This window comes from Leeuwenhoekiella sp. ZYFB001, from assembly GCF_011784865.1.
Taxonomy (GTDB): Bacteria; Bacteroidota; Bacteroidia; order Flavobacteriales; family Flavobacteriaceae; genus Leeuwenhoekiella; species Leeuwenhoekiella palythoae.
Genome location: NZ_CP050460.1, coordinates 1,995,585 through 2,110,927 on the forward strand (window position 1 = coordinate 1,995,585; position 115,343 = coordinate 2,110,927).

Annotated in this window: 94 protein-coding genes and 1 riboswitch (2 of these 95 cut by a window edge); of the genes, 50 read left to right on the forward strand and 44 right to left on the reverse strand. The window is 39.6% G+C overall.

The annotated features are described in order from the left end of the window. On the reverse strand, positions 1 to 2,067 hold the 5' portion of the coding sequence (locus tag HCN54_RS08735; protein ID WP_167597414.1) for a SusC/RagA family TonB-linked outer membrane protein. The gene continues 1,014 nt to the left of window position 1, outside the view; 2,067 of the gene's 3,081 nt are visible here — the first part of the coding sequence; the start codon lies at positions 2,065 to 2,067; its stop codon lies beyond the left edge, outside the window. A 250-nt stretch (positions 2,068 to 2,317) separates the two neighbouring features. Between HCN54_RS08735 and HCN54_RS08740 the strand changes: the two genes are divergently transcribed. The 6 genes from HCN54_RS08740 (at position 2,318) to HCN54_RS08765 (ending at position 7,527) form a co-directional block, all read left to right on the forward strand. Continuing rightward, positions 2,318 to 3,016: an NUDIX hydrolase gene (locus HCN54_RS08740; protein WP_167597415.1), complete on the forward strand. Its 699-nt coding sequence runs from the start codon at positions 2,318 to 2,320 to the stop codon at positions 3,014 to 3,016. A 129-nt stretch (positions 3,017 to 3,145) separates the two neighbouring features. Continuing rightward, complete coding sequence (locus HCN54_RS08745; protein WP_167597417.1) at positions 3,146 to 4,051, forward strand: MerR family transcriptional regulator; 906 nt, start codon at positions 3,146 to 3,148, stop codon at positions 4,049 to 4,051. Between the two features lie 5 nt (positions 4,052 to 4,056). Next, positions 4,057 to 5,529 carry a phytoene desaturase family protein gene (locus tag HCN54_RS08750; protein ID WP_167597419.1) on the forward strand — a complete coding sequence of 491 codons (1,473 nt, stop codon included), beginning with the start codon at positions 4,057 to 4,059 and terminating at the stop codon, positions 5,527 to 5,529. Then, positions 5,526 to 6,365 carry a phytoene/squalene synthase family protein gene (locus HCN54_RS08755; RefSeq protein ID WP_072979614.1) on the forward strand — a complete coding sequence of 280 codons (840 nt, stop codon included), beginning with the start codon at positions 5,526 to 5,528 and terminating at the stop codon, positions 6,363 to 6,365. The genes HCN54_RS08750 and HCN54_RS08755 overlap by 4 nt, the downstream gene beginning before the upstream one ends. 1 nt (position 6,366) lies before the next feature. Then, complete coding sequence (locus tag HCN54_RS08760) at positions 6,367 to 6,816, forward strand: sterol desaturase family protein (RefSeq protein ID WP_072979616.1); 450 nt, start codon at positions 6,367 to 6,369, stop codon at positions 6,814 to 6,816. Beyond that, positions 6,817 to 7,527, forward strand: a complete 711-nt coding sequence (locus tag HCN54_RS08765; RefSeq protein WP_167597421.1) for a YqjF family protein — start codon at positions 6,817 to 6,819, stop codon at positions 7,525 to 7,527. Positions 7,528 to 7,529: 2 nt separating this feature from the next. Here HCN54_RS08765 and bshC read toward each other — a convergent pair whose 3' ends face one another. Further along, on the reverse strand, positions 7,530 to 9,134 hold the full coding sequence (gene bshC / locus HCN54_RS08770) for a bacillithiol biosynthesis cysteine-adding enzyme BshC (RefSeq protein ID WP_167598866.1): 1,605 nt from the start codon (positions 9,132 to 9,134) through the stop codon (positions 7,530 to 7,532). A gap of 214 nt (positions 9,135 to 9,348) precedes the next feature. Here bshC and HCN54_RS08775 point away from each other — a divergent pair, with 214 nt between their 5' ends. The 4 genes from HCN54_RS08775 to HCN54_RS08790 all read left to right on the forward strand — a co-directional run bounded on the left by HCN54_RS08775 (position 9,349) and on the right by HCN54_RS08790 (position 16,322). Beyond that, positions 9,349 to 11,820, forward strand: a complete 2,472-nt coding sequence (locus tag HCN54_RS08775) for a M14 family metallopeptidase (RefSeq protein WP_167597422.1) — start codon at positions 9,349 to 9,351, stop codon at positions 11,818 to 11,820. 5 nt (positions 11,821 to 11,825) lie between these two features. Beyond that, positions 11,826 to 12,392, forward strand: coding sequence for a mechanosensitive ion channel family protein (locus HCN54_RS08780; RefSeq protein ID WP_128755717.1), 567 nt, complete (start codon positions 11,826 to 11,828; stop codon positions 12,390 to 12,392). Between the two features lie 5 nt (positions 12,393 to 12,397). Beyond that, the gene (locus HCN54_RS08785; RefSeq protein ID WP_167597423.1) at positions 12,398 to 15,256 is read left to right on the forward strand and encodes a M16 family metallopeptidase; all 2,859 of its coding nucleotides are present in this window, start codon (positions 12,398 to 12,400) and stop codon (positions 15,254 to 15,256) included. A gap of 64 nt (positions 15,257 to 15,320) precedes the next feature. Next, positions 15,321 to 16,322: a carboxypeptidase-like regulatory domain-containing protein gene (locus tag HCN54_RS08790; protein ID WP_167597424.1), complete on the forward strand. Its 1,002-nt coding sequence runs from the start codon at positions 15,321 to 15,323 to the stop codon at positions 16,320 to 16,322. On the opposite strand, the gene HCN54_RS08795 is transcribed toward HCN54_RS08790, so the two are convergent. Together HCN54_RS08795 and rimO are read right to left on the reverse strand one after the other, a co-directional pair. Beyond that, positions 16,285 to 16,725, reverse strand: a complete 441-nt coding sequence (locus HCN54_RS08795) for a hypothetical protein (RefSeq protein ID WP_167597425.1) — start codon at positions 16,723 to 16,725, stop codon at positions 16,285 to 16,287. The genes HCN54_RS08790 and HCN54_RS08795 overlap by 38 nt on opposite strands. 32 nt (positions 16,726 to 16,757) lie before the next feature. Then, positions 16,758 to 18,065, reverse strand: a complete 1,308-nt coding sequence (gene rimO, locus HCN54_RS08800) for a 30S ribosomal protein S12 methylthiotransferase RimO (RefSeq protein WP_167597426.1) — start codon at positions 18,063 to 18,065, stop codon at positions 16,758 to 16,760. 83 nt (positions 18,066 to 18,148) lie between these two features. Between rimO and HCN54_RS08805 the strand changes: the two genes are divergently transcribed. Beyond that, a complete protein-coding gene (locus HCN54_RS08805) occupies positions 18,149 to 19,222 on the forward strand; it encodes a serine hydrolase domain-containing protein (RefSeq protein WP_167597427.1) in 1,074 nt (357 codons plus the stop codon). Between the two features lie 3 nt (positions 19,223 to 19,225). Here the strand turns inward: HCN54_RS08805 and HCN54_RS08810 are convergent, their stop codons facing one another. The 10 genes from HCN54_RS08810 to HCN54_RS08855 all read right to left on the reverse strand — a co-directional run bounded on the left by HCN54_RS08810 (position 19,226) and on the right by HCN54_RS08855 (position 26,670). Further along, positions 19,226 to 20,872, reverse strand: a complete 1,647-nt coding sequence (locus HCN54_RS08810; protein WP_167597428.1) for an amidase family protein — start codon at positions 20,870 to 20,872, stop codon at positions 19,226 to 19,228. An 80-nt stretch (positions 20,873 to 20,952) separates the two neighbouring features. Next, positions 20,953 to 21,906 carry a signal recognition particle-docking protein FtsY gene (gene ftsY / locus HCN54_RS08815; protein WP_167597429.1) on the reverse strand — a complete coding sequence of 318 codons (954 nt, stop codon included), beginning with the start codon at positions 21,904 to 21,906 and terminating at the stop codon, positions 20,953 to 20,955. A 131-nt stretch (positions 21,907 to 22,037) separates the two neighbouring features. Then, the gene (locus tag HCN54_RS08820; protein WP_072979645.1) at positions 22,038 to 22,190 is read right to left on the reverse strand and encodes a DUF4295 domain-containing protein; all 153 of its coding nucleotides are present in this window, start codon (positions 22,188 to 22,190) and stop codon (positions 22,038 to 22,040) included. A gap of 3 nt (positions 22,191 to 22,193) precedes the next feature. Then, positions 22,194 to 22,376, reverse strand: a complete 183-nt coding sequence (gene rpmG, locus HCN54_RS08825) for a 50S ribosomal protein L33 (protein ID WP_028375871.1) — start codon at positions 22,374 to 22,376, stop codon at positions 22,194 to 22,196. A 23-nt stretch (positions 22,377 to 22,399) separates the two neighbouring features. Next, on the reverse strand, positions 22,400 to 22,639 hold the full coding sequence (gene rpmB / locus HCN54_RS08830; protein ID WP_009780710.1) for a 50S ribosomal protein L28: 240 nt from the start codon (positions 22,637 to 22,639) through the stop codon (positions 22,400 to 22,402). 76 nt (positions 22,640 to 22,715) lie between these two features. Then, complete coding sequence (locus HCN54_RS08835; protein WP_167597430.1) at positions 22,716 to 23,966, reverse strand: competence/damage-inducible protein A; 1,251 nt, start codon at positions 23,964 to 23,966, stop codon at positions 22,716 to 22,718. After that, the gene (locus HCN54_RS08840; protein WP_072979649.1) at positions 23,966 to 24,307 is read right to left on the reverse strand and encodes an Hpt domain-containing protein; all 342 of its coding nucleotides are present in this window, start codon (positions 24,305 to 24,307) and stop codon (positions 23,966 to 23,968) included. The genes HCN54_RS08835 and HCN54_RS08840 overlap by 1 nt, the downstream gene beginning before the upstream one ends. A gap of 18 nt (positions 24,308 to 24,325) precedes the next feature. Next, a complete protein-coding gene (locus HCN54_RS08845) occupies positions 24,326 to 24,940 on the reverse strand; it encodes a fumarylacetoacetate hydrolase family protein (RefSeq protein ID WP_167597431.1) in 615 nt (204 codons plus the stop codon). 3 nt (positions 24,941 to 24,943) lie between these two features. Further along, positions 24,944 to 25,891, reverse strand: coding sequence for a carboxypeptidase-like regulatory domain-containing protein (locus HCN54_RS08850; protein ID WP_167597433.1), 948 nt, complete (start codon positions 25,889 to 25,891; stop codon positions 24,944 to 24,946). Positions 25,892 to 25,893: 2 nt separating this feature from the next. Next, positions 25,894 to 26,670 carry a 3'-5' exonuclease gene (locus HCN54_RS08855; RefSeq protein WP_072979655.1) on the reverse strand — a complete coding sequence of 259 codons (777 nt, stop codon included), beginning with the start codon at positions 26,668 to 26,670 and terminating at the stop codon, positions 25,894 to 25,896. Positions 26,671 to 26,820: 150 nt separating this feature from the next. Between HCN54_RS08855 and HCN54_RS08860 the strand changes: the two genes are divergently transcribed. Continuing rightward, the gene (locus HCN54_RS08860) at positions 26,821 to 27,249 is read left to right on the forward strand and encodes a BLUF domain-containing protein (RefSeq protein ID WP_167597434.1); all 429 of its coding nucleotides are present in this window, start codon (positions 26,821 to 26,823) and stop codon (positions 27,247 to 27,249) included. A 199-nt stretch (positions 27,250 to 27,448) separates the two neighbouring features. On the opposite strand, the gene HCN54_RS08865 is transcribed toward HCN54_RS08860, so the two are convergent. The 6 genes from HCN54_RS08865 to HCN54_RS08890 all read right to left on the reverse strand — a co-directional run bounded on the left by HCN54_RS08865 (position 27,449) and on the right by HCN54_RS08890 (position 34,045). Further along, entirely contained in the window at positions 27,449 to 28,774 is a 1,326-nt protein-coding gene (locus tag HCN54_RS08865) for a dihydrolipoamide acetyltransferase family protein (protein ID WP_167597436.1), read from the reverse strand. 85 nt (positions 28,775 to 28,859) lie between these two features. After that, positions 28,860 to 29,981: a glycosyltransferase family 2 protein gene (locus tag HCN54_RS08870; protein ID WP_167597437.1), complete on the reverse strand. Its 1,122-nt coding sequence runs from the start codon at positions 29,979 to 29,981 to the stop codon at positions 28,860 to 28,862. A gap of 2 nt (positions 29,982 to 29,983) precedes the next feature. Continuing rightward, positions 29,984 to 30,601: a recombination mediator RecR gene (gene recR / locus HCN54_RS08875; protein ID WP_167597439.1), complete on the reverse strand. Its 618-nt coding sequence runs from the start codon at positions 30,599 to 30,601 to the stop codon at positions 29,984 to 29,986. A gap of 51 nt (positions 30,602 to 30,652) precedes the next feature. Continuing rightward, complete coding sequence (wecB, locus tag HCN54_RS08880) at positions 30,653 to 31,783, reverse strand: non-hydrolyzing UDP-N-acetylglucosamine 2-epimerase (protein ID WP_167597440.1); 1,131 nt, start codon at positions 31,781 to 31,783, stop codon at positions 30,653 to 30,655. Continuing rightward, a complete protein-coding gene (locus HCN54_RS08885; protein WP_167597442.1) occupies positions 31,770 to 33,041 on the reverse strand; it encodes a nucleotide sugar dehydrogenase in 1,272 nt (423 codons plus the stop codon). Before HCN54_RS08885 ends, wecB begins: the two co-directional genes overlap by 14 nt. Continuing rightward, entirely contained in the window at positions 33,038 to 34,045 is a 1,008-nt protein-coding gene (locus tag HCN54_RS08890; RefSeq protein ID WP_167597443.1) for an SDR family oxidoreductase, read from the reverse strand. Before HCN54_RS08890 ends, HCN54_RS08885 begins: the two co-directional genes overlap by 4 nt. Before the next feature lie 204 nt (positions 34,046 to 34,249). Between HCN54_RS08890 and HCN54_RS08895 the strand changes: the two genes are divergently transcribed. The 4 genes from HCN54_RS08895 to HCN54_RS08910 all read left to right on the forward strand — a co-directional run bounded on the left by HCN54_RS08895 (position 34,250) and on the right by HCN54_RS08910 (position 37,815). Then, complete coding sequence (locus HCN54_RS08895) at positions 34,250 to 34,741, forward strand: Dps family protein (protein ID WP_072979671.1); 492 nt, start codon at positions 34,250 to 34,252, stop codon at positions 34,739 to 34,741. A gap of 34 nt (positions 34,742 to 34,775) precedes the next feature. Beyond that, the gene (locus HCN54_RS08900; RefSeq protein ID WP_167597444.1) at positions 34,776 to 35,723 is read left to right on the forward strand and encodes a mechanosensitive ion channel family protein; all 948 of its coding nucleotides are present in this window, start codon (positions 34,776 to 34,778) and stop codon (positions 35,721 to 35,723) included. Between the two features lie 6 nt (positions 35,724 to 35,729). Continuing rightward, entirely contained in the window at positions 35,730 to 36,593 is an 864-nt protein-coding gene (locus HCN54_RS08905; RefSeq protein ID WP_167597446.1) for an SdiA-regulated domain-containing protein, read from the forward strand. A 79-nt stretch (positions 36,594 to 36,672) separates the two neighbouring features. Then, positions 36,673 to 37,815 carry a pentapeptide repeat-containing protein gene (locus HCN54_RS08910; protein WP_167597447.1) on the forward strand — a complete coding sequence of 381 codons (1,143 nt, stop codon included), beginning with the start codon at positions 36,673 to 36,675 and terminating at the stop codon, positions 37,813 to 37,815. A gap of 33 nt (positions 37,816 to 37,848) precedes the next feature. Here the strand turns inward: HCN54_RS08910 and HCN54_RS08915 are convergent, their stop codons facing one another. Then, entirely contained in the window at positions 37,849 to 39,420 is a 1,572-nt protein-coding gene (locus HCN54_RS08915; protein ID WP_084673018.1) for a bifunctional GNAT family N-acetyltransferase/carbon-nitrogen hydrolase family protein, read from the reverse strand. A gap of 30 nt (positions 39,421 to 39,450) precedes the next feature. Then, positions 39,451 to 43,161: a metallophosphoesterase gene (locus HCN54_RS08920; RefSeq protein ID WP_167597449.1), complete on the reverse strand. Its 3,711-nt coding sequence runs from the start codon at positions 43,159 to 43,161 to the stop codon at positions 39,451 to 39,453. 57 nt (positions 43,162 to 43,218) lie between these two features. Here HCN54_RS08920 and HCN54_RS08925 point away from each other — a divergent pair, with 57 nt between their 5' ends. Then, positions 43,219 to 44,424, forward strand: a complete 1,206-nt coding sequence (locus HCN54_RS08925; protein WP_167597451.1) for a Pycsar system effector family protein — start codon at positions 43,219 to 43,221, stop codon at positions 44,422 to 44,424. A gap of 109 nt (positions 44,425 to 44,533) precedes the next feature. On the opposite strand, the gene HCN54_RS08930 is transcribed toward HCN54_RS08925, so the two are convergent. After that, entirely contained in the window at positions 44,534 to 46,906 is a 2,373-nt protein-coding gene (locus tag HCN54_RS08930; RefSeq protein WP_072979684.1) for a GAF domain-containing protein, read from the reverse strand. Positions 46,907 to 47,185: 279 nt separating this feature from the next. On the opposite strand from HCN54_RS08930, the gene HCN54_RS08935 reads away from it, so the two are divergent. Then, entirely contained in the window at positions 47,186 to 48,325 is a 1,140-nt protein-coding gene (locus HCN54_RS08935) for a TlpA disulfide reductase family protein (protein WP_167597452.1), read from the forward strand. Positions 48,326 to 48,410: 85 nt separating this feature from the next. Here HCN54_RS08935 and HCN54_RS08940 read toward each other — a convergent pair whose 3' ends face one another. The 6 genes from HCN54_RS08940 to HCN54_RS08965 all read right to left on the reverse strand — a co-directional run bounded on the left by HCN54_RS08940 (position 48,411) and on the right by HCN54_RS08965 (position 61,460). After that, a complete protein-coding gene (locus HCN54_RS08940) occupies positions 48,411 to 51,746 on the reverse strand; it encodes a VCBS repeat-containing protein (protein ID WP_167597454.1) in 3,336 nt (1,111 codons plus the stop codon). 97 nt (positions 51,747 to 51,843) lie between these two features. Continuing rightward, complete coding sequence (locus HCN54_RS08945) at positions 51,844 to 53,442, reverse strand: SusD/RagB family nutrient-binding outer membrane lipoprotein (protein WP_167597455.1); 1,599 nt, start codon at positions 53,440 to 53,442, stop codon at positions 51,844 to 51,846. A gap of 1 nt (position 53,443) precedes the next feature. Further along, positions 53,444 to 56,500 (reverse strand): SusC/RagA family TonB-linked outer membrane protein, encoded by a 3,057-nt coding sequence (locus HCN54_RS08950; protein ID WP_167597457.1) that lies wholly within the window; start codon positions 56,498 to 56,500, stop codon positions 53,444 to 53,446. Positions 56,501 to 56,886: 386 nt separating this feature from the next. Continuing rightward, positions 56,887 to 58,146 carry an aminotransferase class I/II-fold pyridoxal phosphate-dependent enzyme gene (locus HCN54_RS08955; RefSeq protein WP_167597459.1) on the reverse strand — a complete coding sequence of 420 codons (1,260 nt, stop codon included), beginning with the start codon at positions 58,144 to 58,146 and terminating at the stop codon, positions 56,887 to 56,889. 106 nt (positions 58,147 to 58,252) lie between these two features. Further along, positions 58,253 to 59,293, reverse strand: a complete 1,041-nt coding sequence (locus HCN54_RS08960) for a PLP-dependent cysteine synthase family protein (protein ID WP_072979696.1) — start codon at positions 59,291 to 59,293, stop codon at positions 58,253 to 58,255. An 85-nt stretch (positions 59,294 to 59,378) separates the two neighbouring features. After that, the gene (locus HCN54_RS08965) at positions 59,379 to 61,460 is read right to left on the reverse strand and encodes a S9 family peptidase (protein ID WP_167597461.1); all 2,082 of its coding nucleotides are present in this window, start codon (positions 61,458 to 61,460) and stop codon (positions 59,379 to 59,381) included. 113 nt (positions 61,461 to 61,573) lie between these two features. On the opposite strand from HCN54_RS08965, the gene HCN54_RS08970 reads away from it, so the two are divergent. The 4 genes from HCN54_RS08970 (at position 61,574) to HCN54_RS08985 (ending at position 63,619) form a co-directional block, all read left to right on the forward strand. After that, complete coding sequence (locus HCN54_RS08970; protein ID WP_167597462.1) at positions 61,574 to 61,897, forward strand: YbaB/EbfC family nucleoid-associated protein; 324 nt, start codon at positions 61,574 to 61,576, stop codon at positions 61,895 to 61,897. A gap of 9 nt (positions 61,898 to 61,906) precedes the next feature. Then, positions 61,907 to 62,212 carry a DUF6122 family protein gene (locus HCN54_RS08975; RefSeq protein WP_167597464.1) on the forward strand — a complete coding sequence of 102 codons (306 nt, stop codon included), beginning with the start codon at positions 61,907 to 61,909 and terminating at the stop codon, positions 62,210 to 62,212. Between the two features lie 8 nt (positions 62,213 to 62,220). Further along, a complete protein-coding gene (locus HCN54_RS08980; RefSeq protein WP_167597465.1) occupies positions 62,221 to 62,604 on the forward strand; it encodes a VOC family protein in 384 nt (127 codons plus the stop codon). Positions 62,605 to 62,680: 76 nt separating this feature from the next. Beyond that, positions 62,681 to 63,619: a cellulase family glycosylhydrolase gene (locus HCN54_RS08985; RefSeq protein WP_167597467.1), complete on the forward strand. Its 939-nt coding sequence runs from the start codon at positions 62,681 to 62,683 to the stop codon at positions 63,617 to 63,619. On the opposite strand, the gene HCN54_RS08990 is transcribed toward HCN54_RS08985, so the two are convergent. Continuing rightward, positions 63,616 to 64,647 carry an LLM class flavin-dependent oxidoreductase gene (locus HCN54_RS08990; protein WP_167597468.1) on the reverse strand — a complete coding sequence of 344 codons (1,032 nt, stop codon included), beginning with the start codon at positions 64,645 to 64,647 and terminating at the stop codon, positions 63,616 to 63,618. The genes HCN54_RS08985 and HCN54_RS08990 overlap by 4 nt on opposite strands. An 89-nt stretch (positions 64,648 to 64,736) precedes the next feature. Here HCN54_RS08990 and HCN54_RS08995 point away from each other — a divergent pair, with 89 nt between their 5' ends. From HCN54_RS08995 to HCN54_RS09005, 3 genes are all read left to right on the forward strand, one after another. Beyond that, a complete protein-coding gene (locus HCN54_RS08995) occupies positions 64,737 to 65,177 on the forward strand; it encodes a hypothetical protein (RefSeq protein WP_167597470.1) in 441 nt (146 codons plus the stop codon). A gap of 223 nt (positions 65,178 to 65,400) precedes the next feature. After that, positions 65,401 to 66,429: a LacI family DNA-binding transcriptional regulator gene (locus HCN54_RS09000; protein WP_167597472.1), complete on the forward strand. Its 1,029-nt coding sequence runs from the start codon at positions 65,401 to 65,403 to the stop codon at positions 66,427 to 66,429. Between the two features lie 208 nt (positions 66,430 to 66,637). After that, positions 66,638 to 67,948, forward strand: a complete 1,311-nt coding sequence (locus HCN54_RS09005) for a glycoside hydrolase family 28 protein (RefSeq protein WP_167597474.1) — start codon at positions 66,638 to 66,640, stop codon at positions 67,946 to 67,948. A gap of 1 nt (position 67,949) precedes the next feature. Here HCN54_RS09005 and HCN54_RS09010 read toward each other — a convergent pair whose 3' ends face one another. The 4 genes from HCN54_RS09010 to HCN54_RS09025 form a co-directional block, all read right to left on the reverse strand. Further along, positions 67,950 to 68,336 (reverse strand): two-component system response regulator, encoded by a 387-nt coding sequence (locus HCN54_RS09010; protein WP_167597476.1) that lies wholly within the window; start codon positions 68,334 to 68,336, stop codon positions 67,950 to 67,952. Positions 68,337 to 68,339: 3 nt separating this feature from the next. Then, positions 68,340 to 70,238 (reverse strand): PAS domain-containing protein, encoded by a 1,899-nt coding sequence (locus tag HCN54_RS09015; protein ID WP_167597477.1) that lies wholly within the window; start codon positions 70,236 to 70,238, stop codon positions 68,340 to 68,342. Positions 70,239 to 70,501: 263 nt separating this feature from the next. Continuing rightward, the gene (gene kbl, locus HCN54_RS09020; protein WP_167597479.1) at positions 70,502 to 71,689 is read right to left on the reverse strand and encodes a glycine C-acetyltransferase; all 1,188 of its coding nucleotides are present in this window, start codon (positions 71,687 to 71,689) and stop codon (positions 70,502 to 70,504) included. 10 nt (positions 71,690 to 71,699) lie between these two features. Continuing rightward, entirely contained in the window at positions 71,700 to 72,662 is a 963-nt protein-coding gene (locus HCN54_RS09025; RefSeq protein ID WP_167597481.1) for an NAD-dependent epimerase/dehydratase family protein, read from the reverse strand. A 166-nt stretch (positions 72,663 to 72,828) separates the two neighbouring features. On the opposite strand from HCN54_RS09025, the gene HCN54_RS09030 reads away from it, so the two are divergent. Continuing rightward, on the forward strand, positions 72,829 to 73,293 hold the full coding sequence (locus HCN54_RS09030; protein WP_167597482.1) for an Lrp/AsnC family transcriptional regulator: 465 nt from the start codon (positions 72,829 to 72,831) through the stop codon (positions 73,291 to 73,293). Here the strand turns inward: HCN54_RS09030 and HCN54_RS09035 are convergent. Next, a complete protein-coding gene (locus HCN54_RS09035; protein ID WP_167597484.1) occupies positions 73,286 to 74,206 on the reverse strand; it encodes a metallophosphoesterase in 921 nt (306 codons plus the stop codon). The two genes, HCN54_RS09030 and HCN54_RS09035, sit on opposite strands and share 8 nt — an antisense overlap. Before the next feature lie 170 nt (positions 74,207 to 74,376). On the opposite strand from HCN54_RS09035, the gene HCN54_RS09040 reads away from it, so the two are divergent. Together HCN54_RS09040 and HCN54_RS09045 are read left to right on the forward strand one after the other, a co-directional pair. Continuing rightward, the gene (locus HCN54_RS09040) at positions 74,377 to 75,333 is read left to right on the forward strand and encodes an alpha/beta fold hydrolase (RefSeq protein ID WP_167598867.1); all 957 of its coding nucleotides are present in this window, start codon (positions 74,377 to 74,379) and stop codon (positions 75,331 to 75,333) included. Then, the gene (locus HCN54_RS09045; protein WP_167597486.1) at positions 75,334 to 75,933 is read left to right on the forward strand and encodes an RDD family protein; all 600 of its coding nucleotides are present in this window, start codon (positions 75,334 to 75,336) and stop codon (positions 75,931 to 75,933) included. It abuts the gene before it with no gap. Between the two features lie 36 nt (positions 75,934 to 75,969). Here HCN54_RS09045 and HCN54_RS09050 read toward each other — a convergent pair whose 3' ends face one another. Next, positions 75,970 to 78,159 (reverse strand): transferrin receptor-like dimerization domain-containing protein, encoded by a 2,190-nt coding sequence (locus tag HCN54_RS09050; RefSeq protein WP_167597487.1) that lies wholly within the window; start codon positions 78,157 to 78,159, stop codon positions 75,970 to 75,972. A 224-nt stretch (positions 78,160 to 78,383) separates the two neighbouring features. Here HCN54_RS09050 and HCN54_RS09055 point away from each other — a divergent pair, with 224 nt between their 5' ends. Then, positions 78,384 to 78,827 carry a 3-oxoacyl-ACP synthase gene (locus HCN54_RS09055; protein WP_167597489.1) on the forward strand — a complete coding sequence of 148 codons (444 nt, stop codon included), beginning with the start codon at positions 78,384 to 78,386 and terminating at the stop codon, positions 78,825 to 78,827. A gap of 131 nt (positions 78,828 to 78,958) precedes the next feature. On the opposite strand, the gene glyA is transcribed toward HCN54_RS09055, so the two are convergent. After that, positions 78,959 to 80,233: a serine hydroxymethyltransferase gene (gene glyA / locus HCN54_RS09060; RefSeq protein ID WP_167597490.1), complete on the reverse strand. Its 1,275-nt coding sequence runs from the start codon at positions 80,231 to 80,233 to the stop codon at positions 78,959 to 78,961. A gap of 109 nt (positions 80,234 to 80,342) precedes the next feature. Between glyA and fahA the strand changes: the two genes are divergently transcribed. The 3 genes from fahA to HCN54_RS09075 all read left to right on the forward strand — a co-directional run bounded on the left by fahA (position 80,343) and on the right by HCN54_RS09075 (position 83,472). After that, complete coding sequence (fahA, locus tag HCN54_RS09065; RefSeq protein WP_167597492.1) at positions 80,343 to 81,635, forward strand: fumarylacetoacetase; 1,293 nt, start codon at positions 80,343 to 80,345, stop codon at positions 81,633 to 81,635. A 79-nt stretch (positions 81,636 to 81,714) separates the two neighbouring features. Beyond that, a riboswitch (TPP riboswitch) is annotated at positions 81,715 to 81,826 on the forward strand. A gap of 58 nt (positions 81,827 to 81,884) precedes the next feature. Further along, entirely contained in the window at positions 81,885 to 82,490 is a 606-nt protein-coding gene (gene pnuC, locus HCN54_RS09070; protein WP_167597494.1) for a nicotinamide riboside transporter PnuC, read from the forward strand. Further along, positions 82,468 to 83,472 (forward strand): acyl-CoA dehydrogenase, encoded by a 1,005-nt coding sequence (locus HCN54_RS09075; protein WP_167597496.1) that lies wholly within the window; start codon positions 82,468 to 82,470, stop codon positions 83,470 to 83,472. Before pnuC ends, HCN54_RS09075 begins: the two co-directional genes overlap by 23 nt. 76 nt (positions 83,473 to 83,548) lie before the next feature. On the opposite strand, the gene HCN54_RS09080 is transcribed toward HCN54_RS09075, so the two are convergent. Next, a complete protein-coding gene (locus tag HCN54_RS09080) occupies positions 83,549 to 84,556 on the reverse strand; it encodes a 3-oxoacyl-ACP synthase III family protein (protein ID WP_072979740.1) in 1,008 nt (335 codons plus the stop codon). A gap of 233 nt (positions 84,557 to 84,789) precedes the next feature. Between HCN54_RS09080 and HCN54_RS09085 the strand changes: the two genes are divergently transcribed. The 3 genes from HCN54_RS09085 to HCN54_RS09095 all read left to right on the forward strand — a co-directional run bounded on the left by HCN54_RS09085 (position 84,790) and on the right by HCN54_RS09095 (position 89,196). Next, positions 84,790 to 87,240 (forward strand): prolyl oligopeptidase family serine peptidase, encoded by a 2,451-nt coding sequence (locus tag HCN54_RS09085; RefSeq protein WP_167597498.1) that lies wholly within the window; start codon positions 84,790 to 84,792, stop codon positions 87,238 to 87,240. Between the two features lie 78 nt (positions 87,241 to 87,318). Then, positions 87,319 to 88,017: a carboxypeptidase-like regulatory domain-containing protein gene (locus HCN54_RS09090; RefSeq protein ID WP_167597499.1), complete on the forward strand. Its 699-nt coding sequence runs from the start codon at positions 87,319 to 87,321 to the stop codon at positions 88,015 to 88,017. A gap of 201 nt (positions 88,018 to 88,218) precedes the next feature. Further along, complete coding sequence (locus HCN54_RS09095; protein ID WP_167597501.1) at positions 88,219 to 89,196, forward strand: acyl-ACP desaturase; 978 nt, start codon at positions 88,219 to 88,221, stop codon at positions 89,194 to 89,196. Positions 89,197 to 89,274: 78 nt separating this feature from the next. Here the strand turns inward: HCN54_RS09095 and HCN54_RS09100 are convergent, their stop codons facing one another. Further along, complete coding sequence (locus tag HCN54_RS09100) at positions 89,275 to 90,012, reverse strand: hypothetical protein (protein WP_167597503.1); 738 nt, start codon at positions 90,010 to 90,012, stop codon at positions 89,275 to 89,277. 1,141 nt (positions 90,013 to 91,153) lie between these two features. Here HCN54_RS09100 and HCN54_RS09105 point away from each other — a divergent pair. The 6 genes from HCN54_RS09105 (at position 91,154) to HCN54_RS09130 (ending at position 96,403) form a co-directional block, all read left to right on the forward strand. Further along, positions 91,154 to 91,606 carry a hypothetical protein gene (locus tag HCN54_RS09105; RefSeq protein WP_167597505.1) on the forward strand — a complete coding sequence of 151 codons (453 nt, stop codon included), beginning with the start codon at positions 91,154 to 91,156 and terminating at the stop codon, positions 91,604 to 91,606. 265 nt (positions 91,607 to 91,871) lie between these two features. Then, a complete protein-coding gene (locus HCN54_RS09110) occupies positions 91,872 to 92,432 on the forward strand; it encodes a helix-turn-helix domain-containing protein (protein ID WP_167597506.1) in 561 nt (186 codons plus the stop codon). Positions 92,433 to 92,811: 379 nt separating this feature from the next. Next, positions 92,812 to 93,786: a hypothetical protein gene (locus HCN54_RS09115; RefSeq protein ID WP_167597508.1), complete on the forward strand. Its 975-nt coding sequence runs from the start codon at positions 92,812 to 92,814 to the stop codon at positions 93,784 to 93,786. A gap of 231 nt (positions 93,787 to 94,017) precedes the next feature. Further along, on the forward strand, positions 94,018 to 94,347 hold the full coding sequence (locus HCN54_RS09120; protein ID WP_167597510.1) for a hypothetical protein: 330 nt from the start codon (positions 94,018 to 94,020) through the stop codon (positions 94,345 to 94,347). A gap of 149 nt (positions 94,348 to 94,496) precedes the next feature. Further along, positions 94,497 to 95,117 carry a hypothetical protein gene (locus HCN54_RS09125; protein ID WP_167597512.1) on the forward strand — a complete coding sequence of 207 codons (621 nt, stop codon included), beginning with the start codon at positions 94,497 to 94,499 and terminating at the stop codon, positions 95,115 to 95,117. A gap of 248 nt (positions 95,118 to 95,365) precedes the next feature. Further along, on the forward strand, positions 95,366 to 96,403 hold the full coding sequence (locus tag HCN54_RS09130; protein WP_167597514.1) for a serine hydrolase domain-containing protein: 1,038 nt from the start codon (positions 95,366 to 95,368) through the stop codon (positions 96,401 to 96,403). A gap of 98 nt (positions 96,404 to 96,501) precedes the next feature. On the opposite strand, the gene HCN54_RS09135 is transcribed toward HCN54_RS09130, so the two are convergent. Further along, a complete protein-coding gene (locus HCN54_RS09135) occupies positions 96,502 to 97,107 on the reverse strand; it encodes an NAD(P)H-dependent oxidoreductase (protein WP_167597516.1) in 606 nt (201 codons plus the stop codon). Between the two features lie 91 nt (positions 97,108 to 97,198). Between HCN54_RS09135 and HCN54_RS09140 the strand changes: the two genes are divergently transcribed. Next, positions 97,199 to 98,104: a LysR family transcriptional regulator gene (locus HCN54_RS09140; RefSeq protein WP_205881679.1), complete on the forward strand. Its 906-nt coding sequence runs from the start codon at positions 97,199 to 97,201 to the stop codon at positions 98,102 to 98,104. Positions 98,105 to 98,193: 89 nt separating this feature from the next. On the opposite strand, the gene HCN54_RS09145 is transcribed toward HCN54_RS09140, so the two are convergent. Both HCN54_RS09145 and HCN54_RS09150 read right to left on the reverse strand, forming a co-directional pair. Then, positions 98,194 to 98,613, reverse strand: coding sequence for a hotdog fold thioesterase (locus tag HCN54_RS09145; RefSeq protein ID WP_167597518.1), 420 nt, complete (start codon positions 98,611 to 98,613; stop codon positions 98,194 to 98,196). A gap of 12 nt (positions 98,614 to 98,625) precedes the next feature. After that, positions 98,626 to 99,141 (reverse strand): peroxiredoxin-like family protein, encoded by a 516-nt coding sequence (locus tag HCN54_RS09150; RefSeq protein ID WP_167597520.1) that lies wholly within the window; start codon positions 99,139 to 99,141, stop codon positions 98,626 to 98,628. A 285-nt stretch (positions 99,142 to 99,426) separates the two neighbouring features. Here HCN54_RS09150 and HCN54_RS09155 point away from each other — a divergent pair, with 285 nt between their 5' ends. The 8 genes from HCN54_RS09155 to HCN54_RS09190 all read left to right on the forward strand — a co-directional run bounded on the left by HCN54_RS09155 (position 99,427) and on the right by HCN54_RS09190 (position 111,274). Further along, positions 99,427 to 100,470: an arabinan endo-1,5-alpha-L-arabinosidase gene (locus HCN54_RS09155; protein WP_167597522.1), complete on the forward strand. Its 1,044-nt coding sequence runs from the start codon at positions 99,427 to 99,429 to the stop codon at positions 100,468 to 100,470. A 225-nt stretch (positions 100,471 to 100,695) separates the two neighbouring features. Beyond that, complete coding sequence (locus HCN54_RS09160; RefSeq protein ID WP_167597524.1) at positions 100,696 to 101,112, forward strand: hypothetical protein; 417 nt, start codon at positions 100,696 to 100,698, stop codon at positions 101,110 to 101,112. A 153-nt stretch (positions 101,113 to 101,265) separates the two neighbouring features. Further along, a complete protein-coding gene (locus HCN54_RS09165; protein ID WP_167597526.1) occupies positions 101,266 to 102,141 on the forward strand; it encodes a CPBP family intramembrane glutamic endopeptidase in 876 nt (291 codons plus the stop codon). Between the two features lie 187 nt (positions 102,142 to 102,328). Then, positions 102,329 to 103,654 carry a DEAD/DEAH box helicase gene (locus HCN54_RS09170; RefSeq protein WP_167597527.1) on the forward strand — a complete coding sequence of 442 codons (1,326 nt, stop codon included), beginning with the start codon at positions 102,329 to 102,331 and terminating at the stop codon, positions 103,652 to 103,654. 208 nt (positions 103,655 to 103,862) lie between these two features. Then, the gene (locus tag HCN54_RS09175) at positions 103,863 to 104,348 is read left to right on the forward strand and encodes a hypothetical protein (protein WP_167597529.1); all 486 of its coding nucleotides are present in this window, start codon (positions 103,863 to 103,865) and stop codon (positions 104,346 to 104,348) included. A 180-nt stretch (positions 104,349 to 104,528) separates the two neighbouring features. Continuing rightward, positions 104,529 to 107,228 (forward strand): prolyl oligopeptidase family serine peptidase, encoded by a 2,700-nt coding sequence (locus HCN54_RS09180; RefSeq protein ID WP_167597531.1) that lies wholly within the window; start codon positions 104,529 to 104,531, stop codon positions 107,226 to 107,228. 106 nt (positions 107,229 to 107,334) lie between these two features. Further along, positions 107,335 to 110,577: a S41 family peptidase gene (locus HCN54_RS09185; RefSeq protein WP_167597533.1), complete on the forward strand. Its 3,243-nt coding sequence runs from the start codon at positions 107,335 to 107,337 to the stop codon at positions 110,575 to 110,577. Positions 110,578 to 110,662: 85 nt separating this feature from the next. Beyond that, the gene (locus tag HCN54_RS09190) at positions 110,663 to 111,274 is read left to right on the forward strand and encodes a DUF1684 domain-containing protein (protein ID WP_240924840.1); all 612 of its coding nucleotides are present in this window, start codon (positions 110,663 to 110,665) and stop codon (positions 111,272 to 111,274) included. Between the two features lies 1 nt (position 111,275). Here the strand turns inward: HCN54_RS09190 and HCN54_RS09195 are convergent, their stop codons facing one another. Together HCN54_RS09195 and HCN54_RS09200 are read right to left on the reverse strand one after the other, a co-directional pair. Next, entirely contained in the window at positions 111,276 to 112,946 is a 1,671-nt protein-coding gene (locus HCN54_RS09195) for a M1 family metallopeptidase (RefSeq protein ID WP_240924841.1), read from the reverse strand. Positions 112,947 to 112,949: 3 nt separating this feature from the next. Further along, a protein-coding gene (locus HCN54_RS09200; RefSeq protein ID WP_167597535.1) for a DUF5695 domain-containing protein crosses the window boundary here: on the reverse strand, positions 112,950 to 115,343 show its 3' portion. Its footprint extends 303 nt past the window's final position; only the last 2,394 of its 2,697 coding nucleotides appear in the window; the start codon falls outside the window, past its right edge; the stop codon is at positions 112,950 to 112,952.

Here is a 115,343-nt window from a genome sequence, read left to right on the forward strand (position 1 = left end):
TTGGTCAACAAGAGCTGTAACTGCGGCTCCTATTGCACGACCGTAAGCAAATGAATATGGGATACCACGGTTGATGGTGTTTTGATACGCATAGTTCAAAATTTCTTGGTTACCTACTTCACCAATACCTCCTCTAAGTTTTAAAGCAGTAATGAATTCAGGTAATTCAAATTCGTTGTGAATTTTCCAACCTAAACCTACAGAAGGGAAATAATCGTAGCGCAATTCTTCTCTAAATTTTGAAGAACCGTCACGTCTGATATTTGCAGTAAGCAAGTATTTATCATCAAATGAATAATTCACACGACCTAGTAACGAACTGATCGCTGAGTTCTGAATGTCGTCATTAACACTGAAGTTTTCAGCATTTACCAGGTTTTTTACATAAGGCGCCGTTAAACCAACACCGGTTGCTGAAACATTGCGCGCATTAAACTTCTGATAGGTTTGACCTGCTAAAACAGTAAGGTTATGTTTACCAAATTCTTTAGTCCAGTTGATCGTATTTTCGATCAAGAATGAGCTGCTCTTTCTTGAACCATACTGCAGTTGTGCGGTAGGGTTTGGAAAAAAGTATCCTAAATCGTACTGAGGAACAAACAATTGATCTTCAATATCTGTATTATCATACTGAAGGTTTGTCTTTAATTTTAAACCTTCAATAGGCTCAAACTGTGCATAAAAATTCGCTAAAACACGATTTACTTTGGTTTGATTTTCAATAAGTGTATTGATACCAGGAACGTTAAGTGTGATCGACTGATGAATTGTAGCATCTGCCCCACCAAAACCTCCTAAGCGATTAGGATCGTAAACAGGAATGGTTGGCGCCGCTTGCAATAAGTCGTTTACCAATGATGGTCGACCACCAGGAAGTCCTATAGTAGTCGTATTGAATAATGGGTTTTCGTCAGAGTGTACGATATATACATTCTCACCAAAATTGAATTTACCCACTTCAGTATCAGAATTCACACGGAATGAATATCTTTTATAGTCAGGTCCAGAACCCACAAGCGTTCCTTCATTGTCTAAATAGTCTAAAGACACAAAGTAGCTTGTCTTCTCAGATCCACCAGAAATATTAAAGTTATGGTTCATGATATAACCATCTTTATATCCTTCATCCTGCCAGTCTGTATCAATATCATCTATATACAAATCTGAACTAGGATCATTACCAGGGGTCAAAGGCTGTCCTGCATTCGTTAAAAGTTCGCTGTTGATCATTTGATATCCTTCACGATCCAACAAAGGAAGTTTTTGAGTAATGGTCTGAATACCATAATACGAGTTTACCTCAACGGCAAACTTCTTCCCTTTAGCACCGCTTTTAGTAGTGATGATCACAACACCGTTTGCAGCACGGTTACCATAAATAGCACCTGCGGTAGCATCTTTTAAAACCTGGATAGACTTTATATCATTAGGGTTGATATCACGTATTCCTCCAGAGATAGGAAAACCATCTACAACATAAAGTGGCTCTGCACTCGCTCCTTGCCCAAAGGTTGACACCCCACGTATTCTAACACTAGGCGAAGCACCCGGCTGACCGTCACTGGTAATAGTAACCCCGGCAACACGCCCCTGCATCATTTGTGTGACATCATTAGAAGCCTGCTTGGTCATTTCTTCAGTATCTACAACACTAACGGCTCCTGTTAAATCAGACTTGCGTTGCGTACCATAACCTACTACAACGACTTCGTCTAAAGAGGATAAAGCCTCTTCTAGTGTTACGGTAAGGGAGGTCTGCTCACCCACAGTTATACGTTGCTCTTGAAATCCTAGATAGGTAAATACTAATACATCGTTTGCGCTAGCTTCAATTGAAAAGTTACCGTCAAAGTCTGTTACCGCACCAGTAGTGGTTCCTTCAACCAGAACATTCACTCCGGGAATAGGCATATTACCGTTTGAAGACAGGACGGTACCTGTAATGGTCTTGCTTTCTTGTGCTTGAGCACTCACAATGGGTGCCAAGACAATTGCGAGAAGAAATATCCCTTTCTTAAAGAGGTATTCAAAAACGCAAAGACAATCATAAAGTTTGTTTTGCTTCATGTGAACAAAAGTTTAAAAGTTAATTATAAGTGTGTATTTTACATTTCCAAATGTAAGTAAAGATATCTCAATGAAACAAATTTATTTTAAGAAAAATTTAAACTTTAGCAATTGAATATTTCAAAACAACATTGCGATAACGATTTTTTATTATTGTATTCTTAACATTTATTTTATTTTTACCCTTATTATTACATTTGCGACGGTTTAAATTCAACCTTTAATTCGGCCCCGTTAACCCATTTTTAAAATGACAGATCAACTCAATAATTACAACTCTGAAGATAAAGTGCTGCTTGCAGTAGATTGTATCATCTTTGGTTTTGATCAAGAAGACCTAAAAATTCTTTTAATTAAACGGGACTTTGAACCAGAAAAAGGCAAGTGGTCGCTTATAGGTGGGTTTTTAAAAAACACAGAGACTTTAGATGACGCCGCAAACCGTATCCTGCACCACCTTACGGGATTTGACAAAATCTATATGGAGCAGCTTTATAACTTTAGTAAGGTAGATCGTGATCCTGCTGAGCGTACCCTGTCTGTCGCCTATTACGCACTCATTAATATTGAAGATCACGACGAGCATTTAATAGAACAATATTCAGCGCAATGGTTTAGTATAGAAGAGGCACCTTCACTTATTTTTGACCACAACGAGATGGTGCGCAAAGCAATTCTTCGCTTACGCAGACGTGCTATTTCTAAACCTATAGGTTTTGAATTACTTCCCGAAAAATTCACGATGCGCCAATTACAAAAGCTTTATGAGTCTATCCTAAATGAAAAGCTCGATAAACGCAATTTTATCAATAAGGTAAATGGATTGGATGTATTGGTTAAACTAGAAGAGAAAGACATGTCTTCGTCACGCAAAGGTTCTTATCTCTATCAGTTTGATAAGGAAAAATATGATCGAAACGTTGAAGACGGAATCACGTTTAAGATCTAAGATCATCCCATTTTAAACCGTATAGCCTTTCTTAAAGCAATGCTAAAGTTTCTGTTTTGTTGAAGTTTTTACCAGTTCTATTAAACAAAACTGTACATTTGAGTAGATTAGAATACGCCAGATCTACTTATGAATACGGTCAAGACAAATTTCAGCATTAAAGATTTAGAAAGCTTTGGCGGCATTAAAGCCCACACCATACGTATGTGGGAGCGCCGATATAATCTTCTAGATCCAGATCGTACTCCTACAAATATTCGCACCTATAGTTTAGATGATTTGCAAAAACTACTCAATGTAACGTTTTTGCTAGATCACAACTATAAAATTTCTAAGATCGCTAAAAGGTCAAGTGATGAGATTGCATCGCTAGTGGCTGAGATCGTTGAAGAGCAAGATCTGGGCGCCAACCATCACGCGATCAATTCGTTTAAAATAGCGATGATGAATTTTGATCAACGTTTGTTTTCCCAGACGTATAATCACTTGCGACAGACGCTTGGCTTTAGTGAGCTCTTTTTTTCAGTATTTATCCCGCTACTAGAAAAAATTGGTTTTTTATGGCAGGCAGGGGTGGTCAATCCGGCGCACGAGCATTTTATATCTAACCTAATTAAACAGAAAATTTTACTCAATCTTGATGCTTGCATCAACACCGTTGAGCAAAAATCTGACAATCTTTTCGTTTTGTTTTTACCCGAAAATGAAATTCACGATCTGGGCTTAATGTTCTTGAATTATGAATTAGAATCGCGCGGTCACAAGTGTGTTTATTTAGGGCAAAACATTCATATCGAAAATTTAAAATACATCGTAAAGACACATAATAATCCGCATTTTGTGTCCTATCTCACGGTTAATCCTTGCGATATGGGAGTATCCAAATTTGCTGAGCATTTCAACAAAACTATTGAAGAAGAACACATTCCGCTTTATTTATTAGGTAGAATGGTTCAAAAAATTGAACAGCAAGAAATGCCCGAAAACGTCAAAATCATTAAATCTATAGAAGCTTTATCCGCTGTACTTAACTAAACTGTATGCCTAAAAAAATTACTATTCTTGGATCTGGATTTTCTTCACTTGCCGCTGCGAGTTACTTAGCTCAAGCCGGTCACGAAGTTCATATCTATGATAAAAATGCCACTTTGGGCGGTCGTGCACGACAATACAAACGCGACGGATTTACCTTTGATATGGGACCTTCCTGGTATTGGATGCCGGATGTTTTTGACCGCTTTTTTGCCGACTTTGGTAAAAAAACCTCAGACTTTTACAACATAAGCAAACTTGACCCGGCGTACCGGGTCTATTTTGGCAAGCACGATTCTATTGCCATTGGCGATTCTTTAGGCAAAATCAAAGAAACTTTTGAAGCTATTGAGCCCGGGAGTGCACAAAAATTGCAAGAATTTATTGACGATGCGGGAAACAACTATGAAGTTGCTATTAAAGATTTGGTGTATAGACCGGGCGTTTCTCCGCTGGAATTAGTAACTCCACAAACGATAAAAAAGATAGGGAGCTTTTTCAGTACCATCAGTCGCGATGTGCGCAAGGCATTCAAGAATCCTAAACTAATTCAGATTTTAGAATTTCCGGTTTTGTTCTTAGGAGCAAAACCCAGTGATACTCCCTCCTTTTATAGCTTTATGAATTATGCTGATTTTGGAATTGGCACTTTTCACCCAAAAAAAGGAATGCACGCTGTAATTGAAGGTATGATTACTTTAGCGGAATCTCTAGGAGTACAGATGCACGCCAATAGCAATGTGGAATCTATTGTTACCAAAAATAATACCGCAACCGGGATCACTGTTAATGGAAAAACTATTAAAGCCGATATTGTACTTAGCGGTGCTGATTATCACCATACCGAAACACTTTTACCTAAGAATTTAAGACAGTATTCTGAAACATATTGGGATAAAAAAACCTTTGCGCCCTCTTCTCTCTTATTTTATGTGGGATTTGATAAAAAGCTAGATAACGTAAATCATCACACGTTATTTTTTGACACTGATTTTGACAAGCACGCCGTAGAAATCTACGACAAACCTAAGTGGCCAGATGCTCCGCTATTCTATGCCAATTTTCCATCAATCAGTGATAAGGCGATGGCACCAGAAGGTAAAGAAGCCGGATTTTTCTTAATTCCACTCGCTCCGGGCTTGCACGATACTCAAGAACTACGTGAGGAGTATTTTGATCGTATCATCAATCGTTTAGAAGAACTTACGGGGCAATCGGTTAAAAAAAATATTATATTTAAAGAGTCCTTTTGCGTAAAAGACTTTGTGGAGCAGTATAATTCTTATAAAGGCAATGCCTATGGTCTTGCAAATACCTTATTGCAAACTGCATTTTTAAGACCAAAACTAAAAAGTAAAAAAGTTGCTAATTTATATTTCACAGGTCAGTTGACAGTTCCCGGACCGGGAGTACCACCTGCCCTAATTTCCGGTAAACTAGTGGCCGGTCTAATAACTAAAAATGACAAGAAAAAGAAATGAAACAAATTTTTGACAACGTATCGCTAGCTTGTTCAGAGACGGTCACGCGCTCCTACAGCACTTCTTTCTCCACAGCTACAAGAATGCTCGCTCCCAGCATAAGGCAGGACATACACAACATTTATGGCTTTGTGCGCTTTGCCGATGAGATCGTAGACACCTTTCACGCCTACGATAAGGAAAGCCTTTTTAATCGATTTGAGGCTGATCTGGAAAACGCTTTAGAGGAAAAAATTAGTCTGAATCCTATTCTAAATTCTTTTCAGCACACCTTTCATACGTATAATATTGAGAAACATCTGGTAGATGCTTTTATGAATAGTATGCGTCTGGATCTTTCAAAAAGTAAATATTTAACCGAAGAAGAATACAAAAATTACATTTACGGTTCGGCTGATGTTGTTGGCCTGATGTGTCTAACGGTTTTTGTTAAGGGAGATCGAGAGAAATATGACGAACTCAAAGACTGTGCTATGAGTCTGGGTTCGGCGTTTCAGAAGGTAAATTTTTTAAGAGACTTAAAAGCTGATCACGAAGAATTGAGCCGAACGTACTTTCCAAATACCAATCTTAACGAACTCGACGAGGCTTCTAAGCAAAAAATTATTGTAGAAATCGAAGCTGATTTTGCAAAAGGTCTTGCGGGTATTTGTAAATTGCCGGTAGAAGCAAAATTTGGTGTTTACACTGCCTATCGCTATTACCGTAAGCTTTTAAGCAAGTTAAAAAGTACGCCATCACTTGAGATTAAAAATGCGCGCATACGCGTTCCTAATTATGTAAAGGCCTCTTTACTTGCCCGCAGTTATGTAAAGTACCGCCTAAATCTTATTTAACATGCAAATAGCACTCTGGATTCTCGTATTCTTACTCACCTTTGCCCTTATGGAGTTTATGGCGTGGTTCACCCATAAATATGTTATGCACGGGTTTTTATGGTCGTTACACAGAGATCATCATCATAAAGATCACGGCTCTTGGTGGGAACGCAATGATTTTTTCTTCATCTTCTACGCCTTAATCAGTATTGGCTGTTTCTTATTATGGCAATATGAAAATGTATGGATTGGTCTTCCTATAGGACTTGGTATTTTTGCTTATGGCGTGACGTACTTTATGGTACACGATATCTTTATTCATCAGCGCTTTAAACTTTTTAGAAATGCCAATAATTGGTATGCAAAAGGAATTAGACGCGCGCACAAAATTCATCATAAACACTTAGGAAAAGAAGAAGGAGAATGCTTCGGGATGCTCCTTCCGCCAACGAAATATTTCAAAAAGTAAATGAGTTTTCTTACCGCTTCGTGGAAAAAGCTATGTTTTGCGAATTACGCGATCGATCCTGAAATTCTTTTACCCTACGTTCCCGCCCATACCGAACTTGATTTTTTTGAAGGGAAATGCTACGTGAGTCTCGTAGGTTTTCTTTTTGACGATGTCAAACTCAAAGGCATTACAATTCCTTTTCATAAGCGCTTTGAAGAAATCAATCTTAGATTTTACGTTAAACATTTTGACGGAAAACAATGGAAACGCGGTACCGTGTTTATTTCAGAAATCGTACAGAAACCGGCAATCGCCTGGGTTGCAAACACACTGTATAACGAGCAATACAGTGTGTATAAAATGCACTACAAACATGATTTAAATCACGATGAAAATTTCTTCAGTTATGGCATTGAGCTCGAAGAGCAGTGGCAGCTCTTTCAGGTAGCGACTGCTCCTGAACCCACAACTTATGCTCCCGGAAGCATCACCGAATTTATTACCGAACATTTCTGGGGCTACAGTCGTAAATCAGCAACGGAAAGTTGGGAGTACGAAGTCAAACATCCGCTTTGGAAAGCCTATGAGGTTCTTGATTATGAAATCATTTTTGATCTTGAAAAGCTGTACGGAGAAGCCTTTGCTGAACTCGCAACCAGAGATCCTGACAGCATTCAATGTATGGATGGCTCTGCGATTAGTATAGAAGGTAAAAAACTGATCAAATAGTATTATTGCGTTACTACTGTAAAGCGATAATCTAAAGGATCTAAAGCTTCAAATAACTGCGGAATCAATCCTTTTCCGTAGTGCAGATAAAACTCTGAAAAGTTGGTCACACGCTCTTGCAAGTTTTCCTGCGGAAACAATTCGTTCTGAATACTCGTAAAGCGCTTTACGTGATCACTTAATTTTTTCTTTTGTGCTTTTAACAGGCGCTTTTCTAAATGCTCTAAGCCTTTAAGTTGCTTTACTTCCTGAGCTTTTACCGCGCCTAAAAAAGAAGCATCGGTTTCTTGAGCGATGCTGTACATTGCTTCAAACTGCTTGACTAAATGTTCTTTTTGCGGAGTAAAATCAACATCGATATTTGAGATCCGTCTAATTTTGCGATTTACAAGATCATTCTGACTTAAGAATAATTCTTCAATAGAAAGGTCCAGTTTGTGTAGCTTTTCTTCTTGTTTCTCGGTGATCAAAACCGCCGAATTACGCAACATCAACATTGGAAATGGAACTTCCACCTTATCAAAAAAGCTTTTCAATTCTAACCAATAAGCGATCTCTCCTCCTCCACCTATATACGCCAGATTGGGTAAGATCACCTCTTGATACAGCGGTCGCATTATTACATTAGGACTAAAGGCTTCGGGTCGCTCAGCTAATGCTTCTAAGAGTTCGTCTTTAGAAAATGCTATGTTTGTATCATTTACAAAATACCTTCCTTCTTTCTCAATAATACGCTCCCGAATTCCTTCCGCCAGATAGAACAAATTGATCTCCCGCGGATTCACCTGAACGCTATACCCTGCTTCTTCCAGCTTTTTGGCTTGTGTTTGTACTGCATCAAATGCAGTTTGCGCTACCAACTCGTTTTGCATATAAGGCGCAAAAATGCGCTTTAAATCGGCATCATCTCCATCAACGATCACCAGACCATACGCCGCAAATAATTCGTTAGCAAGGTAACGTGTAGCTTCCGTAAGCGTGTTGTGTTTCAGATAGGCATCTTCAAACAATTTGCAAAGATCTCTAGCCGCGTTTGTGTTTCCAAATTCAGCACAAATAAGCTCATAAATTTGCTCTAGCCCTTCAGTGTTTAATTGCCCAACCGCACCGCTATCATTGTCGGTAGTATCCGGTCTATTCCATTGAATTTTTTTCCCGTGAATTCTAAAATAGTTAATCTCTTCAAAATCGTGATCCTCAGTTGCCATCCAGTAAACAGGAACAAAATCTTGCTCAGGATAGGTTGCTTTTAGCTTTTTAGCCAAGTTGATCGTACTAATGATCTTGTATAAAAAATACAATGGGCCCGTAAATAGATTGAGTTGGTGCCCGGTAGTTACCGTAAAAGTTTGTGGTTCTGACAGCAAATTGATGGCCTGCGTTACCTCATCACTAGAATTTAGATTCTGATATTGACGGTGTAAGGCTTTTACGAGAGTTGCTCTATTTTCAGTTGAAAACTTCTTATCTGCGATCTGCTTTTTAAAATTTTCCAGATTCGGAAAATGCCCATAAAATGATTTTAACTCCTCTTTCTGCTCCAGATAATCACAAATCAACTTTGAGTAGTAACCGGTATTTTTATAAGGTATATGCTTTACAGACATTGATAAAGGTTTCAAAAAAAACTGATTAGGAAATTCCTAATTTATCACAGCAAATTTTACTTTTTAAGTTATTTAAACTGCTGAAATTAACAATCACAAAATGATTGCAAAACTACTAGTCTTAACCGAGTTTATGCCACAAATTTACGTTAATTCGCAGACATCACTTAATCACAATTTTAGTAGATTTACCGCTTACTAACCCTATAATTGTATGCACAAGTTTACTTATCTTTTCGCTTTTCTTTTTTCTATTCTTTCCATAGCTCAAGACTTAAAATCACCTGAAGAATTTTTAGGGTATCAAGTTGGGACCCAATTTTCAAGACACGCAGATGTTGTGGCCTATTTTAAATATGTCGCAGAACATTCTGATTGGGTTACGTTTGATGAATATGGAAAAACCAATGAACGCAGGCCATTAACCTATGCCGTGATCACCACGCCCGAAAATCAGGCGAATATTGAAACGATACGTACTAACCAACTTAAAAATGCCGGTTTAACTGAAGGAAGCGCTTTGCCCGATAAAGCGATCGTTTGGCTCAGTTATAACGTGCACGGTAACGAGGCTAGTAGCACCGAAGCTTCTATGCTTACGCTATACGAACTGATCACCACTAAAAAAGATTGGCTGCAAAATATTGTGGTAATCATTGATCCTTGTGTCAATCCTGATGGACGCGATCGCTATGCCAACTGGTACAATAAAGTTAAAGCTACACCGTATGACACCACTCCTGATGCGGCTGAGCATAACGAACCGTGGCCGGGCGGGCGTGCCAATCATTACCTTTTTGATTTAAACCGCGACTGGGCTTGGGCGACTCAAGTAGAGACCCAGCAACGCTTAAAAGTTTACAATAAATGGATGCCACATATTCACGTAGATTTTCACGAACAAGGGATCAACAGTCCGTATTATTTTGCTCCGGCTGCTGAACCTTATCACGAGATCATTACGCCATTTCAGTTTGAATTTCAGCGTGAAATAGGTACGAATAACGCAAAATACTTTGATGAAAACGGATGGTTATTTTTTACCCGAGAGGTTTTTGACCTGCTCTACCCTAGTTACGGGGACACTTACCCGACTTACACGGGAACCATTGGGATGACGTATGAGCAAGCTGGTGGCGGCCGCGCAGGCTTAGGAATTGAAAAAGCAGACGGTACCATTCTTACGTTAGTAGATCGTGTTGCGCATCACTTTACCACCGGACTTTCTACTGTGGAAGTTGCTTCACAAAACGTTGACCGTCTAAATACTGAATTCAACACGTATTACAGCAATCCTGACGTTGAGTTTAAAACATTTACGCTTACCGGTGAACTCGATCATCTGAATGCCCTTGCAGCTTTGTTAGACATTCACCAAATTGAATATTCTTTCACCGGCGCAGGTAAAGCATCAGGTACCGCTTATGGCGATGCTGATAAAACTTCGCTGAGCTACCCAAAAGCGATAACACTTAGCACAGATCAGCCTAAAGGAAAACTAGTACACGTTCTGTTTGAGCCCGAAGCAGTTTTAACAACACCCCTAACCTACGATATTACCGCTTGGAGTTTACCGTATGCTTATGGTTTAGATGCTGTTGCCAGTACTAAAGCTGCAGCTTCAGCTTCAGAATATGTTGCTTCATCTACTCAAAATTCAGTCTCTAAAAGCGCAGCAGGATATATTGCAAAATGGAATAGTATGCGTGACGCACGCTTTTTAAGCGCCTTGCTTCAGGCAGGCATTAAAGTGCGGTTTACAGAAGAAGCCTTTACTAACAGTGCAGTAAATTATCCTAGCGGAAGTTTGATTATCACGCGTAGCGATAATCCTTCAGAAAATTTTGACACTGATCTAGTGGCGATCGCTAATGAGTTTGAGCGCTCAATTACCGCAGTACCTACAAGTTTTGCGACTGCAGGTCCAGACTTTGGTTCTTCTGCTGTAAAGCTTATTAATAAAGCAAAAATTGGCGTGCTTACCGGCGAGCAAACTTCTTCATTAAGCTACGGTGCTACTTGGCATTTCTTTGAGCAGCAGTTACACTACCCTGTGACTTCTATAGATGCTTCAGATTTAGGGCGCATCAATTGGAGTGATTATGATGTTTTAGTCTTGCCTAGCGGAAGGTATAATTTTAATGATAATGTGCTACAAGATTTAAGAGCTTGGGTACGCAGTGGCGGAAATCTAATCGCTATTGATAACGCGCTACGTGTATTTGCAGATCAGGAAGGTTTCAATCTAAAAACTGCGATCACCGAAGCGCCAAAAGACACCATCACCGCCAAAACTATCGCTTATGCAGATCGTCAAAAAGAAAGCGCTAAAAACCTGATCAGTGGTAGTATTTTTAAAACCAATATAGATACGACACATCCATTAGCTTTTGGTTATTCAGACACCTATTATAGCTTAAAAATAGGTAGCGATTCTTATGCGCTTTTAGATCGTGGTTACAATGTAGGCTATTTAGATGCTGAACCTAAACGCGTATCTGGTTTTGCAGGCGAAGCAGCTTTGAAAGGTCTAAGCAACAGTTTAGTATTTGGCGTAGAACCTATGGGCCGCGGAACGATCACATATATGGTAGACGATCCTCTTTTTAGAGCCTTCTGGGAAAATGGAAAACTATTTTTTGCAAACGCCTTATTCCTTAACAACCCCAATAATTACAGAAAATAAATACCTTGACTCCACTCGAATTCAAACTTATTGAAAGCCTGATTCTCCTATTTGTTTTAGGCATTATTCGCTACGTCGTTTCAAAACTTATCGTAAGCAGATACAGGCGTGCTAATTTTGATATCACCCGCAAACAACTCACCATAAAGGTCCTGAACATTCTATTCTTTATGGTACTAGGATTCTGTCTAGCAGTGATCTGGGGACTTTCGGGACAAGATGTAATTGCCGGAATTGGATCTGTAATTACTATTTTAGGTGTTGCCTTTTTTGCGCAGTGGTCTTTGCTTTGCAATATTACTTCCGGCTTGATTTTGTTTTTTAATCATCCGCTAAAAATTGGTGATTACGTAGAGATCGTAGATAAGGATTTCCCAATGTCAGGGCGTGTTGAGAATATTACCTTATTTTTTCTGCACCTGCGGAATAAAGACAACCACGTATACACGTTATCTAATACCATTGTTGTTCAGAAAACGATGCGTATTATGAAGCCTGAAGAATTTTTTGAAGAGATCGAAAAATTAGAAGAAGATAAAAATACACCTGGTGCCGAAAGCGCTCTAGATTAATTACTATGAAAAATACTTTTATATACCTATTGCTCCTGAGCTTTAGTTTTATCGCATGTGATCAAGAGAAAAAAACTAAGCCTGAATCTAACACGACTGAAACCGAATTTAAAGTTGATTATGAAGAATATACACTAGACAATGGTCTGACGGTAATTTTGCATAAGGATACTTCAGATCCTGTGGTTGGTGTTGCACTCACGGCACACGTAGGATCTGCACGTGAGAAGGAAGGGCGTACAGGTTTTGCGCATCTTTTTGAGCATTTGCTTTTTCTAGAATCTGAAAATTTAGGAAAAGGTGGTCTTGACCAATTGAGCGCACGTGTAGGTGGTAGCGGCGCTAATGGCTCAACCAACAGAGATCGTACCAACTACTTTCAGACTGTGCCCAGCGATGCCCTAGAAAAAATGATTTGGGCAGAAGCTGATAAATTGGGCTATTTTATCAATACCGTGACTGATCCAGTTTTGGCTAAAGAAAAGCAGGTCGTAAAAAACGAAAAGCGCCAAAGCTATGACAACCGCCCTTATGGTCACGAGCGTTATGTGATTCATAAAAATCTATATCCTAAAGACCATCCTTACAACTGGCAAGTGATCGGTTCTTTAGAAGATTTGCAAAATGCTACCCTTGCTGATGTCAAAGAATTTTACAACCGCTGGTATGTTCCTAATAATGTAACCTTGACTATTGCCGGAGATTTTGATACAGCACAAACTAAAGAATGGATCCAGAAGTATTTTGGTGAGATTCCTCGTGGCGAAGCCATAGCGCCTCTCGAGAAACAAATTCCGCAGCTTACTGAAAACAAGAACTTATATTACGAAGATAATTTTGCCCGCCTGCCTCAACTTACAATGACTTGGCCGGCAACTCCGGAATACACTAAAGATTCCTATGCGCTAGAAGTTTTAACTACATACTTATCTGACGGAAAAAAAGCGCCGCTAAATACGGTACTTATTGACGAACTTCAGCTAGCCTCTAACCCTAGAATGTATTACAGCGGCTCAGAACTCGCCGGAGAAATCAGCTTGAGCGTACGCGCCAATTCTGGTGTTGATCTTGATTCGGTTAAAGTAGGGATCGATCAGGCTTTGGCACTTTTTGAAAGTAACGGAATGACCGCAGAAGATTTGGAACGTATCAAAGCAAAACAGGAAACCCGTTTTTACAACGGACTGAGCAGCGTTTTGGGTAAAGGATTTCAGTTGGCACAATATCAAATTTTTGCCGGAAGTCCGGGCTATATCAATGAAGATATTAAGCAGATTCAAAAAGTAAGCCTTGAAGATGTTCAGCGTGTTTATGAAGCCTACATCAAAAATAAAAATTATGTTGTAACCAGTTTTGTCCCAAAGGGTGAAGCAACACTTGCCCTTGCTGACGCTCAGGAAGCAGAGGTTGTAGAAGAAAAAATTGTAAACGGCGCCGAAGAAACTTTTGATCCTTCAATCGCTGCCGAGTATGAGCGTACCCCTTCTTCTTTTGACCGCACCGTGGAGCCACCTTATGGCGAAAGTCCACAGCTTAAAGTTCCTCAAGTTTGGGAAAAAGAGTTAGAAAACGGACTCAAAATTTATGGGATAGAAAATACTGAAGTTCCGCTTATAAATTTTGCAATAACCATCGCCGGAGGTCAGATTAGCGAGCCTGAGAATCAAAGTGGCGTGGCTAATCTTACTGCAGAACTTCTTACTAAAGGAACTCAAAATAAAACCACAGCGCAGTTAGAAGAGGCATTAGATATATTAGGTGCATCGGTACGGGTCTATGCTGGTCAAGAAGCCACAACCCTAAGCGGAACCACGCTCGCACGCAATTTTGATAAAACCATGCAACTGGTTTCTGAAATGCTTTTGACTCCCCGCTGGGATGCTGAAGAATTTCAGATAGAGAAAAAGAATGTGCTCACAAGCTTAGAGCAGCAAAAAGCAGATCCCGGCAGTATCGCTGACCTCGCTTTTGCTAAAGCGATCTACGGCCCAGATCATACACTGTCTAAGAATATTCTTGGCACAACTGCTTCAGTCGAAGCGTTAAGCCTTGAAGATGTAAAGCAATTTTATGAAACCTTTGCTCCTAATCTTTCCACTATTGAAGTAGTAGGTGCGCTTGATGAAAGTAGCATTACTGATGCCTTGGCTCCATTAACCCAAGAATGGAAATTAAAAGATATTAGCGTTAAAATGCCTATTGTGCAAGCCAATTTAGAGCGTGGAATGGTGTATTTTATTGACGTTCCCGGAGCTAAACAGTCGCAATTGCGATTTGGCTATGCGGCACTTTCGGCTAAAGATCCAGATTTTCTTCCGGCGCAAATGATGAATTATCGTCTAGGTGGTGGTGGCTTTGCAAGTGAACTTACACAGATGTTGCGCGAGACCAAAGGCTACACCTATGGTGTGCGATCTAGATTTGCAGGTTCTGCCCTCCCCGGTCCATTCATCGTGAGCAGTGGAGTTCGTAGTAATGTGACTGCAGAAAGCACGGAGCTTGTTAGAGAGATTATGCGTAGTTATGCTGAAGATTTCAATGCAGACGACCTGGAATTGACTAAAGGCTATTTTATTAAAAGTAACGCCCGTAGTTTTGAAACTCCGTATGCAAAACTGGGCTATCTTACCGAAATCGCTACGCTTGATTTTGAACCCGATTATATTCTAGATCAACAGGAAACCGTAAAAGAGATTACACTAGACAAAATCAAAGAACTGGCAAACACCTATGCTGATCCTGAAAAACTCATCTATGTGATTGTAGGTGATGCTAAAACCCAACTTAAAAAAGTGCAGGATTTAGGACTCGAGGTGAAGTTAGTAAACCAAAATCTTGAGGCTCAAGAAGCTTTGAAGAAATAAAGGTTAATTTAGATAGATTTGAAAACTATTATTGTAGTTTTATAACTGCAGTAATAGTTTTTTTATGCATTATCGTTTCCTCTTGCTAGTAATTCTTTCAGGCTCTTTATTTGGTCAACAACGCTTAGAGGGCTATGTGTACAGTACAAAAGACTCTACCGTTTTAGAAGCTGCAAGTGTCTATTTTGATGGTACTACCGTAGGCACCATTACCAATAAAAATGGACATTACAGTATTCCGGTTCAAGAAGGCATTACGAGCCCTTTAGTGATCACGATGATGGGCTACGCCCCTGTCTACCTCAATAAATATACAAATGGCGAAATGCCGCCTGTTTACCTTTCTGAAAAAACCGAAACCTTAGATCAGGTATTTTTAGAAACCGATCCGTGGTCGAGGCAACGTAAACTTGACGTTTTCAGAACGCAATTTCTGGGGAATTCACCCGAAGCACAAAAGTGTCGCATTTTAAATGAAGATGCGTTAGGATTGCACTACAGTCCATCGAAACTGAAGCTTTCGGCCTGGGCTAATGAACCACTTATTATAGAAAATAAACACCTGGGATACACCATAAGATATACCTTGACTGATTTTTATGTGGCTTACGATAAAGGAAGATCTATACAATACCCTATTATGAATATGGTATATTACGAGGGATTCAGCTTTTTTCAAGAACTGAAAGATAAAACACGTAGAAAATTTCTAAAGAATCGGGAAGGATCTTACAATGGCTCTGTATTGCATTTTATGCGCGCTTTGGCTCAAAAGCAATTACACGAAAATAACTTTAGAATATTTTACAAGAAGTTTGAAACCCCGCCTTACCTACATTTTGAGTTCAGAAAAATTTTAGACCGTACTTACGTCAAACTCGATGTAGAGACATTAAGCATTCTCTATGACAACGCGGAGCAATCTTCAATACAAGCTAACGAAACTTTTGTCATTGATGCTTTTGGCAATCATAGCCCGCCCAGTGCTGTTATAATGAGTGGAGCAATGTCATACCGAAGGTTTGCGTTTACGCTTCCGCTAGATTATAAGCTTCAGTCTCAGTAAGCTCGCCTTCTACAAAGTCCTTTTTAAAAAACTCTAGGTCTTCTGTTCTGAAATAATCAAGATCTAACATTTCGCCATCGCCCAGTCCGGCATTTATGGTAAGACTTTTATCAGTTAATTTAACTGATTTAATTGCGCTACGTTTAAACTGAACGAATTTAGATTCAGGGCTTTTAAAAGCTAAAATATTATCATTCCATTTTATGATGGAAAAGTAATTGCCTTTGTACGCTTGATAGCCAATAGTGCCTAACATAACGACGCCAACGAAGATATAACTCCAAGAAACTAAAGAAGACTCCTCATTAAATTGTGGGATGATCCCCATTATCAAGTAAAAAAGCCCATAAACTATCAGCGCATTGCGCTGCTTTTTATGAATTTTAGATGTGATCGCTTTCATTTCTAGGAATATATATTCCTAAAGATAACCTTTTATTTACTTACCGGCGCAGCGTACAGATCAAAATCTTCTGCATCAGTGATAGTTACAGTAACATATTCGCCCGTTTTCAAATAATGCTGAGTAGCATCTATAAGCACCTCGTTATCTACGTCTGGTGAATCAAATTCAGTACGGCCTACAAAGTAATTTCCTTCTTTTCGGTCAATAACGATGCGGTATTCCTTTCCTATTTTCTCCTGATTCAATTCCCAACTAATTTGCGATTGTATCGCCATAATCTCATTAGCACGTTCCATTTTCACCTCTTCGGGAACATCATCTTCAAGAGTATAGGCGTGGGTATTTTCTTCGTGTGAGTACGTAAAACAACCTAAACGCTCAAAACGCATCTCTTTTACCCAATCGCGCAGCAACTCAAAATCTTCTTGAGTTTCGCCGGGGTAACCCACGATCAGAGTAGTTCTGATCGCCATTTGCGGCACTTTTTCTCTAAAGGTTTTCAGCAATGCATTAGTCTTTTCGTATGTGGTTCCACGACGCATCGACTTTAATAATTTAGTCGAAATATGTTGCAACGGAATATCTAAGTAAAAACACACTTTTGGCTCCTCATTCATCACATCAAGCACATCCATCGGGAAACCGGTAGGAAATGCATAGTGTAAGCGAATCCACTCAATCCCTTCGACCTTTACTAATTCGCGTAATAATTTTGCCAACGCACGCTCCTTGTACAGATCAAGTCCATAATAGGTTAAATCTTGTGCGATTAGAATCAATTCTTTAATCCCGTTTGCAGCAAGTTTTTCAGCTTCGGTTACTAAATGTTCAATTGGCGTACTCTTGTGTCCTCCGCGCATTAACGGAATCGCGCAAAACGAACAAGGGCGGTCGCAACCTTCAGCAATTTTTAAATAAGCGTAGTTTTTAGGCGTGGTGGTAAGACGCTCGCCTATCAATTCGTGCTTGTAATCTGCACCTAAAGCTTTTAGTAAACCTGGCAATTCTGTAGTCCCAAAGTACTGATCTACATTAGGAATTTCCTTCTGCAAATCAGGCTTATAACGCTCAGAAAGACAGCCTGTAACAAAAACTTTATCTACAACACCATCTTCTTTTTTCTGCACGTAGTCAAGAATAGTATTTACAGATTCTTCTTTAGCATTAGCGATAAAACCACAGGTATTGATCACCACCACATTACCTTCTTCCTCGTGCACCACCTCTTTGTTGTTTGCACGTAACTGGCCCATCAACACTTCACTATCATAAACGTTTTTAGAACAACCTAAAGTCACCACGTTTATTTTATTCTTCTTAAGGGTTTTAGTACGCATAATGCTCTTTATTTTGGGGCGCAAAGATACGGTATTTTAAGGCTTTTATATCTTAAATTAGTGGATTCTTAAACCTACTGACTATGAGAGCTTTATTTTTTATGCTGATGGTATTAGGGTTAATCGCTTGTTCTTCTGATGAAACCAATGCTCCCGAAAATCCTACAGATGAATCGCTTTATTTCCCACCGCTAAGCGGAACGGAGTGGGCAACGAGCGATCCGGCCGACTTAGGTTGGAATACCGCTAAAATTGCTGAATTAGAAAGCTTTTTGACTGCAACGCATACCGAAGCATTTTTGATACTACAAAATGGAAAGATCGCTTATGAAACCTATTTTAATGAAAAAACAGCAACAGATCTATTTCCGTGGAATTCCGCCGGAAAAACCCTGACGGCTTTTACAGTCGGCATTGCTGCTCAGCAAAATTTACTGGCTCTTAATGATAAAACCACCGCGTTTTTAGGCCGTGGATGGACATCTATGACTGCCGAACAAGAAGATGCTATACTAATCAAGAATCAACTCACGATGACTTCGGGAGGTGATTTTACTGCTGAGAATACCGCATGCTATGATCCTGAATGCTTACACTTTAAAACTACTCCCGATACCGAATGGTATTATTATAACGCATATTACACCTTGCTTCAACCGGTGTTAGATGCTGCAACATCCAAGGGTTTTGAAGCTTTTTTTGAAAATGAACTAAAGACTCAAATAGGTCTCGATGGGCGCTGGGTAAGCTTAGGTTATAACAACATCTACTTTAGTACGGCGCGCAGTATGGCACGCTTTGGTTTACTTAATTTAAATCAAGGAAGTTGGGATGGAAACCAATTGCTAAATAGCGCATATTACGAGGCAATGACTACCACATCGCAAGAACTCAATCCAGCTTATGGATATCTCTGGTGGCTTAATGGAAAAGCTCGTTATCAACTTCCAGGTTCTACACAAACCTTTACCGGAAAACTAATTCCAAACGCGCCTGATGATCTTATTGCCGGTTTGGGCGCCAACGATAAAAAGCTTTACGTGATTCCCAGTAAAAAAATGGTTATTGTAAGATTAGGGCCGGCGGCCTATTTTGAGGATTTAGGCCCTACTTCTTATGATAATGATTTATGGGGTGTATTGAATGAGGTTTTTTAATAGTTACTCCTCAAAATTCGTCGGTGTTTTACGCATTTTTGAAATTTGCTCGTACGCATAAGCGAGTTCTAAAAGCTGCGCTTCAGATAAGGTGGGAGCAATAAAGGTCAATCCCATAGGGCGGTTATCTTCTTGATAACCCATAGGCACAGTAATTGCCGGATATTTTGCCACAGCCGCATAGCCCGCCATATAATTATTGATAGATAATACTGCATCAAGATTATTAGCCTTCATAGGTTCGTCAAAAAAGCGTCTCCCATTGCTTTCTAGTGTATCTTTTATGGCTGTAAATTCTTCCGCTGAAGCAGAATCTGCAAGCACTCCATATAACAGCTTCTGACCATAAGGCATTCTGATCAAAGAATCTTTTTTATTGAATCCTGTGATATCTTCGAGATCCTTCACAGCCAGATTCTTTGATCCATAATTGGCTATATATGCCGGTAAATCCTTCTGCATATCAAGATTGAGAACACGCGTAAACTGCGGCAAATCAACTTCCGGGCGCTCAATAGGTATTAATGTTGCTCCGGCTTCTCGTAACGCCTCAACAGCTTGCAGATAAAGCGTATCATCATAATTGGTATAATAGCCTAGACGCTTTTCGCTTAAATAAGCAGACGCCTCTACATCTTTTAATCCGTTTACATAATCAGTGGATGCTGCTTTTAAATTAACAGCAGCCGCATCGTCTTCGTCAAGACCGGTCATTGCCTGTAACAAGATCGCATTGTCAATTACACTACGGGTCATAGGTCCCGGTGTGTCTAGCGTGCTTGATATGGGAATGATCCCGCCGCGAGATAATAAACCAATTGTTGGCTTCAGACCTACAACCGAGTTTGAACTGGATGGTGAAAGTATAGAACCACTAGTTTCTGAACCTACCGCTGCCACCGCAAAATTAGCAGCCATTGCAACGCCACTACCCGAACTAGAGCCACCGGTATCGTGTATTTTTCTTCCGTAGGGATTTAAGGTTTGTCCGCCCACTGCTGAATAACCGCTTGGGCAATCACCACAAAAGAAATACGCCCACTCGCTCAAATTGGCTTTTCCTAAAATAAGCGCACCGTGTTCTTTAAGCTTTTGGGTGATAAATGCATCTCCGGTGTCATTATTTTCAAAAACCACAGCTCCGGCAGTAGTAGGCATATCTGCTGCATTGATGTTATCCTTCAGTAGAATAGGCATTCCATAAATTGAATATGGATCTAAGTCATTTGCACGATTCTTATCTAATTCGCGGGCCTGATCCAAAACTTTAGGATTTAAAGCTATAACCGAATTTAATGACAAATCATTGTTGCGGTCGTATTTTTTAATTCGGCTTAGATAAAAAAGAACCAACTCTTCATAAGTAAGTTGACCTTGAGCCACAGCCTGTTGAATTTCAGGAATGGTTTTCTCGAAAATAAAAGGCTTGAGTTTATCGTATTTTGTTTCGGCAAACGTCTTCACTTCAAAATCAAACGACTTCCAAAGTGCTTCAGCATCTAAGACTTTAGAGTCTATAACAGCATATTCACGTTCTTGAACGGTAGAGTCATTTAGGGTCTGCGTTGCTTCTTCAGAAGAAGCATTTGAAGAGGTTTCTTTACACGAAAATAAAAAGGTAAGGCTTAATAAAAGTAGTAGTTGTTTCATGAGGTGCTTAAATTTCACCCTAAAATACAAAAAGGCATCTCACAATTGTGGATGCCTTCTTATTTAATAGTGTTGAACTGCTAATTTCTAAAAAACGAATCAACAAATTCAATTTTATTGAAAACCTGTAAATCATCAATTCCTTCTCCTACACCAATGTATTTCACCGGAATTTGAAACTGGTCGCTAATACCAATGACAACACCGCCTTTTGCGGTTCCGTCTAGCTTGGTAACAGCAAGCGAAGTCACCTCTGTAGCCGCTGTAAACTGCTTAGCCTGCTCAAATGCATTTTGACCTGTAGAACCATCTAAAACCAATAAAACCTCGTCTGGAGCATCATCGATCACTTTTTGCATCACGCGTTTTACTTTGGTCAATTCTTTCATCAAATTAATCTTGTTATGTAAACGCCCGGCAGTATCAATGATCACCACATCAGCATCCATCTTTACAGCGCTCTGTACGGTATCAAAAGCCACCGATGCCGGATCGCTTCCCATCTGCTGTTTTACGATAGGAACATCTACCCGGTCAGCCCAAATTTGTAATTGATCTATCGCTGCGGCTCTAAATGTATCTGCCGCACCAAGAACCACCTTAAGTCCTTTCTGCTTGAATTGATGTGCCAGTTTGCCGATGGTTGTAGTTTTCCCTACACCGTTTACACCAACTACCATAATCACATAAGGCTTTTTAGCAGGAACGGTAAAATCTGTAGCGTCACCGGTATTGGTCTCGCTCATCAAACCTGCGATCTCTTCTCTTAAAATAGTATTGAGTTCTTCGGTTCCTAAATATTTATCGCGTGCCACACGAGCCTCGATCCTGTCAATGACCTTTATAGTAGTCGCAACGCCCACATCGCTTGACACTAATACTTCTTCAAGATCGTCAAGCACCTCATCATCAACCTTGCTTTTACCCGCAACAGCTTTACCTAACTTGTTTAAAAAATTAGCATTGGTTTTCTCTAGACCTTTGTCTAAAGTTTCCTTTTTTTCCTTTGAAAATATTTTTTTGAAAAAACTCATCGTATTTAAGATGCATAGTTAACAATGCAAAGGTATCTCTTTAACCTTGTTTAAAATTGAGACAAAAATAAAAAAATACAAAAAGCCGTTACACCAAAGCGTAACGGCTACTTATAAACATTTAGAATGTCTTATTTTTTGTCTAAAAACTCTCCAACCATTTCTGGTGCCATAACAGCTTCCACAAAAGTGTAAGCTCCTGTCTTAGGAGATTTTACCATTTTAATGGCTTTGGTCAAACGTTTTGAACCGGTCTGTAATGTTGCTACTGATTTCTTTGCCATGTCTTATTTTATTTCTTTGTGAACAGTCATTTTATTCAAGATAGGGTTGAATTTTTTCAACTCCATTCTATCTGGTGTGTTCTTCTTGTTCTTAGTGGTAATATAACGAGAAGTTCCTGGTTTCCCAGAAGCTTTATGCTCTGTGCACTCTAAAATTACCTGTACTCTATTGCCTTTCTTTGCCATAATTCCTAATCGTTATACCGTTATTATTTAGTAAGAAAGCCTTTAGCGCGTGCTTCTTTAAGCACAGCAGTAATACCTTTCTTATTTATATTTTTAAGAGCGGCTGTAGAAATTTTTAATGTAATCCACTTATCTTCTTCAGGAATATAGAAACGCTTTTTGATTAAATTGGCATCAAATTTACGCTTGGTCTTATTCATCGCGTGAGAAACATTGTTTCCTACCATTGCTTTTTTGCCCGTAAGCTCACAAACTCTTGACATGATTCTAAACTTTATAATGTGTTACTGAAAAACAGGGTGCAAATTTACACAACTAAAACAAGTTGACCAACTTAAATTACGAGTTTTTTAAAATTTCTTTCTGAAGCAGTTCAAAAGCTTTATTGACGCTTTTTGAAACTACCCGTTCGCGCTGACTGCCCATCATAAATTTATGAGCAACTACGCCACTTGGCGAAGCAATCCCTATGTAAACCGTGCCAACATCTGCATCAGAATCACCCTTCGTGGGTCCGGCGTTTCCTGTAGTGGCAATTGCATAATCTGCTCCATACCATTGCTGTACCGATCGTGCCATCGCTTCTGCAACTTCTGCACTCACCACCGAATGTTCATCAATGAGCTTTTGCTCTATTTTTAGCAATTCAATTTTTGAATGTGTGGCATAGGTGACCATTCCGCCTTTATAATAAGCTGACGCCCCCGGGATACTTGTAATTGCCGCTGAAATCTGCCCGCCGGTACAACTTTCTGCAACGGCCAAGGTGCTGTTTCTTTCGGTTAATAGTCTCGCGACCACGGTTTCAATAGATTCCCCGTCATCATAACCTACTATAATTTCTCCTATAAGTGCGTGCAAACCTTTGATCTGCTCGTCTAAACGTTGCTCTAATAAAGCTTTATCCGGTCCTTTAGTTGAAAGTCGAAGACGTACTTTTCCCAGTGCAGGCAAATAAGCAAGCTTAATATCTGCAGGAAGCGCATTTTCCCAATCAACTATTCGATCTGCGATCTCGCTTTCCCCCATCCCGTAGGTTTGTAGCGTTCTATGCAAAATAAAAGGCCTGCTGAATTCCTTCTGAAGCCGCGGAATAACCTCAGAAGTCATTAAACCTTTCATTTCAAAAGGCACACCGGGCATCGATATAAACACCGTCTTACCTGATTTCATCCACATTCCGGGTGCAGTGCCGTTATGATTCATCAAAACCGTAGCCTGACTAGGCACAAGCGCTTGCGACCGATTTGCCGGAAGCATGGGCCTATTGACATGATGCTTAAAAATGCGTTCAATGTTTTGTAGTACCGCTTGATCTTCAACTAAAACATCATCAAAAAATTCGCAAAAGGTATGTTTAGTGACGTCATCTTTTGTTGGGCCTAAACCACCTGTGATCAATACGATTTCGGCAGTTTTCTGAGCTTCTTTAAGACAGTGTACAATATGTTCTTTAGAGTCTGAGATCGAAGAAATCTGATACACCTCAACCCCTATTTTATCGAGTTCTTTCGCAATAAAAGCCGAGTTGGTATCTACGATCTGACCTATAAGTATTTCATCACCAATGGTAATAATATGAGCTCGCATTACATCTTCCAGTCTTTGCGCATTTCTTCTATTGCATTATTAATATAAGTCACGATGGTATTGAGCTGTGGTCTGATCGCAGAAGTAGGTTTGTTGCTATCAGCCCAGCGTTCCATCGCCGAAATTTCACGTATTAGATCTATCCCAAACATTTCTAGGTTAGGCTTCATTTTATGAGCAAATTGATACGCCATCTTATGGTTGTCATTGTCAATAGCCATTTGCATACTCTCAAGATCAGGCGGAATTTCGGTAAGAAATGCTTCGACAACAGTTTTCATAAATTCTTTGTCGCCGCCAGACATATCTTCTAACTGATATAAATCGTAATGGGTGGGCATAAGTTTTTTGATTTAAGGTTATTTTATATTCACTGTAAATATGGGTTCATTCTCTAAATAGCCGGTCAATCTATCATCTATTGCTACAGGCCCTACCCCGGCAGGTGTTCCTGTAAATAATATGTCACCAATTTTGAGGGTCATGAATTGAGACACGTGCGCGATCAGGGTGTCAATATCATAAATCATATTAGCCGTATTCCCTGATTGCACAATTTTATCATTTTTTTCTAAATGAAAGTTAATATCATTCAATTCTTTGAACTTTTCTTTAGGTACCCAGAAATCTCCTAAAACCGCCGAACCATCAAAGCCCTTGGCCTTTTCCCAGGGATGCCCTTTTTCTTTACATTCCCGCTGTAAATCACGTGCAGTAAAATCAATACCTAAACCTATTTCATCATAATATTTATGCGCAAACTTAGGCTGAATATATTTCCCTAACCGATTGATACGCACCAGAAGCTCTACCTCGTAATGCACCTCATTAGTAAATTCAGGAATTACAAATGGATGCTTTTTAAGCAATACCGCCGAGTCTGGCTTTAAAAAAAACATAGGCTCTGATGACGCCTTGCTGTTCAATTCTTTTATGTGGTCGTTGTAATTCTGACCTATGCAAATAATTTTCATCGTCTAATCTGTAAATAAAACTTTAAAAGCAGGTGCCGGCGCGTTACCCGCCAAAGCACTGCCTGCTGTATCTAATTGCGTTACTGGTTTCCAGCCGGTTAAGCTTTTATAAAAGCAGCGCGGGTTGCGCTGCTTTTTTGCAATTTCAACACCTTTAAAAATAGGTGCATAGCGCTCTACTTCATAATTGATATAATCCCCCTCATTGTTTTGAACACTTACGATTTCGGTAAATTTATTCTCCGGAATAAATAAATGCTCAACTACAATATATATGCCTTCGGAAGGAACACTTAATTTATAAGGCAACATATTCACTTTCATTCTGGCTGCATTTTCAGGCATTTCCAAGACTAATCCTTCATCCAGTAGATCGGTACCAGGAAGCCCATCTTCAGCAATTTTTAAAATACGTAACCTAAATTTTGCAGCCGGGTTGTATGCACCCAACACCCGATAAAAGTCAATTTCCAGATTTTTCAAAAAACATCCTTGATCAAACTTTTTAGGTCGCGCATAATAGCGTGCTAAAGCTGAAGGATAAGCGCCTCCACTAAAATTCCCCAAGCCCACGATCTTTGCCCCTATAAACGGGTTTACGCGCTTACTGCGGCGATCTTGAAGATCATAAATCATGACTTCCCGCAATGCATTTAAGCTAGGCTGAAGGGCTATGGTTTCACTCATAGTGCTTAGTGTAAGCGTTCTAGTCTCATAACCAACACTTGACACGAGCACCTGCATAGACTGAGCAACATCGCCTGCTTCAAATCTGAAATCACCATGCGCATCTGCCGAAGTTCCGCGTTTGAGTTCAGGTAAGATCAAATGAGCATAAGGCACTCCTTCTTTAGAATTTGCATCAATCACTTTTCCTCTAAATGCAGTTTCTTGAGCAAATATGAGACTACTTGCTAAAAGAAAACTAAAGAGGAAAAATACACGAGACATCGCTAAAAAAGCTTGGTGTTCAATTTTCTGAGCTTTATTGCCGTCAATACTTTTTTAGTATACAACGGGAAGTCGGCATTCTGAATCCATCCAAAATAGCCGGGCTCATTTTCTAGCACCTCTTCTACTTTCTTCCCTTTGTGTTTTCCGAAAGAAAAGATCTCTTCTCCCTCTTTGTTAAAGGCAATAAATCCGGCAAAATCCGCAAACTTCTTACGCGCACTAAACTCCGCCAGACTTTTCATATTATTTTCGAGATCCTCATAACGATCAAGCTGCGACTTCAACACCTCATAAGTGGCGATCGTATCAGCCTCTGCACTATGCGCATCTTCTAAAGTTTGATCACAATAAAATTTGTAAGCTGCGCTTAAGGTACGCTGTTCCATTTTGTGAAAAATAGTCTGCACATCAATGGCATTTCTATTTTTCATATCAAAATCAACTTCAGCTCTCAACATTTCTTCGGCCAAAAGCGGGATATCAAAACGATTAGAATTAAAACCGGCCAGATCAGAATCTTTAATCAGATTGTTGATCTCTGTAGCCAATTCTTTAAATGTGGGTTTATCTGCTACATCTTCATCTTTGATGCCGTGTACCGCTGTGGTTTCAGCAGGGATGGGTATAGTAGGATTTACGAGCCAGGTATGCTTTTCTTCCTTTCCGTCAGGAAAAACTTTCAATACCGAAATTTCAACAATGCGGTCTTTAGCCACATTAATTCCGGTTGTTTCCAGATCAAAAAAGCAAATAGGTCGAGTTAGGTTAAGATTCATTGCTATAAATTTTCTACAAAAGTACGATTACCAATTTTATAAGAATCACATTAATAAACGTATTTTATACGTTAAAAAGTTACATATTATTCTTTTGTTTAACATCCCAAACCGCGTTATATTTACAAAACAACCAACTTTTTAACGAAAATGATTTCGCATATCGCTTATCTAAGCACGCAAAGTTTTATTCTAAACGATTCGGACTTAGAAAGCTTACTTCAACACGCAAGAACCTCTAATGCTTTACTAGGACTCACCGGAATCTTAATTCATCTTGACGGCCATTTTATTCAATTTATTGAGGGTGATAAACCAGCACTTGATCAGATTTATAAAAAGATTACCACAGATCCCAGGCATTTTGATCTGAAGATTTTATCTGAAGGAAGTTCTACAAAACGCTGCTTTGGAGCTTGGGATATGTATTATAAAAAACTTGCCAATACCCAGCTCAATTCGCTAGAGGCTTCAGAGAACTTGAAATCCTACGATCATTTAAAACCTTTAAGTGCGCAAGCCGCAGAAGAAGTCCCTGCCTTACAATTACTGCACAATTTTGTTGAAGCGCTGTCTTAGACAGAGTGAATTCTACAAAACATTAAGAACAACCTCAGGGCAGACCCACGAAAATTACTTTGAAACGAATTTTCAATTTTCAAGCATCTCGATAGCTAACTAGACGTAGTATTAACCCTTTGGCGGTGCCAATAAAAAAACCTGTGAAGTTTTGGACCTCACAGGTTTTTTTATGTTTACAAGATGCGCTCAAACAGTTCTAAACTGCTCGATCCACATCCCAAGCCTCTAAGTACTGCGCCACACGCTGAACAAATTGCCCACCAAGAGCACCATTTACCACGCGATGATCATATGAATGTGATAAGAACATTTTTTGTCTTATGCCTATAAAATCACCTTCAGGAGTTTCTATTACCGCCGGAACTTTTCTAATCGCTCCTAACGCTAAAATCCCTACTTGTGGCTGATTAATAATTGGGGTTCCCATAACACTACCAAAAGTACCTACGTTAGTCACAGTATATGTTCCACCAACGGTATCATCTGGTTTTAACTTTCCGGCTCTGGCTCTTGAAGCCAAATCATTAACCGCTTTGGCCATTCCTACTAAATTCAATTGATCTGCCTTTTTAATAACAGGAACAATTAAATTTCCGTCAGGGAGTGCCGCAGCCATACCCAGATTGATATCTTTTTTCTTAATGACTTTATCTCCATCAACCGAAATGTTGATCATTGGGAAATCACGAATTGCCTTCGCCACGGCTTCCATAAAGATCGGAGTAAACGTCAACTTCTCTCCTTCTCGTTTTTGGAATTCATTCTTTACCTTATTTCTCCAGTTCCAAATATTGGTTACGTCAACCTCTATAAACGATTGTACGTGTGCCGAAGTCTGCACCGAAGCGATCATATGCTTTGAGATCATTTTGCCCATACGCGACATCTCAATGATTTCGTCACCTCCGTTAACACTTACCGGAGCAGCCGGTGTTTCTTGTTTAACCGCCTGTGTTGGTTTGGCCGCAGGCTTAGATGGCGCTCCGCCGTCTTGACGCTTAGCCACATAAGTAAGTATATCATCTTTAGTCACACGGCCTTCTAAACCGGTACCTTCAACCTGATCTAATTCTTCCTGAGCAATGCCTTCTTCCTGAGCGATACTCTTTACTAAAGGAGAATAAAAACGCTCTCCATCGTTGCTAATGCTCGGTGTTGAAGTGGTTTCTTTTGCTTCTGTAAGCATTTGCTCAGCGGCCTGTTCTGAAGCATTTTCTTCTTCTGAAGTGTTATCTTCATTTGCTTCACTCTTAGCCGGTTCTGGCGTTGCATCCCCTTCTCCTTCTGTTTCAATGATCGCAATGGTTTGCCCTACCTGTACTACATCGTCAGCTTCAAAAAGCTTTTCTACCAATACACCTTCTACTTCACTTGGAACCTCACTGTCAACTTTATCTGTGGCAATCTCAACAACGGGTTCATCCAATTCAATGGTATCCCCTACCTCTTTGAGCCAGTTTGTCACTGTAGCTTCAGCGACGCTTTCTCCCATTTTCGGTAACTTCAGTTCAAATTTTGCCATATTATCAATATAAATATTAGTTGACTTTAATTTTTTGCGAATTTACTAAAATAAAGCTTATGAAAACGATTTTTATTTAAACCGCCTACCATTTTAGTAACGCCCCGCGATGTGTAGAGGCATCGCTTCCGAGGATAAAATTACAATTTGAGGGGCGTATGCGAAACCTATTTTTGCTGTTTTTTAACAGCTGCATCGTCGAGATCACCTCAGTAAATGACAGCGCATTCATATCAAAAATGAGTATTCCGGGCGGTAATTTTGTCGTAATCTGATCTAAACGAACAGACTCACATTTCATTTGAGGCTCCAATTTAGTTGCTAAGCCTTTCGGGATTTCCCTATCAGAACACCAATACGCGCGCTCCAACGATTCTTCACTCGTTATTTTATCAAGCGTTTCTGGTTTTTTACTGAATGCTAAAAAGTTTAAAACCAGCGCTAAAAGCTTATCAGACACGAAGCCTTGTGAAAAATGCTTCCGCTGAAAAATATGCATTGCTTTATAAAATCTTCGGAAATACCGGCGATCTTTTATCGTGCTTTCTCCTTTAAAATGAATTACCGAAAGGTTTCCGCAGTAAAAATTGGTATAGCCCAGCTGAAGCAAGCGATAACTAAGATCGATGTCTTCACCATACATAAAAAAGGCCTCATCAAACCCACCTAGCTCGTGATATGCCGACGGTGTAATGAGCATAAATGCCCCAACCAACACCGGCGCTAAACCCACCTCATCCTGTGCGAGTTGATTAGCATAATACGATGATGTATCTCCGGTCATTTTCTTAAGTGCCACTTTGGGAGTGGGAATATTGCGTTTACTTTCCGGAAGATAAGCGCCGGCGCCATCGATCAATCTGGGACCTAAAGCGCCAAAATTTTGTTGCTTTTCAGCAAATGCCAGAAGGGTCTTAAAACAAGCTTCGGGAAGCACCGTATCTGGATTTAAAATGCAAAAATATTTTCCTTTAGCTTGCTGAGCAGCTTGATTGTACGCCCGAGCAAAACCCAGATTTTCTAAATTCTCAATAAAATGTACCTGCGGAAAATTGGTTGTGACCAGATGCTCCGTTTCATCTGAAGAGTTATTGTCAGCAACAATTATTTCGGCTTCGATATCTTGAGTTGCACGTTGCACACTTTCTAAACAAAGCTGTAAATAATACGGCACTTTATACGAAAGTATGATCACCGAAAGCAACATAGCTACTGCTTTAATGAATTTTCAAACGGAATACGATTGAGAATACTACGTCCCAAAGTAACCTCATCAGCAAATTCGAGCTCATCTCCCACCGCAATACCTCGTGCGATCGTAGAAGTTTTAATCCCAAAAGATTCGATCTGGCGATAGATGTAAAAGTTGGTCGTATCGCCTTCCATCGTAGAACTCAGCGCAAAAATAAGTTCGTCTACCTCTCCTTTTTTCACCTTTTCGACTAAAGAATAAATATTCAAATCCTGTGGACCAATGCCATCCAAAGGAGAAATTTTTCCTCCTAAAACGTGATAATGCCCACGATACTGGCTGGTATTTTCAATAGCCATCACGTCTCGTATGTCCTCAACCACACAAACTATAGCAGCTTCTCTATTAGGATTGGCGCAAATCTCACACAGCTCTGTATCTGAAATGTTGTGGCAGTTTTTACAAAATTTGATTCCGCTACGTAAACCGGTAAGTGCTTCTGCTAATTGTTCGGTTTGACTTTCGGGTTGCCGCAACAAGTGTAAAACCAGTCTCAATGCGGTGCGTTTACCAATTCCCGGTAATTGCGACATTTCATAAACGGCTTGTTCCAGAAGTTTAGATGAGAATTCCATAGAGGGTAAAGTTAGCAAAGATTAAGGCCAAAATTGCAATTTAAAAGATTGCTAAGCCTTAAAATAATGGAGAACCAAATCGAGTATGCGCTGTGCGGCTTTCCCATCACCATAAGGATTGTGTGCGGCGCTCATAGTTTTATAAGCTTCGGTATCCTCTAGAAGACGCTGTACTTCCGTTTTTAATTGCACCGCATCAGTACCTACAAGCTTTACCGTTCCGGCTGCTACTGCTTCGGGGCGCTCGGTGGTATCGCGTGTTACCAGCACCGGCTTTCCCAAGCTTGGCGCTTCTTCCTGCACGCCGCCACTGTCTGTAATGATTAAAAATGATTTATCAAGTAGCCACACAAAATCTGGATATTCTAAAGGCGGAATTAAAGTGATGTTGGGATGATTACCTAGAATGGTATGAACCACAGATTTTACATTAGGGTTCAAATGCACAGGGTATACAAAATGAATATCATCGTGCTGAGTTGCGAGTTGTACGATGGCTCGACAAATACGTTGCATCCCGGCACCAAAATTCTCTCGTCGATGTCCTGTTACCAAAATTACTTTTTTGGTCTTAAACGGAATATTTTCAGCAAAATCGGGAGTCTGCTGCTGAACTTTTTCTACAGTTTCCTGAAGCGCGTCAATAACGGTATTCCCGGTTACGCAAATAGAATCTTCCGGAATGCGCTCTTTTAACAGATTGGCTTTAGCCTGAGTTGTTGGCGCAAAATGAATGTTTGCAACTAGACCTGTAAACTGCCTGTTGAGCTCTTCGGGGAAAGGTGATTTCAAATTGTGAGTGCGCAAACCTGCTTCAATATGACCTACTTTAATACCAGCATAGAATGCTGCCAAACTCGCGGTCATCGTTGTTGTGGTATCGCCATGAACCAAAACCAGATCAGGTTTAAAGTCTTCCAAAGGAATTTTTAGCGCGAGTAATGCGCGAGAAGTAAGGGTATACAAATCTTGATTTTTTTGCATTAGATCAAGATCATAATCTGGAGTAATTGAAAAAAAATCAAGCACCTGATCAAGCATTTCCCGATGTTGAGCGGTAATACAAACTTTAGTGATTAAAGAAGTATTACTTTTAAATGCTTTAATTACCGGAGCCATCTTGATTGCTTCAGGACGGGTGCCAAAGATGAACAATATGCGTTTTGCACTAGAGTCGGCCATCTGTTCCTTCTTTTAAAAAGCCTTTGACATCATACACCACTCCAGTATCGTTTTTCAATTCCTCTAGATCAAGCTTTTCAAAATCACGATGTGCAACAGCTAAAACTATCGCCTCAAATTTTTGATTTTCTATAGATGGAAGCAACTCAATACCATATTCTTCTTTTACCAAATGCGCATCTGCCTGCGGATCATACACCGAAACTTTTGCCCCATATTCCTGCAAATCTGTGATGATATCAATCACACGCGTGTTGCGCACATCAGGACAATTTTCTTTAAAGGTGATTCCTAGCACTAAAATGCGACTGTTTTTAAGCTTGATGTCCTTTTGCGCCATAAGTTTAACCACTTGTGAAGCTACATAAGGCCCCATACTATCATTGAGCTTTCTACCTGCCAAAATAATTTCAGGATGATACCCCACTTGTTTTGCTTTTTGCGCCAGATAATATGGATCAACACCTATACAATGACCGCCAACCAACCCCGGTTTGAAGGGTAAAAAATTCCACTTTGTGCCCGCTGCTTCCAGCACAGCTTGCGTATCAATATTTAATAAATTGAAAATCTTAGCGAGTTCGTTTACAAAAGCAATGTTGATGTCGCGTTGAGAATTTTCGATCACTTTTGCCGCTTCAGCTACCTTAATAGAGGAAGCTTTAAAAGTGCCTGCGCTGATTACCGAAGCATAGAGCGCGTCTATCTTTTCAGCAACTTCAAGCGTTGACCCAGAAGTTACTTTTCTAATTTTATCTACCGTATGGGTTTTATCCCCGGGATTAATACGCTCTGGAGAATAGCCCACAAAAAAGTGGGAATTAAAAGTAAGTCTGGAAGTTTCCTCAAGAATGGGCACACAGATTTCTTCGGTCACACCGGGATACACAGTAGACTCATAAATTACGATATCGCCTTCTTTAAGATAGCTTCCTACAAGTTTACTAGCCTTGATAAGTGGCATTAAATCTGGATTGTTATTCTCATCAATAGGCGTAGGAACCGTAATGATATATGTTGTACAGGCTGACAAATCATCTGCTTCGGCAGTACAGTACAATCCGGGTTGATCTACTAATTCAGCAAGTAAAACCTCGTCGAGAAGTTCTTTTTCAAGTTCACCGGTTTTATCAAAACCTCGTTTCAATTGGGTGATGCGTTCTGTATTAATATCAAAACCAACGGTTACATATTTTGTGGCAAATAAGCGCGCTAATGGCAATCCTACGTAACCTAACCCAATTATGGCTATACTCATTTATCTTCTTTAACTGTTTTTAAATGCGCTCTATACCACATTATCGCTTTACGCAGACCAGCGTCTAAATCATAATCAGGATCATAACCTAACAGATTTTTTGCCTTACTAATCGATGCCAATGAATGCGGTACATCGCCCGGCCGCTCAGGGCCATATTTTGGCTGAACTTTTACTAAATCACTATCATAATTCAGCAAGCGTTCTTTGAGCAAATTTACTAATTCGGTTAAAGAAGTACGCGCTCCATACGCGATATTATAAATTTCATTTAACGCCAATGGATTTTCTGTAGTAAGCGCTAGTAAATTGGCTTGAACTACGTTGTCGATGTAAGTATAATCTCTAGAAAAACTACCATCACCATTAATAACAGGAGATTCTTGATTGAGCAATGCAGCAATGAATTTAGGGATCACCGCAGCGTATGCACCGTCAGGATCTTGCTTAGGACCAAACACATTAAAATAGCGCAGACCAATAGTATTAAAGCCATAATTTCGCTTATAAACATCAGCATAATACTCATTGATGAGTTTGGTTACCGCATAGGGCGAAAGCGGTTTACCGATCTCACTTTCGATTTTAGGCAAGGCTTCATTATCTCCATAGGTCGAAGAACTCGCCGCATATACAAAACGCGTAACACCTTCTAGTCTAGATGCTTCGAGCATATTTAGGAATCCGGTGACATTCACCGAATGCGTAAGCAATGGCGTCTTTAAACTGCGTGGCACAGATCCTAGCGCAGCTTGATGGCTTACAAATTCGCAGCCAGCCACAGCCTGCTTGCAGGTTTCCAAGTCTCGTATATCTCCTTCTATAAACTCAAAATTAGCAAGAGCCAAAAAGTCTTGAATATTGTCTTTATTTCCGGTTGATAAATTGTCTAAACAACGCACAGAAGCGCCAGCTTGTAGTAAGGCTTCAATAAGATTAGAGCCTATAAAGCCGGAACCGCCCGTAACGAGGGTTTTCTTATTTTTTAGGGGTTGTAAATTCATTATTCGTGTGAAGTAGGGTTGAATTTTGCTAATATATTATATCGAGTGTTATTTTCACAATTAATTTTAACTTTTTTTTAACGCGTTATTAAATACTTAACATCTTAGAACCAACTCAGTTAAAGTAAAGCTAAACCAGACATCCATACACAATATGCCCAAAATCAATAGTAATTTTGAGGTACATATTTAATATTTTAAATCATGAACTATTTAAATCTCGATAAGAATAGAACTAAAGAAACGGTTGAACAACTCAACACACTCTTAGCAGATTATCATCTGTATTATCAAAAATTGAGAAACTTTCACTGGAATGTAGTTGGTGAGAATTTCTTTGACCTTCACGAAAAGTTTGAAGAAATGTACAACGACACGCTGATTAAGATCGATGAAGTTGCAGAACGTATCTTAACTTTAAGATACCAGCCTGTAAGTCACTTATCTCAATACTTAAAAATGGCTAATATTGAAGAATCTCCCAGTGAAACCGCTGATCTTGAGATGATCGATATTTTGCTGAACGATCACGGAAAGTTGCTTACTCAAATGCGTAAAACTGTAGAATTTGCAGACAAAGGTGGTGATGAAGGTACAATTGACCTGCTTGGTGCATACATCAGAGAGTTAGAAAAAACCAGCTGGATGCTCGACTCTTGGAGAATGACAAAATCCGGTACGCACAAAAAATCGTAACTTATAACAGATAATGAACCAACCAATATATATTATGCTTTTACTTCAAGAAGAAACACAAAATTCAGATTTAACCTTTTTAGGTTTTGACCTATACAAATTAATCGAAAAGCTTCAAAGCTGGGGTGAAAGCATAATATTAAAGTTGCCTAATTTCTTAGTCGCCGTACTGGTATTCATTATATTTTGGTACGTCGCAAAATACGTTTCAAAATTTGTGCGCAATATTTTGATGCGCAGTGTGAGTCAAGATTCGATTAAAACAATGGCGGGGCAAACAGCTTTTGCCATTACTGTTCTCATTGGCTTCTTTATTGCCCTTGGCGTAATGGATCTTGATAAAGTGCTTACCTCTGTTCTTGCAGGTGCAGGTGTTGTTGGTTTGGCAATTGGTCTAGCCCTTCAAGGAACATTAAATAACACCTTTAGCGGAGTTATTTTAAGTTTTATGCCTAAGCTTCAATTGGGAGACTGGGTTGAATCTAATGACTATGCGGGTGTTGTTGAAGAAATTACCCTGCGAAATGTTACCCTAAAACAATCTGATAACAATTATGTTATCATTCCAAACTCTAGTATTGTTGATTCTCCATTTAAAAACTGGAGTCAAACTGCACGTTCCAGAGTGTTTATCAATTGTGGCGTAGGCTATGAAAGTGACTTGGAAGCAGTAAAAAAACTTACCCTAGAAACGCTTACCAAGGAGTTTGAACAACAATCTCCTGAAGAAATTGAGTTTTATTACGAAGGTTTTGGTGATAGCTCAATAAACTTTGTTGCACGCTTTTGGGCGCCGGTTACGAAGCGCAGAGATATGCTCATCGCCCAAGACCGCGCGATCATTGCGATCAAGAAAGCATTTGATGCTAATGATATCAATATTCCATTCCCAATTCGCACATTAGATTTTGGCAAGAATAAATTCAGATCAGAAACTATTACTATTGCCAATTCTAACGGATCTGATTCTGCTGAAGCTTAAATACCAATGAAAACTTTCTTTTTCTTCAGCTTAAGTGTATTAATGCTTTGCAGTTGCCAGGATTATGGGAAACTGAAAAAGAAAGGAGACTTAGACCGAAGCTTAGCTGAAATTTCCGGACTTGCGGTATTCTCCAATGATTCTTTGATCTATACCGCGACCGATCACGGTAATCCAAATTTTATTTACGGTTTAGATCCGTCAGGGAATATTATCCGTGAGATTACAATTAGCAATGCGCCTAATGAAGACTGGGAAGATTTAACTAAGGACTCTAGCGGTACACTATATATTTCTGATACCGGAAATAATGAAAATGACCGCGAAGATCAGTTTATATACATCATTCCAAACTTTGCCAATCTAGCGCAACAACGTGAATCGCTAAAAGCTCAAAAAATAACCTTTACCCTTTCCGATCAGGAAGATTATCCACCTAGTTTAAAAAACCTGAATTTTGATATTGAAGCGTTGATCTATAAGGACGAATACCTCTATATGTTTACCCGCAACCGCAGCCGTAATTTTGATGGAATCACAAAAGTCTACAAATTACCTGCACTCCCGGGCACTTTCGAAGCAGAATTGATCGATGAGTATTACGTTTGTGATGATCTAAATACGTGCGCTATTACCGGTGCAGATATTTCTGAAGATGGAAGTAAAATCGCGCTTCTTACTACCAACAAAGTTTTGATTCTTTCTGATTTTGATGGTGAACGCTTCTTCTCCGGAAACATTAAAACCTATGATCTAGGCTACAATTCACAAAAAGAAGGGGTTGCCTTTAAAAATAATTCTACCTTATATCTTGTTGATGAACGCCGTGCACAAACCGGCGGCAATTTTTATGAATTTTCGCTAGATTAACACCCTACTAAAATATCTAAGCAACATTCTGTTAACGGATGCGTTTATAGTATTTTTAAGCTTTATCAATGTTTAAATTATGCTTGAAGAACGCCTTTCTCAACTAGAAGCAGAAAATCTAAAGCTCAAAGAACAGCTAGACCGACAAGAAAATAAAAATAAAAACCGCCGCAAACTCGGCTGGAATTTTCTTAAACGTTCGTCTGGAATGATCTTAGGAGCGCAACTCAAAAAAAGTATTGAGAAGTTTCTGGACGAGATCGCAGAGCAGCAACGGGTTTCGCGCGAAACGCTTTCAGATTTATTGAGCAGTATAATTATACGTCTTACGCGCGTAGGATTTTTGTTGATTCTCACAGCCATCCTCCCTTCTATCCTACTCATTTTTCAAACGTATTATTTAGGAAAACAGAACACCCTGATTACCGGTCAAAGCGAAATGTTTAAACAACAAAATAAGCGCTTAGATCAACAAACCTATTTGCAGGAAGCAGATCGTCGCGGGCAGACGCTACTTATTATGGATAATATGCTGAAGGAAATTAACACGGATGTTTCCCGAAGTAGTGCTAATGCCATTGATGACGCCACCGCAGGCCGACTGATTTCTTTAAGCAAGATGCTGAAACCTTATAAATATTTAGAAAACGATAGTTTGATCGCACGTGTCACCAGTCCGGAGCGTGGATATTTGTTAGTTTCATTATTAGAAACCGGTATCAATCTCAATACGAGCACCCGCTCTCGGTCTAACGGAAGACTTATTGAGCGTCTAGATTTTACTTACGCAGAATTGCGCAACCTCTCATTAAAAGGTGCTGATTTGATCCAAATCAACCTAGCAAATGCTGATTTAAGAAATTCGAGCTTTAACGGTACAGATTTTGAAAAAGCAAATTTGCAAAATGCGTGGTTACACGAGACCAATCTTACCTATGTAAGTTTTAAAGATGCTAATCTTGAGCAAGCAATTTTACAAAATACTATTCTTGATTATGCAAACCTGCAAAACGCAAATCTATCTTCAACAGATTTACGCAACGCAAGCTTATTGAAAACCAAACTCTTGGATGCAGACCTTACTAACGCCAGAGTGAACGAAACCTTTGAGCGTGATGCAACTCAACAACTCAATAAAGATCAAAGTGAATGGTTATTTTCAAACTTTGAAGTTGTCGAGATTGATGACGACCATTATCAATTGCTGCCCATTGATAACTAGCAGTTTATTGAACTTAGGCTTGCTCTAAATTATTTACTTTTTCTTCCATTTTAGTTGAAATAGATCTTTTCTTCGGTCTACTAAATTGTGAACGCTTCCAAATTGGTTCAACTCTTTCAATAGATCAAGATCCACATCAGCAACAAGGATCATCTCAGCATTAGGTGTAGCTTCGGCCTTTACTCCATTTGTTGGAAACTGAAAATCGCAAGGCGTCAACACCATACTTTGCGCAAATTGCATGTCCATATTATGCACCTTCGGAATGTTACCTACACTTCCGGCGATCGCCACGTAACACTCATTTTCAATAGCACGCGCTTGAGCACAATGCCGCACGCGACTATATCCATTTTGCGTATCGGTCAAGAAAGGCACAAAAAGAATATCCATCCCTTCATCGGCTAGCAAACGCCCTAATTCAGGGAATTCAACATCGTAGCAGATTAAAATCCCAATCTTACCACAATCGGTATTAAAAGTTTTGAGTTTTTCGCCACCACTCATTCCCCAAGCTTTAGCTTCATCAGGAGTTACGTGTAGTTTGTAAAACTTTTCGATCGTACCGTCACGTTTACATAAAAAGCCCACGTTATAGAGCGTTCCATCTTCCATATACGGCATACTACCGGTAATGATGTTGATGTTATAACTAACGGAAAGTTCGCTGAAACGATCCCTGATACGCTCAGTATATTTTGCCAATTCTCGTATGGCTTCCGGCTCAGAAAGATGATTATACGCCGCCATAAGTGGTGCATTAAAAAACTCAGGAAACAGCGCAAAATCTGATCGATACCCGGAAATGGTATCAATGAAATACTCCGCCTGCTCAAAAAGTTCTTCAAAGTTTTTATAGGTACGCATTTGCCATTGTACCAGGCCTAAACGCACCACCGTTTTGATCGCATTTGGCTTTTTTGCCGGTTTTTGATAATAGATATTATCCCACTCCAAGAGCGCAGCATATTCTTTGGACTGCTTGTCTCCTTCCAGGTAATTGGTGATGATACGTTTAACGTGAAAATCATTACTCAATTGAAAATCAAGTACAGGATCATTGATCTCTCTACTGCGCACTTTCTCGATGTATGCCTTCGGACTTAAGTCTTTTGCGTATTGATGATAGTTGGGCAATCTTCCGCCAAAAACAATACGTTCTAGATTGAGGTTTTCACACAATTCTTTTCGATAATCATAAAGGCGGCGACCTATACGCATACCGCGGTATTTGTGCGAAATAAAAATATCTATACCATACAGTACATTTCCCTTTGGGGTATGGGTGCTAAAACTTTCATTCCCGGTGATCTGCATATAAGTATGCGCATCAGAAAACTTGTCATAGTCCACAATGATCGAAAGCGCGCACCCGGCGATTTCCCCATTCACCTTCACGACCACCTGACCTTCCGGAAAAATAGAAACCAGTTTTTGCAAGTCTTTTTTCTTCCAATACGGATCCGGGATGTTTGGGTATACCGCAATCATAATCTCTTTAAGCTCCTCAAAATCTTTGACTTTGAGGTACTCTAAGTTAATGGTGTCTATGCGCTCGCGTTTTTCCGAACTCTCCATATTATCTATATTGTCTATCTCTTTCATATTCGTTAAGCCTTACGGCGAAATTATTTCTTAAAAATTAAAACCAAATCCGAAGGAAACACGGTAGCCCTCGCTAGATTTGAATAAATTGAAAGTTCCGCTAAGCGCATCTGCACTATTTACCCAGAACCCAATTCCGTAGCTATCATGCCATTTTTCTGAATCTTGATCTACATCAGACCATACTCTACCAATATCATAACCTCCAAATACACCAATCTGAAGCGGTAAGAATCCGGTTTTAAAAGTATCAAACGCATACCGTACATCGCCGGTCGCCGAAAATGCACTATTACCCGTAAAACGGTCAAAACGATAACCACGCAAACCACTAGATTGCCCCAAGGTAGCCGCCTGATAAAACTCGGTATCGTCACCAAATCTAAATTGCCCACGTGCAAGCGTCTTAAGCACTAGTTTACGGTTTGCACTTATGGCGTTATAAAATCCCATACTCGGATTAAGGTACGCAAAGCGATTACCGCTATCACTCAAACTATTAGTAAAACCACCATTGAGGATAAAGTCCATTCCACGGGTTGGTGCTAATGCATTATCTGCACTGTGGTATTCATAAGTGGCATCAACGGTACCAAAATATTTCCGCTCTTCTTGCTCAATAATGTCCACAAAATCTATGTATCTCAACGCGTTGTCTGCTACTCGAATACCTTCAAAAAGCGCTTGTATTGAAAAAGTGCTACCATAATCTGAATTTCTAAGAAGCCCCACAGAAGCTTCCATTCTGCTTAAACGCACCCGATTAAAATTCATTCCTAACGCATCATCATTATTCACCGACTCATTGCCGTAACCAAAAAAGTTTCGGGCGTAATTAGGTGTGGTATAGCGTGCTCCCAGCGTTAAATTCCAATCATTCATAATACCTGCGAACTCCCCGTTATACGTAAAATCTAATCCGCTTGTTGCAAAAAAGTATAACATTTTAAAACGGTGCTGTTGTGAGAAAGGATTCTGTCTAAAACCTTGCACAGTATAAACGTCAGTTAAACCAAGACTCACCCCATTATCAGGATTGTATCCAAACGCCGGAGTCAAACCGTTGGTACGTAAAATTTGCTTTTGATAGTCGTACGTATTGTAATCGTAAACGTCAGTCAGTCTAAAGTTCGCCCCTCCGCGCGCTTCAATCGTGTTAGGTAAACTTTCGTGGTCATACACCTTGATCTTTCGGCCGTTGTTAATACGATAAACATCATTGTTTTGCCCACCAATGATACGCAGAAAAATAGGATTTCTTCCCGCTCCGTTTACTTCAAAAACGTCATCGTCATCAAGACCATAAATCCATAATTGTTTCGTTTCTTTTGATGCATACGTGCGATCATGCATCAAGTCTGCCTTTTCTCCTTTTTTGATTCTCCAGACCTGCACGCGGGTAGCATCGTCTGCTCTGGTGATTTCAAAATAGTCATCTTTATCTGTCCCCACCACCATTTGAAGCTCTACCAAATAATCATAAAAAGATTCTGCAATAGCGACAAGATTATCACGACGCCCCTTTAGATTCTTCTTAATCTCGTCTATTGACTCACCGCTTCTTACTTCTGGCGGAAGATCTCTAAAAGCTTCTTCTATTACCTCATCTGTAACATGCTCTTTTATAAACTGTGCTTCTTTATGCCAAACTACTCTTCCCGAGCGTTGAGCCAAAGCACGGTCTAGTTTTATACCGGCATTGTTGAACCACTTCATATCATCCAGATTTTCATCATAAACCTGAAACTGTCGTGCCATCCCAAATAAGGTACGGGCAATATCTAGGATGGCTCCATCAAAATTGGTAAACACTTGATCCCGATCTCTGGGAATGGGCACAAAAATATCTTTACCGTTTTGATCTTTATACTCTGCCCAGCGCCATTGGTCGTTGTGGCGATCCCAATCTCCCACAAGCATATCAAACATACGGGCACGTATATAAGCTTGCTCGTCCACAATATTCTCCTCGTCACTGCGTAATTTATCTAGAATATCATCTGTACTTTCTATATCATCGGGGTAAGAGAACGTGGCTCCGCTGTATTCTTTTGCCGGCCGCTCAACGATCATATACAATTGATCGCCATAATCTTCATTATACTTTTCTAATGCGGGCTGTTTGGGCACATAGTACAATTTTGGAGTGGTGTGCAGTACCTGTGCAGCTTCACTCAGTCTTGGGATTGCAAAAGCTCCATACGGGTGCGCTGAAGTATAAAAATCCTGAATCAACGATTCTGGCAAGGTGTTGTCAAGATCTTCTTCTACGTCAGCATTTTCTTTGAGAATAACCTTCTGTAGAAATTGCACAGCGCTTTTACGCAAGGCGCGCATATTGTATTCTCTTCCGCTTTTATCCTTTAACCGAAGTGAAACCGTCTGATGTCCGCCTCCGGGTCGTACGACCTCCAGTCCGCCATAAAGCGTATCTAAAAGAGCTACGGGCGCAGTAACTTGCTTGCCATAGACTTCACGATAATGCTCTCCCCAAACACTCTCAAAAAGCTCAGAACGCTCAGTCTCTTCAATAGAATACACCGAAGTTTTTATCGTCTGCGGAAAGCTGGTGGACAGCCTAGAATAATCTGATATAGGATCTGGAGGAAAAACTTCTTTCTGAAAAAACAAAACCGGCTCGCCGTTTTCTTGATCGGTACCATAGTATTGTACCCACGCCGAACCATCTTCAAAAATATCGAGTTTTGCAAAACCTTCATAATCTGAGCTGAAGAGTCCGTCATTACCTAAATAAGCGTACGAAGATTTTGAACCGGAGCCTGAAACCACCTGCCTTACTTCATCGTGCTCTATGTACTGCAAACCGTGCTCGTGCCCAGAAACAAAAATGGTTTTATTATGCGTCTGCGCCAATACGCGTAAACGCTTCATCAACTCGTTGTATTTCTCATTAAAACGGTCTTGCTTTGAAACTCCACCTTGGGTACGAATTTGCGTCACGAGCGAAGCCAAGATAGGCAAAGGAATTTTCTGCTGCGATGGATATAAATGTTTATCAAGAGCAAATTTACCCCCGTGCACACCATTAGTAAACATAGGGTGATGCATCGCGATCACCAGTGTTTTGTGCTGATTCTTTTTGATCTCACCTTCCAGCTCAATAAAAAATTTCTCGCGGTCTTTAATATTGTCGCAATTGTCATTGATCTTAGGACTTTTATCCCAATCCTCTAGATACCATTGCGTATCAATAAGCAACATATGCACCGTCTCATTGATGTCATAACTCACCAAAGGACAACCATCTTTAGGCAAGAAAATATCATCTAGGCCGGTAATTTTCTTGAGATATTCTTCTTGGCGGTTCAGCCCGTGTAAATGATCGTTGTACCAGTCGTGATTTCCGGGGATAAAAATGGGCGTTCCCGTATATTCTGAAAAGGTTTCTACCTGTGCGTCCAGTCTGTGCTGCGCTAAGGCACGCTCTTCATCGCCTTCGGGAGGCATTCCTACCGGATAAATATTATCGCCCAAAAAAATAGCAAATGACGAATCGTCATTTGCTTTGTCTAAAAATTTCTTAAATAATTTGATTCCTTCTGTGCTTTCACCCATTTCAGAATTCCCTGCATCGCCCAGCAAATAAAAGGTACGATCTATCTTTTTTGAAGTGGGGTAAATCCCTTGTTCTACGCCGTCTTTATATCTGGAAGTGTAAGTGGCACAAGCCGAAAAAAGTAAGAGTATGACAAGTGTTAGAAGTATGTTATTTTTTATCATGCAAATTATTTTGGAAATTCTTTTTCGTATTTTCCCTTACTTTAACCAAGATACTCTATGGCTGAAACAGCAGAAAAACCGATAAAATCTTTTTCGAAAGCAGATCAATTTGTTTTAGAACTTTTCAAGGAAAAACTTCCTAACAGCTATCTCTATCACAACTATAATCATACTGTGAGAGTTGTTAAAAGTACAAAGGAAATCATCGAAAATTCTCAAATTAATGTTAAACAGAAAGAGGCATTAATCCTTGCAGCGTGGATGCATGATACGGGTTATACGGTAACGCGTGATGGTCACGAAGAGGCTAGCATTGATATCGCTAAAGAGTATATGACCAAAGAAGGCGTAGATGCCGACACCCAAAAACTAGTGGTTGAGCTCATCGCTTCTACTAAAATGGGTGTTGAGCCAAAAAACGAATTAGAGTGCATTTTAAAAGATGCTGATAATTCACATTTTGCAAAAGAGTACTACGCTCAAACCAGTGAATTTTTACGTCAAGAATTATTACTAACGGAAACCAAAAAGTTTACTCCGGCAGAGTGGCGCGAAGAAAACATACAAATGTTCACGCACAAGCATAAGTTTTACACGGATTATGCTGCCCGCAACTGGAAAAACCAAAAAGACGAGAACCTGATTTCTCTTCTTAAGAAAGAAAAAAAGAAAAAGAAAAAATACCGTAAAGAAGAGGTTAAAGCCAAACTCAAAGCAAAATTTAAAGACGAAAGCCCTGATCGTGGCGTACAGACGCTTTATCGAACTACTTTGAGAAACCATATCAAACTGAGTGATATTGCAGATACGAAAGCAAACATTCTGCTCTCCGTAAATGCGATTATTATTTCACTAGCTTTATCTAACATGATCCCAAAGTTGGATGCGCCAAGTAATCGTCACTTGTTAATTCCTACGCTAATCCTTGTAGTTTTTAGTGTGGCTTCGATCATTATGTCTATTCTTTCTACCCGACCCAATGTTACTTCGGGAGAATTTACAAGAGAACAAGTGAAAAAGAAACAAGTGAATATTTTATTCTTTGGGAATTTTCATAAAATGAAATACGACCAGTACCAGTGGGCGATCAACGAGATCATTTATGATAAGGATTATATTTATGAAGCACTGACTAAAGATTTATACCTGTTAGGTGTTGTACTGAATAAAAAGTACCTCTTACTTAGAAAAACCTACACCGTGTTTATGGTTGGGATAATCGTTTCGGTAATAAGTTTTATAATCGCATTCTGGTTGATCTAAACACTACAGAAACACTATAATCAAAAATGCTTCAGATAGTATATTAATTGAATTTACCAATAAGAAAAGCCCCAAATTGGGGCTTTTTTATGTCTATGTTTTACTCGAATTAATCAAGAATCTCCATTAAATCCTCGTAAGTAATAGTTTCTTCTTCATTGGTGCGTGGCAACTTAGAAGTATAAAGTACATTAACCCGGATCGCTTTTAAACCTACAACACCTTGTACATCTTCTAGTTCAAGATATTCTACTTCAGTACCTAAATACTCTTTACGCTGCAGGTAATGAATGTAGCGTGTGTATTCTTCGGCATCAGCGTCTTGCGAGTAAATGATCGCAATTTTTCCTTTTTGCGTTATGCGCTCATCGGTACCTTTTACCAGTGCTTTGTCAATTCGCTTTTTAATAATTTCGTAGCGGGCATTATACGTACCATCCACATCAAATTTCTTTTCATCCATTCGGTATCTGATAGATAATGTAGTGCTGAAAACCAGAATAAGCGAAGCCGCATCAAGTTGCAATTCTGCACCTTCCTGTTTGTGATAGAAATGATTTTCCATCTCGCACATCGTGCATAATTGCCACAATCTTAAGTTATACAAATAAACCTTATTGAACTTCTCTTTCGGAGTCATAGAAGCCCCGATATAAATATTATGATCAACGCCGTCTGTTTTATAGCGCTCAAAATAATGCGGAAAGATCTGTTGTGCTTCTTGCTGCTTTCGATCTAAAAAGGTTGCCAGATTCTGATTGATCAATTGCACCGTATCATCATAATTTTTACGATTCTCGTAGATGAGTCCGGTGTCTTTGTTGATCGAAGCTTTATAGTTATCAATGGCTTTCTTAAGCTCAGGAATTTTAGTGTTCAAATGACTTAACAAAGGATTTACCTCTTCTTGCAGCAATGCAAAAACCTCGCTTTCACTATTTGCATTCAAGCGTTCAGTGATCTCAGCAGTAAACTCTTCGATTCTAAATTTCACCTGCTCATAGATAGGCATTGGTGCCGTAGCAATGGCGAGGTCAAGAATATCGTAAACCATTTTCAGCTGAATCAAAATATCCTGCTGAATCGCTTTATTACGCTCTTCGCTACTCCCTACAATATCGATCTGACCATATAGCGGATACACATCTTCAAAGGCTATATCTTTAAAAGCAGCAAATTTACCTTGGTTTTGATTCGCTATAAAACGTCTTGCTTCTTCCTCAAAAACCCATAAAACACTTGGGTGAATACTGGTACATTCACTTTGAATTACCGCTTTAATTCGGTTTTCTAATTCAAACTTTTTCCGCTCAACCGTAGAAACTATATACGGCATTACATCGTCTAGTTTGGTAGCGTTTAAGCTGTGTAAACTGTTGCGTTTAGAAGAAACAAGCTCCAGTACCGCAAGCAATTCATTTCCGCGGGAAATAGGCGCCAGAATACAACTTTTGATTCCTTGTTCCTGAAGATTTTTAGCAAGCAAATTAGTTTTATGCTTAACTGCATATTCATCAACATCAGGAATCACAAAATACTTTTTGTCTTTTATAAGCGTATCATAGGAACAATCGCACATGCTCTGACGACAATCGGTACGCATTTTATCGTTTAAGATAAAACTGTAACCGATGCCGTTATTCATTCGCATAAAACATTCTTCATCCTTATCAAATTCGGTAAAACCTACCTGTAAGTCCGGAATATTAAAAATTGAACTGAAAATACTTTGGAACTGCTGTACAGCATCTTTCTTAATATTTTTCTGTGCGAGCAATGTACTCTTTAGATCAGAAATAGAATCATCAACTGTAACATCTGTAAGGTTAAGAATGGTAATCCCTTTTAAAATCCAGCTATTGGGAGGAAAATACTCTTTCCATAATTTAAAATCATTGCCATTCTCAATCAGCTTATCTACAATTTCCGGAGTGATTTCTACCGCTTCTTCGGTAGGTTCACAAAACGTAAAATCAGCATTGATAGACGCTCTATACGTACGAATCACACCATTTTTATCGGGAATTTCATAAAATACGGGACGCTTAAAATCGATATCATAGTTGTAATAACTATTTAAAATAACCACACAACCTATGATATAATAATATGCAGGATCAAGATTTCTGATCGAAAGATCAAAATCCTCACCTGCGTCCTTCATAATGGCAGCAAATCGTTTTGTAGGATTAAAAATCTTATTCATAAACGGCATTGTTGCCGCTTTGATCTCATTCTTAGTAAGCGCCGCAGGGAAAAGATTGTCTAAAAGCGTACTTAATACCTCCTCATATTCATCAATCTTATCTGTGTGCTCAATACCATTAATCAGTTCAGGATAGCTTTCGGCATAATCCAGAACCGCTTTGAGGTAATCTTTAGTCACCTCATTTTGCGACTGCTGCATACGCACCTTAAACTCTTCAAGTAACTTAGAAAAGCTTAACTGCACCTGTAGTGGAAACTCCTGTAAATCTTCCATAGCCTGATTGTTTCTATTCAAAATACTAAAATTGTGGGGAACCCGTTAGAACCTATTGGTCTTTAACAAAGGTTTAAACTTACACGCAAGTAAGATCAAATATCAAGCCCTTTTTTAAAGACCTGCCATAACTTCTAATTTAAGTTTGGGCAAAGCCCTTGAGGTATTGGTTAGAAACATAATTTCAATTCTGGGGCAGCCTAGGCGTTTTAAACCTTTTGGCAGCGTCAATAAACCTTAAAATCCTGTATATTGCAGGCCTAATTTAACTCGTAAATAATGAATAAACTTTTTTTAGTAGTTGCAACCGCAATCGTACTTCTATCGTGTGCTTCTGAAGGGAAGTTTAAGATTACCGGTACCACTCCTGACATCAATAACGGTACTAACGTTTTCCTGCAAAAAATAGATGCAAATAATCAGTTACAGAATGTAGATACCACAGTAATTAAAGAAGGGAAATTCAATTTTACCCCAGAGCCTGTAGCAGCTCCAGAAATGATGGTGCTTAGCTTTGAAGGTGCGCGCGGAAACGTGATTCTTATTGCTGAAAATGAAGAGATCACGGTTAAGGCTTACAAAGACAGTTTGTATACTTCTGAAGTAAAAGGCGGTTCTGAAAATGACTTTTTTAAGTTGTATTATGATGATGTTGTCGCGTCAAATAAAGAAAAACAAAAGCTTCAAGAAGAAGGAATGGCTGCAATGCAAAGTGGTGACACTTCTAAAGTGACAATCATACGCAATGAATTTGACCAGATCAATGAAGCTGACACCCGCAGACGCCTTAAATTGATCGAAGAACATCCCGGAGAATTCGTAAGTGTGATCATTCTTTCAGATCTAGTAGGAACTCGCGCTATTGATTCCGGCGAAGCCGAAGCGCTTTTTGAAAGTCTTGATACTACCTTACAAGAAACCGAAAAAGGAAAAAAACTCAGCGAGATGATCGCACAGCTAAAATCACAAGAAGCTGCTGCATCTCAGGCTGAAATAGGCAATAAAGCACCTGAGTTTAGCGCGCCAACACCTGACGGGGGTGATCTTGCTCTTAAAGATGCGATGGGAAAATATACGATCATTGATTTCTGGGCGAGCTGGTGCAAACCTTGCCGTCAAGAAAATCCAAATGTGGTTTCGGTTTACAACACCTATCACGAAAAAGGATTAAATATCATTAGTGTTTCTCTAGACCGAGCCTCTGCAAAAGACAAATGGCTTGCGGCTATTGAAAATGATAAGATGAACTGGTATCACGTATCTAATCTAATGGAATGGCAAGATCCAGTGGCTCGCAAATATGGAGTAACAGCAATACCTGCAACCTATCTTTTAGATGAAAATGGGGTGATCATCGACAAGAATTTGCGCGGTGATGCTTTAGTTTCTAAAATGCAAGAATTATTAGGAGAAGGCTAATTCATACAACCTTCTAACAAGCATAAAAAAGCCTTAAACGCAATGTTTAAGGCTTTTCTTTTGTTGATATTTTTAAACTTTTGAATTACTTGATCTCAAAAGCCTGTACCTTATCATTATTATTCCCTACTAAAATGTATGGCTGTTCTTTGACTTTAATTGGTAGCAGTTGTTTGACATCACGATTAGCAAAGAATCCTGTGTCTTTTGAAGCTTTAGCGGTAAAATCGCCCTGACCGTTCCCCAAAAGTAAAACTCCGGTGCCCGCATCTGCACGTGGCGTTTCAATTTCTGAAACAAATAAGTTTCCGGCGAGTAGCGCATCTAGGTTTCCATCTTGGTTAAAATCTTCGATCACTATCGCATTTGCGGGTGCCAATTGTGCAAGTTCTGGAAGTTGATGCACTTTAAAGTCTCCTCCGGTATTCTCTAAATAAATAGAACTAAATGTATCAGCCTTGTAATGTAAGGACCGTGCTAGATCTTTCTTTCCATAAACTTCATCAATCTCCAAGGAAGCAAAAATATTGTACTGCTTAATTTCTTTTTTTAAGCTAGGTATTTGCTCTGAAGAACACGAAAATCCGCGTAACGGGAAATGCCCATCACCATTATAATAGCCCAAAACGATATCACCGCGACCGTTATCATCAAAATCATCATAATAGATGTCAAAGGGTTTTTCAATACTGGTTTGATACTTATAATTCTCACCTAGATTCCCGATGATGAAATCTTCATCTCCATCCTTGTCAAAATCCCCTTTCTCTATACTGAACCACCATCCCGAAGTATCTGCTAAAGAGGCAAAATCTTGTTTTACAAGTTGGTTATTTTGATTCAAAAATACTGTGACCGGCATCCATTCGCCTACTACTAAGAGATCGAGGTCGCCGTCTTGATCAACGTCTGACCATACCGCATCTGTGACTAAACCTAGATCTTTAAAATCCGGCGCTAAGTTTGTCGTTTGGTTGCTTAGCGTACCCGCTTCATTCATCAATAACTGACTTGTCGCCGGTAAAGGATATTGATGCGGATTGATTCGTCCTGCTACAAAAAGATCAATATCGCCATCACCATCATAATCTGCCGGTAAAACTTTAGACCCGCTTTCAGGCTTCAGATCTGTAATCGCTGTTTTGACAAAGCCATTATTTTGATCATTTAAATACAAGCGGTCCAGATAAAAATCAGCTTGAGCTTCTTCTTCATTACCGCCGCTTACCACATATAAATCCTGAAATCCGTCAGCATTGATATCAACGAAAACAGCATCAAGATCCTCGTGACTCGCATCATTTGCCAATGCCGAACTGACAAGTTTCATAAACGCTCCTTCTTTAGTTTGAATAAATAAAGAAGCTTCTATTCCTGCTGCGCCGCCAACAAAAAGATCTTCTAAGCCATCGTTATTAATGTCTCCTTTGGCAAGTGCCGGACCAAATTGTGATAATTTATGCGGAAGCAATACCTGCTCTTGAAAATCATCATACTCATTTTCCGGTGTTTCTAGCTGCAACGGAAATTCAGCGGTAACTTCTTCAAAAACTTCATTTTTCAAACCGAAAGCATAAAGATCCTGCGCTCCTTCTACAGCATCTGCAATAGAAAGCGTTAGTTCTTGATTGGCTTTAACATTCTTTAGACGCAGCTGTTTTCCGTTAGGCCAAGTAACAATAAGACTATCTACAAGAGTTTTTCCACCTAAACCAAAATGCGCCACTTGCTCGCTTGTAGAATAAATACCGCGCACATTGGTAAGCTCCTGCATTTGCGTTTCATCATCTGTAAAAACAGATACTCGGGCACCTAATGTCGCCAATTTATTTAAACCTATAGGTTTTACTCTAAGGTAATTAGCCTTAGCATTTTTTTCGGAATTATTTCTATACAAAAAGGCTTCTGCATTGATGTTATTAACGACTATATCCAAATCTCCATCATTATCCAAGTCAGCATAAGCGGCCCCATTTGAAAATGAGGGTTGATCAAGTCCCCAATCCTGTTGCGCTTCAGTGAATTTTAAGTTTCCTTGATTTTTAAAAGCGAAATTTTTTAAAGGCTGAGAAGGAATAAGCTTTACAACATCATCAATTTTTAGAATATCAAAAATAGACTCAATACCACCACCATCAGGATGTTCTTGTACCCATTTAAAGGTAAGTTGGTTGATATAATGTGCTACCTCTTTATCAGCATCAGTATTTCTAATATCGCGCAGCAACCCATTAGTCACATAAGTATCTTTGAGTCCGTCATTATCAAAATCAGCAATAAGATTGGCCCAACTCCAGTCGGTTGCGGCCATCCCTGTGTATTGGCCAATATCGCTAAATGTGCCGCTACCGTTATTCATTTGAAGCGTGTTGTACATATATTGATAGTGACCGCCGTCGTCAACGACTTTCCAGAAGGCTTTTGGGTTCATACCACTCATATTTGACTTAAGGCGGTAATTATCCTGAGCAACCATATCTACCACAAAAAGATCCAACAAATTGTCGTTATTAAAATCAGCAACATCAACCCCCATACTGTAATACGGAATATGCTGAAACGCCTCTTCTGTTTTATAAGTAAACGTGCCATCCTGATTATTAATAAAGAAAAAATCTGGTGCTGCAAAATCATTAGCAATGTAGAGGTCTGTCCATCCATCGTTATTAAAATCGCTTGCAGACACTGCATTAGGAAAGCCAGATTTGCTCACTCCTGCAGCTTCAGAAACTTCGGTAAACGAAGTTCCCTTGTTGTTTTTATACAATTTAATATGGAATTCTTTCTTAAGCAGGTCAGTACCTTTATAGTCAGAATAACTTCCGGGATTGGGTGGCTGGGTCAGCAAGAGTAAATCTAGAAATCCGTCTTTATCGTAATCCAAAAATGTTGCGTGCCGCGTACGCTGCTCATCTGCAACACCGTATGCTTGCGCGCTTTCGGTAAACGTATTGTCTTGATTATTGATGTAAAGCAAATTTGCTCTCAGCTCAGGCTTGTCATCATAAAGTTCGCGGCTAACATAAATATCTTGAAAACCATCGTTATTTACATCAGCGATCGTCACACCGGTAGACCAGCCTCCGTCAAAATCAATTCCTGCTTCTTTGGTTATTTTTTCAAATTTAAAATTGCCCTTATTGAGGTAAAGCTGGTTAGGTACTAAGTTGCCTACAAAAAACAAATCTTCGAGCCCATCATTATTGACGTCGATTATTCCTACCCCACCGCCGCCATAAAAATTGGCATAGATCAGAATATTGGCTGTCTGAGAATCATTCAGTGCGTTCACAAAATCAACCTGTGTGGTTGAAGTCGGTAATAAATCAAAAAGCTTAGTAGTTTGCGCTTGTATATTCTGAGCAAAAACTATAAATACTATCAATGCTTTGGCAGCATTTAAAAAGGAAGGTTTCAGCATAATTATTTTTGATTTACAACATTCTAATTTATAAAAAAAGGAGGGCTAATGCCCTCCTTTAATTTGCTAAATATTAAATCTAAGGAGACTTAAAATCTTAATTATTGTCCCACCATACGTTAGCAGTCCAAACATCGCCACCCATCGCAGCAGCTGCTGCTTCGTAATTCTCTGGGTTGTATGTAGACTCATCTGCAGGGTATATCTGACGTACAGGAATGGTTCCATTTGAGAAGTTTCCTACGTAATTTACAGGGGTTAATTCTGGATAAGCAGATCTTCTCCAGTTTGACCAAGCTTCTGTAAAGTTGCCTAATAAACCGGTAGTTGCCCAATACTGCACGTTGATCATTTCTAATGCAGCTTCGGTAGAAGAAACATCAAGCGGATTAGCTGCAACATAAGCTGCAATATCAGCTGCTGCAATTTGCGAGCCTCCGTATTTGTTGATAGCTGTCATTGCACCGCTTACACCGTTTGCATAATACTCTGCCGCTGTACCACCCACATTATACCCTCTTAAAGCAGACTCGGCTAGTAAAAGTTGTGTTTCTGCATAAGTCAAAACAAATACAGGCGCTTCTAAGTTACGATACATTCCTGTAGGTCTCGAATACGCTCCTATAGGCGCTTGATCATCACCTGTACCCGTTGGTCCTGGGTAATCAGGAGAATTAGAGATATCCGTTGCTCCACCGTTTAAGTCATATCCGTTAGGCATTCCTAACTGAATTGATGGATCTGAATCACCAGCTAAGCTTGCATTTTGATTCGCAGCTAAACCAGCTTCAGGAACTTCAGCAATCACGCCTAATCGTGGATCATCAGTAGAATTTAAATAATCAATCATCACATCAGACCAACGTACCTCGTAATAATCAGAAGCGGTTGCTAATGCAGCACTGTTACTGTTATGAAAACCTGTTGAGTTATCTGTTAAAAGAATAGCCTCGTCAGCAGCGGAAGCAAATACACCTCCTGCAGCAGCAGTTTCAACGTAAGATTGTGCCAATGCAGCATCAACATTAACTAAACGCATAGCCATTTTAAGCATTAATGAATATCCAAATTTTCTCCACTGGCTGATATCCCCGTTAAAGAAAATGTCATTGGTAGGGCTGTCTGCACTCGTATCTAAATCACTTACTGCTGTATTCAATTCCTCTAATAACTGAGGATAAAGAGTCGCTTGATCATCATATGAAGGTCTTGAAACACCATCCTCTAGTTGAAGCGCTTCAGAGTAAGGCACGTCACCATACACATCAGACATAAATGCGATAGATTGTATCTTAACGATATCTGCAATATTTGCCAGGTTAGAATACCCTTGCTCAATTGCTAGTTTTTTCATCTGATACATTTCCGAAGCCACACGGTAGTTGTCTGACCAGATGTTTGTAGCATAACCAGGAGTACTTCCTGAGGCTACATATTTATCTGCATTCACATAATAGTTTGCGATGGTAGAAGTTGATGCCATCAACTGTACCCACATGGATTGAAAGAGAATAGGACCTCTATATCCCGTGGTACTGTTAGCGTAGTTGTATAGCGCGTCTGGTAAAATAAGATTGGGATCAAAGATCTCACCCGAAGCTTTATCAGGATCTGTATTAATATCCGTGAAGTCGTTATCACAAGATGCTAATCCCAGAACTACAACCGCGGCTATAAGTTTTATATACTTTTTCATTTTACTTTATTTTGAAATTAACATTAAGACCTAGAGATCGAGATGATGGTAAACTACCTCCTTCAATACCGATGAAGTTAATTGTAGAACCAAAACTACTTTCAGGATCTATATTCTCTGCCTTACGCCATAAGATCGCAAGGTTACGAGCAACTAGTGAAATATCAACTCCCTCAAAGAATTTCATATTTTCAAATAGGCTGTCAGGAAGCGAGTATCCTAGTGTTACTTGACGAAGTTTAATGAAGTCTCCATCTACCACACTCTTACTATTGATACGCTGAATTTCGGTTTGATAATAGGTTTGAGCATCTACGGTTACCCCGTTATTGGTCAATCCGCCTTCACGACCTACTAATGTTTCTTTGGTTAAACCATTAAAACGTGCATAATATTCAGTTGCTGATAAAACCTTATTTCCATAGTTGAAGTCAACCAAGAAAGACAAGTTGAAGTTTTTATAAGAAAAATCGTTGTTTAAACCTCCGTAGAATTTAGGCAATACCTGGCCAAAAGACTTAAGCTCCCCACGTACCGGTAAACCATCTGAATCATACTGAATGCTTCCATCTTCATTATAAGCGTAGTCATAAGCACGAATCTGTGGTCCAGCTTCTCCTACAACAAAAGCTGTTGTTGCAGCACCTACTACCGCACGGTTAGTTCCTAAAGTTATAGGATTGTTATCTGCATCTGTTTGTAATACTTCGTTTTTAATTGAAGTCATATTTAACGAGGTATTCCAAGTAAAGTTCTCTGTTCTTACCGGTGTACCTGTCAATAATACTTCTAAACCTTGGTTTCTGATAGATCCTGTTGCAACAACCCCAGAACTAAATCCTGTTGCTGCACTGTAATTTGCGTTCTGAATCTCGTCGTGAGAAGTCTTGGTAAAATACGCAAGGTCAAGACCTAAACGGTTTCCGAAGAATTGTAAGTTTAAACCAACCTCAACTTCATCTGTTGTAAACGGCTTTAAGGTTAAGTTAGGTAAAGCACTTGGGCTTGAACCTGTAGCCACACCGTTGATAGAATTACCTGCAGTGTAGTAAAAACTTGTTTGGTAAGCAGAACCCGGTTCACCACTAGTAACCGCATAAGATGCTCTCAATTTACCAAAGCTTAATGCGTCTATATTCAAGATATCATCAAATACAAATGCACCGGTAACCGAAGGTGTAAAAATGCTGTTGTTATCCTCAGGCAACGTAGAATAAACATCATATCTACCTGTAGTCGTCAAGGTTAAGAAACGCTTATAACTAAAGTCAAAAGAGTAGTAAGCAGATTGCACTTCTTTTTCTTCGTAGTCATATGATCTACCAATATTCACCACGTTTAATGGAGAGTATAAATATGGAAAGATAAACGGACCACCGCTTACTCCTACAATTTCATATTTATTTCTTCGTAAAGTCGCACCCGCTAATGCGTCTACCTCAAAATTTTCGGTTAAATTGAAGTTCGCTCCAAAAATACCATCAACGTTAAGCTCTGATCTACTTGATTGCCCTTTTCCGCTCAAATTACCATTAGAGTTCGCTTCAGATAAATAACCCAATCCGTAAGGATCTATGCTGAAAAACTTATCGTTAGAAGTGTCATTACCTAAACGTAATAGACCATAAATTTTATCGGTAAAGCTATATTTGGTAGATAAGATCGAAATAAAGCGTTTACGTGAAGGATCATTAACTCCTTGATTTGTGATGAAATATGGGTTAGTTGCATAATTGTCATCACTAAAAATGATCTCTTGTCCATTTTCATCATAACCTGGCGCAAAAATAGTGTGATCTACGTTAGGCGCAAGCAGAATAAAGTTAGTTGGGTTTTTAGGACCGTCACTCAAGAACGGTTGATTATCGTAACGCTCATCAGTATAATTAACAGTTGCTGAAACATTCAACTTATCTGTGATGTTCTGATCTGCGGTAAGGTTTACAGTTATACGATCAAGCCCACTGTTAGGAACAATAGATTCTGAACTTAAATTAGATAACGAAAGTCTGAAAGCGCCATCACCTACTCCCTTAGAAACCGAAAGTGTGTTTGTAAATGTAGTTCCTGTTTCATAAAAATCAATATAGCTGTTATCTGCTTTGCTATAGGTATATGTATTTCCATCATAACCTATTACATCACTTCCGTCTAAACGCGCACCCCAAGATCTGCGATTAGTCGCTTGAGCGATAGCTGCAGTAGCCGGCTTCACACCGTTAATACCCTGACCATATTCAGATTGAAAATTAGTCAAATCCATCGCTTGCTCCATAGTGAAGTTACTATTGAAGTTGATGTTATAATCTCCTTTTTTAGCTTTTTTAGTAGTAATTAAAATCACCCCATTAGAAGCACGAGCTCCATAAAGTGCTGATGCTGCCTGACCTTTTAATACGGTCATCTTCTCGATATCATCAGGGTTGATGTTACCAATACCATCACCAGCATCAGAGCCACCCCATTCTCCGGCAGATCCACGCTGAGTGTTATCCATAGGTACACCATCAATTACAAATAAAGGAGAAGTTGAACCTCCTGCTGTACTCGCAACACCACGCAATAATATTTTTGCAGTACCACCTGGCCCACTATTGGTTTGCTTTACTACAAGACCAGATACTTTACCAGATAGACCGTTAGCAACGTTAGTTTCACGAGCTTGAGTTAGACCTTCACCTCCAACTTCGGCTACTGAGTAACCCAGTTTGCGCTGTTCTTTACTAATACCTAAAGCAGTTACCACAACTTCACTAAGTTGCTGTGCATCTTCTTCCATCTGCATATTAATTACAGTTTGATCACCTACAGTCACATCTTTAGAAAGAAATCCTAAAGATGAAAATGTAAGAACCGCATCAGAAGAAGAAACATCAATGGTGTAGTTACCATCAAAATCTGTTGAAGCACCATTAGAGGTACCCTTCTCAATCACATTGGCTCCAGGCAGGGGCATTCCGGTATTATCTGTTACCGTACCGGTAATGGTTTGTGCCACGACCCCTTGCATAAAGAGCAGTAAAACAAACCCAAGTATGTACTTTACCTTCACATTCATGTTTGTTGAATTTTGAGTTAATTAATTGTTATGAAAAACTTAATACAACTTAAAGGTGTTTATAAAAATGTGTTAAAAGAAACTATTTCGACGTACAACAGTTGTAAGTAGGTTAATAACAAATGAAACGGTATAAAATGAATCGTTTAGAGCATAAACAACATTATATATTCAGCAAACATCATCTTTAATAAGTACCAAAAACACATGTTAACACTCCATTTAAAGCAATTATAGACAACACATTACGCTAAAACATTCACATATGATAATCCCAAAAAATCAAGATTTTAGTAGACCTAATGCTTACAATGAATAGATAAACGCAAAAAAAAAGCCCGATCCTTTTCAGGATCGGGCTTTGTAATTATAATATGAATTAAGAATTAAGCTTCCATTGAAGCTTGAACTCCTGCAGATAGTCTTTTGTATGTTCCATTTTCTAGACGCTCTCTAATTGCCGAGAAAGCATCTAGAGTTTCTTCTACATCTTGTAGCGTATGAGACGCTGTAGGTATAAGTCTTAGTAGAATTAATCCTTTTGGAATCACCGGATACACTACGATAGAACAGAATATTCCGTGGTTTTCACGTAAATCTTTAACCAACGCCATCGCTTCAGGAATACTTCCTTTTAGATAAACCGGGGTAACACAACTTTGTGTAGTTCCTATATCAAAACCACGATCTTTTAATCCGTTTTGAAGCGCGTTTACATTTTCCCAAAGCTTTTTTCTAAGCTCTGGCATAGTACGTAACATATCTAAACGCTTTAGGGCGCCTACTACCAATTGCATCTGCAGTGATTTTGCAAACATCTGCGAACGCAGGTTATATTTTAGGTAATCAATGATTTCTTGATCAGCAGCGATAAAAGCTCCGGTGCTCGCCATAGACTTTGCAAATGTTGCGAAGTACACGTCAATACCATCTTGTACACCTTGCTCCTCACCTGCTCCTGCTCCTGTAGCTCCAAGAGTTCCAAAACCGTGAGCATCATCTACAAACAGTCTAAAGTTATATTTTTCTTTTAGCGCAACGATTTCTTTCAATCTACCTTGCTCACCGCGCATACCGAACACTCCTTCAGAAATCAATAAGATCCCCCCACCGGTTTGTTCTGCTAACTTGGTCGCACGTTGTAAATTTTTCTCGATACTTTCAATATCATTATGCTTGTAAGTAAAACGTTTACCCATATGCAAACGCACCCCATCAATGATACAAGCGTGAGCATCTACATCATAAACAATGATATCATCTTTAGCTACCAAAGCATCGACCGTAGATACCATTCCCTGATATCCAAAATTTAAAAGATACGCAGCTTCTTTTTGAACAAAAGCAGCAAGCTCATCTTGCAACTGCTCGTGAAGTGAAGTGTGACCACTCATCATACGAGCGCCCATTGGGTAAGCAGAACCATATTGTGCAGCAGCATCTGCGTCCACTTTACGCACTTCGGCGTTATTTGCAAGACCCAAATAATCGTTTACACTCCAGGTAATAACATCTTTACCCTGAAATTTCATTCGGTTTGAAATTGGACCTTCTAACTTAGGGAATACAAAATATCCTTCTGCCTGTGCTGCCCATTTTCCTAAAGGACCCTTGTCCTTATAAATTTTGTCAAATAAATCTTTCATACATCAATATTCAAACAAAAAGCTTCTACTCACACTCTTTGTTATTCATTCTAATTCCTTAATCAATTTAGGGTTATCTATTTGTATTTGAGAACAACTCAAGATACTACTTTATAAATTCAATTTTCTGAGCAGCAAATTCATTTTGGCTATCAAAGAATCCTTGCTCATTCATCCAATCATCACTATAAATCTTACTCATATAGCTTCTTCCGTGATCCGGAAACATAATCACCACTTTAGAATTTTCATCAAATTCTCCGTGCTCTGCCATTTGAATAGTTCCTTGAACGGCGGCACCACTTGTATAACCTACAAACAAACCTTCGGTCTTGCAGATTTTGCGCGCGGTATGTGCACTATCTTCATCTGAAACTTTCTCAAAGTAATCGATGACGTCAAAATTAGTAGCAGTTGGAATCAAGTTTTTCCCTAAACCTTCAATGCGGTAAGGGTAAATTTCGTTTTTATCAAATTCTTGCGTTTCGTGATATTTTTTTAAAACACTACCATAAGCATCAATCCCAAGAATTCTAATGTTTGGATTTTTTTCTTTGAGGTATTTTGCCGTTCCGGAAATGGTTCCTCCGGTTCCGCTACAAGCAACTAAATGCGTGATCTTACCTTCGGTCTGTTTCCAAATCTCTGGTCCTGAAGACGCGTAATGCGCTTCGGCATTTAATTGATTAAAATATTGATTGATATAGACCGAACCTTTTGTCTCACTATGCAAGCGCTTTGCAACCTGATAATATGATCGTGGATCGTCTGCGCTTACATTTGCGGGGCATACATATACTTTTGCTCCCATTGCGCGCAAGGCGTCTATTTTATCTTTTGAAGATTTTGAACTAACGGCTAGAATGCATTTATAACCTTTAATTATACTCACCATTGCAATACTAAAACCGGTGTTACCCGAAGTAGTCTCTATAATGGTGTCGCCGGGTTTTAAGATACCTTTACGCTCTGCATCCTCAATGATGTAAAGTGCAATGCGGTCTTTAGAAGAATTTCCCGGATTAAACGCCTCGACCTTTGCAAAATAAGACCCTGGAAGATCTTTGGTAATTCTGTTAAGTCGTACTAAAGGTGTATTTCCTACCAGCTGAAGGACGTCATTATAAACGTTAAGGTGTTCTTTCATAGAAGAATTATCGTTTGGAGTACTCGTTTAGTATTTCCTAAAACCGTTATTTAAAACCTTGCAAATTTACAGGAAATATTTGGAATTACTTGGCTTTTCCTGCTAAATCAATTAAAAAGGCGTAATCTTTTGCGGTTTCTTTTAAGGCTTCAAAACGTCCCGAAGCCCCGCCGTGACCCGCATCCATATTGGTTTCAAAGTAAATTTTAGTATCTGCAATATTCTTATCTCGCAGGCGAGCAACCCATTTCGCAGGTTCCCAATACTGTACTTGACTGTCGTGATACCCTGTAGTTACCAGAATATTAGGGTAATTTTGCACCTTTACCTGATCATAAGGAGAATACGATTTCATATACTCATAATATATCTTCTCATTAGGATTTCCCCACTCATCATATTCTGAAGTCGTAAGCGGGATAGAGTCATCTAACATCGTGGTGACTACATCTACAAAAGGTACGGCTGCAATCACACCATTATATAATTCTGGCGCCAAGTTTAAAATGGCTCCCATAAGTAAGCCTCCGGCAGAACCTCCATAAGCATACAGATTTCCCGCATTAGTATAACCTTCGAAAATTAAATATTTAGAGCACGCGATAAAATCGGTAAAGGTGTTACGCTTTTTAAGCAGTTTCCCATCTTCATACCAGTTTCTGCCCAAATACTCGCTCCCACGTATGTGCGCTATAGCAAACACAAAACCATGGTCAAGCAAGCTTAATCTAGAAGTAGAAAACGACGGATCTGAGGTGATCCCATAACTACCATAAGCGTATTGAAGCAATGGGTGACTTCCGTCTAAGGTGATTCCTTTTTTGTAAACAATAGAGATGGGTATTTTGACTCCGTCGTCAGCGGTTGCCCAAAGTCGTTTAGACTCATAATTGTTCTTATCAAAAGTTCCGCCTAATACTTCAACTTCCTTTAAGATCTCCTTTTCTTTTGTGATCATATTGAAAGCGATCACAGATGGTGGCGTATCAAGTGAATTGAATCCATAGCGCAGATACTGTGTATCAAAGTCGGGATTAATTCCTATGTACGCTGTGTAGGTTTCACTATCAAAAGGAAGGTAGTAATCTGCTGTACCATCCCAACGCTGGATATTGATTTTATTCAATCCTTCATTACGCTCTTCGACAACTAGAAAGTCTTCAAAAATCTCCACGTCTTCCAGCAACGTGTCTTCACGATGCGCGATCACATCTACCCAGTGCTCTTTTGAAGTTTGACCTACCGGAGTCTTCATCAGCTTAAAGTTGGTCGCCTCGTCCTTATTTGTAACCAGATAAAAATGCTCTTTAAAATGCGAAACACTGTATTCTAATCCGCGTGTTCGTTCTTGCAACATCATGAACTCAAAATCAGGTCCTTTTGCTTCGGCAAAACGATATTCGGTGGTAAGCGTGCTCGACGAACCAATAAAAATGTAGTCTCTTGATTTGGTCTTAAAAACTCCTACATCAAAGGTTTCATCCTCTTCCTCAAAAACCAAAACATCGGTATCAGGGTTAGTTCCTAGAACGTGTTTATAGATCTGGCTGCTGCGCAACGTCTGTGGATCCTTTCGCGTATAAAAAATAGTTTTATTATCCCCTGCCCAAATCGCTCTACCTGTGGTGTTTTCAATCTTAATATCGTAGACTTCACCGGTCAATAGGTTTTTAAATTGTAAAACATATTGTCTGCGACTTACGGTATCGATTCCAAAAACAGCGATCTCGTTATTTTCAGAAACCGAATAACCTGCCTGCTTAAAATAACTGTGCCCTTCGGCCATCACGTTATTATCAAACATGACCTCTTCGGGAGCAGACATCGCTTCCTTTTTTCTGCAATACAGCGGGTAGTTTTTTCCGGTCTCAAATCTGGTGTAATACCAATATCCATTGTATTTATACGGTACACTAGAATCATCTTCTTTAATGCGCGCCTTCATCTCCTCAAACAACTGTTGTTGCAACGGCTTTGTATGTGCCGTCATCTGCTCATAGTAGGCATTTTCTGCTTCGAGATACGCGACCACATCAGGATGATCACGCTCATTCATCCAGTAATATTCATCAATACGAATATCTCCGTGCTTTTCTAATTCGTGCGGTATTTGCTTGGCATCCGGTGGTAAAACCGATGCATTTAGGGCTTCTAATTCATTTTTCATACAGAACGCAAAAATAGCAGTAATCGCTACAATCACCGAGATTTTTTTAAATTTCTTAAGCTCGATTATGCACACTAAATTTGCAGCATAACTATTAATTAAAAATTGAAACTATGTTTGGAGATATGATGGGAATGATGGGCAAGATCAAAGAAGCTCAGCAAAAAGCCGAAGACACAAAAAAACGCCTAGAAAACGTTTATATTGATGAAAAAAGCAGCGACGGACTCATAGAAGTTACTGTGAGCGTTGCAGGGCAAGTCAAGAAAGTAGATTTTAAAGATGAACTACTTGAAGACAAAGAACAATTAGAAGATTATTTGATTCTCACTTTAAACAAAGCGCTCTCAAGAGCTAAGACAACTTACGATCAAGAGCTAGCTGCGGTCGCAAAAGAAGGGATGCCAGATATTCCCGGACTTGATATGTTTAAATAAGAGATCAATTTGCTACAAACGCTTGTACATTACAGCTTACATTTTATAGTACCCGGGTTGATCGCCCGGGTATTTTTTCCTGAGTATTGGATTAAGGCTTGGCTAATTATGATCGCCACTATGCTTGTAGATCTTGATCATTTGCTGGCCAGCCCTATATTTAACCCTAATAGATGTAGCATCAATTTTCACCCGCTTCACTCCTACTGGGCCATCGCCGGCTATTGTGTTTTATTCTTTATTCCTAAATTTAGAGTGATCGCTGTGGGACTATTGTTCCATATGCTTACTGATTTTCAAGACTGTCTTTGGTAATTTTATTTATGCTTCAACACATTCATCATATCGCAATTATTTGTTCAGATTATGCAAAATCTAAAGCTTTTTATACTGAAGTTTTAGGGCTAGAGATCATTAAAGAAACCTATCGTGAAGAACGAAAATCATACAAACTTGATCTCGCCTTAAACGGCACTTATTGCATAGAACTCTTCTGGTTCCCCAACGCGCCCAACAGGGTTTCACGTCCCGAAGCACAAGGCTTACGCCATCTTGCGTTTTCGGTAAAAGATATTGAAGTTGCCATTAAGGAACTCCAATCAAAAGGTGTGACCACCGAAGCCATTCGCATTGACGAAATTACCGGAAAGCGTTTTACTTTTTTTGAAGATCCAGATCAATTACCCTTAGAACTCTATGAGGTTTAAATGCATATCACAAGTTACAAAACTGGCACTTCTGTTCTATTTCTGTTTGAGTTGCAGTTCAGAGGAAAATGAATCATTGAGTAGTCAAAATAGTATTTACACAACCGATGGAGCTCAAATTTTAAAAGATGGCAATGCGATAGACCAAAACGGCGTTAATGCTCTAAACACTTTTGGCATTGATAATTCTTCCTTAATGCAGGATTGGAACATAAAGATCGTTAGGGAGTTTATTGGCAATTTAAGAGAAGAGCCTGTTACAGGAAATGCGGTTCGAGATTCAAAAAATCAATGGCTTCACCCGCTTCAGCAAATTGTAGAAACGCACAGACAACAAGGTAGAGTTACCATTCTTTGTCCGTTTGGTTGGGTTGATACTGACGGAAATCAACAACTTTTAACCGGTTTGAATCCATCTGAACAACTATTTTTTGAAGCTTATAAAGAACGTATGCAGGCTATCGCAAATCAATTTAAAGGGCAGAGTGATGTATGGCTTGAACTATGGAATGAACCGTATGCCTTTGATGACAGCAATGGATATACTCACGAAATGTGGCTAAAGGATCAGTTGGAAATGATTCAAAATATTAGAGAAACCGGTTTTGATAATATTATTCTCGTTCCCGGAAATTCGCAAGGCCAGTCTGAAGATGCCATTCTTGTTTATGGCGATCAAATTACAACAGCTTACGATAATATCGTATTTGACCTGCACGCTTACGAAAATTGGCTTATCAACACCAATGAAACAACAATTCAAAACCGATTTGTAAAACTGAAAAACGCCAACTTCCCGATAATCTTCGGAGAAATTGGCGTCATAAATACCAGTGGCTTAATGCAAGTACAAGATTTTCTAAAAGTCGCTAATCGAGCTAAAATTCCCACCTTAGGCTGGCTTTGGAAAAAAGATCAAAATGATCAAAATGCCCTAATGGATGGTCAAGGCAATCCTAACGATCTAAATAATAATTCTTGGGGAACTACATTTTTCAATTTCCTCACTGATTAAACCGCCACCTCTAAAGCGTCAAAAACTTCACTTACCAATTGGTAAGATTTTAAACGCGCTGCTTGATCATAGATATTTGCGATCACAATAATCTCATTAACGCGCGTCTCTTCAACAAAAGTTTGCAATCCCTGAGCGATCGTTTCTTTAGAACCTATAAAGCTATAAAACATCATTTTTTCGATCTGCATACGCTCCATTGTAGACCACTCGCCTTCCATAGATTTAACCGGCGGTGGTAAAGGTTTTCTTGTATTCCTGATGACGCCAAGCATAAACTTTTTGGCGCTGGTTGCTAAATATTCTGCCTCCTCATCAGTGTCAGCAGCTATTATGTTCAAACAAGCCATTGTATAAGGTTTTTCTAACTGCGCAGAAGGTTTAAAGTGCTGGTGATATAGGCGTAGCGCATCGTGCAGATGTGTGGGTGCAAAATGACTTGCAAATGCATAAGGTAGCCCTTTTTTACCCGCTAGTTGTGCACTAAAGGTGCTTGACCCCAACAAATACAGGGGAATATCAAGTCCTTCTCCCGGAGTTGCTCTCACAGGTGCGGTACTGTTCTCCTCAGAAAGATACATTTGCAATTCATCTATATTATTTGGAAAATCTTGAACCGTTTCCTGCTGATACCGTCTCAATGCCATTGCCGTTCGCTGATCGGTGCCAGGAGCGCGACCCAACCCAAGATCAATACGGTTGGGATGAATACTGGCAAGCGTACCAAATTGTTCTGCAACCACCAAGGGCGCGTGGTTAGGTAGCATCACTCCGCCTGATCCCACGCGAATACGTTGTGTATTTTGAGCTACTTGATTTATTAAAATTACCGGAGACGAACTAGCCAGACTCTCCATATTATGATGTTCAGAGATCCAAAACCGTTGGTATCCATAACGCTCGGCATGCTGCGCTAGGTCAACGCTTCGGTCTATCGCCTCTTTTGTAGAAATCCCTTCAACAAGAGGAACCAAATCTAAAACTGAATATTTTATGGAGGATAACGTGTTATTGTTTGTACTTTTCATAAAAATATAGTCTGTTTTAGAGCGTTTTCCTTACGGAAGAACCTCAACGATCAGGCTTCTGATTCAATCTAATTAGTATTCAATACTTTATGAAAAAATATATCGCAGTGGTTTGTATTCTGCTCCTGACTATAGGCTGTAAACAAACACCAAAAGAAACCGAAGAAACTGATTTTCCCATTAGTGTAGGGTGCTACGGCTACACACAAGACGGTTCTACAATTACCTTTCAGGTTACGCGGGTTGACCCAATGGTTCAAGGAACATTGATTTATAATTGGGCAGAAAAAGATCGTAACTCGGGTAGCTTCAGCGGAAGCATTGATGATAATATCATTTTGGGCACCTACACCTTTATCTCTGAAGGCGTTGAAAGTACGCGCCAAGTGGCTTTCAAAATATCTGGAGACCAACTCATTGAAGGATTTGGCGAAGTGACCTCTTCCGGAAAGATGGTCGCTTTTAAAAATGCTTCTGCCCTGAATTTTGACGGTTCTGTGACCTTAACAAAAGATCAATGTGCTAATTAAATTGCAATCCTATTTGATTTATCCTGCAAGTAATGTCTTACGAGACTAAACGGAGCCAAACATAAATACTTGTAAAAATTTACTTATTTTACATTTATCTCAAAAACACTATTGATTTTTCAATCAATCGTTTTAGTTAATGCATTATTTTTGAAGAAATCTCAGATTTTACAGATACTTAACCGATAATCAATTATTAGAAAAAATTACCCGCCCAAATTCCATGAAGAAAAAAAGACCTTCTCTCAAAGATATTGCAGAGGTTTTAAATGTTTCTACCACAACCGTCTCTTTTGTTTTAAATGGTAAAGGAAAAGAGAAAAAAATCTCTGACGAACTCATAGCAAAAGTTGAAGCATACCTCAAAGAAATTAACTATAAACCCAACCTAGTTGCTCGTAGCCTACGCACAGGAAGCACCCGGATTCTCGTGTTTATGGTAGAAGATATCAGCAATCATTTTTTCTCAAAAGTAGGCCGACTCATCGAAGATATCTCCTATAAAAATGATTACCGCGTGCTCTTTTGTAGTACCGAAAATGACCTCAAACGCACACAAGATCTTATTCAGATTTTTCATGAACGTCAAGTAGATGGCTTCATTATCGTTCCTCCTCCGGGTATTCAAGAAGACATCGAGAATCTTATAGAAAGTGAAATGCCTGTTATCCTTTTTGACCGTAAAATCCCTGAAATTGACTGCGACTACGTCATTATCAATAATTTTGAAGGCGCTAAAAATTCTACTGAACACCTTATTGATTCAGGCTTTAAGAATATCGCATTCATCACCATTGATCTCGATCAGGTGCAAATGCACGACAGAGAAGCGGGCTATATTGCTGCGATGAACGAGGCCGGACTTACGCCTAACATTCTAAAACTTCCTTATAATACTTCGACTGTGGGCTCTTCTCGCGAAACCATGAAGGAGTTTATCAATAACAGTAAAGATCTGGATGCCATATTTTTTGCAACCAACTATCTTTCGCAAAGCGGATTAAAAGGTATTCATCAAATTGACACTCAACTTATAGATAAGCTTGGCATCGTAAGTTTTGATGATAGCGGATTTTTTGAGATGTATTCTCCTACCATAAGCGCTTTTGCGCAACCGGTTGAAGATATGGCAGAAAACCTGATGCGTATTATGTTTCAAAAACTGAAAAACAAAGAAACCGCAAAACCCGAACAACTTGTGTTAGAAGGAACACTCGTAAAAAGAGAATCTTCCAAAGCTAAAGTCGTTTAAGTACGGAACATTTACATTTATTATCAAATTTGCTGGAAGCAAGCTCAACGCCCGTTCCTTTTGGCTCAGCTAGTGATTTCTGAACGAATTTTGTTGCATTAGATTACGAGAAGACGCTTTAAAAATTAGTGGCGTTGCAGGATACCGCAGGATTACTATATCGATATATATAAATACTTTTAAAGTGCCAAAATCGAAAATTCAGTAAATGAAATCAATACTTAGCTCCTTAATTCTTATTTCTATAATATTAGTGTCCAACCCGGCGCAAGCTCAGGATCTTTTTCCTGACGGTACGCCAATTCCGGAATGGTTTAGAGATACGACTCCAACTGATATAAGTGCTCTTGGTAAGCAATACACTATAACTGATTATGGAGTTTCTAGCGACAGCACCCTTGTACAAACTAAAGCCATACAGGCGGTAATAGATACTGCATTTGAGAATGGTGGCGGGGTCATTATAATTCCAAAAGGAACTTTTTTAAGTGGTGCTTTGTTTTTCAAACAGGGTACCCATCTGTATTTGGAACAAGACGGAGTTCTTAAAGGTAGCGATGACATCAGCGACTTCCCTGTTCTTATGACGCGTATTGAAGGCGAAAGCGTAGATTATTTTCCGGCATTGATCAATGCAGACGGAATCGATGGGTTTACGATTTCCGGGAAAGGAACGCTCGACGGTAACGGCCTGCGCTATTGGAAAGCTTTTTGGTTACGCAGAGCGTGGAATCCAGACTGCACCAACAAAGATGAAATGCGACCACGTCTGGTGTATATTTCCAATTGCAAAAACGTACAGATTTCTGATATCAAACTGAAAAACTCTCCCTTTTGGACCACGCATTATTACAAAAGTGAATATATAAAACTTCTTAACCTGCACATCACTTCCCCAAAAGAGCCCGTAAAGGCTCCCAGTACCGATGCTGTGGATATTGATGCCTGCCAGAATATGCTGATCAAAAACTGCTACATGGCTGTAAATGATGATGCAGTGGCTTTAAAAGGCGGAAAAGGACCACATGCCGATGAAGATCCTAACAATGGCGAGAATAGAAATATCATCATCGAAGACAACACATACGGTTTTTGTCACAGCGCCCTAACCTGCGGAAGCGAATCTATACACAATTATAATATTATTTTTCGCCGAAGCACTGTAGATACGGCGCACCGCATTTTTTGGTTAAAAATGCGTCCGGATACTCCACAGCATTACGAATACATCACTATCGTAGATATCAAAGGAAGCGTTAGAAGTATGATACTGATCAAACCTTGGACGCAATTTTTCAATTTAAAAGGGGAAAAAGATATGATCACTTCTATGGCTAATAATATTACAATGAAAAATATAAAACTCGATTGTGAGATGGGTTTTAATATAGAAGCTTCAGATCAATATGAACTTTCAAAATTCACCTTTGAAAACATCAAACTTAATACGCAAAATGCAATGCTAGATAATACTGAAAGTATTAACCAACTCACCTTAGAAAATGTAGAAGTAAAGTGAATTAACTAAAATTGCTGAACATTTGATCTAAGGTAGAAATCTTAGGCTTGTTCAAAGGTTTTTCAATGTAACCTTGTACCAGATCATAAGCTTTGGCCTTACTTTTATCTACGGCATCGATAGAGGAAGTTACCAATATAACCGAAAACCGATCCTTATTTTTAAACTGGTACAGACGATCCAGAAAATCCCAACCATTCAAAACAGGCATATTGATATCTAGGTAAATAATGTATTTGCTAGAATTGGGACTGTTAGCAATACATTTTAGCGCATCGCCGGCACAGGTATAAAAACGCGGTTCAATATTATGAACGGTTTTCAACAAATACTTATGAATCAAGCAAATGGTTTTATCGTCGTCAACAATGAGTACTTCTCCCTGCATACGCTAATTGGATTGAATGGTTTCTACTAATGAAGCTTTAGCTGCAATTTCGCGCACCACAGTATCTAGCTCGTGCGCAGCTCCTAATAGTTCATTTAAAAAGAACGCGTGTTCTTCCGCTCCTAAATTGAGATCAGATTGTATCAGCTGAATGATTCCCATGAGTTTGGCCAAAGGAGCCCGTACCACATGTGACTGTATTCTGGCGATCTCTTGTAGAGTGGCGTTACGACCTTCAATTTGCTTAATGTATTGATAGCGTTCTGAAACATTGATCGCCATCACAACGCGAGAAAGTTGGTTACTTTTTTTAAGCTGGTTGCTATGAATCTCTACGGTAAATTCTGATTGGTTTTTTCGTTGATGCGTATATACGCCAACTTTATTGGCGCCCATATTACGGCGAGTATCTTCAACAACATCCAGCAGTTTTGGGATTTCATCTGCCGGCCTTAATTCTTTAATTGTTTTTTCTAAAAATTCTGCTCTAGAATAGCCATACTCTTTAATCGCAGCCTGATTTACCTCTATGATTTTTAACGTACGCAGGTCGTAGATCCAAGAAGGAATTGGCATCAGCTGGAACAAATTGGTATACCTCAATTCTGATTCTTCTAAAGAGATTTTTAATGCCTTTTGCGAGGTTATATCTTGCAGTGTACCTTCAATAATACTGGTATCATCTGTATCAATGAGGCGACTGGCATAGATCCATTTTGTCTTTCCTGTTGCAGTAATGATCCTAAACTCGAAATCCGCTTCAAGTTCAAAAGAATCATCGTGATAATAAGGCTTCACGACAGACTGATCATCAGGGTGAATGAATTCCATCATGCGATCAAAACTCAATTCCTGAGAATAAAATTCTAATTCTAAAATGGCATAAACTTGCTCACTACAATAGAAAGAATGATCCTTTTTATCCACCTCCCAATAACCGAGTTTGGCGATTTTTTGGGCCAGTTTCAACCTTTTATTAGAGAGCGTAAGACGCTCTGAGGCTATTTTTCGCCTCGTGATATCTGTTATAGTACCGGACATTACCAGCGGATTTCCCTCGTGATCTTCTCTTACGACACTACCCCGATCTAAAATCCATACCCAAGATCCATTTTTATGTTTAATTCGGTATTCCCCTGTGTAAAAGTCAGTAATGCCATCAAAATAATCATTGAGCTTCACCAGCGCACGCTGCAGATCTTCAGGGTGAAGTTCTTTTTGCATACGCTCTATGCTTGTATTACCCAATTCTTTTTCATCCCGACCTATGATCTCAAAAAATTTATCGTTGTATTTAAGATAGTTGGTTTTAAGATCCCACTCCCAGGTAGCTACGTTAGCCGCTTCGATGATATTTGAAAGCCTATTAGCATTTAATTTGTGTAGTTTTTTACTTTTTTCTAGATCAAATTTGTTTTTCTGGAGTTCTACGATTTGAAGTGTTTGGTTAATTAAACACGAGATCGCTTCATATTGTTTTGGTGTCAATTCGCGGGGAACACGATCTATAATACAGAGAGAACCTATCAAGAAGTTGTCCTTGGTAATTAATGGGAACCCGGCGTAAAAACGAATATTCGGTTCATTCTGCACATATTTGTTAGACGAAAACCGGGAATCTTGTAAGGTATCACCAATAATCAGTGGCTCATAAGGCTCACTTTCTAATAGAAATTGACAAAAAGTTTCTTCTCTGGGCACCTCTTCAAGATCAACACCGTGATGTGCCAAAAAATGTTGAGTACAATCATCCATCAAACTGATCAGGACAATAGGAACATCGCACACGATGGAAGCCAGGCGTGCTAGTTCATCAAAATCTTGTTTGGCCGCAGTATTTATTATTTGGTAAGATTTAACAACTTCAAGGCGCTGTTTTTCTTTTTCCGAAACATTCAACATAAATCACTTCTGGTTGGTAATGACGTTGGTTTATAATCTTACTGATGTTGGGCATTATTTAAAACTATTAATTTAAGAATTTTTAGTTCACAATACATTAGAATTCAACAATGTAACCAATAATTTAACACATTCACCTAAGTATACCACCCGATCCAAATTACTTACTCAACAAATAACCCTTTACATATCAGCACATTAAGCTTAAAAATAAAAAAACCTCACTTAAAAAGTGAGGCTTTCTAAATTCTCTTTATTTTCAATTATATCACATTCAGTGCTTTACCTACCTTAGTAAATGCCGCTACCGCTTTGGTTATATGCTCGTCCTCGTGACCTGCAGAAAGTTGTACACGTATACGCGCTTTCTCTTTAGGCACAACAGGATAGAAAAAGGCAATAACATAAATTCCTTCATCTAATAACCGAGCGGCAAATTCCTGAGCTAATTTTGCATCATACAACATTATAGGCACGATAGGATGCTCTCCCGGAATGATATCAAAACCGGCATCAGTCATTTCTTTTCTAAAACGCTTCGCGTTGTTTTGCACCTTTCTGATCAAGTCACCAGACTCACTCAACATATCGATCGCTTTGATCGAAGCTCCAGCAATCGCCGGCGCCAGTGTGTTAGAAAACAAATACGGTCTTGATTTTTGACGCAACATATCTACGATCTCTTTGCGAGCTGCGGTAAAACCGCCCGAGGCTCCGCCAAGGGCTTTTCCATAAGTACCGGTAATGATATCTACACGACCCATTACTTTATTGTACTCATGAGTTCCTTTACCGCTCTCACCAATGAATCCTGTGGCATGGCAATCGTCTACCATCACCATTGCGTCATATTTCTCTGCCAGATCACAAATTTTATCTAGCTGCGCGATGGTGCCATCCATTGAGAACACACCATCAGTTACAATTAGTTTTCTACGCGCTCCTGAAGCTTTTTTCAATTCTTCTTCAAGCGCTTCCATATCATTATTTTTATAACGGTGACGCGCTGCTTTACACAAACGTATTCCGTCTATGATACTCGCGTGATTCAATTCGTCTGAAATGATCGCATCCTCGCTAGTCAAAATGGGTTCAAAAACACCACCATTGGCATCAAATGCTGCAGCGTAAAGAATACAATCTTCCATCCCTAAAAATTCGGCAGTCTTTCGCTCTAATTCTTTATGAATGTCCTGAGTACCACAAATAAAACGCACAGAAGAAAGTCCAAAACCGTGACTTTGAATGGTTTCAATTCCTGCATTAATAATTTCTGGATGTGCCGAAAGTCCTAAGTAATTATTAGCACAAAAATTGAGTACTTCGCTTCCTTTTTGCGTGTTGATCTCAGCACGTTGCGGAGTGGTAATAATGCGCTCTTCTTTGTAAAGACCGGCTTCCTTTATCTCTTCTAATTCTTGTTGTATACTTTCTCTTACAGATGTAAACATGATTTTATTTTTAGGCGAAAACGCTCAGGTTTCTATTTTTTTTTAATTCAAGACGGTAGATCATTTCTTCGGTCATACGTTTAAGATCAAAGCTTGGCTCCCATCCCCACTCGTCTCTTGCACGTGCATCGTCTAACGAAATTGGCCAACTTTCTGCAATCTGTTGACGCGAATCTGGCTGATAACTGATCTCAAAATCAGGAAAAGTTTTCTTGATCTCAGCAGCAATAAGTTCAGGTGAAAAACTCACGCCTTGAATGTTATATCCTACGGTTTTAATATCTCGTTTTGAGGCTTCCATCATTCTTATGGTTGCATCTATCGCATCGTCCATATACAACATAGGAAGCTGTGTGTCAGGCTTAAGATAACAAACAAATTCCTCATTATTAATGGCTTTATGAAAAATATCTACCGCATAATCTGTAGTACCGCCGCCGGGTAAAGACTGATAACTAATCAAACCGGGGTAACGCAAGCAACGTACATCCATACCATATTTTGTGTTATAATACCGTGCCCAATGCTCTCCCGCAACTTTGCTTATTCCGTACACAGTGGTAGGGTTCAAAGCAAAATCTTGAGCCACATTTTCTTGTCTCGCATCAGGTCCAAATACCGCGATAGAACTTGGGAAAAAGACTTTTTGCACATCATTTAAACGCGCAGCTTCTAACACATTAAAAAAGGTCGAATTATTTAAATCCCAGGTTCTAAGGGGTTGCTGTTCTCCTTTAGCAGAAAGTACCGCAGCTAAATGATATATCTGCGTAACTCTGTATTTGCGTACAACCTCATCAATCGCTTCTAAATTGGTTGCATCAAGCTCTAAAGTTTCGCAATCAAAATCATCACGAACTTTAAGATCTGAAGCGATAACCGCATCGCTGCCATATTTATAAATTAAAGCTTCGGTTAAGGCGGTTCCTAACTGACCAAAAGCTCCTGTAATCAATAGTTTATGTGTGCTCATAGCTATTTATATTTTTAATATAAAATTAATAAACTACAAGGCGTGACCTTTTAATTATCTGTTAAACCTAAAAAACTAAGTGTTTTTAACTTTAAAATAGTATTTTAGAAGTTGTTTATGCTTCTAAGCAAATTATAGCACATACTACACAGTAAATTTTTCTGCGATGACCGAAAGACTTGACGATACCGATTTAAAGATTTTAAGAATCCTACAGGAGAATGCAAAAATGACCACTAAAGAAATTGCAGATCAGCTACATCTAACCGCTTCTCCGGTTTATGAGCGCATTAAGCGATTGGAGCAAAGAGGCTATATAAAAAACTATGTCGCACTGCTCGACAAGAAAAAATTAAACCGCCCGGTTACGGCGATCTGCATGGTGTCTTTACGGTATCACAATGAAGGCTTTATTGAAACTTTTGAGCTTCAGATCAAAGAATTGGTCGAGGTTCAAGAGTGCTATCATATGGCAGGAAAAGTTGACTTTTTCCTTAAAATTCATTTGGAAAGTCTTGAAGAATATCACGAATTTGTGCGCACCAAACTTTCAAAAATTCAGAATATTGGGGTTTTAGAAAGTTACTTTGTGCTGAAAGAAATTTACAACACCACGACCATTGCTATTTAAGCCGGGTTTCATAGTCTGATGCACGCTTGAAACCTTCTATTTTTAAGTGAGCTTCGTCGAGTTCTACGATACTAAAGCTATTATTCTCGAGTCCTTCGTAGTCAACCATTCCTAATTGTGTGATGTAATGAATACCCTTGATGGTTTTAAATTCTTCTTTGTGCACGTGCCCGTGAAAACACGCGATTACTTTTTGAGAAGCATCCATAAGTTCTTGTACTTCTTGATGATTGGTAACGTGAAATTTTGAACCCTCCTTATAAAATGGGTATAGCGGATGATGACAGAACACCAAGACCGGTTTTTGCGCTTGAGTCAATGTATTTTTAAACCATTCTAGCTCTTCCGGCGGAATATGAGCATCTTCCCAGTTAGCACCTTCAGCATAAAAATGGTCCTTCCCAGCTGTATCGTAATTTGCATCTAATACAATACAAGTAAACCCTGAAGTTTCAAATGAATAGTAACTTCTCGCCTGCTCCTGCCCTGCATTCTTTATATTTCTCAAAAATTCAGCTTTGCGAATGCTGTCTACATCGTGATTGCCTAAAGCGTGATAAGCGTCTCCGTCAAAGCGTTGAAAAACCGCCTCAACCTCTTGCAGGTACTTCAAAGTTTCCAGCGGATTGGCTTCTGCTCCTTGATCTTTAAAATCCCCCAAATGAATTAAAAAGTGTAAGTTGGCCTCATTTAAAGCTTTGATCGCTTCATTCATTTTTGGCAATGCATCGCGGTAAAAACGTGTTCCGGCAGGATCCCGATCTGCATAGTGTGAATCTGTAATAATCCCAAAACGTAAAGGTTTCGCTACCTTCTTAGCACTCCATAATACATTTGGCATTGTGAGAATTGTGGTTCCGCTGAGGGCAAAAAGTTTAAGAGAATTACGACGGGTTATGCTGACTTGTTTCATAGATCACAAAATTAAACCTTACACATGAGATCAAAACTGTTTCGATGTAGTTTAAAGATTTATTAAAGAGTTGAGCGGCGCTGGTAGATTTAGTATTCTTATGTATTGTTTAAAGAAAATTTACTGCTTTGAAAAAAATAACGCTTGCACTCCTTTGTTGTTTCAGTATTATGCTTTGTAAAGCTCAAGAGGATCAGTTGCAACTCCTGGACCTTCAACTAGCCAATTATGAATATCCTTATGAAGTTGCAACTATTCAAATAGAGGCTCAAAATCAAACGCTCGAGATGGCTTTTATGGATGTTAAACCGAAGAACTACAACGGTAAAAACATCATGCTCTTACACGGTAAAAACTTTAATGGCGCGTATTGGCAGACCACAATCGCTGCGTTAACCGCCGAAGGATTTCGTGTGATCGTCCCTGATCAAATAGGCTTCGGAAAATCTTCTAAGCCAGAGCATTTTCATTACACCTTTCAACAGCTGGCCTTAAATACTAAAGCGGTTTTAGACAGTATAGGTGTTGAAAAAACTGCGGTTTTAGGACACTCTATGGGCGGAATGCTCGCCACCCGATTCGCTTTAATGTTTCCTGAAACTACTGAAAAATTGATTCTAGAAAACCCAATTGGACTTGAAGATTGGAAATTAAAAGTGCCTTATAAACCTGTTATCTGGTGGTATGAAAACGAACTCAAGAAAGATTATAAATCGATCAAAAAATACCAATTAGAAAGCTACTATGATGGTAATTGGGATCCTGCATACGATGAATGGGTAAACCTTCTGGCAGGTTGGACGCTCAATTCTGATTATGAAACGATCGCTTGGAATGCCGCTCTTACCTACGATATGATTTTTACTCAGCCCGTGGTTTATGAATTTAAAAATATACAGTCTCCAACGCTGCTCATAATTGGTACTCGAGATCGTACCGCTTTAGGCAAGCCGTTAGTTAGTGAGGAAGTTCGTGCCACTATGGGTCTTTACAATAAGTTAGGGAAGGCAACACAGGAGAAAATTCCTAATAGCGAATTGGTTGAAATTCCTAATACTGGACATCTACCGCACATTGAGCGTTTTGAAAAATTTATTGCACCTTTGGTGTCCTTTTTAAGCAAATAAATGAGTTCAGATAAAGCCCCGCAAATCAATCTTAAACAAAGTTCTGATGAAGACCTCGTCAGAATTGTAACGGTTCAGGTTCATAAGTACGAACCCTATACAGTACAAGCGGCCGAAGCGGAAATCTCCCGGCGCGGCATTGACAAAATGCGTATGGCACACCTAGTTAAAAAAGTGGCTCAGGATAATACCGCTGTTCAGGAAATACAAGATTATATGAGTACGACCTGGCCACGTTTTGTGAATTTTCTAATTGATTTTATCGTATTTCTACTGCTCGTACTCATTGGCAGCTTATCGCTAGATTCTGTTTTTGTTACTTCAAACAGCGACTTTTTACTCGCCGTAGGCTACGGAATGGTACTCTTGATTTTTTTATTATATCACGGCCTCACCGAATATTTCTTTCAAAAAACTGTGGGAAAATATATTACCAAAACCATTGTGGTCACTAAGGACGGTGAAAAACCGAATGCTGCTACGATTGCATTACGCACGCTGTGCAGGTTGATTCCATTTGATCGCCTATCTTTTTTGATCACTAAAAACGGTTTTCACGATCGCTTTTCAAATACTCAGGTATTAAAAGACCCCAGCTAGTAGCTGAGGCCTTTCATAAGCATATTTAGATTCACTTTATCCCATTTTTACGATCTCATCTATCTTACCTTTAAAAGCGGTCAAAGTCTTCGCTAGCTTTTCAATTTGTTCTTGAGCTTCTTCAAAATTCTTTTGTTTGATCGCTTCGCGCACACCGGGTAGCGTTTTTACACCGTAGCCGGTATAAAATCCCGGAGCATAGATTTGATGTTTAAACCAAGGACGTCTGGGTAATCCGCTTTCGCTCAATAAGGCTTTTTCAAGATCTTTCAATTTGGCATTTACCATCTTTTGCTTCGATGCACTTAAACTGGTAAAGTCAGTTTTTGAAAAATCATGAACACTTGTCTTTACTGAAGCTAGAGCATTTTGCAAAGGAGAAAAATCCAGATAAGGAATATCTTTTTCAGCTTCCGGTGCTTTCAAATTATCTTTAGGATCTGCCGCAATAACGTAAGCATTTTCAGCGACCAATTGTTGCTGTTTTTCGGCCTGCTTACGCATCGCATCAGTTGTTTCGGTAACCTCATCCATATATTCTGAAATGGTTATGTACCACGCATTCATTTCAAAAGGAAGAATATCTGCGTTTGCCATACGCAATGTAATGTGCCCCGCGGTTTTAGCTAAAGTGATTCCGTAGTCAAATCCGGGATCTTTAAAACGCGTATAATGACTATAGGTATCAAAAATTGTATGATACTCCCCTCCAGAACTTTCACCGCCAAAGCCCAGGTTAAGAGAAGGAATTCCCGTATGCTGAATGAATGGCGTATAATCTGATCCCGAGCCCAAAGCTGAAAGTCTAAAATCAGTATCGCGATTAGCAACTTTTGCAGCTGCAGCGCGACGCTCAACAAGTGAAACCCCGGTTTGTGGATCTTCTATGCTACCGGCAATTTCCTTAACCATAGTTTCTAAGGTATGCGAACCACCCACTCCTAAAAATCCGCGACCGTTTCCATCTGTGTTGATGTAAACTACAGCTTTATCTTTAAGTACTTCCTGATGATCTTCAACCCACTCCGTAGAGCCTATCAAACCGGGTTCTTCAGCATCCCATGCACAATACACAATGGTGCGCTTTGGTTTTTGACCCGCCTTAGCCAATTCTCCCACTGCACGGGCTTCTTCCATCAAAGCGACCATCCCACTTACAGGATCTGACGCACCGTGAACCCAGGCATCGTGATGATTACCTCGCATCACCCACTCCTCCGGATAAACAGCACCTTTAAGTTTTGCAATGACGTTATACGCCGGTTTTAACTGCCAGTCGAATTCTAGTTTTAAATGCACTTTGGCAGGACCTGGACCTATGTGATACGTAATTGGTAAACCTCCACGCCAAGCTGAAGGTGCTACAGGTCCGTTTAAAGCCTCAAGAAAAGGCTGTGCATCTGCATAAGAAATAGGTAAAACCGGGATTTTAGTAATGGTAGGCGCCTCTTTACGATCTAAACGCTTGGCGTTTTTTGTAGCTCCGTAACCAGGCGTTAACACATCGCCGGGATATAAAGGCATATCCATCACGCTTCCGCGTTGTACGCCGGTTTCAGGCTTAAATGCACCTTCAGGATACACATCGCCTTGCACATAACCATCATCAGCTGGATCAGAATAAATGATACAACCTATCGCCCCTTTTTCGGCGGCCAGCTTCGGTTTAATCCCGCGCCACGAACCATAATACTTAGCGATCACAATTTTGCCTTTCACATCTATTCCTAATTTCTCTAGTTCTTCATAATCCTTTGGTACACCATAATTCACAAAAATCAATTCTGCGGTCACGTCACCATCAGTTGAAAAGGCATTGTAGCTGGGCAATAAGGCTTCTCCTTGTTGGGTATATTTATCTTCGGCAATAGGTTCTGATGCCAAAGCGGCTTTAAAAGCAGTAGGTTCCGTAAGTTCTAAAAGCCGAATTTTAGGATACGGGAACAGCACCTGATATTCATCGATCTCCACATCGTAGCCCCAAGATTCAAATTGTTCTTTCATCCATTCGGCATTCTTTTTACCATACTCCGTACCTACATAATGCGGTTCTGCTGCCATAAACTGCATCCACTCATCTAGATTTTCTTTTTTAAGCTTAGCATCAAACTGAGTCTCTAAAGCCAACTGATCTTGTGTGCTTTTAGTGGTAAATCCTTGAATAGCTTGCGCTAGCGCTATATGCGACCATACACAAAGCAATAACAAAACGTACTGTTTTTTCATAAATAATGTTTGTATTAGTTTAGACTTCAGCCTTTAAGTTATGAAATAAGTAGCGCCAAATAACATCGTAGCTTTATACAAGAATTACTTTTATCAATTCGGAAATTATTGGAGTGATAATTGTTTAAATTGACAATAAAATAAATTGTTGCTACCCAAAAAAATAGCGAGCGTGGTAAACAGATTTAGACTAATTTCGCCCGCCTTAAAAACAGAAACGCTACATGCAAAAGAAAGTACTTATACAAGAATTACGCTTGCGCTTAACCGCCAAATTTGATCAGTTACAAGAGACCAAAGCCGGTCTTATCGAATCGCGTGATAGTGATACTAAAAGCAGTGCCGGAGATAAATATGAAACCGGCGTTGAAATGATTCAGCAGGAATTAGAGCGTACGCAAGGACAGCTTGATCAGGTTGAAAAGCAGAAAGAATTTTTAAACCGAATCAGCCTCACTCCTAATGCCGTTGTGGGTGAAGGAAGTCTTGTGCTTACTGATAAAGCGAACTATCTTATAGGAATTCCGTATGGCGAACTCAAATTAGATACGGGCAATGTGTATTGCATCTCGAGTGCATCTCCTATTGGTGAATTGCTCACCGGAACACAAAAAGACGAGGTGATCACTTTTAGAGAACAAAAGATAACCGTTAAAGAAATTCTTTAGGTAAACTACCACAGGCTAGTTTTTATATTCATTACGACACAAGCCTCAAAGTAGCATACCCTTAGACTACGCCAATAAAAAAATCCCGAAGCAGAACTTCGGGATTTTTTTATGCTTGTGCAAGCAGCTTTTTAGTGTTTAAAAAGCGGTCTGTGCCCCATCATTTCATTTACTTGGCCGGCGATTTCTTCAAGCTTCTCATCATCCTGATAGTTTACGATCGCAGCATCAATAAGTTCAACTACCTTTTTCATATCGTCTTCTACCAATCCGCGTGTGGTTACCGCAGCAACTCCAATACGCATTCCTGAAGTTACAAATGGCGAACGCGTATCAAACGGTACCATATTTTTATTAACGGTAATATCTGCTTTGCCTAAAGCTTCTTCAGCATCTTTACCGGAAATATCTTTATTTCTAAGGTCGATCAACATCATATGATTATCAGTTCCTCCTGAAATAATATCGTAACCTTTAGCTACAAATTCTGCAGCCATCACAGCAGCATTCTTCTTAACCTGAACCATATAATGTAAGAAATCATCAGTAAGCGCTTCACCAAAAGCAATTGCTTTTGCAGCGATGATGTGCTCTAATGGTCCGCCTTGATTACCTGGGAAGATTCCGCTGTCTAATAAAGAAGACATCATTCTCAGATTACCATTCTTTAATTTAATCCCGAATGGATTCTCAAAATCTTTCCCCATCAAGATCAAACCTCCACGAGGTCCTCTTAAGGTTTTGTGGGTAGTGGTGGTAACAATATGACAATGTGGTACAGGGTCACCAATAATTCCCTTGGCAATAAGACCTGCAGGATGCGCCATATCACATAACAAGATCGCTCCTACTTTATCTGCGATCTCACGAAAACGCTTATAATCGATCTCACGGCTATACGCAGAAGCTCCCGCGATGATCATCTTAGGCTGCTCCTTTACTGCAAGTTCTTCGATCTTATCGTAGTTTAATAAGCCGGTTTCTTGGTCTACCCCATAAAACACAGGATTATATAAGCGACCAGAAAAGTTTACCGGCGAACCGTGGGTCAAGTGACCTCCGTGTGCTAGATCAAAACCTAAAAAGGTTTCGCCAGGCTTCATACAAGCGTGAAATACTGCTGTATTTGCTTGTGATCCTGAGTGTGGTTGTACGTTTGCATAGTCTGCCCCAAAGAGTTCCTTAGCCCGGTCAATAGCAATTTGTTCTACTACATCTACTACTTCACAACCTCCATAGTAGCGCTTTCCGGGATACCCTTCGGCGTATTTATTAGTAAGCACAGAGCCCGCCGCTTCCATCACTTGTTCGCTGACGAAGTTCTCTGATGCAATTAACTCTAAACCATTAAGTTGACGTTGTTTTTCTTCCTGAATAAGATCAAAGATTTCAGTATCCCGTTGCATGCTTTATAAAGTTTGTTAAATTAGGTGCAAAAGTAGTCATTAGAATTGGTTGGTACTATTTTAATTCTATATTTGAAATGAGCATTTACTAACATTTTATCAAGAATTTATGCCTTCCAAAGCAAACGACCCTAAACGTAAAACCTGGTTAGAGACCCCTACGCATACTGATTTTCCTATTCAAAATATTCCATTTGGCGTATTTCTTACCCGTGATGATATCATTACCATTGGTACCCGAATTGGAGATTATGCAATTGACTTGGGTGCGCTGCATCAACTGGGCTACTTTGAAGGAATCCCGCTTACCGATGATATCTTCCTACAAGATACCTTGAACGATTTTATTGCTGACGGGCGCAAAACCTGGCGTGCCGTGCGCAATCGGATTTCTCATATTTTTGAGGAAAGCAATGCTGATTTACGCGATAATGAAGAACACCGGGATATCGTAATTTTTGAATTGAATGAAGTAGAGATGCAACTTCCTGTTCAGATTGGAGATTATACTGATTTTTACAGCAGTAAAGAACACGCTACCAATGTGGGTAAAATCTTTCGCGGTGGCGAAAATGCGTTAATGCCTAACTGGATGCATATGCCGGTTGCCTATCACGGAAGAAGCAGCTCGATCATTCCTTCAGGAATACCGGTGCACAGACCGCAAGGGCAAAAGCTCCCTAACGGAGCGACTAAACCTATATTTGGTCCGTCGCGCCAGTTGGATTTTGAATTGGAGATGGCATTTATCACTACTGATGCTAATGAGTTAGGTCAACCCATTCCTGCAGATCAGGCTGAAGAATACATCTTTGGGATGGTATTGTTTAATGACTGGAGTGCGCGCGACATTCAGCGTTGGGAATATGTGCCTCTTGGACCCTTTTTAGGAAAAAACTTTGCTTCGTCTGTTTCTCCTTGGATCGTAACTCTTGACGCCTTAGAACCCTTTAGAACTACAAGTCCGAAGCCCGAAGAAGAACTGCTTCCTTATCTGAATTATTCAGGAAAAAAGACTTTTGATATCAATCTTCAGGTGAGTATCAAGCCCGAAGACAAAGCGGAAACCATCGTGAGTAAATCTAATTTCAAATATCTTTATTGGAATATGAGTCAGCAATTGGCGCATCACACCATCAATGGTTGTCCCGTAAATAGTGGAGATATGATGGGCAGTGGTACCATTTCTGGACCTACTCCTGATTCTTACGGCTCAATGCTTGAACTCAGCTGGAAAGGTTCAAAACCAGTAAAACTTTCCGAAGGTGGCGACCGAAAATATATTGAAGATAATGATACCGTAATCGTGCGTGGACACTGTGAGAAAGCCGGTGCAGCCCGCATAGGGTTTGGAGAAGTAGCCACAAAGATCCTACCCGTGTTTAAACACAAGAAAAAATAAAACCAAAACATACTCATTAAAAAACGCGCTAAATCCTTAAATATTTAGCGCGTTTTTAAATTGTAGACACGTACCTTTACACCACAAAATGGGGTGCTTGCTCTAATGATGCAGGCTGAGATGATACCCAGAGGCTTTACCTCGCACCTGATCCGGTTAGTACCGGCGTAGGGATTTTAAACGACACCACTCGTGTGCTTCTGCCCTTAGGGCTCATCTCCTCATTCAATACATTTTTAACTGATCACAATGGAGGAGTTTTTTATGGATTTTGTATGGTTGCAATGGATTGGGACCGCCTTTGGCGTTACTCAGGTCTTGCTCGCTCGCAAAAACAACGTCAACAACTATATTTTTGGAATCATAGGTATTCTCATCGGTATTTGGGTACTCTATCACTCCAAGCTGTATGCAGATATTTTACTGCACCTCTACTATCTGGTGATGAGTATTTATGGATATCTGTATTGGAAATTTGGCAAAGAAAAGCAAGAAGCGCCAATCGCCTATTCTAAACGTGATGAACACCTAAAAGCCGGCGGTATTGTCTTGGGCTGTTTTGTGTTGATGAGCTACTGGCTCACACAACATACAGATTCTGATGTGCCGTATCTGGATGCCGTTGTGAGCGCCTTTGCCTGGGCAGGAATGTGGTTGATGGCCAAACGTAAGATCGAGAATTGGGTGTACCTCAACATCAGCAATATCATTTCAATCCCATTATTGATCTATAAAGAATTGTACATCTACGCAGGTCTCACAGTCTTTCTCTTCATCGTTGGTACTTCGGGCTATTTAAAATGGCGTAAACTCATCAAACAAAATCATTCGCATGCAGCATTGGCACAATCTTAAAACCTGTAACGGTCATCAAAAAGTTTTTGATGCGGAAACGCTAAAAGCTATCGCAGCGGCAAAACTTTGGAATATTTGGGTGCCAAAAACACACGGCGGACTAGAATTAGATCTTACCGAAGGTTTACGTACACTTCAACAGCTCGCCAGCATTGACGGAAGCTTAGGTTGGACGGTCACGCTGTGTAGCGGTGCTAATTATTTCATCGGGAATTTACAACCGGAAACAGCCGGAGAACTCTTCAATCCTAATGAAGTTACCATTCTGGGAGGAAGTGGCGGACTCTTTGGCTTCGCCGAAAAAAAAGGAGATGCTTACCTCCTCAACGGAACTTGGAAATATGCTACCGGAGCACCTTACCTTACGCACTTCACTTTAAATGCAAAGATCATTGAAGACGGAAGAGAATTAAAAGATGACGATGGCGCTCCCATTTTTAGATCTTTTGTTATTCCGTGCGAAGCGGTGCGCATTATAGACGATTGGCACACGATGGGTTTACAAGCGACGGCTACACAATCTTTTGCGGTTACGGATTATCTGGTGCATCAAGATTATAGTTTTATCTACAATCGGTTTTATCTGCCTCAAGATATTTTTAAGATCAACTTCAGGGTTTTTGCAGATCTAACACTTTGGGTAAATTATATTGGCATGGTGCAACATCACCTGGCGGAAGCCTCAAAACTTCTAGACGAAAAAACACTAGAAGATCCGCATAAAAACACTACCGAAGCCGAAGATTTACTTTATAAATATGCAAATGAAGTCGAAGCGGCAACGGCTGACAATGCTTCGTTTGCAGATGATCAAATCGAAGCATTACATACGGCAGCAGCAGCTTCGGTTAAACGGCTATCTAAAATCCTGATGGAATTGCACCCGCTTTTGGGAATTAAAGCGGCACAAGTGGAGCATCCGCTCAATCAGATTTTCAGGGATTATTTTACCGCAACACAGCATCATATTTTTACACGATAAAACGAATTATAAAGCATAAAAAAGGAACCACATTGGTTCCTTTTTGTTTAACATATTTAAAATGATCGTTAGTTCATTACCATTTTATTATAGCGCTTGCCCAGGTAAATCCGCTACCAAAGGCAGCCAAGACTACCGTATCGCCTTCTTTGATTTTCCCTTCCTCCCAAGCTTCGGTTAACGCAATAGGTATAGACGCCGCAGTGGTATTTCCATATTTCTGAATATTGTTAAATACCTGATTGTCCTTCAGCTTAAATTGTTTTTGCACAAACTGCGAAATACGCAAATTAGCCTGATGCGGAATCAACATATCAATATCTTCTGCTGTGAGTTTGTTTTGTTGCAAACCTTCGTTGATCACTTCTGCAAAACGCACCACGGCATTTTTAAATACAAACTGTCCGTTCATATACGGATAATAGGGTATATCCTCTTGCGGATCTTTCTCGATCAACTCAGGTACCCACTCCATCGTACTAGGTCCTTTAAGTGAAAGCTCTAGCGCGTGCGCTCCCTCACTATGCAAATGCGTAGATAAAATACCTTTGTTATTATCTTCTTCTCGAGTGAGCACAGCAGCTCCTGCCCCATCACCAAAGATCACCGAAACACTACGCCCGCGCGTGGTCATATCTAAACCACCACTATGATTTTCAGAGCCTATCACGAGAATGTTTTTATACATTCCGGTTTTGATAAATTGGTCTGCTGTAGAAAGCGCATAAACAAAACCACTACATTGGTTACGAACGTCGAGCGCCGGTACCGTACGCATCTCAAGCATTTCTTGTACCTGCACCCCACAGCCCGGAAAATAATAATCTGGACTAAGCGTCGCAAAAACGATCATATCAATATCTTGAGCCGTCATCTTTGCTCGCTCTAATGCGATTTTTGCAGCTTTCACACCCATTACCGCGGTCGTGTTGCCGTCCCCTTCTTTAATATGACGACGTTCTTTAATACCGGTTCGCTCTTGAATCCACGCATCGTTAGTATCCATCATCTTTGAAAGGTCTTCATTGGTGACCACATTTTCGGGAACATAAGCGCCCATTCCGGCAATTCGAGAATTATACATAGTTTATTAAAATCTAGTTGAAATAAGAATCTGTAAAATTACAGAGGTTATATGGGTGGTAATATAGTATTTCTTCAATTTGTAGCGTATTAGTGATTTCCTATTTAGCTATGCACGCATAGCAATAGCGTGGCATTAAGAATATTTTTTAAGTATTTTTAAAACAGTTAAAAAGCCACTTTTTGTCTAACACATAGACGCTAAGCCATTTAAATCAACAAACACAAATAACTATGAAAAAACTCAACCTGCTGAGCTTGTTTTTACTGCTTACTGTTTCGGTAGTTGCACAGGTAAATCTAGATTACCAAAAACCACCTCAGGAAATTCTAGACCTTGTAGATGTACCGCGTGCGCCGTGGGTATTGATGAATACTGAAGGTGACACGATGCTCTTAATGTATCGCGACAGCTATAAAACCATCGCCGAACTTTCTGAAGAAGAGCTACGTCTTGGCGGTCTGCGTATCAATCCTAAAACGAATATAGGTAGCCGTACTACTTTTTACAACGACATCAAGATCAAAGGTATTGAGGAAACTGAAGCCGGCACCATCAGCGGACTTCCTGAAGATGCTAAACTCAGTAATTTTAACTGGTCTCCTGACGAAAGTAAAATGGCGTTTACTAACACCATTGAAGACGGAGTACAAGTTTGGGTTCTTGATCTGGAAACAGCAACTGCAAAGCGCGTAACCGAAGCTTTTGTGAATGCTAATATGAGGAATCCTATCAGCTGGTTTAAAGATGGGGAGAGCCTGCTGGTTAATATGCTTCCGGCGACGCGTAAAGAGCTTGTGAATACCGCAGAGGCAGTCCCGACCGGACCAACGATCTCTACAAGTGACGGTTCTAAAGCGCAAAACCGCACCTATCAGGATCTTCTTCAAAACCCTAACGATGTATTCAACTTTGAGCAACTGGCGACTTCTGCTCTCGTAAAAGTAAACCTAGATGGAACTTCTACCTTATGGAAAGACGCAGCGATGTATAGCGATGTTTCGTTCTCGCCTGATGGCAACTACATCATGACAAGTACCATCCACAAACCCTTCTCGTACATCGTTCCTTATTATCGTTTTCCCGAAACCGTGACGGTTTATCAGCAAGATGGTACTGAGGTAAAAGTGGTTAATGAAACCCCACTTCTTGAAGAATTACCGCAAGGGTTTATGGCTACACAAACCGGTAAAAGACGCGTTTCTTGGCGTGCAGATCAACCGGCAACTTTATACTGGGTAGAAGCCTTAGATCAAGGAGATCCTGAGGTTGAAGTTGAATATAGAGATCAGGTTTTTATGCAAAAAGCACCCTTTAGTGCGGCTCCGCAAAAAGTGATCAAAACGATCAACCGATACAGCGGAATCTTATGGGGTGATGCCAATACAGCTATTGCTTACGATCGCTGGTGGAATACCCGAAACACTAAAACCTATGTCTTTAATCCTTCGGATGGAAGCAATATGGGCGAAGTCATTTCTGACCGAAGCTATCAAGATGTGTATAGCGACCCTGGAAATTTTGTAACCCACGATAACGAATATGGGCGTTCAGTACTGACTTTAGTAAACGGTAATGCTTATTTGATGGGAGACGGATTCAGCGATAAAGGCCAGTTTCCGTTCATTGACAAAATGAATTTAAAAACCCAGGAAACAGAGCGTATTTATGAATCTGAATACACCGATAAGTTAGAAAGTCTTCAAAAGGCTTTAGATATTGAGGCCGGTAAAATCTTGGTTCGCATAGAAGCACCAACAGAATATCCTAACTATTACATCAGAGATCTTAACGACAACTCGTTAGATCAAATCACGCGTTTTGAAAATCCGTTTAAAAGTATTCAAGATGTGCATAAAGAAGTGATCACCTATAAGCGAGAAGATGGACTTGAACTTTCTGGAACTTTATACCTTCCGGTAGGTTATGATATGAACAAAAAAGAAAAGAAACCTATGTTGCTTTGGGCTTATCCTCGCGAGTATAAAGACAAAAGCAGTGCAGCCCAAACAACCACAAACCCTAACGAATTCACCTATCCTTATTATGGTTCTATGGTGTACTGGGTAACCAGAGGTTATGTGGTGCTTGATGATGCGGCATTCCCAATCGTAGGAGAAGGCGAAGAAGAACCTAATGATACCTTCAGAAGTCAGCTAGTTGCTAATGCCAAAGCTGCAATTGACGCTGTAGATGACTTAGGATATATTGACCGTGATCGCGTAGCAGTAGGTGGCCACAGCTACGGAGCTTTTATGACAGCCAACCTGTTAAGCCACTCCAACTTATTTGCCGCCGGAATCGCCCGAAGCGGTGCGTATAACCGTACGCTAACGCCGTTTGGCTTTCAGTCTGAAGAGCGTAATTATTGGGAAGCTCCAGAGATTTATTATGAAATGAGTCCGTTTATGCACGCTGACAAGATGAAAACTCCGCTTTTACTCATACACGGAGTTGCAGATAATAACAGTGGTACATATCCGCTTCAAAGTGAGCGCTATTTCAATGCGCTAAAAGGTTTAGGCGCCACGGCACGATTAGTGATGCTACCTAAAGAGAGTCACGGTTATGTTGCCAAAGAATCTATCTTACATATGCTTTGGGAACAAGACCAATGGCTTGAAAAGTATGTAAAGAATCGTGACGTACAAGAGATCAAAAAACAAGAAGAAGTAAAACAATAATGCAGTAAGTAGTCGCAGTGAGCAGCGTAAATGTGTGCGCCGATTCACGTCTGCTCACTGCGACTAAACACTGAACCTATGTATTTTAAACTACGTATTCCCGAACCTTGTCACGAAGACTGGTCACAAATGACTCTAAGTGAGCAGGGACGCTTTTGTAGCAGTTGCGAAAAAGAAGTTATTGATTTTACACAGCTGACGCGTAAGCAAATTGCAGATAAAGTGCAGAGTGGCGGTCAACTTTGCGGGCGCTACCGCAAAGATCAGTTAGATACCACCTATTTCATTCCTGAGGAAAAATCTCCTTTTAAGCATTTAGGTATTGCTGCAGCGTTTACTTCGTTGCTGGCTTTATGTGAACCGGTGCTGGGGCAAGAGAATAATTCTAAGTCCAATACGGAGCTAATCACACAAGAAAATCAAATCACGACTGTTGACTCGATAAACAATTATATATTTTCTGGAATTATACTTGCTGAAGACAGCCTGCCGCTTCCTGGTGCTAATATCCATTTAAAAGATTCTTCAATTGGTGCTATAGCAGACTTTGATGGACATTTTAGTATTTCCATTCCATCAGAGTACTTTAAGAAATCTAGAAAATTATTAATTACGTTTTTAGGATACGAAGATAAAGAGGTACTGCTTTCAGCGAATATACCTAAAATGAATATTATTCTTAAGGAAGACCCCTCAATGATGGAGCTTGGGGTTGTAGTTGTTGGTCAAACTATCGAGGTAAAGAAAACTAAAAAACCCCGATCTAAGCATCAATAAGTAGTTTTGATATTCTGCATTACGCGTATTCAAAACTGAACATCAAACCTCTATACTTAAGCTACATTCAAAACTATGCGTGCATAACAAGTGTCTATCACAAATAGGGTGCATACCGTTTAAAACAGCTACCTTTACGCCTATGCGAGTAACAGATAAGCTCGCACCCCTAAACCATGTTTTAATTTTTGAACACACACGATGAATTTAAATAATATACGTCTTGAAGTGATGCAAACCATAGGTAAGTCTATGGACGAGCTCATTGGTAAATATTTGAAATCGGTTGAAGAAAACTGGCAACCTACCGATATGCTTCCAGACGCGACAAATCCTGAGTTTATAGAAGATGTAAGAGAGATTCAAGAGCTCTGCCGCGAGATGGATTATGATCTGTTTACCGTTTTAGTAGGTGATACGATTACAGAGGAAGCTTTACCCACCTACGAATCTTGGCTAATGAGCGTACAAGGTGTAGATCAGGTAAACGGCAACGGCTGGTCTAAATGGGTGCGCGCCTGGACCGCAGAAGAAAACCGTCACGGTGACTTGCTTAATAAATATCTATACCTGTCAGGACGCGTAAATATGCGCGAGATGGAAGTTAGTACGCAGTACCTCATTAGCGATGGTTTTGACATTGGTACCGGTATGGATCCTTATAAAAACTTTGTATACACCAGTTTTCAGGAATTGGCAACTAACGTGTCACACCGCCGTGTAGCATCGTTTTCGCGTAAAGCGGGCAACAAACAGTTGGCTAAAATTTGTAATACGATCGCTAAAGACGAAGCGAGGCACGCTTCGGCATATATGGATTTTGTACGCCGAATTTTTGAACTGGATCCTAGTGAAATGATGATGGCCTTTGAAGCCATGATGAAAAATAAGATCGTAATGCCGGCGATGTTCTTACGCGAGAGCGGTCAGCAAATTGGCGAACTGTGGGAACATTTTTCTGATGCTGCACAGCGTTCTATGGTGTACACCACTCAGGACTACATCACGATCCTAAAATCTTTAATTGCAGACTGGAAAATCAATGATATAAAAGGTCTTAATGACAAAGGGGAACGCGCTCGCGATTACCTGATGAATTTACCTGATCGTCTGGAACGCATTTCGCAGCGTATTGTAGTACCTAAGCGTGACCATACGTTTAAATGGATCGCTACCTAGAACGTGCTTTTCAGATTAAAAAAATCAATCCTCGATATGCTATGTATCGGGGATTTTTTGTTTTGAAGTACTTCGGAATTAATCACAGAGTATTTTCCATGCTTTAGCGTGTGGTAAATTTTTACTCGGAATATGAAACGTAAAACTGCTGTAGGCTGCAATGGAATCTTTGAGCAGCGTCAATATTTCTTCCTTTAGATAACCAATTTTTTGAAGCATTGCACCGGTAAGTGCGCGGGTGCGTGCGTTATAATTCAAAGCAAGTTTAGCTATAGTCTTATGCTCCGGGCTGCTCAGCGCTGTAAGTCGCTTGGTCATATGATAACACAATTCTTCTGGTGTTGCGTTGTTAGTGCTATGTACCGCCCGCAAAACATCAAGAATTTGAAGATAAGGAATGTGCGCTGCAATAATGGGATTATTTTGCTTTACAAAACATATTTTAAACGCACCTCGCTTTATGGGATTACGCTTTTCTGCCAGCCCCACTTCTAATTGTGTAGCTTTAACAGCATCAAAATCAAAGTTTGCAAATACCGAAGCACCTGTTAGATAACCCACTTGTTGTTCGCCATCATAAAGCAAATCCTTTACTACCTCATAGGGTTTTAAAAGCTGCTCCCCTTCAGCAAGAATTTCAGGTTTATAGAATTTATCTTTAGCCAGTTTGGTTATCGTTCCGCGTTTTGCAAGGGTATTCAAAAAGTGCTCAACAGAATTTTCGTTTTCTGTAAATTCCTTAAAATCGTTATGGGTAAATACATAGCCTTCCGGTAACTCTTCAATCTGTTCTTCGAGATGCGCAATCGTTTTCATGAAATTCTTATTTGATTGATCTATATGTAAAAGACCTGCAAATAGATCAAGTGTTACGGTAGATATGGCGCTTCATCTCATTTTAACGTTAACGCGCGATCTACACGTAGGGTTTATTTATGTTGGACATAAAAAAACGAGGAACGTTTAATCAAGCATACCGTTAAAATTGTGTTCTTGCATCGCACACCGTATAAAACTTAAGATTGAAGTCTAGAAGTTCTTTAAGCCAATTCTAAAGCCGAATTTTAAAAATGCATAGGCTCGCAGGGTTTGGCAGGCTTATGCATTGATGTGCATATAGCAGCAGGATCTTTTGGAAAAACAAGGGGTTTCCTTCGGTATTCGTTCGGTATTGGTTCGGTACTGCCTCGGGTTATAAAGGATTAAAAAACAGCGGAGCTGGTGCATAATGCAGCTCCTGTTTTTAAAAAATACACACTTTACCGAAGGAAGTACGAAGCAAACCGCCAGGAGATCAAAGTAGGTAATACGGGTCTGCGCGTTATTTAAGGGTTTGATAACACCACTTAAAAGTATGGATATCCCCTAAATTCTAAGGGGATATGTATATATTTAATGTTGATATAATGAGTTGTAACCAATTTAGCAAATGAGACGAATACTATTCGGAATAGGAATAATATTATTCATCGGACTGTTAGTTTTGCGATGTGATATTCCTATGACAAAGAATAATGTCGTTGGAGTTTATGCAAATACGAATTTCGGAAATGAAACTTGCTGTTTGGAATCGCCTCATATAGCGGACACTTTGCAATTAAAATCGGACGGAACATTTACGAGAGGATATTACGGAAATGGAACTTATAAAGTTAATTACGGAATACTGACAACGGAAATTGACTGGACTTACGACTATGAATTTGAAAAAGCAGGATATAGCACATATTTCAGTAATAAAATTTATGAAAAACCGAAAATCATAATGAATTACGACTTGAATCATTACTATGAGAAAGTTGAATAAAAAACTGGTTACAACAACGTATAACAACAATTGCGGCTTTGTGTCCTGCGGACACAACCGCCCAAGCATAAAAGTCGGTAATTTTAGCTTTCTTAGTTTTTAACCAACCCGCAACTAATCATACACAAACCGTTGCCCACAATTTGAGAAATGAGCAGAGTAAAAAAGTTTCTGACTGAATTAGATGACTATGAATTAGCATATTTTGCAAAATTCAAGCTTCAGACTTATATGAAGGATACTCAATCAGAAATAAAAGAATTTCTCAGTGAAAGAAACCTAAACCCATCAAAAATTGACCGATTGATTTTGGAAAACCCAAAATCTAAATTGAAGGATATTAAAGAAAGGTGTTTACGTTGTTATTCTGATAAAATCCGAAAAGACAAAGTGGAATGGACAAATACTGTTGGCGGAATTGGAATTGGAGATGAAGTAGCAACTTGGGATGGAATTGGTGGACAAGCGACTTATAAAGATGAAGTTATTTGTAATGTTTGCGGAAACTGGTTAGAAGACCCTAATCAGGAAAAACCATTACCGACTTCCAAAAAAATATTAAATGGAATTTGGGACTTTGTAATCGGAGTCCTTCGGAATTAAAAAAGCTGTGGACAACAATGTATAACCGCAATTACGGCGGATTCGACTGCGTCCGAATCCAGCGCGAATTGCTAAAACTTGTACTTAATTTTAATACTACCAACTAAATACCGTAACTTCGGTTATACTAACCGTTGGCAAACATTTGGAAAAAACTTTACGACATTTATTGACAAAGCAAATGTCGTCTAAAAATCAGATGAAAACCGTTATCACATCTTGACCGAATAACTACTTTTAGAATTAAATAAAAGTAACCAATAGAATGAACTGGATTGCAAAGAAAATAAGCGAAACTCGAAAAATAAAAGGACTGACTCAAGAAGAATTAGCTGAACAAGCAAAAATAAACTTGAGAACAATTCAACGAATTGAAAACTCTGAAAGTGAACCGAGAGGAAAAACTCTTAATTTGATTTGTGAAGCTTTAGAAATTGACTCTAAAGAATTGATTTTAACGGAAAAATCTATTCAAGAAAAAAATATTGGAACAAAAATTATTAACGGACTTTTTCTCATAGCTCTGAATATGGTATTAATGGGAATAATTGGATTCCTCACTTTGGACTCAAACGCAAATATAAATAGTGTTTTTGGCGGATACTTAGTTAGTGTTTTTCTTCCATTTTTCATAGTTGTAATTACAAAGAGAATGAGCGGAATGGAAAGAATGCTCAAATTCGGATTTGGTTATATTGTTTATTTCATTTTGGTAATGGCAAAACACGGATTTCCAACTGGATTTGTGACTGGATTATTCCCTTGTCTTTTAATTAGCTTATCTGCGCTATACTTTGGAAATGAACTTATCAAAAACAGAGCATAGAAACGTTTTACAACATTGCTAACCCTTGCACACGACTGTAAAACGCAATATTATGAACATAAACAAGCCGCTTTAAAGCGGTTTTTCTTTTTTTTTGATCATCTATTCAGAACTTTTAGAACCGATTTATCGCTGTTTGTGAGTCTGTTTTTCAGCAAAAAAAAGGGAACAAGCATTCCTGCTCCGCTATTCACTCGTTTTTGAGTGAACTTGAATTATTTCTTGAGGTTGTAGACTCCACCTCAAGTATATCTCCTCCAAATTCAAAATACCTCTAATGTAGTTTTTATTGGATATCGCAAACACTTCAACTACTTTTAAAGTATATACTGGTAGTTTTAAGATAGACTGCCGTTATCTATAACTTAAAACCAGATAATTGAAATTTTCAAAATCAAATATTCTATACCTACTTAGACTTTTATGTCGATACTATATTGCCTATCAAATGTTTTCCTATGCATTTGCTAAAATCCTTAAATCACAATTTGACCTAGGATTATCTTCAACTATTGATGAAAGTTTAAACAGTCTAAATGGTTTCGCGCTAACTTGGTACTACTATGGTTTTTCTAGAACTTATGGGCTAATTATTGCGTGTACTCAAATAGCTTCTGCCCTACTTCTACTATTTAGAAAGACAGAAAGGATTGGAGTAGTTCTTTTCCTTAGTTTTATGGTGAACATTTTACTGGTGAACTACTTTTACGAAATTGATGGAGCTAAATCTATGTCAATTCGATTAACAATAATGGGAGTTTTTCTACTTCTAACTGATTGGAAAGCTTTTAAATACTATTTCTTTAAAACGAATATAAAAGAACATTTTATTCCAGAAATAATCCCTTCTAAGATTAAAAACATTTACTGGATTAAATTTCTAATAATTCCTGTTATGATATTCTATTCTTACCAATACATAGCAGATATTAAAAAAGTTTTCCTAGTAAAAAATGAACTTTTTGGAGTTTGGGAAATATTTCCAAGAAATACGAAAACCAAAATTGACAAACTCTATATTGACTACGATAATAGGATAAAGATTCGTGATACTTTAGACAATCAATACTACGGGAAAATAGCATTGGACTTAGAAAATAAAAAGTTAGATTTTAAAGTTGATCATTATTCAGATAGGGCTTATTACTTCATCAAAGACAGTCTAGATAAATTAGATGTAGAAGAAAAAGACATTAAAGAAGTTAGAAGTAAAATTCGAGAATTCTACAACACTAAAAATAATACCCTACCAATCAATTTAAATTACAGTTATTCTCTTAAAGGAGATACTTTAATTCTAAATGGAGAAACACAATTAAGATATTTAAACATCACCGACAACTATAAAAACTAATAAATCTAGTAGCTAGTACCGGTAACCGTTGCACAAGACTGTAAAACTTGATATTACGAACATATATAAGCCTCCTGAAGCTTCTGCGCTAGCGGATATTTACACGCAAAGAAACCAAGACGAAACAGGTTGTGCAACATTTGACAAAAATATCTCCTACTGACAATAAACTATAATGAAACTGATAAGTCAATAGAAATAACAGACGGAATAAAGACTTATTCTGTATTAATGAAACTCTCAATGAGTTTGACTTTGCTCAATGCAATTCTGAATCTTTATGATGTTTACAAAACTGGATTGGGGTTTACTGAAATTGTTTGGATCATTTTAGGAATTGCTTCAATACTAATTCTATTCCGTCTTGTCTATAAAAAATCAACGTTGGAAAAAATTCCTGTTGACAAAATTGAACGAATAAAGGAAAAATCAGTTTTCGGAAGAAGAAGATTCACAATACAACTAAAAAATGGAAAAAACAGAGACCTAAATGAAATAAAAACGCAATCAGAATTTAATGAATTAAAAAAGATGTTTTCCGCAATTGGAATTGCCAACTGAACTTAAAAACGTTGCACAGCAAAGGTTGTTAGTAACAGCTTGGTCTCACCTACTCGCAAAATTCTGCGCATTCCCCTCTAGTTCATTCCGTTTTTAGTAAGTTAGCTGCTAGTACTTAGTAATACTTACACCTAGCCGTTGTAACGCCTATGAGAAAAATTCTAACTCTAATAATAAGCGGAATACTTATCTATTCTTGTTCCTCTTCACTAAGAGATTTTACTTATTTAGATATTGATAATAAAGAAATATCTAGATCAAAATTTAGACAAAAGAGATCAACGAATCAATATTTAGATATTCAGATTGATTCCTTAAATCAGAAAAAGTTAATTGAAAGAACTAAAACAGGAAAACTCGAAAATTTTGAAGCTTATCGTTCCTTAGTCTCCAATAAAACCTCAGTAAAATTAGATAACACTAAGCCTTTAGTAATTATCTATCATCCAGGAAAAGACGCTTGCAATTCGTCCGGATCAGCTACAAAAGAAACACTTAAAAATTGGCATAAAACTTTAGAAGATGGAGTTCAACAATTAAAAGCTAACACTCCTATTTATATATATAAGGAAAAAGAAGGCTTAGAAAAATATGATGGAGTACTCAATTGGCATAAAGATCCTGATGGCCTAACTGAAAAACTGTTTTTTAAATATCATTATCCCTGCTCAAGTTTCGTAGTAATTTCGTCAGATGGAGAATATGTTTCCTATTTCGGAGAATTTAGTAAAGAATATGTTTGGAATGCTATAAATCTAATTTCAAAATAGCATACACGCTACTCCCCTTACACTTCATTAGTTCTCCAATCCCCTTCACCTATTACCTCACAAAAGTAGATACCATTTTTACATAAATTGTGGTTTGAAAATCACCCTATTCGTATATCAATATGTAGGTCGTCTAAAGGAATTAATGCATACGATAATCCTATCAATTTCTTTGCGTTTAAATACGCTTTAAATTGTAACGAATGCTAAAGTTTTGAAACATATAAGTTACAATCAGCAATTACCCAATGGCTTCAAAGCGTACAACCACGATCATCAGAATTTTACTTTTTACAGCAACGTTCATCTCTTTATATTTTGTTCCCTGGCCTATTGTAAGTGCCTGGATCAAACCCTTACCAGACACCATTCAAGAGCAAGTGGATAAAGCTCCAGATTATGGTTTTGACGGTATTATCGTCTATATAGATCAAGGTGCTAAAGCGCCTGCCTGGTATACCGCAGGTACGCACAGTAGGGCAACACAAGAACCCGCGCGTGCCGATGCGTTATTTAAAATCGCAAGCGTAAGTAAATTATACACGGCTTTAGCTGTTACCAAATTAGCAAATAAGGGGCAATTAGATTTAGATCAATCGCTTGCACATTACTTTCCGGAATTAGCCCATCGTATCGAATACGCAGATGAAATCACTATAAAAATGTTGGTGAAACACCGCAGCGGAATACCAAACTTTACAGATATCAATTCGTATTGGGCGCATCCTAAAGATAACAATGAAGAACGTCTGGCTTTAATACTAGATTTACCTGCAGATTTTGCGCCAGATACTGATTACGCCTATTGCAATACCAACTATTTACTTTTGCACGAACTCATTAAAAAAGTAACCGGCCAGCCATCCTTTTGCACCATCAAAAAAGAGATTCTAGAACCTTTAAACCTCAACAACACCTATGGTTCTATACACGATGTTGATCTGGATCGTATAATGAGCGGGTATTACGTGGGCTACGCTCAGGATTTAAAAGCTGATGATAACGATCTGATGCTTGCTACAGCTCAAGATCTGGGCGATTTTCTTAGAGCCCTTAATGACGGAAGCGTTTTCAATAATCAAGAGGAACGGGATTTGTATGCTTCACTCTATGAATTAGAACACACCGGTTTGATCCCGGGCTATCAAAGCATTGCTAAGTATCATAAAGAATTGGATGCGGTTGTGATTCAGTTTACCAATACTGTGGATTTTGAAGGCTACAACTGGAATCTTTCAGAAGTGATGTACAACAGAGTCGTAAAAATTCTAAAACAGAAATCTTAAAAAAGACCTACAAACCCTAAATCTGCACCAACTTATTTTAAATAAATAGTTGAAGTTAAGGGCCTGCACGTCTTTAATTTCTGTTACAGACATTGAGATCAGTCTTGTAAAACTTCCTCAAAATGGTGTTCGAGAAAAGTTGTATAGTCTCGTAAGGCTTTCGGCACATCTGCATTTTTCTCTACATCGTGAAAGTGCTTAGAATCTAAATGTTCTAATCCTAAAAATTGGTTCATTTTATGAAAACCAAACAACACTCCGTCATCAACAGATTTTTGATCGAAAAACTCGCCGGCTAAGGTAAAAGCTTCTTCCGGAGCATTCCAACTCGTAGTGATAATGTACTTTTTCCCGTGTAAAGTACCTCCCGTTCCGTAATTGATCGCAGGATTTTTACGCGTTCTTCCGTCACTCTCGTACATTCCATTCTGGTGGCCGTGGGTTAGAACCTTGTCCAGATAGGTTTTAAAACCAAATGGCAGTTGAAACCACCAAATTGGGGTGTGATAAATAATAAGATCCGCCCAAGTAAATTTCTCAACTTCCTCCTGCAGCTCATACCTTTCAGCAACCTGCGTGGTTCGTACCGTATACCCTTTCTTAGCTGTAAAAAAAGCTTCGGTGGTTTCTAAAAGAGTTTTATTAAAAGCTCCCGGAGAATGCGCAAATGGATGTCCGCCGTTGAGGATTAAAATATTATTCATCAGATTTATTTTTTAATTCGGGACAAAATTAGACGGGGACTAACTATTATAAAAATAATATAAATAATATCTTTGTATAAAATTTTTGATAATGGTAAATCTAGAATGGTATCGCACCTTTCGGGCAATTGTTGAGAAGAAAACCCTTACGCGTGCTGCGGAAGCCTTGTATGCTTCGCAACCCGGAGTGAGCGTCCACCTCAATGCCTTAGAGGCTTACGTAGGCAAAAAGCTTTTTGAACGTACGTCACGTAAAATGATTCCTACGGAAGAAGGAAAACAGCTCTATAATTTTGTGGTGGAAGCCTTAGAGCGCTTAGAGCAAGCCGAGCAGCATTTTAAAAAATCCACTAAAGAAAAAGTGCCTTCTTTGCATATAGGAATGTGTACCGAAACATTTCAGACCATTTTAGAGCCAGAAGTTTCAAAACTGCGCTTCAATCTTGTCGCCAAGTTTGGAGGTCATCAAGACTTAATCAAAGACCTCAACAAAGGCCTCTTGGATCTGGTCATTACACCTAAAAATAACCACGCCAATACACTGGCGGAGTATGAGGCATTTTCTAAAGAGCGCATCGTGCTGGTTGCGGGATCTAAAACTCCGCTTAACGAAGTAAACAAACTTCTGGAGCAACAAGATCTTAAAGCCTTGTCTGCGCATTTAAAACAGCAGATTTGGTATAGTGCATCTAATGAAATGGATCATTTTAGGAGGTTTTGGTATGATAATTTTAAGTCAAGAGCCGACTTTAAACCCAATTACATTTTACCGAACATTGGTTCTATAATCCGCTGTATAGAAGCTGAAAACGGCTTTGCAATTGTTCCTGATTTTCTTGTGCAAGAAGCGATTGCTAAAGGAAGCATTCACTTGGTTTGGCAAGGGATTAAAGAAAGTGCAAACACCTTATATTTTGCCACCCGAAGTGACCTGCAATACAAAGAAGAAGTAAATACGATCAAAGAGGTTTTTAAGCAAAAAATGCAACCCCATTAAGGTGTTGCATTTCTTTTTTAGTGCTACAAAGCGATATCGAGGTAAGCCTCAGCATTTTCAATCTATGGACTACGCCAAAACGTTTCAAGCTAAGATCTGATAAAATTATAAACCCCTTTACCTTCAGCAACCAGAACGGTTTCTTGAAAGGCTTTCATTTTAGTCACCATAATACGATTACCCATACGCACAAGTTTACCTTCAACTGTGAGCGGTTTTGCTTTAGCGCCACGCAGATAATCTATACGTAAATCAATGGTCGCAAGACTGTCATCAGGCGTTTTAAAATTGGCAACACCTATAGCCCCGCCTACGGAGTCCATTATGGTGGCAATAATGCCTCCGTGCCAACGGTTTTTGCGTATGTCGCCAACAAAATCACTTCGATAGGGAACTTCGACTCTGATAAAATCTTGTTCCAGCGTTGTTACTTTTAAGCCTAGAAATTTATGAATAGGTATCTCTTCTTCGGCCAACTTGATCAGTCGCTCTTTAGTTATCGCATCCATATTCTAAAAATACTACTTTTCGCCTCTGGCGGGATAATCATTCTCTAAGATAAAGTCAATAGCTTTAATAAAGGAAGGTAAATAAGGTCTTCCCCAAGGATTGCTGGTGATCGAGGAATAGTAAATTTTATGTTCATTATCGATTAAAAACAAACCGGGTTCACTAAACAGCTCAGGCTCGCCTTCTTTAATACCTTCGCTTAAGTATAAGCCCCATCGTTTGGCAGTTGCTTCAGGTAAATCATAGCCTAAAGTCAGCGCATCAAGTTCCCACTTTTGACGGGAAAGTCTGGCACGCTCTTCAGCATCCATACTAACTGCAGCTACTTCCACTCCACGTTCTTTGAAGTCAGGAAGCAAGTTTTGTAATTCTTGTAAATACTTTTTACAAATTGGGCAATGTAGGCCACGGTAAAATACTACCAACGTAAAATTTTTAGGCTGTTGCGCTTTTAAATTCCACGAATTGGCTCCCAAAATTGGAAATTCTAATTCAGGTGCAAGTTGTTTTGGTGTGGGTCGATTCATAGTCTTTTTTTTTGATTAATAGATGTATCTCAAACTGCTAAAGCCGTGCCTTTAGAAATGCTTTAGCTCTAAATTGGCAAAATTACTAGCCCAAATCAGCTAAGCAAAGAACATTTGGTATTAACTACCTTGTTTTATTCTTTCGGCTAAAGCAGCAGATACTTTTCTTAATCTTTAGCCGTAAAAGAGCGTTTGAACTTACTTTTCATTTAAAATAGGATAGCTTTTTCCGAAATCGTTAGCGAAGTACTTTTATTAGTATATTTAAGTATAAAATATACACTTATGAAAATAGTACTACTATCGCTCTTAACACTTATTGCTTTTAATTCGGTAAGCAACGCTCAAGAAGTACAAACCAACGAAAACGGTGAGCCTCCTTTTGAGCCCAATAATCCTTATGTTCACGACCCGGTAATGGCGAAAGATGGTGATACGTATTATGTTTTTGGAACAGGAGTTGGTATTTCGGTGATGTCTTCCAAAGATTTAAAAACCTGGAAAAAGGAAGCGCCTATATTTAGTGAAGTTCCTGAATGGACTAAAGAAGCTTTACCGGGATTTAGCAATCATATTTGGGCTCCAGATATTATTTTTTATCAAGGCAGATACCACATTTTTTATTCCTGTAATGCCAAGCCCGGCAAACCTCACGCTGCTATAGGCCACGCTTCTACTCCAACTTTAGATCCAGAAAGTTCCGATTTTAAATGGACAGACCACGGGAAAATCGTACAATCCGTAATGGGTCGCGACACTTGGCAAGCGATTGACGCAAATGCAATTATTGATGAGAGCGGCACTCCTTGGTTGGCCTTTGGATCGTTTTGGGACGGTATTGAACTTGTAAAATTAAAAGATGATATGAGTGCAATGGCTTGGCCTCAAGAGTGGCATAGTTTAGCCAGAAGGCCTAGTACCCAACAACCTTATGAGTTCGAATTGACCGATAGTCAGATAGAAGCTGCATTTTTATATAAACATAATGACTATTATTACCTTTTTGTTTCTCTAGATATGTGTTGCCGCGGCATAAACAGTGATTATAAAATAGCAGTAGGCCGTTCAAAAGAACTTACCGGTCCATATATTGACCGCGCCGGATTTACCATGCTCGATGGCAACAGTACCGTGATCGCAATAGGCGATGGAAAACAGTTTGCTGCGCTCGGGCACAATTCCGTTTATGAGATCGATGGTAAAGATTACTTGTTTGCACACGGGTATTCTATACCTGACGACGGAGAATCAAAACTCATTATTACTCCTATTCATTGGGATAATGACGACTGGCCGATAATTGATATTAATGAGCGAATAACAAAATAATCATTAAAATTTTCAGATAAGAAATTGCCACCAATTCCAAAACAAGAAATAAATTTTTCGGCTACAACATTCAAAAAAATTAAAGAACAAAGTACGTACACTACGCAACTTGTTAACCTCGGTCTAGGTTGTATTGCATTTGCCTTACTCCTTTTCTTTATTGATTCTAATACAACACCAGTCAACCAACTAACTGTTTGGATCAGTATAATTGCTCTTACTGGAATGGTATTTTATACAATTTCTTATATCTATCAATTCTTTGATTATGAAAAAATAGAAACTTACGACCGAGGTTCAATTACGATTTTGGAAGAAGGGATTCTCATCGATCATAAGGTCCTTGTTCAGTATGCAGCTATTGAATATTTTAGTCTTCATATTGATGCTTATTATGAGCAAAGGATTAATATGGCAATGCGAACACCAATGGAACAAAAAAGTTTAGGCCTAAAGAATACGATTAGCTTTAAAACAGAAACCGGTAAACTCACGCGCTACTTTAAACTTGAAAATAAACTGCGTAAAGAACTTCTAGAACAAACCCTTTTAAACTTGGTAACCACTAACAGATTTTCGAGGTTAGATGCAAAAAGAACTATCAAACTGATCCCGGAACGTTTCAGAGCACACGGTAGGTAAAAGGAATTTGTAATCCAACAAATTAAAGCAGGTCGCATCAATTGTACCGAAGGCTTACTCCTACACGGTTATTCAAGTGATTCTGAAGCAAAAATGCTCCGATCAAAATATTGCAATTAGTTTATGCATATTTGTCTTTCCAAGACTCATTAAATGCAAGAACAAAACTACTCCCACAAAGGTTGGCAACGTATTTTACTATTCATTATTCCCTATTTATTTGTAGTAGGTCTTTTTCAATATGCGGGGTATTTGATCGCAGGCCTTGATATTACTGACCCTCAACCTACAAAGAGTATCAGTCATCAACTCATCATTAGAGTTTTTGATCTCGTGGGTACCCTATTGGTTTTATATTTTTTTATGACCTTTTTAGACAAAAAACCTTTTGTCGCTCTTGGATTTCAAACACACAAACGACAGCGCGAATTCTGGACAGGGATAGCCATTGGATTTCTGATTATGTTCACGGGGTATAGCATCTTGTATTTTTCTAGCGAAATAACGGTAATCACAACAGATCTAGATGCTACAAAATTGATACAATCAGTGGTGTTTTTCAGTATTATCGCCGTAGTTGAAGAAAGTATTTTCCGCGGTTACATCCTGCGTAATTTAATGCTCTCAATGCCAAAATATATTGCGTTGAGTGTTTCGGCTTTGGTTTTTGCTTTGATGCACGCCTTCAATCCTAACGTGAGCAGCTTTGCACTATTCAATATCTTTTTAGCGGGAATTCTCTTAGGCCTTTCGTATGTGCACACTAAAAATCTTTGGTTCCCGATCGCTTTGCATCTCAGCTGGAATCTTTTTCAATCGCTCTTCGGCTTTAACGTGAGCGGTCAAGGATTCTATTCCGTAGTAAAAATTCAGGTAGATCAGGCAAATGGGCTAAATGGAGGCGCTTTTGGTTTTGAAGGTTCGTATATTGCTGTCATTGCGCAACTAATCACCATTGCCGCGATCGCGATATACTATAATTCAAAAAGTAAAACGGATGCCGTCACAACATCAACAACCGAATACTAAAAATCAAAAATCATTGCTTTTGCTAGCGAGCTCTTTTCTATTAGGCTATGCACTGTTTTCAAATTGGGATATGCTCAAACAGCTGCTTCCCGGTTTTTAATACCGGCCGAAGCACTTACCGTCAGCAAAATGTACAATGTTATTTTGGCTAAAAGAATAACCGTATCTTTGCCGCTTATAACACTATATGACATTTAAAGATTTAGGTCTTATTGACCCCATCCTTAAGGCATTGACCGACAAAGGATATACCCACCCTACCCCAATTCAACAGCAAGCGATACCCATACTTTTAAAAGGAAAAGATCTTTTGGGTTCTGCGCAAACCGGTACCGGAAAAACCGCAGCTTTTACCATTCCTATCCTGCAACAGATCTACAACGGTATTGGTGCTAAAAAAGGGGGACGAAAGCTCAAAGCGCTTATCGTTACACCTACACGTGAACTCGCTATACAAATTGATGACAATGTCACTGAGTACAGCAAATACACGGGTATTAAAAGTACCGTGATTTTTGGAGGTGTTAAGCAAGCCTCACAAGTTTTGGCTATGCGCAAAGGCGTTGACGTGCTCACTGCTACTCCAGGTCGCTTATTAGATTTGGTAAAACAAGGGTTTATAGATCTGGGAAGTATTGAATATCTGGTGCTTGATGAAGCAGACCAGATGCTTGATATGGGCTTTATTCACGACATTAAAAAAATTCTGAAGCTTGTACCGCATAAGCGTCAATCTTTGTTCTTTTCGGCAACAATGCCCAGAGAGATCGTTGACCTTTCTAAACTGATTCTGGGCGATTTCGAAAAAGTTACCATCGCTCCGGAAAAACCCACTGCAGAACGTGTAGATCAGGCGGTATATTTTGTGGGAAAACGTAATAAAGCTAATCTGCTAAAATTTATAATTGAAACCGAAAAACCTCAGTCGCTGTTGGTTTTTTCTCGTACCAAGCACGGTGCCAATAAAATCGTTAAAGTTCTGGATAAAGCCGGAATTCAATCAGCTGCGATTCACGGAAATAAATCACAAGGGGCGCGACAAAAAGCATTGAATGATTTTAAAGATGGAAAATTGCACGTTCTCGTCGCTACCGATATCGCTGCCCGCGGAATTGATGTTTCTGAGCTCGAACTCGTTATTCAATATGATCTGCCTAATGTGCCCGAAACTTATGTACACCGCATTGGTCGTACCGGAAGAGCTAAAGCCAGCGGAATTGCAATTTCGTTCTGCGCAACTGATGAGCGCCCATATTTAAAGGATATTGAAAAACTCATAAAACAAAAAGTGCACGTGGTAACAGAGCATCCGTTTTTAAGCGATGAAGCTTCTGAAGCCGGCCAGGTGAAAGGTGGTGATGCTCCAGAGCAGCCTAAACGCAACAATCGTAATCGTTCTAGAAATCGCAACCGAAACCGCAACAAACCTAAAGGTCAGAACAACAACGGACCAAAAAAGCAGACTGCCCGAAAGCCTAACAAACGTTTTGGCAGCAAGCCAAAGTCTGAGTAACGAGTGCAGAAAATGCCACGCGATTGACAGTATCAATAAAATCCGTTTTAGTAATTCTAGAACGGATTTTTTTATTCGATCTATATTTAGATCTTCAGCTAAAGCAACTATAGAATTCTAACTTTTCCTTTAAATTCTAACGATTATTTAACAGCAAGTGCATCGCATTCTTGGCTATCTTTAATCGTAAATTAATTGATTATTTATTATGAAAAAATACCTTGTATTTAGCTTTTTAGCTACAATACTTTTTACCGCCTGCGACGATACCCGTCAAGCCATGCACGATGAATACTTAGAATTTGTAATGCACACAGACAGTCTTGAAACCGTGCACGAAGCTATGGTTGTATCTCACGAAGCTGTAAAAGCAGATACACGTACGCTGGCGCAAAAACTTAAAGATGTTGAGGCCACAGACTCTATCGCAATGGCAGATGTACAGGAACATCAAATGCAATTGAAAGCGCAAGCGACCAGCCTCGCTAGACTCAAAAAATTGATTGAAAGCCACGCCGATGTAAAAGGTTACTTTATGTCAGACAGCATTTCGGTGGAGCAAATGGAGCAACAACTATTGGATATGGAAGCCAATAACGAAGAGATCGCTGCTCGTTTAAATCAGATCAAAACCGAATTACAAAAAATTGAAGCAGAGCAAGAGATCCTAAAAAATCAGGATTCTGAAGAATAACAAATTATAACACCTGTATTTTTCGATTTTCTAAAAAATAACTGGCAATAACTACAAGTCCGTTGAAATTGTTTTCAACGGACTTTTTTATGGCGTAACAGCGACTTTTCAGCATTAAAAAAGAGGAGTTTTTAGTAACTTCAAAGATTTAATCATTCCATATCAATAGAATTTCAATTCATGCTGAAAAACATTTTCGAGCTACTAATTATTAGCATTTTAAGCCTCTCACAGGTTTTTAGTCAAGAAGACAACAAAGACCCTAAAGCCTGGACTCCAGAAGATATTGTTTACACCGAGTCTATGCGCTCGCCTGTTTTTTCGCCAGACGGTACTATGGTGGTCTGGAGCAAAAGCAAGGCGGTAAAGAAAAAAGATCGTTTTGTTGCTGATCTTTATTTGACGCGTCTGAGTTTAAAAGAAGACGATTCCTTTCTCACTACCCAACTTACCTACGGTGACGATAGCGATTACAGCCCTATATTCTCTAAAGACGGAAAATCACTATATTTTTTGAGTTCGCGAGACAAAGGCAAAAAACTTTGGAAACTCAGCCTTTATGGTGGCGAAGCCGAAGAAATCCACGAGTTTGACAACGGTATCTCGAGCATTCAGCTTAAAGATGAAAACACCTTGTTCTTCACTGCTAAAAACGGAAAAACATTATACGATCTTGAAGCAGAAGAAAAAGAAGATGATGTTCAGATCATTGAAGATTCGCTGCACTGGCAGCCAAGTCACATTTATGCATTTGACCTTAAAGAAGACCAAATTACCAGAATCACCGATAATGAAAAACCCATACGCAGCTACCAACTTTCGCACGATGGCAACTGGTTATATTATACCATCACACGCAGTTTGAGCTATGGCGCAGATGCACAGAAAGATCCGTACAGCTATCTTGTAAACCTTAAAACTGACGCCAAAAAGCAAGTCTTGCAAGACTTTGAATTCCCTATTTATGACGTACAATTCACGGCTGATGATAGCGGTTTTTATTTCGGAACCGGCTTTTCTTCAGATCCTGAATGGAATGGCGCCGGGATCACCGAACTGTATTATTACGATTTGGCTTCGGCTAAAGCGACCAAAGTGGATCTTGATTGGGAACTTGGTGTAGGTGGCGGCTATACCGTGGCGGGGAATGACGTGATCGTTTCATTAGCCAATAAAGCCACAATGAAGCTTGCCTATTACACCAAAAAAGGAACGAGCTGGTCACGCTCAGAAATGGATTATGATGACAAGAACGAGCACGTAAGTCTTAATGCAATTGCTAACGATGCTTCTAAGATCATGTACTCCTACTCTACCGCTTCAAAACTTCCGCAGTACTTCGTTGCAGATCTTAAAAAAGCTAAAGTTAGCAACGAAGAAACGTTCATCACGCTGAACAAAAAGCTTGAAAAAAAGTATATGCCTAAAAGCGAAATTATGACGTGGACGGGTTATAACGGTGATGAAGTAACCGGAATCTTATATTACCCAAACGATTATCAAGAAGGAAAGAAATATCCCTTGATGCTCAATATTCACGGCGGTCCATCAAGTCAAGATACCGATGAATGGTCGGGCAGCTGGGCATATTACCCTTCGATACTTACACAGAAAAATATGTTTGTGCTGATGCCTAATTATCACGGTTCAACCAATCACGGTCTTGAATATACCGAAGCGATAAAGGGCAATTATTACGAACCGGAATTAGAAGACATCACTAAAGGGATCGACAAACTTGTTTCCGAAGGCAAAGTAGATCGGGATCAAATGGGAACTATGGGTTGGTCTAACGGGGCGATCATCACAACGATGCTTACGGTCAAATATCCTGATATGTTTAAAGTTGCTGCGCCGGGCGCCGGCGATGTGAACTGGACATCTGATTTTGGCACTTGCCAGTTTGGAGTGAGTTTTGACCAGAGTTATTTTGGGGGTGCACCTTGGGACGATACCAACGGCAAAACCTATAACGAGAACTACCTCATCAAATCTCCCCTTTTTGAGATTGAAAAGATTAAAACGCCGACTATCATTTTCCACGGAAGTGAAGACCGCGCGGTACCACGCGATCAGGGTTGGGAGTATTACCGCGGACTACAGCAAGTTGGTAAAACGCCGGTGAAATTTTTATGGTTTCCGGGGCAACCTCACGGTTTAGGAAAGATCACGCATCAGCTGCGCAAAATGAAAGAAGAGATCGCCTGGATCGACACCTACCTTTTTGATAAAAAACCTACAGATAACGAAGCCTTTAAAGAAGATAGTCCCCTGGCGGAAATATTTAAGCTTGAAGAAGCCCAACAAGTAAACGGGCTGTATGGAGTTTCAAATAAAGGAATGCTGATTCCGGAAACGGTTTCAGTTAAAGAAGACTCCATCAGTTTAGGACGTTTTGAAGTTACCAACGCGCAGTTTAAGGCTTTTAAAAACACATTCTCTTTTGAAAGCGGAAAAGACAATTATCCGGCCGTGGTTTCCAAAACAGATGCTGAAAACTATGTGACTTGGCTTTCTCAACAAACCGGAACCACCTATCGCTTACCCAATGCTAAAGAAGCTGAAAAACTTCAGCAAAAAGCAGCAAAAAGATCTAAAGGTCAAAACAACTTGAATACTTGGGCGGGATACGACCTCACCGCAGATGATGCTGACCTTTTGCTTCAAAAAGTTAACAGCTTAAACTATTCCCTTTTAAAGCCGGTAGGTTCTAATAAAAGTGTAAAAGTTGGCGAAGCAACAATCTATGATCTGGGAGGAAATGTCGCCGAATACAGTGCCACAGGAACTTATGATTATAGTGCTTATGACTTTGCAGATCCTTACGATCAAAAACCGGTAAAGAGTGAGCACGTAGGCTTTCGAGTAGTAAAAAAATAAATAAAATGCAGTTATAAGGCATTCGTTAGAAACAGCTATTAAATGTTAGGCAAGCCAAAGGGTTTGATATCCTTTGGCGACGCCAATAAATTTTATCAATCAAATCATGAAAATCACAAAGTACTTTTTAAACTTCATTCTTTGGACAGTTTCGATCACGGCGGTGGCACAGATCAATCAGACAGACACCCGGTTAATGAGCGAACCGGCCATTAGCGATAGCCATATCGCATTTATCTATGCCGAAGATCTTTGGGTTGCGAACCGTAATGGATCTCAACCACGACGCCTAACCATCGACGAAGGCGTTGAGTCTAATCCTATTTTTTCACCAGACGGTAAAACGATTGCTTTTAGTGCAGAATATGATGGCAATATGGATATTTTCAGCGTGCCGGTTACCGGTGGTGTCCCTACCCGATTGACTTATCATCCGTACCCGGATATCGCTCGGGATTTTACACCTGACGGAAAAAATGTTGTTTTTGCATCGCAGCGTACCTTATTTACTAATCGCTATACTTCGCTGTTTACAGTGGCTCTAGATGGTGGTCCGGTTTCAGAATTAGAGATCCCAAATGCATATTGGGCAAGCTATTCTGATGATGGAAAGTACATCGCGTATACGCCAATTCCTGATCGGTTCAACCAATGGAAACATTACCGTGGCGGAACGCAAACTCGCATTTACATCTACGATACCACTACGCAAGAAGTAGTAGAAATCCCAAAACCGGCAGCAGGAAGCAACGATGCGCAACCGGAATTTATAGGAAATAGTCTGTATTTTAGAAGCGATCGCGATGGAGAATTCAACCTTTATGCTTATGATCTGGCTTCAAAACAAGTGAGTAAGTTGACCGACTTTAAAGATTTTGGTCTGGAAGATTTAGAAGCAAGCAGCGATGGGATGCTGATTTTAGAGCAAGCCGGATACTTGCACACCTTTAATCCTTCCAACCAACAACTTACCAAGTTTAAAATAGGTATTGCAACCGATTTGCTTGAGCTACGTCCGCGTTTTGTTAGTGGAAGTTATTATGTACGCAGCGGCGGTATTTCGCCTTCCGGAGCACGTGTGGTGGCTGACTTTAGAGGAGAAATTGTAACGCTTCCTTCGGAAAAAGGAGATATGGTTAATCTTACCCAAACTCCCGGAGTTCACGAGACCTTCCCAAAATGGTCGCCGGATAGCAAGCATATTGCTTATTTTTCTGATGCCAGCGGCGAGTATGCGCTGCATATAAAAGATCAAAACAGCACCGATGCAGCCAAAGCGATCGCCCTTGATGGCACCGGATTTTATGCGCACCTGCACTGGTCTCCAGATAGTGAAAAAATCGCTTACGTAGATAACGGTAGAAACTTATACATCACCACCGCTGCAACTGGTAAAACCCAAAAAATAGCTCAAGATGTATTGTATCAGCCGGGCGATTACCGGGATTTATTTGGAAGCTGGTCGGCTGACGGAAATTGGCTCGCTTACACCTTGATCACCAACACCAACTTTGAACAGGCTTATGTATATTCGCTTAGCGAAAACAAGTCCTATCCCATTTCAGACGGCTTATCTAACGTGACCGAACCTACCTTTGACCCGAGCGGAAAGTACCTGTACCTTACTGCTTCTACCGATGCCGGTCCGGTGGTAAACTGGTTTGACCAGTCTAATCAAGATATGACTTCGTCAAATGCTTTGTATTTAATTACGCTTCAAAAGGAGGTGAAATCGCCTTTTGCCAAAGAAAATGACGTTGAAAAAATCGCTGAAGCTGAAGAAGAACAAAAGGAAGATAAAAAAGAGGAAAGTGTGCCGACTTTAAAAATTGATTGGGACGGTATTATGGATCGTATGGTTTCAGTACCGGTAGGCACAGGCAATTTTATGTCGCTTGCTGCTCCTAAAGAAGGAATGCTGTACTACATTTCCTATCCTTCCTATGATGCTCCTGCGATGTTGCATCTTTATAATTTAGGCGAACAAAAAGACGAAGAACTTTTTGAGGTAGATTCCTTTGAAATTTCTGCGAGCGGAGAGAAAATGATGTATTACAGTAATGGAAGCTGGTTTGTTTCTGACACCGTGAAAAAATCAGATCAAGGTCCGTTGGCTTTTGATGCGATCAAGGTTAAGATCGATCCTAAACAAGAATGGGAAAACATTTTTAATGAAGCCTGGCGCGTGAACCGCGATTACTTCTATGACCCGGGAATGCACGGTGTAGACTGGGATGCGATGAAAGAAAAATACAGCGTATTCCTTCCTGATGTTCCTTCAAAAAGCGACCTCTACCGCGTGATGAGTTGGATGTTTGCTGAGCTTTCAGTTGGGCATCACCGCTTTGATTATCGAGGCGATTCTCGCGTAGAAAAAGAAAACATCAACGGAGGTTTACTAGGTGCTGATTTTGAGATCAAGAACAACCGTTACCAGATCACTAAAATTTACGGTGGACTCAATTGGAATCCAGATCTGCGTTCTCCCCTTACCGAACCCGGTGTAAATGCCAGCGAAGGCGATTATATCATCAAGGTAAACGGAAAAGAAGTAACCGGTGAAGATAACCTCTACCGCTTTTTTGAAAATAAAGCCGGAGATATTGTGACCCTTACCTTGTCTAGCAATGCCAATGGAACCAATGCACATGACGAAGAAGTAACCACGATCGCTTCAGAACGTGCATTGCGTAATCGCGATTGGGTAGAAGGCAATATCAAGAAAGTGAACGAAGCGACAAACGGCCAGGTAGCTTATGTCTATGTACCGAATACAGCAACGGCAGGCCACGAGTATTTTAAACGCTATTTCTATCCGCAGGCAGATAAAAAAGCGATTATTGTTGACGAGCGCTTTAATGGTGGTGGTCAACTGGCAGATTATGTCATCGACCTTTTAAACAAGCCGATGCAGAGTTATTGGAATTTCAGATATGGTAAGGATATGAAAGCTCCAAGCGCTTCAATCCAGGGACCCAAAGTGATGCTTATTGATGAAACTGCAGGTTCGGGAGGAGATTATTTGCCCTATTTATTCCGAAGAAATAATCTGGGGACGCTGGTAGGAAAACGCACCTGGGGCGGACTCGTGGGCGTTTTAGGCTATCCTGAATTCATCGATGGCGGTTATGTGACTGCGCCTAACGTGGCCTTTTACAATGAAGAAGGCTTCGGAATTGAAAATGTAGGCACGCCACCAGATGTTGAAGTGGAGCAAACTCCAAAAGACGTGATTGCCGGTAAAGATCCGCAGTTAGAAAAAGCGATCGAGATCATCTTACAACAGCTTGAAGAAAATCCGCCGAAGTCGCTTAACACTCCGGAATATCCCGATAAAACCAAAAATTAAATTCATATTGGGTGTTTTTGTTCAAGTAAAGTAGCCAAGTTGAGTAAAACCTCTTTGAGCAACACCAACAAAAACACCCGTTTTTATGGCTATGAAAAACCTATTTCAAACTGTCATTTTATTATTTACAAGTCTTTATTGCTTTTCGCAAACCACTTACGAAGCTGAGATCCTTCAGTTTCAAAAAGACTTAAATGCTGAATATAAAAATCCGGAAGAGTCGCCCTTAACGCCGCAAGAACAAGAGGAATTTAAAGGACATAGCTTCTACCCTATTGATTCGACTTATAGGGTTGTGGCACAATTTCAAAAAATAGAAGATCCGGAAGAGATTCAATTTCCAACCTCATCGGGCGCGATCAAAACCTATGACACCTATGCCCTTGCTACTTTTGAACTGAAAGGGAATACCTATCATTTACCAATATATCAAAGTCACGCGCTCCGTAAAATGGAGGAATACAAAGATTATCTCTTTTTACCCTTTACTGATTACACTAGCGGTGTGGAAACCTACGGCGCCGGGCGCTACATAGATCTTAGAATCCCCGAAGACAACACGATTGTAATTGATTTCAACAAAGCATATAATCCCTTTTGTGCGTACAGCCCTAATTATTCGTGTCCAATTCCACCGGAAGCCAATGATCTAAAACTAGAAATTAAAGCTGGAATACGAGGACCAGAAGGACATTAGCTTACAATTCTTTAACCAAAACCACATTGAGGTAATACATTTTTTCAATACGATCTGGCGTTAGCAGGTATTGATTTTTCATCGTAATATCTACTGCTTTCCAGGTATTCGCTACCGGAAAGATTTTTAGCTCCTCGTGCGTTCCTACAAGACTTAAGGGCAAATCAAAACCTTCAATACAGTTGACGTAGCGGTATTTGATCTGGTTATTTTCAGCATCTACAAAAAGCTCTAAAGTTGGAATCTCGGTCGTAGTCAAATACTGCTCAAAAACTTTAGAATAATCAAAGCCGGCTTTGCGCGAAATATAATCCTGTACCTCACTCCCATCAACGGTTTTATTATGAAAAGTCTGATTCAAACCGGCCAAAATGTTTCTGAACAATTGGTCGTTATTGATGCTGTGGCGAATGCTGTGCAGCATATTTCCGCCTTTGGGGTACATATCACCACTTCCCTGAGCGTTCACGCCATACGCCGGAATAATAGGCGTTTTATTGCCAATCCCTTGTCGAATACCATAATTATATGCATTGGCAGCTTCGGGACCGTAGTTATAATCTATAAAAAGGGTCTCGCTGTAATTGGTAAAGCTCTCGTGAACATACATATCGGCAAGATCGTTTGTGGTGATGTTGTTGCCAAACCACTCGTGACCGCTTTCGTGAATGATAATAAAATCCCAAGTCAAGCCCAATCCGGTGCCTGAGCCGTCACGACCGCGATAACCGCCGGCATAATGATTTCCGTAAGAAACCGCCGATTGATGCTCCATACCAGTATTGTCTACTTCTATCAGCTTGTAACCATCCTCGTAAAACGGATACGGCCCAAACCAATACTCAAAGGCATTCAGCATATTATGCACTTCTTTAGGCATATACTCTTTGGCTTTTTCCAGGTTGTAATCCAGCACCCAATAATTGAGATCAAGATCGCCTTTGACACCGGGATAGACCTCTTTAAAATTCTCGTAATGCCCGATATACGGAATGATTGTATAATTACTTATCGGGTTTTCAACGCCCCATTTGTAACTCGTGGTACCATCTTGATGTTCGGTTTTATCAAGTAAGCGACCGTTAGCTACAGCAGTCAACGCATCAGGAACACGCATCGTTAATGAAGCACCACGATCGGGTTCGTCGCTTTGATGATCTTTATTGGGATACCAGATCGAAGCACCCAAACCTTGACACGTAACAGTCATCAACGGTCGGTCTTTTGCATCTTTTGAAAACGACCAGCCGCCATCCCAAGGAGGTCGTACCGCTACGTGCGGATTTCCACTGAAAAAAATCTTCACGGTATGCTCAGAATCTAAGTCCTGTGGAAGCGTATTAACCCAATACACATTGCCTTCTCTTTTAAATTGCAGTTCGGTTGCATCGTCAAAAAGAATGCGGTCAATCACCAGCGGTTCTTGCAAATCAATCTGCATCACATCAGGATGTTTTTCCTGAACTACTTTATAAGTAATTTGATTTGCCCCGGAAGTAAACTGCTTGTCATAATCGGGTTGCACCTCAATATCGTAGCGCATCACATCCCACCACGCCCGTTGTGGAGTAATGCTTCCGCGTAAACTATCGGCTCTTGTAAATTCTTGTGCGGCCACAGAAAGACTCAAAATAAGTCCGAAAACTGTCAGCAAAATGACTTTTCTATTCAATGTTTAATGTTTTAGGGTAAGTGTGATCGGTTTTGCTTGAAGCGGAATTTTATAAGCACCGCGCACCTTCTCATAGTCTAATGTATATTCCTCTGGAAGGTTTACGTAGGCAAACGGAGTGATTTCAGATTTAGGCGCTAGCGTAAGCTGTACCTCTTTCGTTTTCTTATCAAAGCTAACTTGCTGAACCGCTCCGGCATCTAAAGTGATCCACAAAGCTAACGGCTGAACAAATACAGCATTTTTAGCAGCGGTCGTCAATTGCATCGTAACAGAATTCTTTTCTTCTGTAAGATTTCCGCCGAAGGCTAAATAGCCCAATTCTGCATCTTCAACCAAATACGCCGAAGAATTGATCGCGTAACCATAGAAATTAGAACCGTAATCGCCCGACAGGTAATCGATCTCCAGCGTTGAAGGCCAACTGTGAAAAGCTGCCGCGCCAAAACCATCTTCCGTAATATTAGAAACCGCGCCAAGCAAGCCACCGTAGCCAACCTTCAACAAATGTAAATCCTCAGGATTTTCCCGATAATTGTTCAATACAGGAATCGCATTAAGTCCGGAACCGTAATGATGAATCTGGCGTTCTACACGCGATAATTTACCACCATAAAGAAAATCCCAATAACGGCGAGCATTCCCATTATAAGCCCAGTGTGGCATTGTAGGCATATAGGCTAAAATAGCGCTCAAAGTCACCGCTGCTTTGGCGTCATATCCAAAATAATCAGACCACATATACACCTCTTCCTGCCCCGTAGAATCCCACGGCATCTCGCTACCAAAAGGATAGGCCAAGGACTCCCAATGGTCAGCACGTTTTTTCATTTCGGCTTCAAGCTTGGTGGCTTCTGCTGTGAGTTGCTCGCGTTTTAAATCCTTAAGAACGTGCAGAAAAATACTTCCTTCCATCTGACCAAACTGCGCATAATACGGAGCCTGAGTAGTCATCGCCAGTGTGGTTTGATACGCCTGTTCGAGATACCATTTCCAGTCTTTTTGTGTGACCAGATTATCGTGATAGCGTGACAAGCGGTAGAGCGTCCAATAGGCAGCAACCACGTGCGGATAGTTGTACGATCTACCCGGATCTGCGGCCCCTTCTTTATTCCAGGCCGCCCAGGTATTCCAATTTATCGTGTCGTTATAAGTGCCTGCCGGAAATTCTTCAGGCTCATAATACAACACACTTTTACGCACGCCGTATTTATGTTCGCCCTCAGCATTTTGTAACACACCCCAAACGGTTTGGTTTACAAAATCTTCCAGTTTTGAAACCTGTTCCTGATCAGGCTGAAGGTATTGTTTCATCATTCCGCCTAACCAGCTTCCGGCGCCACCTTCATCGCTCAAACCGGCAATCCAAACCCTTCCGTCTTGCGTAACCTGACGCTTGTTCTGATAATCATACGAAATCAATGAAGGTGCTCTATTGAACAGATCTTCATCGTCATCAAACCACTGCTTGTCAAAAAGGAAATTCCCAAAATCGGCAACCAGTTCACTTTCGGGCTTAATCACTTTATAGTTGATACTTTGCGTTTTTCCATTCGTGTACTTGATCTCAACTCGGGCTCTTCCCCATTGATTTCCGGTAACGGTGTACACATCATACGCATTCATAGCTGCATCTTTCTCAACCGAAAGCGCACCTTCAGGAGTCACTTTGATACTGTTTACATCAGAATTATATTTTAAAAACAGTTTTCCCTGTACATCCTGCGGAAGCACATATCCCGGTACACCAACAGCCACCGGCATATCTTTTTCGGTCAGTTGTTGCTGTACTTTTTTGATTTCCGGAGCGAGTGTTAATCGTACAGAAAATGTTTTGAGTTCGCCTGGTTTTAAGAAACTTGACGTTGGCGTATTCCATTGCTTTACACCTTTCCATTCATCTGAAGCATAAGCCTTGCTGTTGGCCATCCACTCGTGAAACCCTTCAAACACAATACTGCGCGGCGAAGGATCGTCAAGCAACGGGCGATAGGCTTCAAATGGCATATTGTTCTCAGGAAGAACGAGTAAGGTTTTACCTTTTCCGTCTAAGCGTTTTACTTCAAGATAGCCTGCATCCAGCCCGATATACGGATCAAAAAATACATTCTTAGCGTGCGCTTCTTCCAGCGAATTTCCTTCTAAAATATTATTGAAGATCATCGGGATTCCCAACGCGCCCAACTCGATCGGTTGATCGGTTTTATTCTGAAAATCAAACGCCAAGATCAAGTCACCATTGGCTTCGGTATAGTAGCGTATAATGTCAAGCGGAAGATCTTCCGGCAACGTATTGGCTAAATTAGCAGCAGCCAAAGCGCCTTCTTTAGCTATCGCTTCCACAGGTTTTCTGGCAGTCGCGGTTGAGACCGTATTCCATTCATTTGAACCTTCTAG

Bases quoted from the DNA above. Each gene is read 5' to 3' on its own strand.
- HCN54_RS08740 (WP_167597415.1), top strand. From the start codon at position 2,318: ATGACAGATCAACTCAATAATTACAACTCTGAAGATAAAGTGCTGCTT.
- HCN54_RS08745 (WP_167597417.1), top strand. From the start codon at position 3,146: ATGAATACGGTCAAGACAAATTTCAGCATTAAAGATTTAGAAAGCTTT.
- HCN54_RS08750 (WP_167597419.1), top strand. From the start codon at position 4,057: ATGCCTAAAAAAATTACTATTCTTGGATCTGGATTTTCTTCACTTGCC.
- HCN54_RS08755 (WP_072979614.1), top strand. From the start codon at position 5,526: ATGAAACAAATTTTTGACAACGTATCGCTAGCTTGTTCAGAGACGGTC.
- HCN54_RS08760 (WP_072979616.1), top strand. From the start codon at position 6,367: ATGCAAATAGCACTCTGGATTCTCGTATTCTTACTCACCTTTGCCCTT.
- HCN54_RS08765 (WP_167597421.1), top strand. From the start codon at position 6,817: ATGAGTTTTCTTACCGCTTCGTGGAAAAAGCTATGTTTTGCGAATTAC.
- bshC (WP_167598866.1), bottom strand. From the start codon at position 9,134: ATGTCTGTAAAGCATATACCTTATAAAAATACCGGTTACTACTCAAAG.
- HCN54_RS08775 (WP_167597422.1), top strand. From the start codon at position 9,349: ATGCACAAGTTTACTTATCTTTTCGCTTTTCTTTTTTCTATTCTTTCC.
- HCN54_RS08785 (WP_167597423.1), top strand. From the start codon at position 12,398: ATGAAAAATACTTTTATATACCTATTGCTCCTGAGCTTTAGTTTTATC.
- HCN54_RS08790 (WP_167597424.1), top strand. From the start codon at position 15,321: ATGCATTATCGTTTCCTCTTGCTAGTAATTCTTTCAGGCTCTTTATTT.
- HCN54_RS08795 (WP_167597425.1), bottom strand. From the start codon at position 16,725: ATGAAAGCGATCACATCTAAAATTCATAAAAAGCAGCGCAATGCGCTG.
- rimO (WP_167597426.1), bottom strand. From the start codon at position 18,065: ATGCGTACTAAAACCCTTAAGAAGAATAAAATAAACGTGGTGACTTTA.
- HCN54_RS08805 (WP_167597427.1), top strand. From the start codon at position 18,149: ATGAGAGCTTTATTTTTTATGCTGATGGTATTAGGGTTAATCGCTTGT.
- HCN54_RS08810 (WP_167597428.1), bottom strand. From the start codon at position 20,872: ATGAAACAACTACTACTTTTATTAAGCCTTACCTTTTTATTTTCGTGT.
- ftsY (WP_167597429.1), bottom strand. From the start codon at position 21,906: ATGAGTTTTTTCAAAAAAATATTTTCAAAGGAAAAAAAGGAAACTTTA.
- HCN54_RS08820 (WP_072979645.1), bottom strand. From the start codon at position 22,190: ATGGCAAAGAAATCAGTAGCAACATTACAGACCGGTTCAAAACGTTTG.
- rpmG (WP_028375871.1), bottom strand. From the start codon at position 22,376: ATGGCAAAGAAAGGCAATAGAGTACAGGTAATTTTAGAGTGCACAGAG.
- rpmB (WP_009780710.1), bottom strand. From the start codon at position 22,639: ATGTCAAGAGTTTGTGAGCTTACGGGCAAAAAAGCAATGGTAGGAAAC.
- HCN54_RS08835 (WP_167597430.1), bottom strand. From the start codon at position 23,966: ATGCGAGCTCATATTATTACCATTGGTGATGAAATACTTATAGGTCAG.
- HCN54_RS08840 (WP_072979649.1), bottom strand. From the start codon at position 24,307: ATGCCCACCCATTACGATTTATATCAGTTAGAAGATATGTCTGGCGGC.
- HCN54_RS08845 (WP_167597431.1), bottom strand. From the start codon at position 24,940: ATGAAAATTATTTGCATAGGTCAGAATTACAACGACCACATAAAAGAA.
- HCN54_RS08850 (WP_167597433.1), bottom strand. From the start codon at position 25,891: ATGTCTCGTGTATTTTTCCTCTTTAGTTTTCTTTTAGCAAGTAGTCTC.
- HCN54_RS08855 (WP_072979655.1), bottom strand. From the start codon at position 26,670: ATGAATCTTAACCTAACTCGACCTATTTGCTTTTTTGATCTGGAAACA.
- HCN54_RS08860 (WP_167597434.1), top strand. From the start codon at position 26,821: ATGATTTCGCATATCGCTTATCTAAGCACGCAAAGTTTTATTCTAAAC.
- HCN54_RS08865 (WP_167597436.1), bottom strand. From the start codon at position 28,774: ATGGCAAAATTTGAACTGAAGTTACCGAAAATGGGAGAAAGCGTCGCT.
- HCN54_RS08870 (WP_167597437.1), bottom strand. From the start codon at position 29,981: ATGTTGCTTTCGGTGATCATACTTTCGTATAAAGTGCCGTATTATTTA.
- recR (WP_167597439.1), bottom strand. From the start codon at position 30,601: ATGGAATTCTCATCTAAACTTCTGGAACAAGCCGTTTATGAAATGTCG.
- wecB (WP_167597440.1), bottom strand. From the start codon at position 31,783: ATGGCCGACTCTAGTGCAAAACGCATATTGTTCATCTTTGGCACCCGT.
- HCN54_RS08885 (WP_167597442.1), bottom strand. From the start codon at position 33,041: ATGAGTATAGCCATAATTGGGTTAGGTTACGTAGGATTGCCATTAGCG.
- HCN54_RS08890 (WP_167597443.1), bottom strand. From the start codon at position 34,045: ATGAATTTACAACCCCTAAAAAATAAGAAAACCCTCGTTACGGGCGGT.
- HCN54_RS08895 (WP_072979671.1), top strand. From the start codon at position 34,250: ATGAACTATTTAAATCTCGATAAGAATAGAACTAAAGAAACGGTTGAA.
- HCN54_RS08900 (WP_167597444.1), top strand. From the start codon at position 34,776: ATGCTTTTACTTCAAGAAGAAACACAAAATTCAGATTTAACCTTTTTA.
- HCN54_RS08905 (WP_167597446.1), top strand. From the start codon at position 35,730: ATGAAAACTTTCTTTTTCTTCAGCTTAAGTGTATTAATGCTTTGCAGT.
- HCN54_RS08910 (WP_167597447.1), top strand. From the start codon at position 36,673: ATGCTTGAAGAACGCCTTTCTCAACTAGAAGCAGAAAATCTAAAGCTC.
- HCN54_RS08915 (WP_084673018.1), bottom strand. From the start codon at position 39,420: ATGAAAGAGATAGACAATATAGATAATATGGAGAGTTCGGAAAAACGC.
- HCN54_RS08920 (WP_167597449.1), bottom strand. From the start codon at position 43,161: ATGATAAAAAATAACATACTTCTAACACTTGTCATACTCTTACTTTTT.
- HCN54_RS08925 (WP_167597451.1), top strand. From the start codon at position 43,219: ATGGCTGAAACAGCAGAAAAACCGATAAAATCTTTTTCGAAAGCAGAT.
- HCN54_RS08930 (WP_072979684.1), bottom strand. From the start codon at position 46,906: ATGGAAGATTTACAGGAGTTTCCACTACAGGTGCAGTTAAGCTTTTCT.
- HCN54_RS08935 (WP_167597452.1), top strand. From the start codon at position 47,186: ATGAATAAACTTTTTTTAGTAGTTGCAACCGCAATCGTACTTCTATCG.
- HCN54_RS08940 (WP_167597454.1), bottom strand. From the start codon at position 51,746: ATGCTGAAACCTTCCTTTTTAAATGCTGCCAAAGCATTGATAGTATTT.
- HCN54_RS08945 (WP_167597455.1), bottom strand. From the start codon at position 53,442: ATGAAAAAGTATATAAAACTTATAGCCGCGGTTGTAGTTCTGGGATTA.
- HCN54_RS08950 (WP_167597457.1), bottom strand. From the start codon at position 56,500: ATGAATGTGAAGGTAAAGTACATACTTGGGTTTGTTTTACTGCTCTTT.
- HCN54_RS08955 (WP_167597459.1), bottom strand. From the start codon at position 58,146: ATGAAAGATTTATTTGACAAAATTTATAAGGACAAGGGTCCTTTAGGA.
- HCN54_RS08960 (WP_072979696.1), bottom strand. From the start codon at position 59,293: ATGAAAGAACACCTTAACGTTTATAATGACGTCCTTCAGCTGGTAGGA.
- HCN54_RS08965 (WP_167597461.1), bottom strand. From the start codon at position 61,460: ATGAAAAATGAATTAGAAGCCCTAAATGCATCGGTTTTACCACCGGAT.
- HCN54_RS08970 (WP_167597462.1), top strand. From the start codon at position 61,574: ATGTTTGGAGATATGATGGGAATGATGGGCAAGATCAAAGAAGCTCAG.
- HCN54_RS08980 (WP_167597465.1), top strand. From the start codon at position 62,221: ATGCTTCAACACATTCATCATATCGCAATTATTTGTTCAGATTATGCA.
- HCN54_RS08990 (WP_167597468.1), bottom strand. From the start codon at position 64,647: ATGAAAAGTACAAACAATAACACGTTATCCTCCATAAAATATTCAGTT.
- HCN54_RS08995 (WP_167597470.1), top strand. From the start codon at position 64,737: ATGAAAAAATATATCGCAGTGGTTTGTATTCTGCTCCTGACTATAGGC.
- HCN54_RS09000 (WP_167597472.1), top strand. From the start codon at position 65,401: ATGAAGAAAAAAAGACCTTCTCTCAAAGATATTGCAGAGGTTTTAAAT.
- HCN54_RS09005 (WP_167597474.1), top strand. From the start codon at position 66,638: ATGAAATCAATACTTAGCTCCTTAATTCTTATTTCTATAATATTAGTG.
- HCN54_RS09010 (WP_167597476.1), bottom strand. From the start codon at position 68,336: ATGCAGGGAGAAGTACTCATTGTTGACGACGATAAAACCATTTGCTTG.
- HCN54_RS09015 (WP_167597477.1), bottom strand. From the start codon at position 70,238: ATGTTGAATGTTTCGGAAAAAGAAAAACAGCGCCTTGAAGTTGTTAAA.
- kbl (WP_167597479.1), bottom strand. From the start codon at position 71,689: ATGTTTACATCTGTAAGAGAAAGTATACAACAAGAATTAGAAGAGATA.
- HCN54_RS09025 (WP_167597481.1), bottom strand. From the start codon at position 72,662: ATGAGCACACATAAACTATTGATTACAGGAGCTTTTGGTCAGTTAGGA.
- HCN54_RS09030 (WP_167597482.1), top strand. From the start codon at position 72,829: ATGACCGAAAGACTTGACGATACCGATTTAAAGATTTTAAGAATCCTA.
- HCN54_RS09035 (WP_167597484.1), bottom strand. From the start codon at position 74,206: ATGAAACAAGTCAGCATAACCCGTCGTAATTCTCTTAAACTTTTTGCC.
- HCN54_RS09040 (WP_167598867.1), top strand. From the start codon at position 74,377: ATGCTTTGTAAAGCTCAAGAGGATCAGTTGCAACTCCTGGACCTTCAA.
- HCN54_RS09045 (WP_167597486.1), top strand. From the start codon at position 75,334: ATGAGTTCAGATAAAGCCCCGCAAATCAATCTTAAACAAAGTTCTGAT.
- HCN54_RS09050 (WP_167597487.1), bottom strand. From the start codon at position 78,159: ATGAAAAAACAGTACGTTTTGTTATTGCTTTGTGTATGGTCGCATATA.
- HCN54_RS09055 (WP_167597489.1), top strand. From the start codon at position 78,384: ATGCAAAAGAAAGTACTTATACAAGAATTACGCTTGCGCTTAACCGCC.
- glyA (WP_167597490.1), bottom strand. From the start codon at position 80,233: ATGCAACGGGATACTGAAATCTTTGATCTTATTCAGGAAGAAAAACAA.
- fahA (WP_167597492.1), top strand. From the start codon at position 80,343: ATGCCTTCCAAAGCAAACGACCCTAAACGTAAAACCTGGTTAGAGACC.
- pnuC (WP_167597494.1), top strand. From the start codon at position 81,885: ATGGAGGAGTTTTTTATGGATTTTGTATGGTTGCAATGGATTGGGACC.
- HCN54_RS09075 (WP_167597496.1), top strand. From the start codon at position 82,468: ATGCAGCATTGGCACAATCTTAAAACCTGTAACGGTCATCAAAAAGTT.
- HCN54_RS09080 (WP_072979740.1), bottom strand. From the start codon at position 84,556: ATGTATAATTCTCGAATTGCCGGAATGGGCGCTTATGTTCCCGAAAAT.
- HCN54_RS09085 (WP_167597498.1), top strand. From the start codon at position 84,790: ATGAAAAAACTCAACCTGCTGAGCTTGTTTTTACTGCTTACTGTTTCG.
- HCN54_RS09090 (WP_167597499.1), top strand. From the start codon at position 87,319: ATGTATTTTAAACTACGTATTCCCGAACCTTGTCACGAAGACTGGTCA.
- HCN54_RS09095 (WP_167597501.1), top strand. From the start codon at position 88,219: ATGAATTTAAATAATATACGTCTTGAAGTGATGCAAACCATAGGTAAG.
- HCN54_RS09100 (WP_167597503.1), bottom strand. From the start codon at position 90,012: ATGAAAACGATTGCGCATCTCGAAGAACAGATTGAAGAGTTACCGGAA.
- HCN54_RS09105 (WP_167597505.1), top strand. From the start codon at position 91,154: ATGAGCAGAGTAAAAAAGTTTCTGACTGAATTAGATGACTATGAATTA.
- HCN54_RS09110 (WP_167597506.1), top strand. From the start codon at position 91,872: ATGAACTGGATTGCAAAGAAAATAAGCGAAACTCGAAAAATAAAAGGA.
- HCN54_RS09120 (WP_167597510.1), top strand. From the start codon at position 94,018: ATGAAACTCTCAATGAGTTTGACTTTGCTCAATGCAATTCTGAATCTT.
- HCN54_RS09125 (WP_167597512.1), top strand. From the start codon at position 94,497: ATGAGAAAAATTCTAACTCTAATAATAAGCGGAATACTTATCTATTCT.
- HCN54_RS09130 (WP_167597514.1), top strand. From the start codon at position 95,366: ATGGCTTCAAAGCGTACAACCACGATCATCAGAATTTTACTTTTTACA.
- HCN54_RS09135 (WP_167597516.1), bottom strand. From the start codon at position 97,107: ATGAATAATATTTTAATCCTCAACGGCGGACATCCATTTGCGCATTCT.
- HCN54_RS09140 (WP_205881679.1), top strand. From the start codon at position 97,199: ATGGTAAATCTAGAATGGTATCGCACCTTTCGGGCAATTGTTGAGAAG.
- HCN54_RS09145 (WP_167597518.1), bottom strand. From the start codon at position 98,613: ATGGATGCGATAACTAAAGAGCGACTGATCAAGTTGGCCGAAGAAGAG.
- HCN54_RS09150 (WP_167597520.1), bottom strand. From the start codon at position 99,141: ATGAATCGACCCACACCAAAACAACTTGCACCTGAATTAGAATTTCCA.
- HCN54_RS09155 (WP_167597522.1), top strand. From the start codon at position 99,427: ATGAAAATAGTACTACTATCGCTCTTAACACTTATTGCTTTTAATTCG.
- HCN54_RS09160 (WP_167597524.1), top strand. From the start codon at position 100,696: ATGGTATTTTATACAATTTCTTATATCTATCAATTCTTTGATTATGAA.
- HCN54_RS09165 (WP_167597526.1), top strand. From the start codon at position 101,266: ATGCAAGAACAAAACTACTCCCACAAAGGTTGGCAACGTATTTTACTA.
- HCN54_RS09170 (WP_167597527.1), top strand. From the start codon at position 102,329: ATGACATTTAAAGATTTAGGTCTTATTGACCCCATCCTTAAGGCATTG.
- HCN54_RS09175 (WP_167597529.1), top strand. From the start codon at position 103,863: ATGAAAAAATACCTTGTATTTAGCTTTTTAGCTACAATACTTTTTACC.
- HCN54_RS09180 (WP_167597531.1), top strand. From the start codon at position 104,529: ATGCTGAAAAACATTTTCGAGCTACTAATTATTAGCATTTTAAGCCTC.
- HCN54_RS09185 (WP_167597533.1), top strand. From the start codon at position 107,335: ATGAAAATCACAAAGTACTTTTTAAACTTCATTCTTTGGACAGTTTCG.
- HCN54_RS09190 (WP_240924840.1), top strand. From the start codon at position 110,663: ATGGCTATGAAAAACCTATTTCAAACTGTCATTTTATTATTTACAAGT.